This is a genomic window from Rhodopirellula sp. J20-39, assembly GCF_057365095.1.
The window spans coordinates 5,467,302-5,582,644 of record NZ_CP195123.1 but is presented as its reverse complement, the minus strand read 5'-3'; the positions used below and the strand labels follow the sequence as shown (position 1 = coordinate 5,582,644).

The window sequence follows — 115,343 nt, the reverse complement described above, 5'->3', positions numbered from 1 at the left end:
TGGCGACGCCAAGCATAGGCCGCCAAAATGGGTTTGAACTTGGATTGACATGACGAGGTCCTCAGGGGGAAGGGACGGGGCGTGAAGGTGCTCGGCGATTTTCAAAGAGTGCTGGGAATTATTTAGTGCCTCAACAGGATCTCGTTCAGGTGTCCTAGACGATCAAGTGAATCTGTTTAACTCGCGTTGTGCCGATGACTTGTTACCTCGTTCATGACGGTCAAACGCAGTAAGACGATTGTCGATGTTGGGTGCTAATTGCGATGAGTGTGCTTATTTGCTTGAATGGTCGTCTAGGTCCTGGGCTGCGGAAGGATGAGCTTGCTGCTTGATTGCGAAAGTCGTATGCGGATTCGTGGTTTTGTTATGGCGTTTGATCAAAGTAGAGGAAGAGCGGCGTCATCTAGGATGAATGAAGTGTGTGACATTTCGACCGGCGACATGAACCCGTCTGGTTTCAAGGCCAGCAGTGAACACGTGATGTCCGGGATGACTGTCTCGGCGGTGTTGCCGATTAGGAACCCGGCGATGCCGGTTCGGCAAATCGTTCCCATCACTAACAAATCCGCTTGGACCTTATCTGCGACGCTGCGAATGACCGATGCAGGTGATCCCTGACGCAGGTGCAGATGGATGTCTTCGGCGTTGGCGTAAGGAGTCTGAAGAAGCAGGTCGATTGCTCGGTGGACTTTTTCCTCGTGATCTAACCGAATCGCGTCGATCGCGTCCTTTCCAACATGCCGACGGATGGAATCTTCCATCCACAACTGCCACGCGGCGACGATATGTAATTGCGACTTTTCACGAAGTGAAAGCGAATACGCGAGTTCTAATATTTTTTGATTTAGGTTCGTATGTGGTTCGTCTTCCGCTTCGACATCAATAGCAGCGACAATTTGGTCAAACTTTCCGTGAATCGAAGGCTTTAGCAACCAGACCGGACAGGGGCAAAGTCGTAGAAGTGATTTCGCGACGCTACCGAACACGCGGTTCACCGCGGAAAAGCCATCGGCTGTTTTGACGACTAAATCGTGTTGATCGATTAATACTTGGCGAGCGATTTCGGTAGCCGGATCTCCGATCGCGACGACTACATCTAATGCAACGCCGGTGTCCGACACGTCACTAGCAAGGTTCAGCAGTTTTCGTCGTCGGTCAGCCGCTACCAGCCTTTCAAGCTCTTCGGGTTCGGCTATATCTGTCATCTTGCCTAACGCACGGGGAATGGGTTTGACGACATCCATCAACGTCAGCCGAGCTTTGTTCTCTAAAGCCAGAGCCGTTGCTTGGCAGACAGCAGTTTCCGGTTGTTCTGTGCCGACATAGACAAGGATATTTTTGAATTCTTGCATCGTGCTATCCATCCTTACGCAGTTGCGGTATTGGTTTGTATTGCTTTCTTGGACGTGCCATGGATCATGCGATTGCGGGTGATCCATACGCTGCAGTGAGCGTGTCGCAGCACGAAGCGAGTTGTGCTTCCCATTAAGACACGGCCCAAACGTGTACGGGGTGTTTCGCCTAACACCATCAAGTCGATCTCTTTGGTTTGGATGTATTGAATTAGACCTTCACCGACGTGGTAGCTCGGGATCAGTTCGCTCGTCACATGAGGTGCGACGTGTCGTAGTTGGTCGACCGCCCTTTCTACCAATTCTTCCGGTGGTGTCTGGTCAGGTGATCGATAGAACCCGGGCTCGGGGTAAACGGAAATGACTCGTACATCGGTTTGACCCGCCCATCCAAATTCGGCAAACTCTTCGAGTGCCGCCTGGGCCGGCCCGCCTTCTTCGTACCCAATCGCAACCCGAAGTCGGTGGATCGGTTCGTTCGGTTCGGTTGGGCGAACGACAAGCACGCTGCACGGGGCATGTGTGGCGACGTAGTCACTCGTGCTACCTAATAGTGCTCGGGTGATCGCAGATTGTCCCGTTGCGCCGATGACGAGCAACTCCGGTTGAACTTCGCGAGCGATTTGGACAATCGTTTCACCAGGGAAGCCTTCGCGAACGATGCGGTTGAACGAAACATTGGCACCCGCGAAAAACGATTCGATGTTGGCAAAGGATTCATCAGCCGATTTGCGTTCTTGCGCCATACCGGTTTCGAGCCAGTCGCCCGCCAGATAAGTCTTATGAGCGCCAGGCACATGCAACGCTGTCGCGATCGTCAGTTCAAGCTTTTCGTCGTGTGGTAAATGGGCCAGAAAACTCGCTGCATTCTCTGCGACTGGTGAGCCATCGGTCGCAATCAATATCTTCTTCATGATTAGACTCCTGTGGAGATGGAACCTAACCGCAGCTACGGTGCCAATCATCAAATCCCAAGAATTGGGGGACGTTTGGCTTTAGAAGCGTGCTTGGTCGCACAGGCGTGCGATGTCGCTCGGATCGACGGACGACATCGCATCGTTTGATCGCGAATCGGTGGGTGGCATATCTTTTGCGATCGTCGTCCATCTTGATTGCCCATTTCTCTTTTGAAACGATCCTTGATGCCCGCGACCCAAAAGTACTTTGTGAACAAACACCTGAATTTGAGCGGACACTTCTTTCAGGAGATGGAAGAGCAGATTCTAAGTCGCCTAAAAGAAGAGGCCAAAAGTCCAAAGGGAAGAGAAGACCTGTTGCGTGCGACGGGAATCGCCGACGAGCACCTTCTTGATGAACTAGGAAAGCGCGGTGTTACGGTAGATGGTTTGATGGCTCTTCGTTTGTTCCCGCTGGTGCTTGTCGCATGGGCTGAAGCGAACGCGGATGGAAAGGAACGCGATGCGGTCATGGCGGAAGCAGCCCGATTCGGCATTGTCGAAGGATCCGCCGCGTGGGTTCTGCTGGATCAGTGGTTGGTCAAACGCCCGCCGGGACTGGGCGTGGATGCCTGGAAACGATACACGTATGGCATGTTTTCAAAGATGTCCGATGTCGCCCAGAGACGACTCATTGAACTAACCCAGAAGCAGATGACGGACGTCGCTAAGGCGTCCGGTGGTTATCTCGGATTCGGTAAAATCTCCGCTCGTGAAAAAGCAGTCATCCGGCAAGTGATCGAGTCGATGAAGGTTCGCTAGATGGATACACGGGCGTGCGGAATTGCTGCTCATGACGCTTTGCCTTAGCGCAGACCGCCGAGGCAAAGAGCCATCTGGCATTGCAGGCCTGTGGTTCCTTAGGAGCTACAGCAAGTGCGTACTATCCATGGAGTCCGTTTCGCCCGTCTTCTGCGTCCCATCCTGGTGGGAACTCGGGATACGGCGAGTGCCCTGCTTCGAGTTGGTGGAAAGCGTTGCGGCGATAGAAGTTGAGGCAATCCTCTTCACGCCCGCTGACAACACGTAGTCCTTTCAGTTTGCCTATCTGCGACGTGATGACCATCCAGCGTCCGTGTGCGTCCGCATCATCGCGATAGACGATAACCCAATCGCGAGTGGCGTGTTGATGATAGGCGCGTTCGGTATCTGAAAACATCACCGTGTAGTGACGACCGTCGCGTTCGGTGTGCATGATCGGGAGTTCCGCGTCGTGTTGCGGATCCCTGCGAATTCGTTTGATGCTGGCTAGGTCCCCTGCGTTGGCTCTTTCGCGATAGTTTCGGTCAATGTCTAGTAGTTCGTCGATCGTGATGATCTTGTCCAATTTCCCAATCGCGTTTTCCAAAAAGGGCTTATCGGCCTCATGCTGGACCAGGGAAGCTTGAATAACGGCGATTCGTTTACGTCCGATTCCAGGCACGCTCTTGAGTCGACCGTCATAGGCTGCTGCTCTTAGTTCAGACAGTGTTTCGACGTGCAGGTGTTCGTAGATGCGATGGGATAGCTGCGTTCCGATACCAGCAAGCGTCGCAAAAGTTCGTTCCGCATTGTTTTCACCACGCAGTCGATCTAGCAGCGGCATCCGTCCCATGTGAAGGGAGGACTCGATCAGGTTGGCAATTGAATGTCCGATTGTTGGAAGGTCGACTAAACCTTTGGTTCCATCGTGCTCCAAGATCTGGCGGACCGGCGTCAGCAGGAAAGCGATTGTATCGGCGGCGGCTCGATAGGCTCTTACTCGAAATGGATTTGCCTTTTGTTCAGCTAAACAACTCGCAATTTCCCGCAACTGCGTCGCAATTTTTTGGTTTTCGTGCAAACCATCGATTTGGTCGGCGGCCTGAAGCGGATCAGAGGATTCGATGACAACCATGGCTGTCTCCGGTTAGGTTTGTTGGCCAAAAGGATCGCTGGTTTGCTGCACGGTCACGGGGGTAGGGTCCATGTAAGAAACGTTGCGTGTCAACGGATCGATATACTCGAGCCTGGCTGAATGTTCGTCGTCGAGGTGGTCTCGCGGACAAGCCGCACGGAACTGCTCGAAAGTATGAAAAGTGGTTGACCTAAGATATCGCTCAATGCCATCCACCATCTTTGCAATCACGCTGGCGCCTTCTCGATAGACAGCCGATGTGACCATGACGACATCCGCACCGGCGATGATCGCCTTAATGGCATCTTCAGAAGTGCTAATTCCGCCACTGGCGGCGATCGATATGGGAGGATCGTTTTTGAATCGTTGCTCACCTGATCGAGTCCGGACGATGCCTTCTAGGATTCCACCGAAGGAATCGAGTGGCGATAATTCCCAGTGGATCGTCCAGTGCATTCGATCAGTGTTGACATCCCAAACCGGTAGGTGCGTGAACAGGACCACGCCGATCGCTCCGGCACGTTTAAGTTGCCTCGTCATGGAAACAACGTTGGTGTAGCGTTGACAGATTTTGGCGGCGATTGGAATTTTCACCTTGCCGCTTATTTGTTGAACCAACTCACAAAGCCTAGCTTCGATTTCGTTGGAGGTTTCGTCGGCATCGAAGACGGCTTGTTGCAGGTTGACTTCCAGTGCGTCTGCACCTGCTGATTCAATCTCGACGGCGTAGTCCAACCAGTGTCCATATGAGGAACCGTTTAAGCTGGCAATCACCGGCACGGAACAAGTTGTCTTTAAGGTCGCAATGGTTTGCAGATATTGCTCGGCTCCGCCGTTGTAATGATCCTGTTGAGGTTGGTAGCCACTGGATTGGATGGCTCCGAGCGGATCGGTAGGTTTCATCATTCGATGGATGATCTGTTCTTGCAACATCGAAGGCAAAACGATCGCGCTGGCTCCGGCGGCTACCAGTTGTTCGACCTTTTCGACATCGATTGTCAAAGGACAGGCACCGACGATTACTGGCGAGACCAGATCCAGACCCAAATATTGCGTGCCAAGTTCATGGGACATGGTCTGGGATCCTTGCAAACTGATAGCGAGAGGTTGCTCGAGAACAACTTGCAAAACCATGTGCAAATTATGTTCCCCGACTCTTTAGCTTGTCAGTTGACCCCCGCGGCACGCCTCGTGTGACACTGCGGCGCGCACTGATGAGCCAGTCTCACCCATTTTCTGCAGCCATGATGCTCCAAGGCAATCGGCACACATGTTGCCACTACGATTGATAGTTCGAACGGAAGGGACATTGCCTTCCTAGTAGCTGGCCCCCGAAATCCTTTCCTGTGAAGCTTGCTCAAGCCCCTTCCCTTCGTGCTGAATGAACGTTACTGGAATCTTACACGCCCCAATTTGCGAAGGACCTTTCCATGCCTGCCTCTGCCCGACGACTGATCTCTCATATGATCGCGGATCTCAAAGAAGAGCGAGATGAACTCGCACTGCAGGCTCATCTTGGCAAACAAGAGGCGAAGAGCGAACTTCAAAGGCTGGGTAAACGCCTTGACGAGCTCAATCGAAGTTATCAACCACTCAAGAATGCCGTAGGGGAAACGAGTGACGACGTTTGGGATGCCTTGCAGTTGGTCGGTGACGAAATCAAGGACGGCTACAATCGCATTCGCCGCTCGCTACCGTAAGTCGGTGTCGTCGATATTGTCCCAAGTTCAGTGGCTAGACAACCGACTCTGGCTCCGGTTCGGTAGCCTTAACTTCACCATTGAAGCGATCCAAAAGTCGGTACAGCTTACGCCGGTGAATGCCAAGTTTGCGAGCAGTACCCGCCTTATTGCCTTTTTCTTTTTCAAGAACTTCCAATACATGCAGTCGAGCGATCTCATCGAGTTTGTAGTCTGGATTCCCTAACAGATCTCGCTGTTGGGAAGGTTCCGCTTCGTTGATTGATGTCGGATTCTTTGAATCTGAATTCAGGGAAGGATTTGATTGAGTGTGTCCGTAGTCGACGATTTCGGCCGGCAGATCGTCCAGAGTGATATCGAACTCGTCCGACAAGATCGTTGCTCGTTCGATCACGTTAATTAATTGGCGAATGTTGCCAGGCCAAGGGTAGGAATTCATTGCACGGCGAGCCGCATCTTCCATGTGATACGATCGTGGCATGAAGTGATCGATCAAGCGGTCGATGTCGCCGTCGCGTTGGCGGAGCGGCGGAAGTGTGATTGACAGCACGTTGATTCGGTAGAACAGATCCTCGCGAAAGTTCCCGTTATCGACTTCGGTTTGTAAGTCGCGATTGGTTGCCGCAATGATGCGAACCTTAACGTTTCGCTGACGGTGACAGCCCACTCGGCGAAGCGACCCGTCTTCTAGAACGCGTAGCAACTTAGGCTGCAAAGATAGTGGCAATTCCCCGATTTCGTCTATGAACAAAGTGCCGCCGTCGGCGATTTCGAACAGTCCAGGCTTTTCTGAGGTGGCTCCGGTGAACGATCCTTTCTGATGTCCAAACAATTCGCTTTCAACCAAGTTTTCTGGAAGGGTGGCGCAATTGACGGTAACGAAAGGTGCGTCGGCAACTCGGCTAGCCTGCTGGATCGCTCGTGCAACGACTTCCTTACCAGTACCACTTTCACCTTGGATCAAAACCGGCTTGTTCGTGGGGGCGACCTTCTCGATCATCTTGGCGACGTTGCACAAGGACTTCGATTCGCCGACAAGCTTAGCAGCAGGTCTCGAGCGGGATATGACTGCCTTGAGCTGTTTGTTTTCCTTCTTTAACTCGTGCCGCTCTCGAGCTCGAAAGCAGTGACGTTCCAGGTCACCTAAAGCGCACGGTTTGCTTAGGAAGTCGCACGCTCCCATTTTCATCGCCGACACAGCTGTTTCGACAGTGCCCTGCCCCGTCAACATAATGACTTCGATGTCAATATTGTCCTGGTGAATCCTCTGCAATAGCTCAAGGCCGGACATCCCCGGCATGTTCATGTCGAACACGCCCACGTCGAATGATTCGCGTTCGAGTAAACTTAGTGCTTCGGCAGCATTGGAAACGTCGATAACGTCGTGACCCTTACGATTCATCCATTTCGCCGACGACCGGCGGGAATCCTCCTCGTCATCGACCAATAAGAGTTTGATAGGCTTGTCCGTCATGCTGTTTTCCAGTGAATTATGCTCGGCCTCGCGGGCAAGCGAACGTCAATCGCTTCATCAAGATTCATTGTAACCGCGGTTGGGTTCAAAGCGGATAGCGATGGATCTCGAGCTTTTTTCTGCTGCGTCGCACAATTGTCCGCGTATCAGCTCGCCACTGCAGCACTAGTCACTTCTTGAGTTGCTTCGTCAGTGTTCCAGTGGTGACGCGAAATCCAGACACTGCACGGCGCGTGGCGAAGCACATATTTGGATGTGCTACCGAGCAGCCATTGTCCGAGCAAACTGTGTCCGGTGTCACCGACCATGATCAAGTCGGCGTTAGCAGCTTCAGCCGAATTAACGATTGCTTCGCCTACGTGAGCGGCAACCGGCGTTTTCGCTTTGGTATGTGGAAAGTGGTCGGCAATCTGGCTGGCGATCCTTTCGGCAGCCTCGTCGAGGCGATCGACTTGTTTGGGATCGATCGTGATCGGAACGTCCATGAAGCCTTCGCCGATATACACGTAGGGTTGAAGTGCGACGCTCACGACCTCGATTTCACGGTCGCGAGGCAGGTTCCATTCAACAAGTTCCGTGACGGCTTCACGGGAGGCGACGGATTGGTCGAATCCCAACAAGATCTTCTTGCAATCGTTGTCGGAATCTGTTTTGGACCGCACGACTACGATCGAACACTTTGCATTGGTCGCAACACTGTCGGTCACGCTGCCCAATAGAACACGTCGCACGGCGGAATGCCCCTTCGCTCCCATAACGATTAGGTTGGCTTCCAACGATTCCGCCTTTTCCAAAATGCACGGCACCGTCGCGCCCGCTCCGTGGATTAGGGTCACCGACCGGCAGACATCGGCCAGTTCAGCCCGGGCGTTGTCCAGTATCATTTGTGTCCGAGTCTTTTCCTGTTGAGTCCATTCAGGCACCCAAGGCTGCATCGAGTAGTGTGCCGGATCATAGGAAACCGTTAGCACAACGACATCGACGTCGCGATTCTGGGCCAGCTTTTTCACAAACTCGATGGCGTCGTTGGCGGGTTGAGAGCCATCGGTTGGCAGCAGAATCTTCATCTCGAAATCTCCCACGGTGTAACTTGTGAAACTACTACAGAAACTGTTCGCAGTTGTTGTGCCAAGCAACGCACGCTGGATTTCGATGCGTTTTGTGTGCGATAGAGCACGAATGATGAGGCGGAGTGCATAGGTGCACACGCGGTTGGTGTGTTTGGGAAGGTAGGTTGGCCATCGTTGCCGATGAACTTCCGCTGCGATTTATCCGAGAACCGCGTGATATTCAGCACTTTTGGCTATTGGCCAGGCAAACCTCGCTTTTTGGCGTGGCACAAAGATGCTCTGCCGGAGTCGCTACCACGCGAAGTAGGTCAGTGGTATCATTTTGACCGTGCGGTCTATCACGGTTGTCAAAGACCAATCCACTTCTGCTGGGGGAATAGGATCATGAGGGGCGAGTTGGGCATTTTGCTCGTCGAAGACGATCCGGATTCCCAAGCCAACCTGATCGACATTCTTGAAATGGACGGCTACCAAATTCGAGTGGCTGGATGTTTTGGTGATGTTCGCAAATTGGGGCGTCAACCGGAAGTTGATTTGGTCATCCTCGATCGGCGGTTGCCAGATGGAAGTCTTGAAGAGGCACTGCCCGAGCTGAAGGGCTTGTTGCCCAATGCCGAGTTCATTGTGGTGACCGGGTTCGCGGATATTGAGAACACCATTGCCGCGTTCAAGCTGGGTGTTACTGATTACCTGCTCAAGCCCGTGCAACCGGATGTAATTCGGCAAACCGTCGCCCGGATCGATAAGCAAAAGCGAGTCGAAAGCGAATTGCATCGACAGCAGCAATTTGCCAGTCTCGTTTGGGACACGTCCGAGACGCTAATCATTGTCTTAGATCTGGAATGCCAGGTCTTGCGGTTCAATCCCTACTTCTCTTTGGTGTCCGGTCAGCAACTGGATGATCTGGTTGGCAAGGACTACATCACTCACTGCATCCCAGAAGCTGAACGGGAAAAGGTGCAGGAGGTCTTTGGAGAGACGGCCTCAGGCAAGTACTCGGCCGGAATCCGGAACGGCTTGCAGACTGCCGACGGTCATGTGCGGCAAATCCGTTGGTCCGGTTCGACCTTGAAAGACGAAAGTGGTCGCATCACTTCCGTTCTCGCCATTGGCATCGACGTCACCGATATTGTTGAAGCCCAAGAGGCGGCGGCGAGGGATCACCGACTTGCCGCTATCGGTCAAACCGTCACCGGACTGGCTCATGAAAGCAGAAACGCGTTGCACCGAATCAACGCCAGCGTGGAGCTGCTTCGACTGGATATCCCAATCGAATCGGAATTGCGAGAAGAGGTTGATTCGATCGCCCGGGCATCCGCGGAACTGCACAGTACCCTGGAAGAGGTTCGAGAGTACGCCGCACCAATCCATCTGCAACGAGAGTCGGTAATGCTTCACGATGTTTGGCGGCGGGTTTGGGGGTATCTGGCGCGGGGCCGTGACGATCGTGATACGGAGTTATTGGAAACCGAATGCGGTTGTGGATGCCCCGTAAAGGTCGATGTCCTACGGATGGAACAAGTGTTCCGCAATCTGTTTGAAAATTCGTTGGCTGCTTGTGATGATCCTGTTCGCATCCGCATAAGTTGCAAATGCGATGGACCCGAGGCGATCCAATTGGACATCGAGGACAATGGACCTGGATTGACGATTGAGCAACGGGAAAAACTGTTCGAACCATTCTTTACCACCAAAGCTCGTGGGACGGGTTTAGGGATGTCCATCGTTCAGGTGATCGTCGCGGCCCATGGTGGTGACATTCGTGTCATGGACAAAAGTGACAGAGGGGCGAAGTTTCGAATCCATTTGGCCAAAGACGAGTCGGCCATCGGAATGGCGTGCAGTCAAACTTCAGAATCCAGCAATGCTTGAAGACGAAACACAAGCTGTTCTGGCCTCGGTTCTGCAGACGGCCGTCGATGCCATCGTCATCATTGACGAACGCGGATGGATTGAGTCTGTAAATCCTGCGACGGAACGGATGTTTGGTTTTGCGGCAAGCGAGATGCTTGGCCAGAATGTCAAAATGCTGATGCCTTCGCCGTATCAAGAACAGCATGATGGTTATTTACGGCGCTATCACTCGACCGGCGAACGACGGATTATCGGCATCGGCCGCGAGGTGGAGGGGCGACGCAAGGATGGCTCCACCTTTCCCTTGCATCTCGCGGTCAGTGAAGTTGAAGCGGGACAGCGAAAGTTGTTTACGGGAATTATGCGTGATATTAGTGATCTAAAGGCTGTCGAGAACGAGCTGAAACAACTCAATGCAACCTTGGATCAAAGAGTCTTGATGCAGGCAGATGAATTGCATCAGGCACGGCGTAAACTGGAAGAAAAAGAGCGGTTTGCTATGCTCGGCCAAATCTCTGGAGGCATCGCCCATGAGATCCGAAATCCACTCAACACAATCAAGACGTCCGCGTACTACCTGCTCAACGCGAAATCGCCTTCGCTGGCAAAACAGCAAGAACACCTGACCCGGATTGATCGACAGATCACCAGTATCGATAACGCCGTGACGGCGTTATCCGATTTGGCCAGACTTTCGGAGCCGAAAGTTTCCGAGTTCGATGTTGCGATCATGCTTAATGATGTGCTTGTTGATTCGAAGTGTCCCGAGGGGATTGCTGTTCAGCAAGACTACGCACTGGGATTGCCGAACGCATTGGCCGATCCGAAACAGTTGACTTTGGTTTTCAACAACCTAATTGCCAACGCATTTGACGCGATGGCGGGAAGCGGGATTCTTCGACTTTCGGTGACGCAGCAAGATCAACAATTGATTGTCACCGTGGCTGACAACGGTATTGGAATGAGTCCACAAGTCTTGGCACGTATCGCTGAACCTTTCTATTCGACGAAGGCTCGTGGCATGGGATTGGGGATGGCGATTACCAATGTTGTCCTGGAAAAGAACGATTGCACGATTCAGGTGGAATCTCAGCCAGGAAACGGGAGCACTTTCCGCGTCGGAATTCCAATCGTGGGAGACGATCGTTTTGTGGGAGATGATCGTTGAGTGGAAAACGAGTGTTGATCGTGGATGATGATGTGGATACTTGTGCTAACATCAAGGACATACTGGACGACCTGGGGTATGGCACCGATGTGGCTCATGACGGACAGGCTGCGTTAGATTTGGTTGGCTTTCATGAGTACGACGTCGTCGTATTGGACTTTTCGATGCCAGGGATGGATGGAGCGACGTTGCAAACGGAGATTAACAAGCGGCGTCCTGGCATAGCGTCGATCATGGTGACTGCTTATGCCGAAGGTGAAAGTCTTCAGCGAGCTCGTGCTGGGGGGATCCAAGAAATGCTTCGTAAGCCTGTTAATCTTGGCGAACTTTTGTCGTTGATTCAGACTCTTGCTCACCCGCCGATTGTGTAGTTGTGCAGGATCTCGATGGATCAATCGCACATGTTTTGACGGCGGCAGGTTGTCCGTCAGCGATTAATGTTGGTTTCGGAGCGTGGGTGTCCTGCTTGTGGACCCTTGAAACTACCGCCTCAAATTTGCCGTTGCCGCTTTGCATTTCATTCGGATCCGGTTCGCAATACCGGACGGAGTATTCGCGACGTGGTATACGGATCCCAGCAAGAGAGGGTCTCTCTGAACCGGCACGTCGGCAACAGTGAATGAAATTGGCAAAGTCGATCGCAAAAGCTTGGACTTCATTCCAGTCCGTGTATTCGTAATCGCTATTGGTTTCAGTCTGATTCCCTGATCTCTTGGCGATCCAGTGCATCAAGTGCTTCTTCATACAGCCGTATCGTGAGTACCGCAGCGCGCCCGCAAAGCAGGCCTGGCGGGATGGTTCGAATTCCTCGGTCTTCAAAAAACTGCTCACCAACCGTTTGATCTCGACTCGGTCTTGATCGTGTTCGCTGGAAATGCCCAGGCTGACTGAAAAGAAGGCGGTGGGGATTTCTTTTAGTAGGTGACGATTCTCGCGGATACACCAGGCGATTCGAGGATCGTGTTGTGCATAGTGCAGTGAGGATCCCAGAACTACGGCATCGTACGATTCCACCGCCAGTTCGTGGACGTGCCGGCGAGTGACATCGAACGTATCTGTTGGCACGCCTTGTTCTTTCATCCAATTCGCAATTCGCTTGGCAATCCGTTCCGTCTGTCCCTCACAACTGGCGTAGATGATGATGGCTCGCATGACAGTGGATTTTTGGTAAAGGTGGTGTGAGCGAAGTTGGATCATTTGCAAACGCGGAGTTCATTTTGAATTTGCATTCCGATTGCCAGTGGGCGGACCGCTTCCTGGGCGAGTTGTTTCAAGTAGTACGACGGTACTTTGCCGTGCAAAACAATCCGCCCATCCATCTCGCATACCCGTACGCAGTCGAAGCCGCGGTGTCCCGACGTCTTGATTCTCGTCTGAAGCGATTGGGATCGATCTTCCACCGGATTGGTTGTGACACAGGGCGTTGGAGTGGGATCCCTGTGTGCTGAAGTGTTTAAAACGGTTTGTGTCATTATCATTCGCAAGCCCTAGGCAAACGTGGCGCAACGAGGGACGTGGTATGTCTATCTCAATCCTTCGGATGCGAACTTCGTGCCGATGAAAATGCAAGTTGGCGGTATGTAGGGGGCCAGACGGTACCGCATGTGCATCCGTGAATCCCTTCGAGAAACAGCGTGCTGCGTTTAGAACCCCTGAAATAGGACCCGCGGCGAGAATCAGAATGCAACGAAACCCCCAAGCTTTACGATCCAATCGACGTGGTAACGCGCCGGTGGCGGCATTGCCGACCGCGATTGTCCTGACCGACTCTCGGGGAATCATTAAGGCATTGGATTGTGTTGCAGAAAGTTGGTTTGGATATGAAGAGCCGGAGTTGCTTCAGCGTTCCATCGAGGCGATCTTCCCATTCGAAGCGAAGAGTGACGATGCGGCACACTCGGTGTGCACCTTGTCACATTTGCGCGATCCAGACCCGACGCATATTTGGGCTATGCAAGCTCGTCGCAAAGACGGAACGACCTTTGCCACGCAAGTGACCGTGAATTCGTTGGTCACCGCGGCCGGCGGTGCCAGGCTAGCGAACATGATCGATCTTGGCCCTCAGAGGAAGTGTCCCGAAGGAATGCATCAGGAAGGCTGGATTCAAGACGAACGTCTGGCCGCTGTGCTGCAAATGGTGTCCGGACTTTCACACGAATCACGCAACGCGTTGCAGCGTGCTCAGTCAAGTCTCGACCTTCTGCAGCTCGATCTATCCGGTCAAGCGGAACTCTTAGAACTGACTGACCAAGTTCGAAAGGCGCTCACGGACATCCACCGAAACTACGAAGACGTCAAAAGTTACGCCGGACCCATTACACTTTCGCGATCGGTCGTTGATCTGGAACAGCTCTGCCGAACGGCGTTTGACGAGTTGACGATCTCGCTAGATGGACGTGCACCACGGCTGAAGTTGTATTGCGATGCCGATAGTCAGTTTGCGGAACTGGATCCGGATCGCATCGGCGAAGTGATCAAGCATGTTCTAGAGAACGCGATTCACGCCAGCGAACCTGGCGGTTTGATCGAGTTCCAGTGCAGGCGAGGTGGCCCGCTCATTCAATCCGGAATACAGATTCAAGTGCGAGACCATGGTGTGGGCGTCACCGACGAAGTAAGGGCGAGGATGTTCGAACCCTTCTTCACCACCAAGCTACACGGCACCGGATTAGGACTGGCAGTTTGCCGCCGCAACATCCAAGCCCACGACGGAGTCATCCAAGCAAGAAACCATCCCGAAGGCGGCCTCCTCGTCGAGATCAGCCTGCCTTCGGACTACAATACTACGAAGGTGTCTCGGTGAATTGGTCGAAGTGCCCGCTACGACATCGTAAGCTTGGAATGAACTGGTGATGAAGTTTTACTTGTTCAATCAGTTCTGTTGATTGCTCCCCGCGGGCAGAAACTGGCAAACCAAAAAGATCTTCGAGCACCACGAAGGCATCCGGGGAACGACAATACCAAGATCGATTATTCTGCGGTCTTTGCGTATCGTCGACGACGCCGTGCTGCGATGCATGCGAGAACACCTCCCACCACCATCGGTTTGCAACGAACGCTTGGTTCCCCGTTTTCCCCGATCTGCTGGGTTTTTTCCGGTATCTTCGCCTCCAAGCAGGGCTTTCGTCTTCGCACCATCGACCGATTGCCACTCGCGATCGAGTCCGATCAATTGGTCGTAAATTTCGACAGCCAAGCTCCACAATGTTTCGAAGATCCCTAGTTCAGCCCATTGCTGGTAGTAGTCGTGAGCGGTGCTGCCGGGAGCCAATTCCGGTGGAATAGCGTTCCATTAACATCCGGTTCGCAGACTGTAAAAGATCACGTTGGCGACGCCACGAAGATCGGCATGCGGACGCCCACCTTTCGGACTGCTTGGGTAGTCTGGAAGAATCTCTTCCAGCTGCTCCCACAATTCATCTGGCATGCGATAATCATCAAAACTCCGTTGCCCATCCATGGCGAGCCCTCCTTGGGTTTAAGTAGGTTAGAAGTTACCAACTCAGGGAAGGTCTGCCTTTCTATGCCAATCGGTTTTCGGATAGGTTCTAAGTATGTATCCAACCTTTTACTGCTGCGAACTCCAAACGGAATGATGGTTCGATCGACAGTCTGAACCGACGACGTCTCGCGTTGCTATTTTGAACTTTGTAGTTCGCTGTGGTGTAAGAAATTGTTGGTGTCGACAAATATGAATCGGTAGGCAGGGATCTCCTTTGGGATCACTGCGCTAGCCGAGTGACCTTCTGAAACGATCGTTGCTGGATACTTCATGCGTAGCATATTGAGCGTCGAATCAGAGGTCGGTGCTTTCTGGGTAGGTTTGGACTCCTGTCCTCTTCGTTGCATTCGCCTTTCCGATCTCTTTTGTTGTTTCAGCTCTTCTTTCGACAGCTTTGATTCCGCTGAATCGGTCGAGGCTTCTTCGTAGATCACGTACGCTTCCTGGATAGCTGGTCCGGTATCGGCAACGACGAGTGTTGTTCGCCGGTCGGATGCACTGAACGATACACTTGCGATTTGAGCTGATGCTTTTTCCTTCCCTTTGAAAGTTGGGTTCAGGTAAGGCTGTTCCGCATCGTTAGTTGCTAGCGCAGCTTCCAACTTTGCAGCCAATCGCTGAACAACCGATGTGAACTCGGGGTTCTTGGCAAGGTCGTTTTGTTCTTCGAGGTCCAATCGCTGACCGTCCTGATACAGACGGTACAGTTCATAGTCGTCTGAGTCGTACCGTTTGTACATCTTGTAGTCGCCCTCGCGAATCGCGGACTTCATTGCAAGCGGGCCGTTGTGTGGGAAATGCCAGAACAGATGCGTTCGCTCGTTCCCCGAAGCATCGGCGATCTTTGAACTCTTCCCATGCAAGATGGGTGAAATATTCAAGCCACTCAACTCATCAAAATTCTCGGTCGCGATCGAGGATTGGGCTAGATTCAGGATGGTTGGAAAGTAGTCCAGTTGGTTGACAAGTCCTTCAAAACGACTGCCGCCTGCGATCCCGGGGCCGGTGACGACCATTGGCACGCGAATGCCGCCCTCCTCTGGATGTTTCTTGCCGTACTTCAACGGTGCGTTATCGGAGATGATTTCTTTGCCACGTATTTCCGCACCGCCGTTGTCCGACGTGAAGAAGATGTAAGTGGTCTCGATTAGCTTTTTGCCGGGGCTGCGAGGATCATCGGTCTGCTCTAGAAAATGGACTAAACGACCTAGGCTCCAGTCGACTGTGGTGGTCATCGCGGCAAAGTAGGGGTTCTGTTGACCTTTCCGTGTCATGTCGCCTGGCTTTGGAGGAAACGGATAGCCGAACTTGTCGCAGTAGTACTCCAAAAGTTCTCCGTTACGCGTCAGTACGGGCCAGTGAACCATCCAGTGGCATAGATTCAGAAAGAACGGTTCTTCCTTGCTATCGTCGATGAAGTCGATCGCGGACTGCGTAACTTCGTCGAAAGGATAGGAAATTCCATCGGGCTTCTTGTCGCTGATCGGCGGGAATTTCTGTTCGCTAAGCGGATATGTTTTGTCATCGGCGGTGGCGAAGTCTTGGGTGCGGTCGTCCATTCCGCGATGTATGCCACGTGTTTGGTTTACGAAGTCGAAACCATAGCTCGCTGCGGTTAAGCCGACGTGCCACTTGCCGACATGGCCCGTGCGATAGCCATTTTGGTTCATCGCATCCGCCATCGTCATCACGTTTGTATCTAAATGCGATTGCAAATAGGGAGCAATCAAACGCTCCGTTGTTCGTGCGGCAGGAATTTTTCCAAGGTCAACATGCGTCAATTTGATCTTGGCGGGATGCTGTCCCGAGATAATGCCCGCACGTGAAGGAGAGCATGTCGGCGCGGGTGAGTACGCTTGAGTGAACGTCATGCCCGCTTTGGCCAACTTAATCAAGTTCGGCGTTTCGTAAGGACAAGGAGCGTCAATGTCTTCGATCTGAACGTCCTGCCAACCGAGGTCATCGACGTAGAAGACGATCACATTGGGAGGCTGCGCGGCCGTTGCCGTTTGGGATAGCCCGAAAAGGAGCAGCGAGCACAACTGGATTGCGATTAGTAGGTACTTCATAACACTTTTGGCAAGTTTCAAATGTGATGTGGGATAGGTTTCCATTTGTCGTTTTGACCATGACAGGCTGGAAGCCTATTCGACTAAGTTAGTAGCTCAGCGTTCCGCCTTTGCTGGGTTTTTGGCGTTCCGCTTCCCACCATTCGCTGGGACCTTCGGCTTTGATATCTTCCCAAGTCTTCAGCAGCAGTCGCTTCATCTCGTCCAGTTTCTCTGGCATCGTTGTGGCCAGATCATTCTTCTCCTGCCAATCTTCCTGAATGTTGAAGAGCAGGAATTTCGTCATCGTGTCGTTGCCGACAATCTTCCAATCGCCGTGACGGAGTGCGACCCGCGCTTCGGGGCCGGAGACGTGTGTCCGCCAAAACATCGGAGTTTTCCGCGCAGCAGTCTTGCCGGCGAATACAGGAAGCATGCTTACACCGTCGATGGTGCGATCTTGGGGCTCGGGAATATTCAACACGTCCAAGACTGTTGAGAAAATATCGGTACCCATGACGGGAGTATCGATCACGCTACCCGGTTCAACATGTCCGGGCCAACGAACCAAGAACGGCACTCGTATACCGCCCTCGAAGTCGCTGCGTTTGTGTCCACGTAAGCCTCCGGAGGTGCCCAGTGGAGGAACGGGGCCGTTGTCGGAAGAGAAAATTAACAGGGTGTTCTCGGCAAGTCCCTCAGCTTCGAGTGCCTCCATGATCTTTCCCAATGCAAAATCTAACTGCGTGATGTTTCCAAAGTAGGTCGCATTCGCTTCGGTTTCATTCGGGTACAGCGATGAGAATTGAATGTCGGTCGCGATGGGCTTGTGTGGTTCGTGGAACCAAACTGATAGAGCAAATGGTTTGTTGGGATCACGCTCGTCTTTCAGCCAAGCGATGGTTTCATCGGCAACCAGCGGGGCCGAGTAGCCTTGCAATTCGCCAACGGCTTTTCCGTTGCGAATGAAGTTTGTAGGATTCTTGTGGCTCGGATCCGCATTGTTTTGGGTGGCCATCCAGTAGTCGAATCCGCCTTGCACACCCGGTTGAGGATACTTGGAATTGTCGAATTGCTGCCGTGATAGCAGATGCCATTTACCGATGTGGCACGTTTGGTAACCCGCTTCTCTAACCAACTCGGGATAGGTGATTTCGCTCTCGCGTAAGTGCGCCTGATGATTTCCCGACAGATGGCGCCAAACACCGTTTCGATAGGGAGTGCGGCCAGTCAGAATCGCCGAGCGTGAAGGAGAGCAGACACCGCATGCAGAATAGCCCTGCGTGAACTTGGCTCCTTGAGCAGCCAGCTTGTCCAGGTTAGGTGATTGGATAACTTCGTGGCCGTACGTTGCCGAGTCACCCCAGCCCATGTCATCCGCGAGAACTACCACGATGTTGGGCTGATCGGACGCGCCGCTTGCCGTAACACCACCTAGCAAAATGATCGAACAGAGCGTGCAATGTATTTGAGATAGTTTCATTACTTTAATTCCAATTTGAATCCGGTGACGGGGTGGTTCGGAAGTGCTTCAGGTAACTCGATGACGAGTCCATCGGATGTCTGTTCCCATTGAACCGATTCGTCACTTCCGAACAAACGGATATTGTTAATTTGCTGATCCAGCACTCCGTCAATCGCGAGCGTTTTGATCACGATGTCCTTTGTTGGCGGTGCCAGCACAAAGGCGTATAGGTTTCCGTCTTTTGTTGTGAATCGAATGTCTTCTTGGGAATAGTCTTTGTGGTTTTCGCCCTGGCGTCCGGTTTTGATCTCGAGCGGTCCTTCGCCAAATACCTTCCAGGGCCGTGTCCCGTAGATACCTTCACCACTGGTCTTGAGAAAATCACCCATGGTGGTGAGATAGGCAGCCTGATTTTCGGGTAATGTGCCGTCGCCTCGCAGTGCCACGTTCATCATCACCACTCCGTTCTTGCTAATTGCATCAACCGCGTTGCCGACCATGACCGGAATGCTCATCCGGTTGACCGCGTTTTTTCGATAGAACCAACCTCCGGAAACATCAGTGGCCCACATCCAAGGTTCTGGTTGAATCTCTCCCGAACTTCCGCGTTCGAGGTTGTAGGTGAATGCAGATCGATTCAGATTGGCACTTTTACATGAGAAGACAACCGTTTGTTTTCCGCCGTTTTCTTTCAAGTCACGGTTGATGAAGGAAGAGAATAACTTCACACCAAGGCTCTTGCCTCGGTCAGGCTTTTCATCCGGAAAGGGCGCATCGTTGTTGAACATATCGGGATCGTATTTTTCAATAATCTCCCAGCACCGCGCGTACCAGTGCTGGTTCCAACTGTCTTGAACCGGATATTGCTTCGGATCGAAGTCCATATTGAATAGCTTCGATGCTAGCGTTCCTTTTTGCTGATACTGCCGAGCGGTTTTAAAAAAGCGGGGCGACCAATACAGGTGCGTCGAAACGCCAAACTTCAGTCCATGCTTTCGTGCCGCTTCTTTCCACTCCTTCAGCGTGTCACGTTGAGGACCCATGTCCACCGAGTTCCATGGATGGAAAGAATCATACATGTCGAAGTTATCGTGGTGGCAGGCGACAGGCATGATGAAGCGAGCACCGTTCTCTTTGAAGAATTTGACGAGTGCATCAGGATCCCAGTTTTCACCTTGGAACAGTGGCACAAGGTCTTCGTAGCCGAACTCCGACGGCGGACCGTAGCGTTGGGTATGAAAATCAGTCAGTGTCTGCGTCATTTTTGCCTGACCAGCAGATTCTCCTTCCATCGCACCATACATGCGACGGCCGTAATGAGACCCATCGTTGGGACGATTCTCATCGGTTCCCGATGGAACGCCCCAATGGGTCCAGACGCCAATCTTGCCATCCTGGAACCACTGCGGAACTTGATAGTGCTCCGCCATCGAATCCCAGGTTGGCTTGATTCGCTCTTTCGTCGATGTCGTCTCCTCCGCAGAAGCAATCCCGACCATTAGGCCGATCGCAACCCAAGCTCCATATAATCTCATGTTTACTCTTTTGCTCATTATTGAAGACTGCTCTAAAAGATGCTGCATGCCGAAGATCCCATCTCAGGCTGGCATAAATTCCGAAACTATCCAGGATGTGCGGACGAGCCCGACTGGGGAGAGAACTATTTCCATTCGTCGCCGTTGTGACTGTCCATTCAGGGGACGTTTTTGTATTTGGTGATTTTTTAACGTTGACACCTAAGGTCGTCGCGTTGAGTAGGAGGCCTCCTATGAAAAACAGGAATCCCAACACATGATAGAACTAGGCGGAAATAGAAACTTTAGCTGATCGCCATTTGAAACAGACGACAATTTGCGACACGCAAATAACATATTGCGCAATGTGTTATTCGCTCAGGAATTCCTGGTCTCGCAAAAGACGTCGCAATGCAAATGGAGTCTTTGATGATCTAGGACTTCTTTGATGCGAGCCAGCGATGGTCCTACTATGTTGTTTATAGCCAAGATGCTTGAAATGGTATTTGAGATAGGCCGGTGTTCGCTTGGGACGCTGTTCCCATCGTGCATGGAGATTGTCCGCGTCGAATCCATTCGTTTTTCTCGATGCTCGTGCAGGATGATATCGTTCTTATTTTATTCCTACGCGTTTTCTCGATTTGCTCGGCAAGCCTTCATCGTCTTGCTGTTTCATCCATACGCCGATGGATGTCTTTAAGTCTTGGAACTGCGATGCATACTCTGGATTGCCAGCCAGGTTGTTCATCTCCCACGGATCCTTCGCTAAGTCAAAGAGTTGAAACTCGGGATGCTTCCTATAGCGACGCACGAGTTCTTTCGCTTCTGGGTTGCTTTTGGCTTCTTCTAGCCAAGAGAGATACATCATGCGGACGTGGCGATTTGGATCCTTTGTGTCTTCGTATCCGTAGTCAAATCCGTTGATCACACGAACGGCGAACAGGTTGTTCGGTGTCTGGTTCCACATCAGTTTGAAACGTCCATCGGTCGCCGCCCGCGACACAAAGGGAGGTCCTTCTGACCCGCTGGTATACGTGAAGAAGGCCTTCTCACGATGGGTTTTGGTTTTCCCGGTAATCAACGGAAGCAAACTTTTGCCATCCAACTCCGGCGACGCGTTCCCACCGCCGGCGTCGATTAGCGTCGGAAGAATATCGCAATACTGGGTCAGCGCATCTGTTTTGCAGGCGGGAGCTCCTGGCCATTTGATGACACAGGCCGATCGCACTCCCCAGTCGTAATTGGTCCATTTTCCGCCCGGCATTCCGGCACCGTTTTCATCCAGCACAATCAGTGCGGTATTGTCGTCGAGTTCAAGTTTTTCAAGCAACGAACGGGCCTTGCCGACCTGTTCGTCAAATACCCGAACTTCCGCCAAGTGCTCACGATAAAGGTCCCGCGTCTTGGCGGTGTCCACCATATGCGGCGGCAGTTCCAACTCGTCCAATTCCCATCGCGACGTGTCACCGGAATCCCACGGAGCGTGCGCATGAATGGAACAGAGGAAAAGACAGAACGGCTGCTCGCTATCGCGTGCTACAAATTCTTCGACCCCATTCCAATTCTCGCTGGGAGTATTCCGTGCATTGCAGTTGGCCGGGAATCCCTTCACTTTCTCAAACGGATAAACCGATTTGGGGCTGAAATGTGTTTTGCCTGTTAATCCAACGCGGTAGCCGAGCTCTTCAAGATGTTGCACCACACTTAGCGTTCCCGCTTTTGTCGCCTTGTGGTTCACATTGCATCCGTTGCGATGCGGTTGAAGACCGGTGTAAAGCTCAGCGCGTGTCGGGCCACAGACCGCCTCGGAAACAAACATGTTTGTAAATCGGATTCCCTCGTTCGCCAGCTTGTCAATGTTCGGCGAGGTATGCGGATTGGCTGAACCATAGCAACCCAAACTCGACGCACTGATATCATCACCCAATATGATCAGAAAGTTGGGACGCACCGCCGGACCGGGATCGGCGTAAACCGAACTTGCCAGTAACCAAGCCGCGGCTGCGAAGATTCCTGTTAGCTTTTTCATGTTGGTTTCTTTCATTTCAGTAATCCCCGCCTTGATTGTTACGTGCACGGGATTTTCGCACCGGCAGGAAAACGGAATGCGATCGTTTTCATGAGTGCTGAAATAATAGTTGTTCTTCTATTCTCCCTGTATCACGGCAGACCATCCAGCTACTGCATCTCATCGGCGGTGGCTACACCATCCTTGTTTTTGTCGAAGGTGTTATCGAACTGCCGCTCAAAGATGGATGCAAACTCGGCGCGGGTCAGATGACCGTTTTCATCCCGATCTGCGCCTTGAAACGAGGCATGGGTATGCTCATCCGGGGTGAGAAGCCCGTCTTTGTTTTTGTCCTTCCGCTCGAAGCCGGCAGAAAAGTAGTCGACAAATTCCGCCTTCGTGACTTTCCCGTCCTTATTCACATCCGCCGGCATCAGCCTTTCCGGAAGCTCCGTCGGTGCCTTTGGGGTCGGTAAAGGTGTCGGCGTTCCGCCCGTTGCCGACAGCGCCCGTTCCGAATACTTTTCGTTGCGGGAACCCATTTCGTCAGTCATCTCAGGATAACTGACCAGAAAATTGTTCTCGTCGATCAGGTTAATGACGTAATGCGTGGTGCCTTCCGGAAGCTCTGCCGTCACCTTCATACCGGAGCGCAGGGTCGCGGGCGTGCGGAACCACTCTTCATATCGATGTCCGCCGTTAAGTGTGTAGAGCAGATTGGCCCGCACCACCTTTGCGCCGTTTTCCTCATACAAGAACTCCACAGTGTTTCCATTCTTTCTATGAGAGACAACCGCGGGAACAGTTTCCTTGTTTGGCAGCTCATGCCGATAGGCCGGGTTGTAATAGGGATAGCTGGCCTTCATTTCAGTCAGCTTGGCATTCATCGCCTGCGCTTTTTCCGGCATGGAAGCCGCGAGGTTTTTGGCCTCTTCAATATCACGGCGTTTCAGCGTTTTGCCTTCGGTTTTATAAAGGCGATAGAGCTCCAGTTCCGGTGAACCGGGATTGTTTATGTGGTCGTAGTTGCGCACGAGTTTGTAGTCGCCGATGCGGATCGTGCTCTCCAACGCAATGCTGTTGGGGAAGTGCCACATCATCGTATCACGCACGGAGCCATCGTCCTCCTTAACCAACTCGGGGTTTGTCGCATCCTTTTCCAGCAACGAAGAAATATCGCAACCGTCGAAACGCTTTCCGTCGGGCTTCTGCGTACCGGTCCATGAAAGAATGGTCGGATAAAAATCGAGCCCGTTGATCATCACATCCGACTCAACGCCAGCCTCAATACCCGGGCCGGTGATGATCAGCGGAACACGGGTTCCGCCTTCCATGGCAGAGATTTTTCCGCGAGCAAGCGGGTAGTTGTCGGTGATGATTTCATCGGGATGCCGTTCCATGCCACCATTGTCGGAGGTGAAAATGACATAAGTGTTTTCGCTCAGCATATGACCCGGCCAACGCGGGTCTTCGGTGGTTTCCAAGGTTTGGATCATTTTGCCGACGTAATAATCGAGCTCCTCGACCATGGCACAATAAAACGGGTTGGTCTGTCCCTCGCCCTTCCACTCCTGAGGATTTTCCGGAAGGTCCACGCCGAGCTTTTTAACGTACTTATTGAGCAGTCTCTCATTGCGAGTATGAATCGGCGTGTGTACCAGCCAAGTGCAATAGAAAAGGAAGAACGGCTTGTCTTTGTTTTCTTGCACAAAGGTCAGCGCATCCTCGCTGTTCTGGTGCGTTGTGAACCCGTTTTCATCTAGGCGATACGGATCGTCCGGATTGTTTGTCGCAAACCCCGTCAACCGATGTGGTGACATCTTCCTGGTCGTTCCAAGATTATGGCGGGTCCAGTCAAACCCCTGGTCCTCCGGCTGCGGATAGGCGTTGTGATTAATGGCCATATGCCATTTGCCGCAGTGGCCGGTGGTGTAACCGTTTGCTTTGAGCGCCTCGGCGATCGTCACGGTTTCGACCGGCATGCGGCCGCTGTACCACGGCGCGATCATGCGGTGCATGGTTTTGTTGTAGGGCGTCGGCGGCCCGCCACCGACGACGTGGGTCTTCTGAGCGCGGGCAGGATGATCCCCGCTCATGATGGCACAGCGGCTCGGGCGCAGGTCGGCGCGGGTGAATAGCCCTGCCAGAAAAGGACGCCCTTCTTTGCCAACGCATCGATATGAGGCGTCTCCATCGGCGACGGCTCATCGATGTCGTAGCACTTTAAATCCTGCCACCCGAGATCATCGGTCAGCAGCAGTAACACATTTGGTTTCGACGGTCTTCCCTCTTCTGCGAAAGCCCCTTGCAGTCCACAAACAACACCTACAGTCAAAAGAACATATTTAAAATTCATTCAAATTCCTCGTTAGCATCTTCCTATTCATTCCTTGCATTTTAGTAATCCCCGCCCTGGTCACTGCGGGTACATGATACGCGCCATGCGGCCAATTGCTTTGACATCTCCACCACTTTTTCTGGGTGCGCGGATGCAAGATTGTTTTTCTCCGATGGGTCCGTCTGCAGGTTGTAAAGCTCCCACGTTTTTCCGGCGTTCTTGCTGTAGAGCTTGTACTGCTGGGTCGTCCATGCGAGCTGTCCTTGTGATTCAAACCCGATCGGCCGAGCTCGCTCCGTCTGCGTTCCGGCCAGTACCGGAAGCAACGAAATTCCATCGAGTGGACGCTTGCCGGTGTATTCGACTTTCAGTTCGTCAAGAATTGTCGGCAGATAATCGCTGGTCACCGCGGGGAACTCGGTTTGGGTTCCCGCCTTCACGCGGGCGGGCCATTCCAAAATGCCCGATACGCGAACGCCGCCTTCATACAGCGAACGTTTTCCGCCGCGGAAGTCCCCCACGCTCCCCGGCGCTTTGCCCGGCGATAACGCGCCGTTATCGGAGCCGAACCACAGCATCGTGTTCTCGGCAACACCTGCTTGCTGCAGCGTCTCACGCAATCGCCCCACCTGCTCATCCAAGGCGGTGACGCAGCCGTAGTAATTTCGCTTGTAGGTATCGTACTGCGAATACATTGCGGCATATTCCGGCCCGGCCACCACAGGCAGATGCGGAGCATGAAACCAGATCACCGTAAAGAATGGTTTGCCGTCCTTCGCCGCTTGCTCGATGAACGGCACCGCCCGATCCATGATCACGCGTGAATCATCACCATCGAGATTGTCGCGGACAACCTCACCCTTTTCATTCCAGTAATGGGTTCCGTACGGAACCGCGGTCGATTTGTCCTCAATATAATCCCAGCCGTTATGGTTGTCCTTCAGCGGCTTCAACATCGGGTCCCACGTCGGCACCTTTGATTCGGTGGAAAAGCAAACCTCAAAGCCGTTCTTCCACGGCGGGGAGAATTCCTTGGTGTTGCCCGGCTTGCCCCGGTTGGCATCTTTCATCTCAGTCGTCAACGTGCCGAGGTGCCATTTACCGAAATGCCCGGTGGCATAGCCTTGATTCTGGAGCAGTTCGGCCAACGTCAGCTCTTCGCTTTTTAGATGTCCTTTGTTGGCAAAGTAGATGCCGTAGCGAAACGGATGACGTCCCGTCAGGCACGAACCGCGTGTCGGACTGCAAACGGGTGATGAAGAATAGAAGCGATTGAACTGCAATCCCGCCGCCGCCATAGCATCGAGCTGCGGCGTTTTAATCGGCGACTTAGGATTGAAGCAATGAACATCACCCCAGCCGAGATCGTCCGCCATCATCAAAATAATGTTGGGCCGCGCCGGCTCAGCTTGCACCGTCCCGGTCAACAGCGAGACAGCGACCAGAAGTAAGCAACCAATTCTAATTTGATGTCTCATTAGACCACTGTTGGAATGCACCGGAGGCAGATCAGAATGCAGTGCCGGGGGGAGGTTTTTCGTTTTCAATTCCAGAATCATTTCGATGTCGTGGATCGTGTCGCGGTACGGCTAGGAACTCTCGAGTCGAAACGGTGTGGGGCGTTCTGATTCGTTGTCATCAACGCACCAGCGAAGCGGTGTTCAATGATCATGTCATCATCCTTTCACGCACCGATCTACTCCTCATCGCCAGCTAATCTTTGCCTGCTTGGTTTCGGTATCCACCCAAACGCTCGCGTGCTCGAACTCGCGAGTAAACGTCCATCCGATCGGCGTGGTGCGGCAGTAAGGCCCCTTGGGTGCACCCAGCGGTTTTTGGAGCTCGGGAAAGTCGTATAGGGAACCGGATGAAAGCGTCCAGCCCCATCCGTATTGGAAATAGGAATAGGGCTGTGCTCCGATCAGGTAGCAGGCGAGATAGTATTCAAGCCGCTCTTTGGCAAATGAATACGAAGAACGATCCGAGGACCGGGACTTGCGTCTGTTCCGAGATTCCGGGTCGTATTCAACGCCAATGCGAAAGATCGACATCTTCCCGGCACGGGCGAATCGCAGCATGTCATCCCAATCCTGAAGCAGCGATTCTTTGGTCAACAGCTTGTCCCCATAATGCTCAAACATGCTCGCATCAATTACGGGGACAACATGTTTTGCCAGCGATTGATGCGCGTTGTTGCCCAAGAGAATTTTCCCCGGCCCCATTTTTTCTTTCAGCAGAGCCATCATTTCGCCCATGGCCTTCTCAACCTCATCACTCCTGTCTTTGCGGAGCCAAGAAAAACCATGCATTTGATCGATGAAGGCCCCGTCGCATCCAGACTCCGCGACACCTTTCGCAACCGTGGTGGCCCACCACTCGCGAAAGTCAGCGTTCAGAACGTCAAAAAAGAAGGTGTTGTTACGATGCGCGAGTTCGCCCGTTTTAGAATCCACGATCAAGAACTTCATCAATTCAGGATTCGTGTCAATTTTGCTCGGCCTAAACGCTTTGTTGTACGAAGTAAACGGCCAGGCATAGGCTGAGTTGAAATAGAACAAAACCTTCATGTCGGGTTTGATCTCTTTAAACGCCTTCGCCTCGTGCTTGGCCCCTAACTCGGCAGCGCCGAGTTCTTCATAGCCGTGCGATTTTTCGATACAGATGAAATCTGTTCGTGCCGCAATGAACTCCACTTCCGCGGGCGTCAAGGTTCGCTGTATGTCGCCGAACATCGAATACATCGGCACCGTGTCCCAGCGGAAAATGGGATAGTAGTCTTGAGGCACAAAGACACTTCCATCGCTAATGCGGTATGGATTGCTTTCCAGTCGCCCCATTTTCGATACATCCAACGCTTCGATGCCCAAGGCCAATGCCGGGCTGCCGGGAAGGAAACTGAAATTGCCATTCTCAGGATCCGCAAACATCGGATCGCCGAAACGGCTGGCCTTTTCCTTGCCTACCGCACGCATTTTTGACAAGTGCTCATCCACCCAATGCGCGTCCGTCGGATGAAAATAGAGATTCGAGTCCATCTCTGTTTCCTCGACACGGGGATCACCATCTTCCGTTCTCGCAAGCGGTGTTTCGCCATACGCTTTTCCTCCGTCCGGATGAGACACGAGAATATTGTGCCGCACCTTTGTTCCGTTGACCCGGACCCATTCAAAGCTGATGTAGCCCTTCTTGGGAGGCGTGAGAGGATTCACGATGAAATTGTTCGTGATGTCGTTCACGCCTTTCGAAGCAATCCCGGCGGCAAATCCAAAATTGTTATCGAGGACGTTTCCATGAATGAGCGTCTCATGCTGGTCATCATCGCAGCGAATGGCCGCTGGCAGTGAATGATCCAAGTTATCGTGGATGTAGTTGTATCGAACGATATTGCCCGTTCCGGCACCGGACACATAGATCGCATTTCCATCGGAAAGCAATTGCACGCAATGCGAGATTTCGTTGTATTCCAACAGGTTGTGCCGAGCGTGATTGTACTTTTCGCGGACCTTCCAATTTTCATAGGTCTCTCGAACACCCGCTTTGACGGCTTCGGGAATTTCATTTTGTCGGATCGTTTTGCCGCCTTCTCCGTTTAAAGAGCGATCCGGTTCAACCCGGTTTGTAATCAGGACCGCGGTATAGCCGCTATGATGCAGCTCATTGTGGGCAATCTGATTGCGACCGCTTTGCCACGCCCAAATCCCCGGAGAATGCCACGTGATCTCGCTGAAGTGGTGAATGTGATTATTGAGAATGGTGTTGTGGTGATGGACATCCTTGGTCCCCGGGCCATAACCCGCCAGCAAAATGCCTGCTTCGCCCAAATGTGCAAACTCACAATCGGCGATGCGGTTACGTTGAGCGTGAAGGTCTAGTCGAACTCCCGTGCCGCCCGAATCAACAAAGCGGCAATCGTTTACCACACAGGCTTCGGCTCCCCGGAAACGTAGCAACGCTGTTGGTCGATCAAATAGATCCCAATCATGCTGCATTCCCCAACCCAAACGGGTTTCATCGTTCGTCCACGCGTAGCGGTCGCCGTGGGTAAACGTCAGTCCTTCGAATGCAATGCCTCGCACCGGCGTGTCGGCGGGCCCGTCATAATCGATCTCGCCTTCCACGCGAATGAGCTCGCTGGTGCTCGGTGCCAAGATCCCTCGCGGCGATCCATTGGGAGCCGGATCGGAAGGCCACAAATAGACTTTGCGAGTCTTGGTATTGACGACCCATTCGCCGGGTTCATCCAGCCCCTCCAACGTATTCTCAACCCAGACGTTTTTGCCGGAAGGATTATGCACCCATCCGGGAATCGGGCCCATGGCGTACGTCGAAGAAACGCTGGTTTTCGCTACGCCCGATTTTTCATCCACCGACGCCAGCGGAAGCATGTTGATTACCCAGGCACGCGATGGCCGGATATTGATCTCCACGTCCGTTAGGTTATCCCAGTTCTTCAACGCATCATTCGGAAAGTGCAACGTTCGAAGATCGCCCTTTCCTGTGACCAAGAAACCACTGTCACGGGCGCGTTTGAGGCGTCCGTTGCCGTCATAGAGCGTGTAGAACCGCTCCATCCCTTCGGGCATGTTGGCCACCCAGACCTTGCCCCTGGATTTTCCAGGCAGTGCATCCGGTGCGGACTCGAGTCGCTTCCAACCGGTCACCGGCACTCCCGCGCTGACGACGGGATGCTCGCCCGGAAAGGCCGCAATCGTCAAATAGGCTGGGCTCGAGATCTCACCGGATCCATATGATTCAAATGGTTCGATATCGAACGTTGCCGCACGCCCGTCTTCCAATCCGAGCACCAACGTTTGGGTGAGTTGATGACGTCCCCCGCGAAGATAAATCGTCGAAGGCTCCTGGTTTCCGGATGCCCGCAATGCTCTCAAACCCTCAACGGCTGCTGACAGCGATCCCAAGGGTTTTGAGATTGTGCCAGGATTCGTATCGTTCCCTGCCGGACTCACATAGAGATCCGCCGCCTGCACGGAAGCGATCGCGGAAAGAAAACTCGTCGTTAGAATCAGTAGCCGTGTCTTCATTGGTTCACCACGCTTTTTGCAGACTCTTTTACAGGAATTAGCTCGACGCCTTTCAACCGGAAGTTGTTAAACCATGAGATCGTATCCTTGGGAGACGCGGTTATTTGGATGACGCCCGTCTGGTCGATTTTCAGTTGCCCGAGCGATTTCTTTGTGAGCTCGCCCGCATTCCCCTTCGGCTGCACAACGATCCCGTCTGTCGGCGACTTCAACTCGTAGCTGAGCGTATCCTCGCCGTTGTCTTCACTGATGACTTCAAAGACGCCAGGCGTTTTCACGTTCACCGTCCAGACCAAGCCCTGGTTGGTTTTCCCGCCCCAGTTTCGGGTCGTTTGTTCGTCGTAGTCATAGCTGATTCGGCGGACGGCGTACTCGCAGAGTGCCACGGGCAAATGAATGGTTCCGTCATCGCTCTGTTGGATGGTTTCATCCACGACCTGCGGAGTTTCATCGTCGATTTCCAGCACGATGACAGTCACGTGCGGCTGTTTGAGTTCATCCGGCAAGGTAACGTTCAAGTGCGAACCTTCCTGCGCAAATGTCAGTGCACTGCGTGATGGATCAGCGAGGGCGTAGGCCTTCTTCACCGTTGACAACAGGCCCTCGAGTTCGACTTGATTACTCTCGAGCTCCTTCAGTTGAAGATAAACCTTGCCCGGCTTACTCGTGATGGCATACGGTGGGAATTTTAGCGGACTTGGATCGGCGCCGTAGATCGCTTCACCATTCACCTTCAGCCAATCGCCGATGGCCGTGATGCTGTTGATTTGTGATTCCGGAAGCGTGCCATCCGGTCGCGGTGCCACATTCAGTAGATAAACGCCGCCGTGACTGACGATTCGGCACAGGCTATAAATGAAGTCGCCGTATTCCTCTGAGCGATCGTTTTCGCCTCCATACGAAGTGTATCCCCATCCGTTTTGGGTTACCGATTCATGCGTTTGCCACGGCACTTTCAAATCCGGGAGCCACGTGGCTTTGCTGACGCTCGGGCATTTACCATTATCCATGGAAACATCAAAGTGGCCGTATCCTTTGCCCAGCCGTGAGTTCACCAATGCGCCCGGTTGATTCTCTTTGACAACGTCCATCATTTGCTGGCATTTTGCATCGTCCATCTGCACCGGCGTATCAAGCCAGACCATGAAGATATCGCCATAATTGCGAGTCAGTTCGTTTACCTGCATCACCGCTTTCTCTTCAAAATAGGCATCGAACTTATCTTGCGGTTTCAGGTTTCCTACAAAGTCCCAATGATTTCCAAACCCGCCCTCTTCATGCCAGTCTTGACTCTGTGAATAGTAGAAACCAAGCTTCATCTGTCGTTTGGCACACTCCTCGGACAACTCCTTCAGCACATCTCGCCCGAAGCCGGCAAAGTCAACCAAGTTGTAGGGGTGCTTTGATTTGTACATGGCAAAGCCGTCATGGTGCTTTGCGGTGATCACGATAAAACGCATGCCAGCGTTCTCTGCAATGGTTACATAATCAGCTGCATTGAATTTCGTCGGCTTGAATTTTCCAGACGCCTCCCGTTCATAATCCTTTACCGGGATGAAGGCTCGCTTCATTATCCATTCAGCAGAAACCTCTTTGCCGTCCCAGACACCTTCGAGTTGGGCATAGGGGCCCCAATGAACAAACATGCCGAATTTGTCTTCGTACAACTTCTTCATGTTCTCCCGAATCTCGGGCGTGTAGATCGAAACACCTGCCGATCCAAACTCCTCGCTGTCCGAGATCTTCACCACCGAATCAACCGTGCTCTGCGCATCTAAAACCGACGCACATAAGAAAAGCAATGTGATTGCAAAAATCGCTGGGTGTTTACGCGTCATTGTCGAGTAGCTCCGCGGTTTCTCATTTCAGGGATGCCTTGTTCTTTCAGTTGTTTGTGATCTCGAATCTCCCGCGACTGATCATTCGGGCCGACTCTTCGCGAGTTTTCATTCTTCATTCACTTGATGGTCTATTCACGCAAAACGATTTTCACCATATTCGGCAGTTCGGTTCTCAGCGACTCCGGCAGAGCAATCCGAAGAGATTCGTCGCGATGCTCAAAATCAATCGACTCTCCCGTTCGCAGCAACGTGACCGATGCGGGGCGTTGGACGTCTCGGATGAAGACAACGCCTTGATCGTTGGGCAGTGAATAAAAGATGTTTCCGCGTTTCGTTGTGAAATTCTGCGTCTTGTCCAGCGTGGGGAGTGGTGCATCGAGGTCGACATCCACAACCGCCTCGCGGGAATGCTTCATCCAGCCTGCCATTTCATCGCAGACCTCGTAGTACCAGTCCATCATTTCGCCGTTGCCGCGCGGTGGGATATTCACCAGCAGGTTGCCGCCCAACGACCGACAGCGGATTAATTCCGTCAGCAGCTTAGTGGTATCCCAATGGTTCGTCTCGCACTGCACCCCATAGTGCCAGTTCGGGGTAAAGCTGTTTTCCGATTTAATGCAAAGCTCCCACCACCATCCCGCTTCGTTGGTCACCTTCACGTTTTCGCTTTCTCCATGATGCATGCCTTCCGGCGTAGCGATCAGGCCCCGAGCCACAAAGATATTCGGCTGCAGTTTGGCGAGCTCTTCCGGCGTCATGATGCTGTTGCCATCCCACCACATCATGTCGATCGGGCCATAATTGCTCATCAGTTCCCGGACCTGACCTTCCGACTGTTCCTTTTCAGCCGGACCGCTGCTGGCCATCAGAGGCGTCAGCTTGGCAGACGTGTCGACCTTTTCATGTTGGTAGTTCATCCGGAGGTTCTTGCTCGGCGGATGCATGAACTCTCGGTTCTTGTAATCGTAATGCCAATTCGGGCCGGAATAGTACAACCCGACGCGCAGCCCGTGTTTGCGTGATGCGTCGACGTAGTCTTTGATCAGGTCGCGGCCGTTCATATGGTCGCCGGTATCCCAGGTTCCATGCTCACTCGGCCAAAGGCAGTAACCGTCGTGGTGGTGCGAAGTCAGCACCGCATAGCCGAAGCCCGCTTCGGCCGCCGCGGCCATCCACTTGTCAGGATCATATTTCTCGGGATTCCAGGTCTCCGCCACCGCAAACATATCCTCGGGAAGCATCATCTTGCGTTTTGCGTTGGCCTTTGCCTGCGACCAAACCATGGCCCACGCGTCCCCGTTGTTGGGCGCGACACTCGGAGGCCCCCAGTGCAGGAATAGTCCAAGTCCCGACTTGCGAAACCATTCCCATTCAGGATGCGAGGCCGCATCGATCTCTTTCCCGATCAGCTTGCGGTGCAGGTTCTTTCTGGCCCACGCCTGCACCTCTTTGTGCGTCTTGCCGACCCAGGGACGCTCACCGGTCGATTGTTGCCGCGTCTGCTCTAACGCAAACGGATCTTCCGCCAGTGACTTCTCCTGCGCATGGGCAGTGCACGCAACGGCCAGCAAGCCGATCAAAGCCAAAGTGATCTGTTTTATCATCTTTCTTGGGTTCTACTTGTTGTAAACGACTAGCGAGCTAGTTGAGTCTCGGTGAAGGTCTGGTAGTTGTTTTCATCGATTAGCAGAAAGCAGTAGGCGTCAATTCCTTCCGGAATCTGAGCGATGACCACATCGCCGGAAGCGACGATCGTTGCGGGGATCTTCATGCCCAGGCGGACATCGAATGATTCTTTGTTACGTCTAGCCTTTTTCTGATCGGCATCCGGCTGATCGCGATAAATCACGTACGCGGTCTCGATGCTAGGGCCAGTGTTCTTAAGACGCACGCTTGCCCGACGGGTATCCGCTTTGAACGCTACCTTTTGGATCTCGGCGGACGGTATTGTTTTGTCTTTGAACGCTGGGTTGAGGTACGGACCCTCTACCTTATTTTCGGCGAGGTGGCGTTCGAGGTTTTCTGATAGTCGTTTCAGGACCGGAGCATATTCAGGGTCCGCCACGAGATCCGTTGTTTCTTCTAGGTCGTAACGTTTCCCATCCTTGTAGAGTCGATACAAGCTGTAGTTGCGAGTCTGGTAGTTTTTGTAGAGCTTGAAGTCCCCCTCGCGAATCGCTGCTTTCATTGCGTCAACACCATGCGGGAAGTGCCAAAATAAGTTCTCGCGTGCTGTACCTTCCTCATCGGTGATTTGCTGTGCATCATCCAAAAGGACTGGTGTGATATCACATCCGCTCAGTTCATCTTTTGCTTCCTGTGCAATCTGAGAACGAGTTAGATTCAAGATTGTTGGAAAGACATCGAGTTGGTTCACCAACCCATCGAACTGTTTTCCCTTGGGAACTCCTGGCCCTGTAACAACCATCGGGACGCGAATCCCGCCTTCCTCGTCGTGGGCTTTTCCGTACTTCAGCGGATAGTTGTCCGAGATAACTTCCTTGCCGTGATGTTCCGCGCCGCCATTGTCCGACGTGAAGATGACATAGGTGGTTTCGATCAGCTTCTTGCCAGGGCTGCGTGGATCATCGGTCGTTTCCAGGTAGTCAACGATTCGTCCTAGGCTCCAGTCCACCGTGGTCACCATGGAAGCGAAGTAAGGATTTTGTTGCCCTTCCAATGTCACATCTCCCGGTTTGGGAGGGAAAGGTTGATCCAGTTTGTCGCAATAGTATTCGAGTAACTCGCCATTACGCGTCATCACCGGCCAGTGAACCATCCAGTGCGCCAGATAGAGAAAGAACGGCTTGTCATCGCTCTGCTTCATGAACTGCAAGGCAGTTTCGGTGACGTCATCGAAGGGATACGAAATACCCTCGGGCTTCTTATCGCTGATCGGTGGGTATTTCTTCTGACTCAGCGGATATTTGGGATCATCGGCCGTTGCGAAACCCTTGGTCCGATCGGCTAACTTGCGATGCACGCCTCGTTCTTCGTGACTGAACTCAAATCCGAATAGCGAGGAGCTCAATCCAAGGTGCCACTTGCCTACATGGCCGGTAGCGTAGCCATTGTCTTTCAAAGCCGTCGCCAAGGTAAGCGCGTCCATCGGAAGATGCGCACCAAGATAAGGATCAACGAATTCTTCCGTCGGCCTGCCCTTGGGGATGTTGTCAAACGTGACGTGAGTGTATCTGAGCTTACCCGGATGCTGGCCTGTCATGATTCCGGCCCGTGAAGGTGCACAGGTCGGTGCAGCGGAATATGCTTGCGGGAAATTAATTCCCCGTTTTGCCAGTTCAATCACGTTTGGTGTTTCATAAGGACACGGATCGTCTAGGTCATTGAGCTGGACGTCCTGCCAACCGAGGTCATCTACATAAAAGATAAGGATATTCGGTCGTTCGTCAGCGTCAGCAGAGACTGGAATTGTGATGGCGGCGTAAGCAAATATCAGCAGAGCAGGAAATGTAGATTTAAGAAGATTCATTTGCGTTATTCGATTGTTGGTGAGTGGCTGTTTTTTGGATGAAATAGGCTTCCAGAACATAGGCGGGGGTTACTGATTGAGTCCTATGTCATTTGATTTTTGCGAGATCTGTATGGGGGCTTGGTTCGGCAGGGAAAAGTGGCCGAACACTTCACGGTCGGTAGGAACCAACACGACCGGGGAGCGTGCGACCGCATTTATTGATCCGAAACTGTGGCTAAGGTCGCCGGATCGCGATCGAAAGGTGCAGCGATGTGATACCGCTCGAAACCATCATTATTGCTGCCTGCTTTGCTTAACCGCGTCATTGATCGCTTTGAGTTGTTTGAATTGGAAGGAGGCCAGTGGCGCCTGTTTGCCTTTGGCATCAGCTAGAGCGACGGCCCATGTAATTGCTCCCTTTGCTTCGGTGATTCGTATCGTCCAGTCAATCGCTTGTTGAGTCTCGAATGCCGGTTTACCAGAGTTCCACGTTGCCTGCATGGGCGGAAAGAAATGTCCCAAAGAGCCTTTGATGTAGTTGTTCTTTTCAATGAGTTCGATTGCGACCTCGTTCCCTTCCCATGATGGGCTATGCCGCTTCATCGGGGTGGGATGGCCTGCGGTGAAGTCGGATTCGGGGCATGTCAATAGCTTGGGAGATCCCCCCACGTTAAACGTCAATGCCGCATTTGGATTTCCTGCGAGAGCCGCCGTTTGGAGTGCCTTGATGTCTCCGTACGTTGCGTGATCGAACCACCAGCCGGAAATCTTGGTGCCGTAACGCAATGAGTATTCTTTGACGATGATTTCAGCGACCGCTTGTTCTGGTGTCATCCCTCGCGATTTTGCGTACTGCTTCCAAGTGTCGATCACACCCGGCAACGCCTTTTCGGGATGTTTACCCATCGCCGGGCCTTCGGTTGCGAAATAGACCATGACCTTGAAGTCTTGTTCGATGAGTGCGTCGAGCATCTCGCCAAATAGGTCGCGTTGAGGAACGATATCTGGTGATATCTGTTCAGCTAGAACTGTATGCGGGGATGTGAAATAGGAACCGTTCGCGCCCTGCGTGATATTGATTTGCACCCAGCTTGCAGAGTCTAGAACCTTGATCTGTTCCATCATTTTCTGCACGTCGAATTCAGCGAGTGAATCTGCTTGCCGCATGCCCGGCATGTTGAAGCGGAATCCCCATTGCCCTTCCATCCACGCTGCGCGGCGGCCCGGTTGCTTTGTTTTGCTTCTGGGTAGTTTGGAACGGTCGCGAAGATATTCGTGGTCGGTACTGCTAAGCATTTCTACAGGAACCGATACGGACTTGTTGTTGTCCGTTCTTCGAAGTCGGACGATGCTATTCTCGATACCGACGAATTCCGCTTGAACAGAAAATTTCCCGTCAGCCGATTTCCAGACTCGAGACTCGTCAGCGGAAGAGATCGACGTCGCTGCGAATAGGATCGCCGAGAACACGGGCACTGTCAGTATCCAACTTCTTTGTTTGGTCTTTGCTTTTAACAGAGTCGGCCTTCGATCGAATGTCATGGGGAGTAATGTTGAGATTGTCTATTAAGTGTTCGTGAGGGGAGGACTCGTTGCGTCGTCCACTACGTTTGTTTCGCGAACGGACTCGTGACGTCGTCCACTACGATTGGTCGAACTTAGTGAGTCGCACTCAATGCATCTTTCGAGTATTGGTTTTTTGAGGTGTAGTGCAGTTGGCTGCTTAAGGGCGGGTAGCTGACCAAGAAATTGTTTTCATCGATGATGTTGAAAAAGTAATGAGTCGTTCCTGCCGGAAGTGACGCAGCGATGGTTCCATCTTCAACGACTGCCGGAGCGGGAAACCATTCCTCGTTCGGTTGACCGCCCAGCGTCGTGTACATCAACTCACCACGGACGACTTGGGCTCCGTTCTCTTGGAGCTTGACGCGGACCACGTCTCCGTCTCGCTCCTCCGAAATGACCGATGGAACGGTTTCTTTGTGAGGTAGGTCACCTTGATAGGTGGGGTTGAAGTAGGCGTTGCTGGCATTCATTTCGGTCAGCAGTTCGGTTAGTTGGGTGTTGAGCTGCTTAGCCTTTTCAGGCATGGATGACGCCAGGTTCTTGGATTCTTCGATATCCACACGTTGGACCTTGCCGTCTACCGTTTGGTAAAGCTGGTACAGCTCCAGTTCGCTATCGACCTTTGAGTTGCCGATGTGATCGAAATTTCGAACCAACTTAAAATCATTGGTCCGAATGGTGCTGTACATCGCGACGCCATGTGGGAAATGCCACATCATGGAATCACGGATGTGGCCATTTTGTTGCTTGACGAGGGTTGGGTCGTGAGGAGACTGAGTAAGCAATGGAAGTAAATCGCATCCGTCTAAATGTTGGGAGTCCGGAGTTTCCGTTCCAGTTATCGACAAAATGGTCGGATAGAAATCCAAGCCGTTTGCCATCACATTGGTTTGCGTATCGGCAGGGATATTCGGTCCGGCAATGATCAGAGGCACCCGAGTTCCGCCCTCTTCCAACCGGATCTTGCCGCCATCAAGCGGATAGTTGTCTGTGATTATGTCTCCTTTCAGTTGTTCCATGCCTCCGTTGTCTGAGGTGAAGATGACGTACGTGTTTTCGCGGAGCTTGTGACCGGGCCAACGAGGGTCATCCGTAGAATCGAGGTAGCTCAACAAGTCACCAACGCATTTATCAAACTCCTCGACCATGGCGCAGTAATATGGGTTTTGCTGTCCAGGCAATGCGATCGGGTCAGGGCCGTTCGGGAACGGAACCCCGAGCTTATTGCAATACTTTTCCAGCAGCGCTTTGCTGCGAGTTTGGATAGGTGCGTGTACCAAGCGTGCCGCGCAGAAGAGGAAGAAAGGTTGCTCTCGATGTTGGTCCATGAAGGTCAAAGCATCATTGAAAATTCCGTTTCTGGGATACCCATTCGCGTCGAGTTGCCAGGGATCATTGGCTGCATTTGTTGAAAATCCTTCCACACGGTTGGGAGCCATGTTTCTCGCCACCCCCATACTTTCACGCGACCATTCAAACCCCACATCTTTGGGAAGTGGTTCTGACTTGGGGGTCATGTTTACATGCCATTTGCCGCTATGCCCGGTTGCGTATCCGTTTTCTCGCAACACCTGTGCAACGGTTGGTTTTTCCATTGATAACCGGGCAGTCTGCCAAGGTGGCATGACCCGTGAGCCTGTCAGATGACGAGGTGCCGGAGGTGTGCCCCCACGCACGTTGGTCTTCTGCGCACGAGCTGGATGGATCCCACTCAAGATCGCGCATCTTGATGGTGCGCAAACGGGGGCTGGCGAATATCCTTGCCAGAACATGACACCGTCTTTGGCTAGCCCATCTATGTTGGGCGTTTCGTAGGGGGAGGGTTCGTCGATGTCGTAGCACTTGACGTCTTGCCAGCCCAAATCATCAGCCAGAAGTAGCAAGACATTTGGTTTATCAGGTCGGCGATCTTCAGCGCACGCAACGCCTGCGAATAGGGCGACGACCGTCAGCAGACCGATGTGCTTGTTCGGACTCATTCTTTGCTTTCAAGATTGAAATATTTAACTCTTCTCTGCTTCGCATAGGTTAGGTATCCACTCGAATTACCAGTGTTTTCCATTGCGGTTCCAGCGTGCTGGCCGGCGTGGCCAATTCGTTTCCACGTTTCAGCTGGAATCATTGTGCACAACGGTCGCCAGCAGATACGTCAAGAAGTGTTGCATTCGGAACCGCACGCTCGACGTCCGAAGAGTTCGGTCGATGTGGTGAGCCAGAAACGGCTTAAGCTATAGTTCCTCTTGAATGACTTCCTGGTTTCCACGAGTACCCAGTGCACCCCAAAGTCCGTAGGGGCTCTGCGAACCAGGTGCTCGTAATCCAGCACCTTGGAAGACAACGTTGCCCGCCGAGGCGTTACCGGCTTCGATCGAGTCGGTGATGAACTTGACCGCTCCGTCGCCCATCAAAATGTGACATCCCCCTTGGTGACGGCTACTGGGCGGCATCAAACCGAACTTGTCCTCCGGCGAACCGTTGGTTTGATAAGATCCATTTCGGTGGTACCGAATCGTCGAAGTAGTGCAGGCTTGTGAGTTAGGCGGCGTGATGGTTTGCATCACGGTATTGAGCGGTGAGCCATTAGCCCATTTGTAGCCGCGTCCAATGTTGGCGGTGTCGGTGGTGACCGCAACGCCGGACAGCCAAAATTGAGGACGTGACGGATCTACGAAGCCGGTGCCACGGCAACGAGAAGGATCGCCGCCGATTGTGTCGACATCATTCGAGTCAACCCGAGCAGCAGTACGCACGTCGCGGTCGCCCAGATCCGTGGTGATTTCACCCATCATGACGGTGTTGGCAAGCCCATCGAGAATGTCGCGGAATTTCATCGTTGTGTGCGGCACGAACACGCCGCGTTGGTTTGCCCGCGAACGCTGCACAATTTCGGACTCGGTTTTGTCTAGGTCACCATCTGCAGGACCGTGAGAGCATGAGTAGATGCTGTCTCCCAAACACGCTGCGTAATTGGTCCGACCGTGAGAGGGAAGTCCAACGCCTGGGTCACTTGGGCAACGGAACGTTGGGACATTGGTTCTCCATGGAACGTATTGATCATTGTCACTGAATGGCGTCGGGCCCATCGCTGGCCAAGGATTACTGGCTGACCGTGAGGTCCCGTCGAATTTGGCGAGGCTGGGATTGCTGATTTGTTCCCAAAGGGCTTGGCCTTCGACAAATGGGGTCAACGCCACCAACATGCTGAGCTGTTCCATGTTGCAAACTTCCGTTTGATTCCACCAGTTCCCCGAAGGTTGATCGGTGCCTGCTTTGTGTCGGGGCAACTGTTGGTACGCCGAATGATAGTTGTGGATCCCCAGTCCAATTTGCTTAAAATTGTTGCTGCAGCTCATTCGGCGAGCGGCCTCTCGGGCTGCCTGGACCGCTGGTAATAGCAAGCCAACTAGCACCCCAATGATTGCAATGACAACAAGCAATTCCACTAACGTAAAACCGTTCGGTTTTTTCGAGAAAATACGCATTTGAATACCTTTGAAGCGGGGATAAATATCGGGCAACTTTTCGATTGACGTGCCCTGAGGGCACTTGGCCATCGGAGGTGTGTAGGCCGATCGACCTCTGCCGGCCACGCTCCGCGAACTGCTGCTTGCTGTTGGGGGGGGCGGTTAAGGTTGGTTTCTCGGCCGCAGTATTGGTCATTGGGCCGTTAGTTTACCTGCGACGAGGTTGGGCGATGTCATCTGTACTGATGACATCGACTGAAATATTTCAGAGAGAGGGGCGGAATGTCCGCATGAACAGGCTGATATTCCGCTGTTCTATTGACGGTTATCCCGAGCTAGATAGTGAGTCAGGCGACGTCTCGAATGCCGGTTGACAAGCTGCTGGATCGCTGATTCGCTACCCCTGGGAGGTTGGGTCGGGAGATCCAAAGGGGCAGTTGCCTTCGTAGCCGATCAGCATGGACCGCTGCGGATTCGAGGAATTCAATTGAAGTGGCGTAGTGAACATTCGAGCGAATGTTTAGTGACATGTCGCCGGCAACCTAGTCATCGATTGATGTTCGTGAGGAGTGTCGGATCTGGCTAGATATGCTGTAGCCCATGATGACAGCGACCACGCATCCGACGAGACCGGGGATCGAGAACCCGCCTATCGTTGGTGGAACTTGATTGCTCCATAAGGCCGCCGAGCCGATGAACAACGCGGCGGTCAAAATTCCCAGCACAAGACGATTGACGATGGGTTCGAGTCGTCGGTGTTGTAGGTGGACGTCGAACTTACCCCGTTTAAGATTATGCAGAATATCGGCGGCATCTTTGGGAAGGATGCCGATTAGGTTTTGCCAGTCCTCGGCATTCGACTTTACCTTTTCGTAGAGATGTTTGGGCGAAAAACGCCGCAGCATCGCTTGTTCACCGTAGGGTCGAATCAGCTCGGCCAAATTGAATGTTGGACTGAGTTGGTGAGCGGTGCCTTCAAGCATCACGAGTACTTTCAGTAGCATCGCAACCTTGGTGGGTAGGTAGACTTGGTGTGTTCGGATGATCTCAAGAACGTTGCTCAGACAACCGCTGAGATCGAAATCCAGGAGCGATTGTTGTCCGTAGTCGTCAATCAGGTCCTCGATCGCTGAGGTCATGGCGGGTTCGTCAAAATCGGATGGAACCTCGCCGACTCGCGCAACGATCTCTGCAATCTTTGGTGCATCTTGGCCTACTGCCGCAATCAGCGCCGATTCAAGATCCTCCCTAAGGCCATCGTCGATTCGGCCTACCATGCCACAATCCAGAATGCCAAGTGTTGGACATTGAAGAGTGGTTGCTGTCGTTTGGTCATCAGCCAAAACCATCAAATTGCCCGGATGTGGATCGGCATGGTAGAAGCCGTCGCGGAAGATCATTTCAATGAAGAGATTGGCTCCCCGACGGGCGAGTTCATCTAAGGCGAGTCCAGCTGTTTTCAACTCAGTGGTGTCCGAGACACTGACGCCGTCGAACCGTTCCATGGTCAGCACTCGACGCGAGCTTAGCTCGGCAAAAGGCTCGGCGAATCGGATGCCTTCAACGCCATCGAAGTTGCGTCGAAATCGCTGCATGTTCTTCAGTTCGCGTCCGAAGTCCAGTTCGCTGGTAAGTGACTTACGGAATTCACGCATGGTTTTTAAAGGGCGATATTGCTGCAGTCGTCCAGACTGCTGTTCCGCGATCTCGCAAAGCTTTTCCATGATCTCCAGGTCATTCACCATCCGGCGTTCGATGCCTGCATGTTGAACCTTGACGACAACCGCTTTCCCCTCAAGCGTTGTGGCGTGGTGAACTTGTCCAATCGAAGCCGAAGCAAACGCAATCGGATCAAAGTCGGCGAACCGTTCACTAAGCTTCCCGCCAAGTTCCGATTCGACCATTGCGATGACGGTCTGTGCATCATCGGCAGGAGTGTTCGCTCTTAGTAGCGCCAGTTCTTCAGCGAGTGGTTCACCAACCAGGTCGGGACGCGTGCTGAGTACCTGACCAAGTTTGATGAATGTCGTTCCCAATTCAGTCATCGCAACACGAATGCGAGCGTGGGTCGACAATCCGTCAACGCTTGGCGAGCCGCGAAAACGTTCGAGCCAGGGAACCGGGACATTGGCCAGCCAATCGGCTAGTCCGTGTTTCCCCAGGACTGCCACCACTTCGCGAAAACGATCTGCGTTGCGAACAAGTTGCGGGACGTCAGTCAGTTCCATGGTGCTTCCAGTTTGATTCGTTAGGGCAAAGCATTCGCTAAAGTCTGGTAGCAAATTAATCGGCGTTGCGAGTGTGTGACTATTCGCGGTGAGAGCTTTTCGGATGTCTGTCGGTCTCTCAATTGCGAAGGATACAAGTCGCTGAATAAGCAGACAGACAGTGACTTGTCATTGGACCACAACGGCACGTGGATCGGTGCGTCTACCGAAACGTTGGTAAGAATTGTCGTTTGTTATTGGATTCGGCGATCTCGAGACAGTGGTGCTAGGAGGTTGATCGGGGATCACGGGAAACGGGAAAGGTGATCGCGACGAAACGACGCATGTGAGGAAGCGGGGGCAGGTCCGTGACAAACGCCGTCAGCACATTGGGGTGTCTTGCAAATACTGTTTAGCTATTAGTTTTGGTGGCGTAATGAACCTTATCTGACGTTGGTGTATGGATGTCGGACTGTCGTGAATTGAAGGTGCTTAAAACGGTAGTCATAGCCGCTTGTTTGGCTTCGAAAGTTTCCAATCGGGGAATCTTGCTCAGGGGTTTTGTTACGAGTAGCCTTGTCAGCGACTACATGCTGAGACAGGAGTTTGAGTCAAGGATGACAGCCACTTTAAGGAATTGAATATGCGTCTGACCGTTCTAGTAGCCCATGCAATTGTATTGTTTGCATCGTGCTGGGGATCAATGTTCTCGTGTGCGACTGCGGGTGATAAGCAGCCACTTCAAGTTGCAGGTATCTTTGGTGACCAAATGGTCTTGCAGCAGAAATGCAAGAATGCAATTTGGGGTACCGCTCAACCGAATGAAACCGTTGTAGTCAGTTCATCATGGTCTGATCAAACCGGTACCGCAGTAGCGGACAAGGATGGACGTTGGAAGACTTCCATCGACACACCGCAAGCGGGAGGTCCTTTTGAAGTCGCGATTGAGACCGCCAGCGAAGAGGTCCGAATTCGTGATGTATTCATCGGCGAGGTTTGGATCTGTTCCGGTCAATCAAACATGCAGTGGAAGATGCGTGGATTCGGTTTGGAGCATTTCAAGGAAGATGTCGAGAAGGCTAACTACCCTCGCATCCGCTATTGCGAAGTGCCATCCGTCGTTGCCTTGGAAGGGCAAGACGACGTCCGTACAAAGTGGACGCCGTGCAATCCTCAATCGGTGCTAAGTTTAAGTGCAGTTGGCTATTTCTTTGGGGCACGCTTGCACCAAGAGTTGGACGTGCCAATCGGATTGGTTTCGACTAATTGGGGCGGTTCGTCAGCCGAAGCATGGGTTAGCCCGGAAGTGCTTCGCAAAGATTTTCCGGAGTTCGATGAAGTACTCGACGCATACCCGCAACATGCAAAACAAACCGGCGTGCTTTATCCCCGGGGTAAAAAGGGGCCAAAGGGCATCCGGCAAACCAGTCCTGCCGTTTTGTATAACAGCATGATTCGACCGTTGATCCCGTATTCGTTTCGCGGCGTGGTTTGGTACCAGGGCGAATCGAATGTGGAGCGTCCCGAACAATATCGAACGCTCTTTCCGGCGCTAATTCGTGATTGGCGTAGTCGTTGGGGGAAAGGCGATTTTCCGTTTTACTACGTTCAAATCGCTCCATTCGCTTATAAAACGAATCCGGTCAGTGCGGCTTACTTGCGTGAAGCCCAGTTGATGGCACTATCGGAGCCGAATACTGGAATGGCGGTCACGATGGACGTGGGGGATTTCACAAACATTCACCCGAAGGAAAAGAAGCCCGTCGGTGAGCGGTTGGCTCGGCTTGCCTTGGCTCGTGACTATGGTCGCACGGACCTAGTGGATTCAGGCCCCGTCTACCAAGGCCACGCGATCGAGAACGGCACAATTCGACTCACGTTCACGCACACCGCTGGCGGTTTAACCGCAAACGATGACAAGCCGCTGACTCACTTTACGATTGCAGGTGAAGATCAAAAGTTCGTGGACGCTCATGCGGTAATCGATGGAGATACGATTGTGGTTCGCAGTGACAGCGTTACTGAACCGGTCGCAGTTCGGTTCGCTTGGGGCAGTGGAGATATTCCGAATCTTGCCAACGACGCTGGATTGCCAGCATCGTCGTTTCGCACGGACGATTGGCCTATTCGCTGAACCTACTGCGCCTGCGAAGGTCCGCCAAAGGGATTGTGATTGGTCTGTTCTGGAATCGCTTCGAGTCGCGGCTTCGGTTGCGATTGTCCGTTGTTCCAGAACATGACTTTTCCACCTTGAGGTAAGGTCACATTGAAAACGCCATTATCCAATTGTTGGATTTGGGCATCGTCCGATGCAGACCATTGGGCGTCAGCGATTTGCGGTTGGACCTCGATCGTGCCACCGTTTTCGGCGGTTACCTCTACCCACACCGTTGAGCCCGATGCACGTTTCGCGCTCACGAGGAACGCACCCTCGCCGCGAAAACCATCGAACTGCACGTCGCTCCATTTTTGGGGCACGGCTGGGAAAACTCGTAGCCTTCCGCCCCAACTTTGCAGCATCATTTCCTGCATCGCGGTCGCACCATGCAGTGGTGTTTCGATTACCGGCAATCCGCCCGCTTCGGAATAGAGCGTGTTGGAGTGCAGGAAGGACTTGAGGTTGTTGAGGAACTCATAGGCTCGATCGCCATCACCAAGCAGGGCGGCCATGCAGGCACCGCCGGTCACGGAATAGCCTGCCATTCGTTTGCCGTAACTGTGCCAGTTGTTTAGGCTAAGCTCAATGAGGTCTCGATCTTCCTGTGTCTCGGGTGTCAACGTACGCAGCGGATAGATCGCAAGTAAATGCGACCAGTGCCGATGGCTGCCGGTCAAAGCAACGTTACGGCCGATCATTCGACCGGTTTCATTGACATGTGTCGGAACCAAATGGTCCTGCAGGTCTTGCCAATCCCCGATCAACGGTTCGTCCGTTTCCGCAATACCTTGTACTGCTGCTAGCTCCAGTAACCTGCCCGATCCCCAACGCAATAGATCCAGGTCATAGGTGCAGTCTTCGGCAATCCGATATTCGGGACTGTAGGTTCTTGGTAGATGCCAGAATCCGTCGGATTCTTTGACTAAAAAGTGTCGGTAGTAATTGACCGCTCGAACCAACAAGGGGTAGAGAACGCGGTCACGCAGATCATCATCTTGCCAGTAGCGACATTCAAGGTCGACGTTATGGAGAGCCCATAGAAGGTCGCCGCACTCACGACTAATCTGGGGGTCTTTGGGGACACGTCCGGTACCTGGTTCGCCGGCATGTCCGGCCAGGTCCCAGTTCGATGTACTGCGCGAGATGGCATAGGAATCATGGCGATACTTTTCCGCTACATTCATAGCGAGCTGTTCGCGGCACTCGTCCAATCGACGACCTAGTGCCGAGCCCATGCCGCGGCGATTGGCTGTTGCAAAACCGCTGTGGGATAGTTGAACGTTCAGGTTCCACCAAAGGGCATTCCAGGCGGTCGGTTGCAGCCATGGGCCCTGGTTATCGATGATCCATTTGTCTGCACGTGTTGCGCTAGCCAGTTTGTACTGCTGGATCCAATAGAATGCGTCCCAGTACGGGTCTCCGGTGGATAGAAAGCTGCTTCGGTAGTACTGATGCCACCACTGACGGTGTTGGTTGATCCACTCGGCTTGATCCGCTGATGCCGCTTTGCGAACAGCAGCGACTGCACGTGCTTCCGCGTCGGTTCCAGGAAACGAATGCATAACGCTTAACCAAAGTCGAGTTTGATCCCCGGACTTTGATTCGTACCATGCAACGGCCGTTTGGCCACCGGCATACAAATTATGAACGGCGGTTTGAATTCCGTCGTCGAGAGCGGATACGACCGCCGGAGGGTTTGCTGGAGTGCGTAGCGACTTTGATCGTACTGCCCGTGGGTTTCGAGCTTCCTCGGGGACATAGACAAATTTGGATGGTGCTAGATCGCCTATTGCCGACAGTTCGAAACGCATGACGGGATCGTTGGCATGGACGATCGTTGACCATTGAGCCTGTCCGGCTGCGGTTTGAAAGGCGCCATTGGCCTCTGCGTTCCAAAGCGATAATCGAGACGATCCGCCTTCCAACTTTTTAGGGAACTCGACACGCAAGTGGCCGATAAAAAGACGCCCACGGTTGAGGACCTCAACGTTCTTTTCGTTTAAGTCATCTTCGCTGGGGGGGCGGTGATCATGTGCAGCCGAATTGCCGACGGTCCAAACTATCGCTTGGTCGTCGCCGCGATACATCATGGTTCCCTGTTCTCCATTGCCAAGAAATGGAGCTTCCATCCAACTCGTGGGAAGTTGATCCCAAACCAAGTCATGTTTGGCGAGTTCGCGATCCCAAGGAATCGCGTTCTCGGCAGCTTTGGCGGGTGGAATCACTTGAGCAGCTAGTGCGCAGAAAAACACATATGCGAATAGCTGCGCACAGCGATGATATTTTCGATTCGTCATGTTGTGTTTACTGCCGTAAGAGGGGAGAGAACGCTGACTTCATGGTGTACCATTTCAAGCGATGTGACCGAAATGGTGAGCTCCCGTTCTAGTCCGTCACGGTACGGTTTTCTAGGCGGGTAAACACTTCTCGCGAAGACCTTTTGTAGGTTGGTTACCTTGGTTCACGCACACGGCAGTACATGGTGCTATGCAACGATTGTATGTTTTGAAGAGCGTTTGGTTCGTTGTAGCGGTGCTATTGCAAGTGCACGTTATTGCTGGGGAGCGTCCGAATGTCCTGTTCATTGCCGTTGACGATTTGCGTCCTTCGATCGGTTGCTATGGCGACTCGCACGCGATCACTCCCAATCTGGATCGCTTAGCGAGGACCGGCGTTCAATTCAATCGTGCATATTGTCAGGTTGCCGTTTGTAACCCCTCGCGAGCAAGCTTGATGACAGGCTTGCGACCAGACAAGCTTGGCGTCTGGACGTTACCTATCCACTTTCGCGAAGCCATGCCCGAGGCGATTACATTGCCTCAGTGGTTTCGCAAGTTTGGTTATACCGCGGTAAGTCACGGTAAGATCTATCACAACCCAACTCCCGACCCGCAATCGTGGAGCGAACCGATTCGCAAATCGCCTTCGTTACCATACTTCTATCCGGAGGGCACTCGGGTTCGGATCAAAGCAGCACAAGACGCGTTGCCCGATAACGATTGGAGGAAAAATAATCTGCGGGGTCCAAGTACAGCGTCGCCAGATCTACCTGACGAACAGGTTCTTGACGGTGCCCGAACTAGCATGGCGATCGAGGACCTGCGGAGGCTCGGGAAACAAGACGAACCGTTCTTTCTTGCGATGGGATATATTCGTCCGCATTTAGCATGGGTCGCACCGAAGAAGTATTGGGACATGCACGATCCCGCTAAGCTTCCGGTTGTTATCAACCAACGAATCACTCCTAATACGCCAGCGTACGCGTTGCACAACAACAGCGAACTAACGCATTACGTTGACCTCGTTGATCTGCCTCGTCCGTGGGACGATCGAACGGTGTCCGCCGACCAGACACGTCATCTCACGCATGCCTACTATGCCTGCGTTAGCTACGTCGACGCACAGATTGGACGACTGCTGGATGCTCTCCAAGAGGAAGGGCTGGCCGACGATACCATCGTCGTGCTCTGGAGTGATCATGGTTGGAAGCTTGGTGAGTACCGAGGCTGGGGCAAGATGACCAACTATGAAATTGACGCACGCGTGCCGCTGTTCATCTCAGGTCCGGGAGTCGATGAGGCGGGGAAAGCCAGCAACCAACTTGTCGAACTGCTCGATTTGTATCCGACGCTATGCGATTTGGCTGGAATTGACATTCCCAATTTTGTGGATGGGAAAAGCCTGACGCCGATCTTGAAGGACGTTGACTCGCCAGTTCATGATGCCGCCGTTAACCAATACTATCGCCGGATGAATGGTAACGAATATATGGGCTATTCGATCCGTACGGACCATTACCGTTTGATGGAGTGGCGTGACTTCTCCAGTGGTGAGGTGACGGCGCGGGAGTTGTATGACCACCGGGCCGAGCATTCGGAGAGCGAGAACATCATCGACGCCGTTGATGCTGGGCTGGTCGATGAACTGACTGAATTACTGCTCCAGACGCATCCTCGAACGGGCCTCGTGATGACGCCAGCGATTCACTCTTCTTCGGGAGAAGATCGCAAGGCGACGGACATCTCATTTGAGAATGCGACTGAAGGTCTTATGCACGTGTACCCGATTACTGCCGCCGGGCGACGTGGGAAGTCACTTCGTCTGCAAGCCGGTGAACGAGTCACGATCCAATCGAAGGTTGGTAACGTTTACGTTATGGAAAGTCATGACGGAACAGTCCACGAGATCCATACCGCATCTCCAGACGCCGCCGCGGAGCGATCTGCGGCCAACTGATTCCAGAGCCACCACGCATGCTCGATAAGGTGGTCTTTCATTCCAGTTGATCATCTTTAGACGCTGGCTCAAGCGTATCATTTTGCGTCGTCTCGATAGTGTTGGCTGCCTTTAAGCCATTCATAGTCAGCGTACTGGTATGCATTCTTAGGCGGGGTTTCCCATAGATCGGGTGCATTTTCTTTGTTCCATTCATGCCAACGCGCGAGCATGCTTTGCACTCGCTCGGGGTGAGCGGACCTAATGTTGGTTGTTTCACGGAGGTCGTTTTTCAGGTTGTAGAGCTCCGTTTGTCCTTTTGCTTTGATGACGAGCTTGAAGTTTCCTTCTCGGATCACACCTTCCGGCTTTTGACCCTTCGCCGTATGCCAGAAGAGCACGTCGTGCGGTGGGGTGGTCGACTGCTGAGTCAGGTACGATCGAATATCTTTTCCGTGCAAGCCAGACCCCTCCGGATTGCCGCCTGCCATCGCAACTGCAGTCGCGCCAATATCTAGTGAGGTGACCATATGTTTGCTGACGGTCCCTTCCGGAATCTTCCCCGGCCATTTCACCATCATCGGCACGCGAAGACCGCCTTCGTATGAAACACCTTCGGCACCTCTCAGTGGACGATTATCGCTTGTCCGCTTCATTCCTCCGTTATCACTCAAGAACCAAACTACCGTGTTCTCTGTCAGCCCGAGTTCATTGACCTTGTCTAGTAACTGACCAACGCCCAGGTCCAGTTCATAGACCATCGCGCCGTAGACGGAACGGTCTTCCGGTTTCACTCCGGGGACCTTGGTCATTTGATCTGCTGGAAACTTTGCGATCGTTTCTTCCGGTGCTTCAAGATCCAAATGCGGAGCGTTGTAAGACATAAATAGGAAGAACGGTTTCTGGCTGTTTTTCTCTAAGAAGTTGAGTCCCGCATCGGTCAGTTCGCGGGTCAGATACTGATCCCATTTCACAGGTTCGTTGTTGTGAATCACTGGCATTGTGTGGTGAATATCTCGCCACTTCGCCGGGCGTTTTAACGGATCGTACTTTCCGTTGTAGGAGGGATGATCCAGCGGAAAATACATCAGCCCACCGCTAAGAAAACCAAACCAGTCATCAAAGCCCATCGTATTGGGATGCTGATCATTGGCTGTGCCCGTGTGCCACTTGCCGACGCCCCCGGTTACGTAGCCTTGCTTCTGAAGCAAGCTCGCGATCGTTTCCAGCTTCGGCAGCCCTTGGAGGGGATCAAGCGGCGTCGTTGGGTTCTTGTAATATCCGAAGCTGGCCTGATTCTTTCCGGTTAAGAACCCTGCGCGAGAAGGGCCGCACATGGGCCACGTTACGTACCCGGATGTGAAGCGAATGCCCTCCTTCGCTAGCTGATCAATGTGAGGGGTTGGGATGTCTTTGCATCCGTAGCATCCTAAATCGTTGTAGCCCAAGTCATCGGCCATGATGACGATCACGTTTGGCCGGTCGGATTTGCTATCTGCCAACGCTTCTGCGACACAGCAAACCGTGACAAGCAAGAACACTACTCGATATCGATCAGCCATATTTTTTCGCTTTCGAATTCTTTTCGCCGCTATCTTATGCACTCTGCATCAGAGGCGTTTTTACGGTTGATATAGCGACTGCATGGCTTGGGATAGAACCATTCATTCGGCTTTCGACTTAGCACTGTTTCTTCGCTATTTACTTCAGATCGCACAACAGACAAATTCGCTCTTGTCTTACCACAAATATTCGAGATGGAAATCAACCGGTGCTTGAATAACGGATGGCTTGCGACACCCTGCGTGAAGATAGGACGCTATTTCAAAATGATCGGTTCTGTCGTTAGCTGTTCAGGGCTTGGCGACTACTTCCGATTCCGTATAGGTGTCGTCGGTACGGGCAAGCCAGTCTGCGATCATTTTTCGATGGGTTTGCAGTTCATCTGCGTACTCGGACTCTTGCGCCAAATTGTTTGTCTCACCCGGGTCGTTGACCATGTCGAAAAGTTGTTCTCGATTTGATCCATCACTCCAGCGGTGATATTTGAAATTGGGAGTGCGTATCGCCCGTCCTTGGAATTCAACGTCGTCGTCGACCTCAGCCTCAGTGACGACGTAGCGGTGAGTTGGCGCGGACGAGTTTTTATCCAACGCAAAAGGAAGTGCGCTGAGGCCGAAGTAGGGCCCGTCGGGCATGGGGGTGCCAACGACCTCCGAAATCGTAGGCATCAAATCAATGCCCACGGAGACGAGACGCTTGTCGACTTCGTTAATACGGGAGTGACCAGGCCAACGAATAATGAACGGCACGCGGCAAGACTCTTCATACAGAATGGACTTCTGGTGCCAGCGATGGGCACCGCATCCGTCACCGTGGTCACTCGTGAAGATGACGATGGTGTTCTCCTCGAGGCCATTCTCTTTGAGAGCGGCGAGGACTTGGCCGATTTGGCTATCGACCAGTTCGACAAGTCGATTGTAAGCCCAGCGATATTGTCGCCATTGATCGCGATCGAATGACATCGCCATCTTTTGAGGAGTGGGGCCTCTTTTGTCGACCAGGTTTCGGCGACGTGTCACCGCTTCAGCCTCATCGGCGTTTATTTCGTAGTTGTTAGGCAACGGCGGGCAATCTTCAAGTGGCGGCGAAATTGAAACATCGCCGTTTCGCATATTGGTTCGCTTCTTGTCTTTGACGCCCGCTTTCTTGCGTCCCCATTCACAAATGTCGTGGGGGTTGTAGTACGAGGTCACCAGCAAGAACGGTTTGTCACTAGGTTGGCTGAGGTAACCCACCGCGTTTTCAGTGATCGTTTCATCGCGACCTGATGCATAGACATCAAACCCATGGTGCTTTCGATCTTTCGTCGAAAACGTCTGGTCTTGGATATGCCATTTGCCAAAATAGGCAGTTCGATACCCCGCCAGCTTGGCTTGATTGCCTAGTGAAACGGTTGGTTTGTTTTGGGCATCCGCCAAGCGTCGGGTACAAGGCAGTCGTCCGGTGTACATCGAATAGCGTTCGGGAAGGCAAACCGGATAATTGACATAGGCGTTGGTGAAACGCACGCCTCTTTTTGCAAGTTCGTCCATGGCAGGAGTCTTCAGCAAATCTGATCCGGCGCATCCCATGGCATCTGCAAATTGTTGATCGGTCGTGATCAACAAAATGTTGGGGCGAGTATTGCCGGGTTCGTCCGCGTACGCGTTGCTGGACAACTTCGCCAGCATCCCCAGGGGGATTAACACCAGAGCGACGAGCAAGCGTAATGTGGGCAGTAGTTCGATGACGTTTTTCATGATTGGATTTGGATAGAAGGAAAGAAGTCGCCTCACGTTCCGTACGCGGAGCCAAATAGGCCGCGATCGAATGTGAGGCGATCTCCTTGTCAGATGTCGAATCGGCGCTCGCTATTTAAGCTCAATCCTGGCGTGTTGCTGGATGTCTTCTTCCGACGAAGACGTGCTGATTCGTACTTCGAATTCACCCGGTTCAACTACCCAGTCATTTTCTTCATTGAGCATCCGGAGATCACGCTCAGGAAGCAGTTCAAAGCGAACCGTTTTCGTCTCGCCTTCCTTCAGTGAGACTCGCTCGAATCCACGTAGCACCTGTTCGAATGGCGTGATAGATGCAACCAGATCCTTGACGTAAAGCTGGACGACCGAATCGCCGGCGCGGTCACCGGTGTTTGTGACATCACAAGTGATCGTGATAGGACCGTTTCGTTTCGATTCGGAAGTTTGTACCTTCAGGTTGCTGTACTGGAACGTCGTGTAGCTCAATCCGTAACCGAAGTGGTACAGCGGTCCGAGTACGCGGGTGGTTCCCCAACCGTTGGGGTCATGTCTTGCTTCCTGTTTAGCCCAAGCACCGTTTCGATGCGGAACGGCTAGGGGAATCTGACCGACGGTTTTCGGAAAAGTGATCGGCAATTTTCCGCCAGGGTTGTTGATGCCAAAAACAGTTTCAGCCACTGCCTGTCCGATCTTTTCGCCACCATGCCAACTGACCAATACGCCGTCGACATTCTTGTCGATCCAATTGATCGTTGCGGATCGTCCGATCATCAGCACAACGACGACAGGCTTGCCGGTCTTAACCAGTTCCTGAATCAATAAAAGCTGATGACCAGGCAAATTCAAATCTGTGCGTGAGCGAGATTCGCCAACCGTATCGTCATTGTCTCCCATCACCGCGATGATGACATCCGACGACTTCGCTGCCTCGATCGTACGATCCAGCATCGCCTGTTCTTCTTTGTTAGGGGGCTCCGGCAGGATACCGGAGCCGGGGAACGTCGCGTCGTAATACGCAACACCCTTTTCATGAAGCACCTTTACGCGGTCGCCCAGCAGTTCTTTGATGCCAGCCAATGGTGTGATGACGTCGGAAGTACCGGGTCCATACCGGCTGATCATAGGTTCGACGTCGTCGGCGCCGGGGCCTGTCACAAGCACGGTGCCGAATGCATCAGGGTCTAGTGGAAGTAGTCCATCGTTCTTCAGCAGCACCATTGCTTTGCGGGCTGCTTCCAAAGTGGTCGCTTCATGTGCTTCCTGATGCACGATAGATGGCGCCGTAGCGGGATCGACGAATGGATTGTCGAACAACCCCAACTCGAACTTCACTCTCAACACGTCTGCGACTCGCGAGTTGATCGTTTCTTCGCTGATACGTCCGTCGGCAATCACTTTACGCAACGGAATGACGAAGTCTTCCATCTTTTTAAAGTTGGTGCGAACATTCAATCCAGCATTGACCGCCAATACGATTGCGGATTCGAAATCTTTGGCCACCGAGTGTTGTTCGTGCAGCCGAGAAACAGCCCCGCTGTCAGATACGACATAGCCCTTAAATCCGTATTCATTCCGCAAAAGTTCCGTCAAGAAATAGCGGCTTCCCGTCACGGGGATTCCATCGTACGAGTTGTATGAACTCATCGCCCCTTTCGGGTTCGCTTCTGTGATTACTTTTTGGAACGGATGCATCAGGATCTCGTGCATGTCACGAAACGGAACTTGCGGGTCCGTCCGTGCGCGTCCGTCACGACCACCGTTGGGCGTGCTGTACGTCGCGAAGTGCTTAACCGTCGATGCGACGTTTTGCGATTGCAAACCGAGTGTTTGTTGTTTCCCAAGCTCGCCTACCAGATACGGTGACTCGCCATAACATTCAATCGTTCGTCCCCAACGCGGGTCTCGCACCACGTCCAAAATGGGCGAATAGATATTCGTGTAGCCAAGTGCCTTGGCCTCTTTCCCTGTGATTTCACCGATTCGACGCACCAGGTCTCTGTCCCATGTCGCACCAACACCGAGTTGGCTAGGGAAGTTGCTAGCACTTGTATGGCACAGCCCGCGGATTCCTTCATTGGTGAAGTCGACCGGAATACCCAACCGCGTTTCTTCGATGAACCAACGCTGAATGAGATTGAGCAGATCGGCATGTTCTTCATGCCCGGTCATCTCCATTTCTTTTCGGACACCGTTGGCATGTTCGTCGATGTTGCCGACGCCGTCTTTCCAGACACGCTGCTTCCATTGTTCGGTTGGATGACTTGATTTGAGAACGCGTTTGTAGCCGTAGATCGTTCCCATCTGTGCCGTTTTCTCGTCCATCGTCATGCGGCTGAGTAAATCCGCGATTCGATCATCGATCGGCAAGTCGGGGTTCTCATAGGGATCGAGTTGGCCGTTCTTGTTGCGATCAATCCAATCAGGTTGGCCAGCGTCTTCGGCATGGGAAGTCCCGCAGGTGAGCAGGATCATACTGAGCGACAACGGTACGAGTAGGTTAGCAATTTTCATTTAGTTTCCTGATAAGTTAAGTTCCGTGTGCGGGGTGCCCGGCGTCTTACTCCACCGCGCCAAGATTGATGAAGTTGCTTGAGATGGGGCTGCCGAAAAAATCGGTAGCCGGTAAAGCAGACCTCACCGGGACACCGCGATCGATCGCGGGCGAGCCTGCGTTTAATCGGTATCCCAACAACGATCTCATCGTCCGCAGATTGATCCCCGTGCGGGCAATCCCGGGTTTGATAAAACTCGGATTGTCGACGATTGCACTCGTGTCCGATTTTTGCGGCGAGATACGATGGTAAAGATTGTTGTGGTAAGTGGTGTTGATACCTTTTCCGTGATTCCCCCACCGTCCTTTTCCTTCGAAGTAAAAGATGTTGTTGGAAAAGTGAGTGTTCAATGGTGTTCGGTCTTCCGGAAAAACAACCGCATCCAGGTCTTTACGTGTGTAGTGAGTGTTGTTGTAGATTTGAATGTTTTCGGCGTTACGGTTGCTGTCGAAACCATAAAAGTACAAACCACTTCGTTCGTTCTGGCTGATATTGTACCGAATCGTCACGTTGCGATTCGGCTTTTTCATGGTGCCACAAAACCACATGTTGTCGTGGCTGTAGTTGTGCTGGATGAACGTATTGACGCAGTTGTAGTCGGCGTCGAAACCGCCACGGTCATGGTGGTCGTCGCCAATGTTTCCATAAGCTTCATTGTGTTGGATTCGGATCCCGTCGGTATGAAAGCAAAAGATACTGTGACCGGTGTCGAATCGACTGCTGTTCGCCAACGTGTTGAACTCGTAAACCGCGTCTTTGCTGGACCGAGCGATAATGTTATTTCGGCCTGTCTGATCGACGTGGTTGCCGGCTACATAAACGTTGGTCCACAAGTTCTCAGCGATCTCTCGGTCTGGACGGAGTATCACCCGACCGCATGACGAATCGTTTCCGATCCCAACACCACCTATGCGATAGACGTGGTTGTTGGTGATTCGCAAATCGTCGACTCGCGTCGCCTTGCAGTTTTTTAAGTGCACATGAATCCCGCCTCGCTTCTTTCCCGCCACCAAGCCATTGATGTCGTGAATGTGGCAATCATCAATGTAGATATGCCGAACGATGCCGCCGGTGGCTTTCGAGTCGCCGGTGACCACCACATAAACGCCAAATAGCGTGCCTTGATCTTGGTCGGTGCCATCGGTGTTGGTAATCTCCAGTCCGTTGATTTCCCAACAAGCCGAATTCCGCAGCAGAAAACCGGCTGGGTGTTTTCCTTCGGCGTCGATTCGTGGGCGTTTTCCGGTTCCGTAGGACTTCACGACTATTGGATTGCCGTCGGTGCCTGAACCGATGGGGGCGAACATGCCTTTGAACTGTGAGCCACGCCGGAACAAGATTTCGTCACCAGGTTGAAACTCCGACCCTCGAAACTGATCAAACTTTTCTTGGGAGTCGATGCGATATTCAGCAGCCGAACACGGGCAAAGCCAGACAAACAGTAAAGCGGCGATTCCCCATCGACGGCTGAGCCGAATCAGAAACTGGTTCACAATCTATTCCTCTTGCTCTTCTGACACGGGTTTCGCCCAATGGGCCTCATCACCTAAATGTTCTTCATGTAGGAGGTTCTTGGAATGCGTCGATGCAAGATCGATCGCCAGCCCAACTGCTTCAATCCTGGGCGAACTATCCACTTGCCGGCAAACTATTCTGCGACAACCCGATGGGTGTCAACGACGCTCTTTCCAATTCAGCGCACATCGTCTCAGGGCACATCGGCACCTAATTTGGACAAAATACTTTGAGCTGTATGTTAGATGACGGCCGACGCCAAAATCTTAACAGCGGAAGTGATCTTTCGAAGTCGTCTAGCGGTTCAGCTCATGTTTCGAATTTGCCGTTTTACCGAACCGCCGATGGAAGTCTTCGAAGGACATCAGCGGCGTCAGTGAGTGATCCTGAAGGTATTTATCCGGGCGATATTGCCCTCAGAAAATTTTAGATGGATGGGAGTGCCCGCAGGGATCTTTCTAGTCAATTCATAAGAACCATTGCTGATACTGCTTCCAGAGATCTTCGCCGAAAACTCATCAGCTCCATCGGGGAATGAAAGAGTGAAGACATCTTCATCATCGAGCTCGACGAGTTCTAATTCCAGGGACGTGATGTCTGTATCAAATTGAAATTCCCATGCCTCTCCTACATCAAAATGGTTGCCATCTCCTTTTCCACTAGCTGAGGCTATACCCAGGGCCTGAAGCGGCGCGTGAATGTTGGTAGTGCTTCCATCGGCGACTCCATCCATACCAATGACTTGCAACGTGCTGATCGTAATGCCATCGACAGTCATTGATGCATTGCGCCCCGCTTGATCGAACGGAGTTTTGTTTCGAAATTCAAACGAGACCTGCGATACCGCGACTTCCGCACGCTTCGCATCAATACCTTGGAAACTTCTCTTAGCCAACGATGAGCCTACTTTGCGTAAGTCGACTGGCTTGATGCCAAGTTTCTCCGCAGGGGATCCCGATCGGAAGCGATACAAGCCCTGCTTCGCAGCTTCATCATCGAACATTGGGTCGGCATACACTAATTTCACCGCGAGATTCACTGCGTCTTGATTTAGGTCGACCGGCTGACCCGAAAAAAGGTCGCTTCCTAGATCAGCTTTAGGAACATAGGGAGCATTGGTGTTCTTTGTGAAATAGATCGAATTTTTCATCTTCGGGAGATTCTCGAAGAAAGGTCTTTCGGTTGCTCGGCTATCCGTCAAATAGAGTCCGTTGCTCGACTTGGAGGATGCTGGTGGCATGAAGACATTTCCTATTGGTGACGCTTGTTTGGTGCCGCCAAGCCAGCCCGGTAAGGTCCGTCCACGTAAGAAGGTTTCCGTGAAGATGAAGTTGTTGATCACATCGGCTGGACCTTTGAGACCCAGTCCGCGTTCCGATTCTGTGATTACATTTTCCCGGATGATGGTGAAGCTTGGGTTGTCATCCAGGCGAATTGCACCGGCGGTATCATGGTTCTCGTGAAGGTAGTTGCGTTCCACCACATTGTTTTCGCCCATGGCGGAGAAATAGATCGCGTTGCCGTCATGCAGTTCTAGCAGTGTACGAGAGATGTCATTCATCCCGATCCGGTTTTCGCGGGCGTGCAAAAGCGGAAGGAAATGTTCGAGGCGGTTATGGTATTGCGCCGCGAGACCCTTCTGGATAAACGGTTCACATTCCTCAAAGCGAATCGAGGAAACCCATGCACGCCGGAACGGGATCCGTTTGACAAGATAAAACTCGTGAGGCCGACAACCGCTCACGACGATGCCGTTGTAGGGAACGTCATGGATCGTGTTGTGGGTGATCGCGTTGTGCCCGCTTTGGGCGATGAATATCGCTGGCGAGTGCAGTAGCAGTTCACCAATATCGTGGATGTAATTGTCGTGCACCACGTTGTTCTTATTCACGTCCTTCGTGCCAGGACCGTAGCCGCTGAGCACGATGCCTCCGCCACCAAGATGATGCAGGTGGTTGCTGGCAACTTTGATTCGTTGGCAGTGCAAGTCTAAACGGATACCTGTGCCACTGCTTGACTTAACGACGCACGATGTGACGTCGCAATCTTCCGCATTGCGGAAACGGATCACGGCATTGCCTTTGTCGTGCATCTCCCAGTCGTGCTGCAGGCCCTTGTCGTTCTCCAGCAATCTATCTCGCACGCCGTGAGTGAAGGTCAGGCCTTCGAGCCGGATATGAGAAGCAAATGGTCCGTCGCTGGATCCTTCTACCCGAATGAATTCCTGCAGAAACGGGGCGATCACATTCATATCGGCTACATCCTTCGCCGGCCACATATAGATGCGTCCGTCGTTCGTGTTCACCGCCCATTCGCCAGGCTCATCGAGATATTCAATCGCGTTTTCGACCCAGTAGCGGTTGTTTGGATTGGTTGCCTGGTACGTCGGGTCAACCGCCAAATGAGCAATCTTGTTTTGGGAATCAATTCGATCAAGCGGAATGATGTTGGCCAACCATGGGCGATCCTTCAGAACGAGTTCGATATCCGACGGGTTTGGCCAGTTTTTGATGTCGTCGCCTCGGAAGTGAATCGTTCGGTCAAACGGAGCAACGGGCTCGCCTTCGTACTCCAACTCGCTCGTCAGCTTCTTGCCCTGCCGGTTGAAGTCGTTTTCTTTTTCGATGTCTGCATAGTGAAAGCCTCCTCCACGGGATCGCTTGAGAAGCTCGTCCCTGTCATAGAGCGAGCGGATTACCCTTTGTTGCACCGGTGGCTGCGGGATGTCTGCTACCCAAAGATGCCCACGAGCCTTTTCGGAAACACCCTTGGGGTCTGACTTCAGCTTTTTCCATCCCGTAATCCGAATGCCGCCGGTAAAGACAGGTTTTTCGCCAGGAAACGCTTTGTAGGTAACGGGATTGCTTTGGCTCCCCGAATCTTGAGAGTCGAAGACCACCGTCTTTCTAAGTGGGTAGGTCCCGCCGCGAAGCTGGACCTCAAAGGTGTCGCGAGGATTCGCTACTTTCAGTTGACGTACTTTCAGCCGCGCGGCCTCAAGTGAAGCCAATGGCCCATCATCCAGCGTGGGATCCGCTAATCGTCCAGACCACTTGTCGTTGCCCTCGGGCGACACGTAAAGCATCGTTTTGTCCGCCCACGATGAACTCTGTAAGAGCACCAATAGAGCGAGTGTGATTCCAAAGATTCGGCACCGCCGGCTGGTCGCTTTCGTAATCGCGTCCGAAGTTCTTGAATGTGAACGTTCGCCTTGCTGGTTAGTCATTCTGTATTTCTCGCTTGTGATGGTTTCCGTTTTTGAACTGCTTCCTGTGCGTGAGGATCGCAGCCTTTGTCGGCTCTGCATTGTTCGGTTGAGGCATTCCGTTCGCACCGCGTCGATGATGATCCATGCCTAGGCAGAATTACAAAGGCACCGGATTGCGTGATGGAGATGGTCGCCAGGCGTAGGTGGGAAGCTTCGGGGCTCGTAGTATCGATTTTCGTTTTGATCTGTGACGTCTAAGGCTGTTTGCCACAAACTGCCCCGTCCTGCTATCGCTTCGATGGAGCGGAGAAGCGGAGCGAAAGTGCAGGCGGCAGGCGTCGTTCCGATGCTTCGCCGACCGTCGAACTGTTGACCCACCAGGCATGTTTCAACCCGCTGCTATTGTTTCGAACGGGGGGCGTATCCTGGATTTCGTTGCAATGAGCGAAACACTAGGTTCTGAGGCGAAGGGCCATCGGTCTAGATCGCCGCCGAGGCATTCGGTCCAATCAGTTAAGGCGTCAGCGGCAGCAAGCAAAATTTGCAGATGTTTCGCTGCGAGCTTTTTTGGGGGAGCCGGGCTGATCCGCGATCGTGCTGTCGGCACGCTGGTTTATGCCCGACTTAGTGTTAACTATGCCGTTCGGTCGTTAGCCTCCAATTTGCAGTCGCGACTTTTGCGGTTTGCGAAACGGGAGTTGGTTGGGCACGAGCGTTCGTGTGCTGTGCAAGCGACTTGCGGTGGAAACGAAAGTCCGCGGGTAGCTCAAAAGCATTCTTGAGCTACCCGCACTGAGTTAACCGGAATGTGTCGGCTTATTCTTTCTCTGCTTTTTCCGCTTTTGCCGCGGCATCCGCAAGCTTTTGCTCGTACTCAGCGATGTCGTCCTTGGCTACTTCAGGAATGTTGTTGCCTGAGTTGCCGCACCCAGTCGTGAGGCCAAGTGAAAGCAAAGAGCAGCCTAGAAGAATGGAGAGCAAGCTAAAGCGGTTAACGTGTTTCGAGATCATGAAAATAGGTTTCTATCAGTAAGGCGGATGTATGAGTGCCCGGGGCGATTGTGTTCGCCCCGGGGCGGAAAATTTGCTAACGGCCTAGAAGTCTCCTTGGATGACTTCTTTGGAAGCGCGAGTACCAAGAGCACCCCAGAGACCGTAAGGACTTTTCGCACCAGGGGCATAGGTGCCACTACCGTTTTCGGTGACCATCCGAGCGCGTCGATTACCCGCTTCGATCGAGTCGGTAATGAACTTCACGGCTCCGTCACCCATTAGGATATGGGCACCACCTTGGTGGCGACTAGAAGCTGAGCCGATGGTTGTAGCCGTAGCACTTCGGCCACAAGTTTCCGAGTTGGGTGGCAGTATCGTGTAGAAGCCACCGAAGTTCGGCAGGTAGTCTGCCCATCGGTAGCCTCGTCCAGAAATGTCTTCGTAGAGATCGGAGCCGTAGGCAGCTCCTTGTTCCCAGAACTGTGGACGTTCTGAATCAATTAGGTTGTTGTCCAAGCAGTACGACGGGTTGTTTCGCAATGCGTTTTCCGATCCACCGGAGATGTATCCGACGGTTCGAATGTCGCGGTCACCCAAGTCCGTCGCGATTTCACCTGCCATTACCGTGTTGGCAAGACCGTCGAGCACATCTCGGAATTTCATAACGCCTTGTGGCAGAAACATTCCTCGGTTTTTGGCACGGGATTCTTGGGCGTAACCTTGTTCTTCCGCATAGGGGAATCGAGCACCCGAACGTATTTCAATGGCTCCGTCTCGTCCGCTGTAACTGGAGTCACCCATGCAGGCCACATAGTTGGTACGGCCCAAAGCTGGCAAGCCCACGCCCGGGTCACTCGGGCATCGAATCGCCGGAATGTTGGTGAACCAAGGGACATAATTGATTTCTTCTGGAGTCGGGCCCATCGCCGGCCATGGGTTTCCTGGCACACCGCGAGTTGCGCCCGTGTCTTTGTCGGTTCGTTCAATGCTTGGGTTCGAAATTTGCTCCCACAGTGCCTGTTGTTCCATGAATGGCAAGATGCCCACTAGGAAGCTTAGGCGGCGGTTTGAGGCATCGTTCCGATCTACCCAGATGTTTTGAGCGCTAGAGGGATCGGTTCCGGCCCCATGGATCGGAAGTTGATTGTAGGCAGAGTGATAGTTGTGAACTGCCAGGCCAATTTGTTTGAAGTTGTTGCTGCAGCTCATTCGCCGAGCAGCTTCCCGAGCGGCCTGGACGGCCGGCAATAGCAGGCCGACAAGGACTCCGATGATTGCGATGACAACAAGTAGTTCGACCAGGGTAAACCCGTCGGTTCCGCGACTTTGCTTACGAGGATACATGCAAAATGCTCCATTAGGGGAAATGATGGAAGGGGGATCGCCAGCCCACTGGTTTTTGCTCTGAGCCGCAGGAGGCAATTTTCCTGCTCAGAAGCAAGTCCACGACAGACGGACCGATAGTGGATGACGTTTCCTGTAAGTTCAGGGCCAGACGCTATCTGGTTTGGACAAGAAAAACAAATTTTCCGTTTCAGGAATCTGTTTGGCCCTTTTGCTTCAGCAAATGCGTGCGGAAAAATCGCTGAACCTGAATAAGTCCAGAGGCCGTGGTCAAACAGGGGAGTCGGTTACCAGCGGCTGTATCGGGCCAATCGTTGTTAGTCAGGCCAAGCCGGTTTTTGGAGCGGAGCCAAGAAAGGGGCCGGGGCCAGCAGTCGCAAAGGTGCAGTTACTTGTTCGCTGTGCTTTCTCCGCACAGAGTTTTCACTACATGGTGCTTTGTTTTTTGCACGCGACCTCGTCCTTTGTTGGGATTGTTATCGCTGGACATGTTTCCAGTGAGGCCGGTGCTTTCACGCCATCGCTGATGCTGGGTTTGCGAGATGCTGCAGGCCGTCGCATTTTGGTGCGGTCGGGCTTCGTCGATAGACCGTCCGCACTGAGTTCGCCGTTCGAGTGTGCTGATCCCGTTCTGTCGATATAAGTCGGCGAATCCAGCTAGCCTTGGCTGAAGGCGAATCCAGTGGGATCGAGCGGGGCTGGGCAAGCAAAGCTTGTGGATTGCTCAAGAAAAAGCAATCAGAGATAATCCACGATTATTTAAAATCCGGAAAAGTACACCCGGAGGGATTCGAACCCCCAACCCTCGGTTCCGAAGACCGATGCTCTATCCAGTTGAGCTACGGATGCGTGATTGCGATCGCAATCGTTTGCTGAGTCGTGCCAGGTCGTTATCGGCATTCCCTCAACTCTTCTTGAATTATGCCTGCCGGTTTCATTCTTGGCAAGCGGGAGGCAGGATAGAGGCGATGCAACTTCGCTTGAAGCTGCGACGTCCCGCCGGTCGTAACGCTTGGCTGCGAAGGATCGCAGTGGGCAGCCTTGCGAAACGGGTTCGTTGGATGGTGGCGGTGTGCGTCTTTCTGTCTTGTAAGTCTTGCTGTTTTATTTTCCTGGTCCCGTATTAGTTGGCGGCATCGATTCCACGATGGCTGATCCTATTTCGCTTACGCGTCTGAGCTTTGCGTTAATTCCTGTAGTCGGGTTGCTGGTGTACTTGGCGATGCTGGGGTACGCCGTTCGGGGTTCGCTCCACGGGCTGGCTCGGATGTTGATCCAGTTGTCGTTGGTTGGGTACCTGCTCGTATTTCTTTTTGAATCCGATCAGGCTTGGATCGTCTTGGCAGCGTTAACAGTCATGATGTTGGCGGCTTCGTTGATCGCGGTTCGCACCTCGACTCAAAATTCTTGGCGGCGATATTTACACGTTTGGATTTCGATCCTGGTAGGCGGTGGCGGGACACTTGCGGTTGTGACTCAAGGGGTTCTGGATGTGACCCCCTGGTACAATGCTCGTATCTTGATCCCGCTGGCGGGGATGACCTTTTCGAATTGCATGAATGCCTTGTCTCTGGCAATTGAGAGGCTGGAAGCGAGTGAGCAGGCCAGTGTTGCTGTCGCAGAAAATGCTTCTTCAAAGCGGGCTGCCGGCGATTCTTCTGGGGCCGGGTCAGAACGTTTCGAGCAGGTAGATGTCAAAAGTGCGGGTGTCGAGCGGGCGGATGTCAGTGGGCTGGCGAGACGGCGTGCTCGCGAGGCTGTGTCGGTGGCTTTGATTCCGATCACCAATAGTTTGTTCGCAGTGGGCGTGGTTTCGATCCCAGGGATGATGACGGGCCAGGTTTTGGCGGGCGTTTCGCCATTGGTTGCGGCTCGGTATCAAATCATGATTATGTGCTTGGTATTTGCATCGGCTGGCTGGTCGCTGATGGTGTTCATGTGGCTACGCCGTCCTGCCGATACCACTGCAGCACCGCTCGCTTAGCATTGACACGCGGTCGCTCGTTCGATAGCCTTCCTGCACATGACTTCAGGCAGACTCGCGTTCGCCCGGGCCTTTTTCGGTTCGGGCTGTTTTTTTAGCCGGGGCCCAAAAATCTGGTGTCATGATTTTATCGTAACCCCTGACTTCCCTTTCCTTTGCACCTCTTGGTCGCCATGAACCCGCAAGACATTTTGCGTTACGTCGATTCACTCCATCGCGACAAGAACATCGACACCGAGTTGCTTTTCCAGGCGATCGAGTCGGCGTTGCAGAGTGCTGCGCGGAAGCAGTACGGCGAAGATTCCGATGTGTTGGTAGCAATCAATCGTGAAAACGGTCGGATCTCGGCGACGCTGGAAGGCGAGCCCCTGGGAGATGACCAGATTGGTCGTATTGGTGCTCAGACCGCCAAACAGGTCATTATTCAAAAGGTCCGCGAAGCAGAACGCGACGCGTTGATGATCGAGTACCGCGATCAAATCGGCGAAATCGTCAGCGGCATGATTGGCCGTGCAGACGGTGGTGTGGCGACTGTAAATCTAGGCAACGTGGAAGCCATTTTGCCACGTAGCGAACAAATTCCAGGCGAAAGCCTGCACGCCAACGAGCGTGTTCGGGCGATCGTCTACGAGGTTCGGCCTTCGGGCGGCAACCGCGTGCGGGTTGTCTTGAGCCGAACGCGACCGCAGTTCGTACAACAACTATTCGAGCAAGAAATTCCAGAGTTAACCGACGGCGTGATCGCGATCAAATCGATTTCGCGAGAACCCGGTTATCGCAGCAAGGTTGCCGTCAGCAGCGAAGATCAGCAGATCGATCCGATCAGCGTTTGCGTTGGTTACCGAGGCAGCCGAATCAAGGCAGTCCGTGAAGAGTTGGCTGGTGAGCATATTGATGTGGTTCGCTATGACAGTGACCCAGAAGTGTTGATCCCTAATGCTTTGCAGCCTGCCGAAGTGGACCAAGTGTTGCTTTGCGACATGATTGGTCGAGCGATTGTCTTGGTTCAAGAGGATCAGTTGTCGCTCGCGATTGGCCGTCGTGGCCAGAACGTTCGCTTGGCTAGTAAACTGTGCGGTTGGGACATCGAAATCATGACCGGATCGGAGCTCGAGGACCAAATCGAGCGAGCGGTTGGTGGATTCAGTCAGATCCCGGGCATTACAGAGGAAATCGCTCAATCGCTCGTCGAGCAAGGGTACCTGTCCTACGATGACCTTTCGGTAATCGAGCCAGACCAGTTCATGGAAATGAGCGGGTTGACCGAAGAACAGGTCGATTTGGTTGTCGAGATTGCAGAACGCAATGCTGAAGAGGCCGAGCGTGCTGCTGCGGAAGAACGCCGTGTTCGACGTGATAAAGAGAAGTTGGACCGGGATCGAGCTGAGATCGAATCGAAGTTGGAGCCAGCCGCACCAGGTGAGGCAACTGCATCAGAGGCTTCACCCGAGGCCAGTGCTGAAGCCGCCGAGGTTGTTGCCGAGCCTGAAGCTGAGGATGCCGAAGCTGAAGCTAGCGAAGCTGTCGCGGCATCCGATTCGCCAGCCGAGCCTGCTGCGGAAGACGCTGAGTCTCCCTCTGCAGAAGAGACTGTGGTTGCCGAAGCGGAATCCGAGCAGGGTGATGCGGAAAGCAACGAAGAAATCGCTGCGGAGAAAGATTCCAGCGGAAACGTGTGATCGGACCATGCAGGCCGTTTTCATATTTCTAGGTTTTGCGTTATCCTACTGCATTCGCGATCCGTGGCACTTGCTCGGTTCGCAACTGAACCCATTTTTTACCGCTATGAAATTCCCCGACCTACGTCGGTTTTGGTGTACCTCAAAGGCCAGGACTGGGGTTGATGTCGATGGAGGTTTTTTTATGCGATTTTGAACGAAACAACATGAAGCCGAGCAGCCCATGCGGGGCCGTCGGACTTCATCTATCGAATTTGACAGGATTTCCACCCCGTGCCAGTACGCATTTACGCGCTCGCCAAAGAACTCAATCTCGACAGCAAAGACCTCGTTGATCTGGTGAAAAAGGCCGGTATCAGTGGGAAAGGGTCCGCGCTTGCTAGCCTCTCCGACGATGAAGCACAGCAAGTCCGCAACCACCTGTCCGGTGGCAATAAGCCTGCTGAGTCGGCGCCGAAACCGGCTGCCAAGCAAGCTCCAGCCAGCCCGGCTGCTCCGATTCGTGAAGCTGCCCCAGTACGCGACCTCGATCGCAATATTCCACGCAAACCATCGGCTATTCCAGCTGGGCCTCCAAAGGCCAGCGAATCGGAAAGTGCTGCAGCCGCAGAGAAAAAGCGGCCGGCTCCCGTGCTTCGGGCTCCGAAGCTTGCCCCAGCACCTGCTACTCCGCCACCTGCGGCACCGGCTGAGCCTAGCTCGCCAAAGCCTGAGGTTCGGTTGAAGGATGTCATGCCGGGCCGTTCTAGCGGTGGCAATCGTCCTGCGACTCAAGAAACGGCACCGCCAGCACCTGCGACTCCGGCAAAGCCGACTCCCGCGCCCGCTGCACCGGCTCCGGCCGCAGCCAAGGGTGGTTTCGCTAGCCGAATTGCCGATCGTATGGCCAGTAATTCGGGTGGGCGTGTGGTTCCCAATCGTCCCGGTGCTCCTCTGGAATCGGTTCGTCGAGCCGGTATGGGTGGCGGCGGCAAGATGCGATCGCTGGATCGAACAGCAAATCGTGCTGGCGATAAGCCTGCATCCAAAGACGATGTGAAAGCCAAGAAGCGTGAGCCGCGAATCAAGGTAAACTTGGCTCAATTGCCAAACGCACCGGCGCCGACGGCACCTGTCGCTTCTGGGACTCCTGCTCAAAAGCCGGACATCAAGCTGACGCGTGACGTGATCGAAGGTCACAAGCAAGGTATGAAAGCTCCTCTCGAGCGACTCGAGAAGGATGACGCTGAAAAGAAGCGCACCAGCAAGGCTAGCGCCGGCTTGGGTGACTTCGCCGGTCGCAAGAAAGCCGTTGAAGAAGACGAAAAGCCACGTAAGAAGGGCTTGGCCGGAATGGCGAGTGCTCGAGCAGAGCGTTCGCGTGGTGGTGGCGGTCGTCGCGTTATCGGCTCAGGCGATCAAGATCGCAATAACTATCGCCGCAACCGACCACGAATTCGCCGTAAGGGCACCAACACCGCTGCACCGCGAAAAGAACGTGTGCAGTTGGAATTGCCCTGCACGGTTCGTAGTTTCTGTGAAGCGGCTGGTGTTGCTGTTCCGGACCTGATGAAGACCTTGATGGGTATGGGCATGATGCTCAACATCAACGCCGATATCGATCTGGAAACTGCTGAATTGGTCGCCACTGAACTCGGTATCGATATCGAGCTGAAGGCTTCCGAAACACTTGAAGATGAGCTAATCACCCAAATCGAAGAGCGTGAAGACGATGCTGAATCGCTCGTCCCACGAGCTCCGATCGTGACGTTCTTGGGCCACGTTGACCACGGTAAAACCAGCTTGCTGGACAACTTGGTCGGCATCAATGTCGTCAAGGGCGAAGCGGGGGGGATTACCCAACACATCCGTGCCTACAAGGTTCCCAAGGGTGACCGCGCGGTAACGTTCGTTGATACACCGGGTCACGAAGCGTTTACCGAAATGCGTGCCCGTGGTGCCAACGTCACCGACATCGCCGTGTTGGTTGTTGCGGCTGACGACGGGATTATGCCGCAAACCGAAGAGGCGATCAGCCACGCGAAAGCCGCGAATGTGCCGATCGTTGTTGCCCTCAACAAGATTGACTTGGAAGGCGTTGACGCCAACCGAGTAATGACGCAGCTTACCGAACACCAGCTGACCCCTAGTGAATGGGGGGGCGACGTCGAAGTCGTTCGCACCAGTGCTACGACGGGTGAAGGCATGGAGGAGTTGCTCGAAACTCTGCTCACGATCGCGGAGCTGAACGAATATTCGGCCAACCCGGAAAGGTCGGCGTTGGGGGTCTGTTTGGAATCCGAGCAGCACGGCGACCGCGGTGTGGTTGCGAAATTGGTCGTTCAAAACGGAACGCTGCGAGTAGGCGACATCCTGGTTTGTGGTCCTTCGCACGGTCGCGTCCGAGCGATGAAGGACACTCTAAGCGGCAAGCCGATCAAGGAAGCTGGCCCAAGTACGCCCGTTAGCCTCTACGGTTTGGACAAGGCACCGGGGGCTGGCGACCGATTCCACGTCTTGAAAGATATCACCCAAGCTCGCGAAATTGCGGGCTCGCGGGATGATGAAAGTAGCCGTCAATCGCTGTCTGGTATCACGACGAAGGTGTCCTTCGACAACTTCCAAGAGATGCTCGAAGGCGGCAACCTGGCTCCAGGCGAAGAACGCGTCAAGCTGAACCTGATCATTCGGGCGGACGCTCGTGGGTCGCTTGAAGCGATCGATAAGGAGCTAAGCAAGTTCGATCATCCTGAAGTCGAGATCCGCGTTCTCCAGCGAAGCGTGGGTGGGATCACTCTTGCCGACACGACTTTGGCGAGTGCGTCCGGGGCTGTTATCCTTGGGTTCAATGTCATTCCGGGCGAACAGGCTCGGGTGATGGCGGACCAGCGAGGCGTCGAGATTCGTCGATACAACGTCATCTATAAGTTGACCGACGATATTCGAATGATGATCGAAGGTCGTTTGAAGCCAGAAGAACGCGTTGTCGAACTCGGCCGTGCTTTGGTCAAACAGGTCTTTTCGATCAGCCGTGTGGGAACCATCGCCGGTTGTTATGTCGCTCAAGGTACGATCGTTCGGAACTGCCGAATTCGGGTAAGTCGCGATGGCCGTGTCATTGGTGATTACCAGCTCGATACACTTCGCCGAATCAAGGAAGACGTCAAGGAAGTTCCTCGCGGAATGGAGTGCGGTATTCGACTTTCCGGCTTCAATGACATCAAGCAAGATGATGTCTTGGAGGCCTACAAGATCGAACAAGTTGCCCGCAAGCTTGAGTAGATGATCTAGGTCGAAAGCGGAAAGCGGCTAGTCGTTTTTCGCTTTGTGATCTGTCATTGCCGCTTAATTTGCTTTCCGTTCAATCCTCCACGCTCCACGCGAATCCCCTTGTCCAGCCGACGACTCCTTAAAGCAGCCGAAGCGATCCGCGAAGTCGTCGCGGCGTCGATTCTGACTGATATCCGTGACCCACGGGTCGAAAACGTTACTGTCATTAGTGTTGATGTCGCACCCGATATGCGTGAAGCAAAGGTGTATGTCAGCGTCATGGGTGACGAAACGCAAAAACAATTGTCTCTTCGCGGTTTGCAGAATGCCGCTGGGTTTTTGCAAAGTAAAATTGCCAATCGGCTCGACACCCGCTACACGCCCCGATTGCGATTCGAAATCGATCGCGGGCAAGAAAACGCGGCCGCCGTGGGAGAGATTCTCGCGCGGATCCGGCGTGAGCAGGATGGCGAAGTCGAGCCCGTCGCCAACTCGGGTGAACCCGAGGACAACACGACGCCAAACGACAACCCATCAAACGGCGATGCTTCCGCGCCGACCAATGAAGGCTCCTGAATCGAGACGAAGCCATCGCTTTTGGCTCAACGATCGACCCGCCTGCTATCCACCCGCTATTCAATTCATTCTTAACGCCACATGTCCGCGACGAACCGCTCTAAACTGATCGCCAAGCTCCAAACGGCGCTGAAGAAATACTACGACGTGCCGCCTGCAAGCCCGTCGCGCCCGCTGCTCGAACACGCCTTGTACGCATGTCTGTTGGAAGACTGCACCAGCGAATTGGCTGATGAAGGATTGGCCAAACTAGAGCAGGATTACTTTGACTGGAATGAGGTACGGGTCACCACGGTCACCGAACTGGGGACAGTTCTGTCGAGTCTGCCCGACGCGGCAAAAGCGGCTGCTCGTCTGAAGGGAACCCTGCAAGGGATCTTTGAAGAGTTCTATTCATTCGACTTGGATCACTTGAAGAAAGAGAACCTTGGCAAAGCGGTCGCACGCTTTGAGAAGGTTCCCGGAATGACTCCCTTCGTGCTGAGTTACATTATCCAGCACGGATTGGGTGGGCACTCGATTCCGATCGACTATTCCGGCATGGTGATCATGTTGGTTACGGGCATTGCTACACAAGCGGAAGCCGCTGATGGTCGCGTGCCTGGACTTGAGCGTGCGATCCCAAAAAGCAAAGGCATCGAGTTCGCGACATTGTTGCATCAACCCGCCGTCGCGCTTTCGATGGATGTCAACGACAAGACTGCACGATCATTGCTTGACGCGGTGGTCAAAGGCAGTGCCGATGGGCTGGACGAGTGGTTGGTAAGCAAGAAGGCTGCCAAGAAACGCGTCGCCCGCCGTAAAGCGGAAGAGCGTGAAGTTGCTAAGCAAGAAGCTGCTGCCGAAGCCGCTGCCGCTCCTATCGCAGCAGCTCCCTCTGGCAAAAAGAAGCCGATCCGGTCCGCTGCGAAAGCGACCTCAACAACGAATAAGCCACGTGCAGCCAAAAAGGCCGCCGCGAAGCCAGAACCAAAGGCGGCTGCTCCGAAAGCGGCCGAGCCCAAGCCGACCGAGTCGGATGTGAAGGCGGAATCGTCCAGCAAGACTGCGGCTAAGAAAACCTCTTCGACGAAGGCACCGACCAAAAAAACGGCGTCCAAGAAACCTGCTGCTGAAGCGAAGTCGGAACCCAAAGCCGCTAGCAAAAAGACGGCCAAGAAGGCAGCCGACGACGAGCCGAAAACCACAGCTTCGGATGGTGGCAAGAAAGCCAGTAACCGCAAACTCACCAAGCGAAAGCCTCGTTAATCCAGAGGGAATCTTACTATGGCTGGGCACTCAAAATGGGCCAATATCCAGCACCGTAAAGGACGCGTTGATGCGGCCCGCGGCAAGATGTGGAGTAAACTCAGCAAGGCGATTATCGTCGCCGCGAAGGGTGGTGGCGGCGATCCGTCCGCGAACATCAAACTTCGCAAGGCAATCGACGACGCGAAAGCGGTCTCGATGCCCAAAGACAATATTGAACGAGCGATCAAACGCGGGACGGGAGAACTCGAAGGCGATGCCGTCGAAGAGATTCTCTATGAAGGTTACGGCCCCGGTGGCGTCGCCGTCATGTGTTTAGCGATGACGGATAACCGAAATCGAACTGCGCCTGAGCTGCGAACTTTGTTTGGCAAGCACGGCGGTGAGCTCGGTAAAACCGGCTGCGTGAACTACTTGTTCGAGCGTAAGGGCTTGTTCATCTTCCCGGCAGGAACCGACGAAGAACAAGTCACCGAAGTCGCGTTAGAAAACGGTGGTGACGACGTGGAAGCCGGCGACGATGGTCAGATACAAGTGACCTGTGCCCCCGAAAATCACGATGCCTTATCGGAGGCTTTTGAGGCCGCTGAGCTAAAGGCAGATGTCAATGAAGTGACTCAAATTGCATCCACCAACGTCGACGTCGACGGTTCAACCGCCGGAAAGGTGTTGTCGCTGTTGGAAGCTCTTGACGATCATGACGACGTCCAAACGGTCAGCACGAACGTTAATTTCCCTGACGATATGGACGAAGGTTGATCCAGTAAGCCGCTGGGGTACAACGCCGATGTGGTGTTCTGCGTCAGGGTGGTAAATGATTCATCGCCGCATTTGGATGCGAGCATCCTAGGTTGAAACGGACTGGGTATGCCCGTTTCGAATTTGCGAGCTAGGCCGTAGACGTGATCCAGGCTGTAAACGCGATCCAGGCCGTAAACGCGATTTCGTAGGTTGCGTTGACTTCGGGTGTCTTTGCCTTGGTTTGGCTCGAGCTGGCCTATCGCTGCAGTTCTCGGGTTCGTTGACGCTGCAGGATATCTTCCATGACCTCCAGTTCGGTGTAGTACATTGCACTGGGGTCGATGCCGCGATCGTCTAGCCATTGAAGGTGTTGCTTCATCGCGGGCCGTTCAGCGTAGGCGGGCAACAGCACCAGCCATGCCCAGGCCAAGCTGCCAGTGATGGCAAGAAACGCCAGTCCACGCGAGATGTGAGACCGCGTTTCGCGACTTCCGGCGCCGCTTGTTGGCTGCATGACACAGTGGGAAGACGTCTTGGACTTTTCCGAGTCGATATTCGCGTTCGCGATCACAGTATCGATCATGGGGTAATGGTGTCGGCGAAGACCACTTTGAACATCAGCCAAGCCATCACGAGCGTGAGGACCAGGTTCAGCGACTGGCCGCACACATATAGGATCAACGGCTTGCCGCCCTTCAATTGCGGCAGCAATTGTTTGAAGTTGGTTTCCAAGCCGATGCTGACGAATGCTAGGCAAAAGAACCAGCCCCGCAGTGTTTTGCTGGAGCCTTTGATCATGGCGTTGATTAGTTCGGGGCCACCGATAAGCGTCGAGTACAGTACCGAAAATAGAATCGACATGGCGACAAACCCCAGTACGAATTTGGGGAAGCGGTACCAAATTTCCATTGCACCAACGCGAGGTCCAGCTTCGTCGCGTTCGACATAGGTGACCCAGTAGATCGCGACGCAGAACGCGGTCACGCCGATCAAAATGTTTTGGATCATCTTCACCGTTGCGGCAACTTCGAGAGCTTCGTCTCCGAGCACTGCACCCGCGGCCGCAACTGCTCCGGTCGCGTCAATCGTGCCGCCAAGCCAGGCTCCACCCAGGATTGGGTCCATGCCGGTCGCCCGAATGATCGCTGGCAAGACAATCATCATGATGACCGTAAATGACAGCGATAGACCAATCGACAAGGACAACTCTTCCTTCTTCGCTTTGCAAGCCGCCGCAGTCGCAATCGCCGCCGAGACCCCGCAAACAGACATGTCGGCCGAGATCACCATATTGAGTGACTTCGATGGCATCTTCAGGATCTTTTGCCCGAACACATAGGTCGAAACCAGTACCACTGGCGTCACCACCCAAGCGACAAAGATGCCAGGCAAACCTAATGCCAGCAATCGGCTCATCAGGACTTCGGCGCCTAGCATCACCAAGCCCGTTTTAATAAAGAACTCCGTCAGCATTGCCGGCCGCAAGAAAGCTGGCGTGCCGACGGTGTTGCTGATGATCAATCCGACTAACAATGCCCATAAGGCATATTCCAGGTTGTAAGCCTTGACCACGCTTTGGCTGGCCATGGCGTATGCCAATGTTGCCAGCAAAAAAACGAGCGGAAACGCTTTGCAGAATGCTGCCGCTGACTCATTGCGAACAATCATGGCGAACGCAAACACGATCCCGATTAAGCCGAACACGCCCATGATGCCAGGGATTGTTCCTGCAAACGCGTCGACTGGGCTCCTGGTCCATTTGCCAGGTTTTGAAATCCACGATGACAATGGATTCACCACCTCGACTGCCTCGTTTGCCGCCAAGCTTTCCGCTAGGTTCGCCGGTTGTGTGAACCATACCGCTGCGAATGAAACGGCAAGCAAGATTCCAGCGCACCAAATTGCCCACCAATCCTCGCTCGTTCGCATATCGGTCCACAAGCTTGGTCGCTCAGGAAGGGGTTGCACTGCGGCGTTGTCGTCGTTCATTCAGTCAAAGCTTTCTGGGAGGGAGGATGGGGCAGTCGGCATCGCGAACGATGTTATCAGACTTGTTCTCGCTTTGGTTCATTAAGAGCGTTGTGGCAGTCTCGAACCGCGTGGAGTCGGGACGCGGCAACGGGAATCTCTTTGTGGAAAATTCCTGTCTTTCCAGCGTATACCCAATCCGGCTCGTCCTAAAGGGACCCTTCGACGGGTGATCAGATACCGGGTACCGGAGACAAAGAAACCGGAAGTGATAAGGCCGAAAGCCTTGAGGTTTGATCAGGGGAGTGGAAAATGATTCGCTAGACAGACGGGGGACGCGCGATGACAATACTCCAGCCAATCGGCACTCCGGCCAACCGATGAGGTTCAGTCGCCGTACGCACAACTGTGCGAGCATTAGCATGGTCGTATTCGAGTTGGCTTCGATTTTCTTAACGAGCGTGTATCTACCCCGCTCATCCCGTCTAGTTTCCTTGTGACGTTTTGAAATGACTTCGTTTATGCGATTCCTGATTGTCTATTTGGTTTGTGTCTGCGGGACAACGGCCGCCTATTCGCAGAATCTTCCTACTCCGCCGGACGGCTTCCAGTGGGAGAAAAATGAAGCGTTCAGTGACGAGTTTGACGGAGACCAGCTCGATTCGACGAAATGGCATGACCACAATCCGCGATGGAAGGGGCGTGCGCCTGGTCTGTTTGTGCCATCGGCGGTCAGCGTCGCGGATGGTTGTTTGCAAATCCGTTGTGGTGTTCTCGATCCACCTCAGGGCAAATTTACTGTTGCATGCGGAGCCGTGCAGTCGAAGGCTCAGGACGCTTTATTTGGTTATTACGAGTGCCGAATGAAGGCGTCCCAAATTCCAACATCATCAACTTTTTGGTTAACCAGTCCATGGAAGGAGGTGCCTAGCGGGTGTTTAAGTTTTGAACTGGATATCCAAGAGAGCGTTGGCCGTGTGGGGCGTTTTGAATCGTTCACGACGCACATGAAGTCCAATACCCATATCAACTTCCGGTCTAGCGAAGAGGGGTCGGAAACGGAGCGGTCGCATCAGGGGGGAACCGCTCGTTTGAAGTCAAAAGTGAATGATGAATTTCACACCTACGGATGTTGGTGGGTCGATGCGAGCACGATGAAGTTTTATGCCGATGGCGAATACAAATTTACCATTACCCCACCAACCGACTTCGGAGAAGCTTTGTTTGATTTTCCGATGTTCATGAATTTGGTGTGCGAAACTTACGATTGGCAACCTGTTCCAACCGTCGACGAACTTAATGACGACACTCGAAACACTACTTACTACGACTACGTGCGTTCCTATCGCTTAGCCGAAAAACAGTAGTCGCCGGGGGCCTAGCTCTTATCGATCCCGTGCGGATTTAGCGTCGTTCGTTCGCCATGATCCGCACTCATTGGAGCAGCCGCTATGCATCGCCGCTCCGTTTCCGGCCGGCGATGACTGTTATGGCGAGTTGGATCGGGTAGGGAGATCCTAGAGTTTGTAGAACTCTTCCCAGCCCTTTCGCGGCGGTGGGCCGGCCAACAAGTCGTTGGCGGCAGCATTATTAGTGATCTGCTTGGTCTCGCGATCAAACACCAATTCACCACCCAGACGCTGAGCAATAACGCCGATGCAAAACATCTGGCTGAGCGGACCAGAGACGTCGAACGACGACCGTGTTTGCTCTTCGCCTTTGACGGCGCGAACGAAATTTAGATGGTGATTCGAGCCGGTTTCGTATTTCGGCAATTCGCCCGCGAGATCCTTGGCTTTTTCGCTAGGAAGAACCCGCAGAGGTGAGCCATGAGAAGCACCTTTGAAGGTAATTCCATCCCCATAGATCGTCTTGCCGTTCGTTTCCATCTTTCGGTCGTCTTCGAGATCGTCCGGTCGTGGTGGTCGGTTTTTCACGCCGTCGTACCAGGTCACCTTGCAGGCGGGTTCGTCACCACGTTGCGGGAAATCAAATTGGATCGTCGAAGCCATCGGGAAAATGAGTTCGCGGCGCCCTTCAAGCATGACCGCGGTGACTCGTTCGGGTAGCCCGAGATCCAAAAAGCGGTGAACGGTATCGAGCAGGTGGGGCCCCCAGTCGCCGAACGCTCCATTGCCGTATTCAAACCAGCTCCGCCAGTTGCCCGGATGCAGCTTGTCGCTGTACGGATGCTTCGCGGCCGTGCCCGTCCAGGTATCCCAGTCAATTCCTTCGGGCATGGTTTCGCCGGTTTGCCATTCGTCGAACTTCCATGGGTGCCATCGCCGACCCGCGTTCATATTGGCAGTGACCTCGCGTACGTTCTTGATCACTCCCGCTTCTTTCCATGCTTTGAACTGGTGGAAGTTGGCACCTGAATGCCCTTGATTACCCATCTGGCAGGCGACGCCGTATTTTTTCTCAGCCGCCATCAAGAGTTCAATTTCTTGGAAGGTGTGTGCCAGCGGTTTTTCGACGTACACCCCTTTGCCCAAGGACATCGCTAAGATTGCAATGGGAAAGTGCGAGTGATCGGGGACGCCGACGGTGCAGGCATCGATCTGATTCGACATCTTGTCGAACATCTCACGAAAGTCCTTGAACCGTGGAACATCCGGGAATTTCTTTTCAATTGCCGCGGTGTGTTTGGTGCCCATGGCAACATCGCATAACGCCACGACGTTGACCAGTTTCGTGTTGAAAATGCTCTTCGCGTCACTTCCGCCCATGCCACCGCAACCGATGATGGCAACGTTCACCTTTTCATTAGCGCCGTAGACACGCCCGGCCGATGCCGCAGAAACGTTGGAGCGAGGAAGCATGCCGATCGCGGCAACCGAGGCGGCAGTTTGGGAGAATCGACGGCGAGAAAATGAGCGAGTCGACGAGGACGTTGCTTGCGAGCGGGGCATCAAGTGGTTCTTTCAGAACGGGGATGAAGGTGGGGCCCAGAGGTGGGTGTAGGTGGGCGGAGCCGATGAGTGCATCCGCGATGGGTGCATCCGGATCGGGCATCCGAGGGAGTACGAGTATAGTTGTCCCGGGGCGGCAGGCCAACAGTTTGCCGATTGCTGTCAGGTTCCTAATTAGTAGCCCGTGTGTCGGGTTTGAGTTATGCGTGCGATAACCGGGCGGTACGTCTTTGCAAGGGAGGAAACAACGTTGGCGATTCGAATTGTTGAGCTACCAGTGTTAGTTGCTTTTGCTTTGTTACATCGCAAAATTCGACTGCCAATCGAACAACGTGGTTGACTGCGCTGGCGTCATACCGATCACACTCGCAAACGCGATATGTCGCGTTATTGGATTCAATGGACTAAGACGCGTGATAGCACGCTTCAGTCAGTTTCTTTCGTATTAATTCCGCGTTGGGCGCGCCGGTTGCTTCTCTTATTACCCATTGAAATGCTGAATCGTGCATAGGCTGCGTTAGCAGCCATGCTTTCACAATCGATCCCCACAATGAAGGTAACAAGAGATGAAAAAGGTATTTTCAACAGCAGCGTGCTTGAGTGCGATGTTCGCAGGAACCACTGTCGGCGCCCAAGGCATCGTCGGTAATACAGCTTCGCAACTCGGAGGTGTGGTGAATAGAACGGCCGGCGCCGCCCAGAATATCACCCAGCGAACGGCGAATGGCGTACGCGGCACAACCAACAATGTTTTGTCCGGAGCACGAAACGGAGTGTCACGTGTTCGAGGTGCTGCGAATGGCGTCATTGGTTACAACCAAGGTCAACTTCGTCCAGGTGTGTCGTATCAAAATGGCCAGTATTCCAACTACAACCAACAAGGCTATGTCCACCAAGGGCAGCAATCTTACGGTGCACACGGTTATGGGCATGCGGGTTACGTGCAGCAATCGGGAATGACCGGCGAGCACCAATCGCAGTGGACTGGTCACCAGGGGTACACGGACCACGGTCAAACTATGGTGCACAGTCAAAGCAACCCGCCTACCCTGCAGCATGACGCGAACGGTCGAGAGTTCATTTGCCAGAACGGTCAGCGTATCTACTTCAGCGCATCTGGTGCAGAATCTGCTTCATCCGGACAGCAGTCTGAACGCTACCAAGCTGGCTACGGCAGCTACGATCAAGACGGTGGCCAAGCGAATCAGTCGTCAAACGATATGAACTCGTCGAGTAACAACGCCGAGCAAAACGGTGCAACTCTGGATAACGATCCAAATCAATCCAATCGCATGAATCGCGATCAAAATGTCGAGACTAATGTCGATACACGTGCGAATGCCGATCAAAACGGACTCCGCGGTGAGGCAGCGGTTGGGCAGAATACCGACGTCGATAATGGCCAGTTCAATCAAAACCGAGATGGTGTCACTGGGCAGAGCGAGTCGCGTGCAACCGGTGAGCTTGACGGGGAACTGAATAATCGAGACGGTGGGCTGAACGCAGAAGCTCGTAGTAGTTCGGAAAGCAACCTCAACAGCAACACCGAGTTTGGTGGAGTTGACACTTCGGGCGACGCTGGAACCGACGTGACTGGTGGTCTGAACCTCGATCGTTAGGGTTCAAGTTTACAAGTAGTCACTGAAGATTTTTAACAAGACCCAGGATTCCGATTTTGGAATTCTGGGTTTTTTCATGCTTGGAAACCATTCGCCGTTTCGCCAATAAGTTTCGCCAATGCCACTGCCCTCTTTCATACGGGTTCCTGTCGCAGTGTGCTGGTTGAAGACGCTCCGCTTGAATATTGTTGTTGACGTTCCCATCGTCGGGAACATTGGCTCGTTGGTAGACTGGGACCGTCGTTTAACCTGTCTGCGTTGATCTTCCGCGAGAGCTTTTGCCGTGCTTCCTGATGAACAAGAACCGAATGAGTCGCGAGATGCAGTAGTCGCCTTGATCGCGCAACATCAGTCTCGGCTTCGCGGCTTCGTGCGATGCCTGTTGGTCTATGACGATGATGTCGATGATCTATTGCAGGAGGTGAATGTAGTACTCTGGCAAAAGGCTGGGGATTTTCGACCCGGTACCGATTTCTGGGCTTGGGCCAGCCAAGTAGCAAGATTCAAGGTGATGAATCAAATTCGGAAGTATTCTCGCGACCGACTTGTGTTTGATGAGTCGTTTGTTGCGGAGTTGGCTGATCTGGCAAATGAGCGTTCCACCGATGGCGACGATCAGCGTACGGCGTTGCGGCACTGCATGCAGCGATTGCCGGTGGCTCAACGGGCTTTGGTCGAAATGAGATATTCAAGCGAGCGGTCGGTGGCCAGCATCGCCGAGGAACTACAGCGGCCGGTCGGATCCATTCGGCAAACGCTCTATCGAATTCGTGGTCTGTTGCTCGAATGCATCCAGTCGAATGTTGCGAGGACACCCTCATGAACAGTCAATCCGACCGAGAGTTTGCATCCCTGTTGCAATTGGCGATCGACGGCAAGCTCGATTCGGCGCATGGGCCACGGTTGCAAGAATTGATGCGTGGCAATCCTGAACGGATGAACGCTTGGGTGGATCATTTTCGTCTGGATGCCTTCTTGGCCGATGAAATTGATCGGTCCTCTGTAGTGGAGTTGGTGGATCTGATTTGTCCGGGTGACTCTTCGCAATCCGAGGAAGCTCAAAACATTCGAAATGGCGAGGTCCCAACGCCAATCCTGAAGCGAGATCAAAACGTTTGGATGGCCAGCGCCCTTGTCGTGTCGATGGCGGGTTTGGCAGCGTCGCTGCTGTTCTTTTCCATTTTGATGTTGCGAGAACCACCGCAGCGAGAAGACGTGATCGCGGCTCGAGTGTCGTCAATTGATTCGACCATCGCCATGGTCGTGCAGGCTTCTCAAGATGTGTGGTTAGGGCGACAGGAAACTCCGCATCTGTTGTCGCCCGGTCGTCTGCAATTGGAGTCGGGTCTCGCCGAAATCAACATTTACAACGGAGTGACGTTGTATTTGGAGGGACCGGTTGATCTGGAATTGGTTTCTCTGGATCTGGCGCGGTTGCGACGCGGCAAGTTGCGAGCGAACGTTCCCAGCCATGCGGAAGGGTTCACGGTGGTTACCGACGAAGTGCGTTTGGTTGACCGCGGAACCGAGTTTGCGATCTCCGCTGGAGAAGATGGGTTGTCGAAAGTTCACGTGTTTGATGGTCTCGTCGACCTCTACCCTTCTGGTGCTGCGGCGCCGGTCGAAGCAGATAAGCGAGCGGTGAATGAAGGCGAAAGCGTCGAAGTGGACTCGACGTTCTTGCCACGGCGAGCCGAGTTTGATTTAGAAGGCTTTCCATCGGCTGATGCGATTGATCAGTCAGTGGCTACACGCTTTGAACGTTGGAAGTCTTGGAGTGCTGAGTTCGCCAAGCGTCCTGACTTGTTGGTGTATTACAATTTCGAAGAGTTTGGCGAGAGGCCGAATGGTCGCAACACGGTTGTGGATCTGTCGCAATTCAATCCAGTTAACGCGACGGTCGTAGGAAGCGAAATGCTAACCGGTCGCTGGCCACAAAAGAAAGCGTTTGGGTTCTATCGGTCAGCGGATCGTTTGCGGGTCAGCATCCCTGGACGTTGGCCTCAGTTGACGTTGGCTTGTTGGGTTCGTGTTGATGAACTGCGGGGGGTAAACCAAGCCTTGTTGTTGACTGATACCTTTGAAGAATGGCAGCTTCACTGGCAAATTGCGAAAGAGGGAACGTTAAAGCTTGGGATTGGACAAGCGACCGTTGAAGAGACACGCCGTCTGCGAAGCCCCTCAACGCCGCTGGGTGACCTGGGGGCAGTCGGCCGGTGGATCCATTTGGCCACGGTCTTCGATTCCAGTGAAAAGACGGTGGAACATTACATCAATGGCACTTCGGCGGGGACGCATCGCTTGCCGGTCGCGGAACCGCTTCGTATTGGAACAGCGGAAATTGGGAATTGGTTGAAGCCAAGAAAGGTCGGTGACGAACCGATCCGCAACCTGGATGGACGTATCGACGAATTCATGCTCTTCCGCGTCGCCTTGGATGCCGATGGGATCCAGGAAATCTACAAAGCGGGACGTTAGCTCGCTGGCGGGACCCATTTGAAATTTGATCGGATGCCGGGACGGTCCACTTGGAACAGTTTGTCATTGGCTGAGCGTGTTTCGACCAGAAGTCACTAAATTCGGTGTTGTTAACAATTTTTGTTGACGCACCGCATTTCGCGGGCATTAGCGGTTCAGATGACTTAAGAATCGAAACAAATACATAAGTCATCGAGCAAACCGGGCATGTTTTTCATGCCCCAATCCGTTTCCGCCGCTTGTGCGAAAGATGCCCCTACGATGAAGTTCTGTCGTCCTGATTCCACTGTTTTCTGCGGTCGTTTGGCTATCGTCGTCGCTGCGACGCTCGCCCTAGCATGGGCTGCCGCCGCAGTCGCAGACGATGGTCATGCAACAATCTTCGAGGATGACTTCGATCGTGCCACGCTGGGCGACGGTTATACCTCGGCACGAGGTACGGATGGAGCCTGGACCATTGTCGAGGGAGTTCTGGTTGGTAAGCAAACCAAGTCCGATCACGGTGCGGTGATCCGCAAGAACATCCCATTTGATGATATTGAGCTCGAGTTTGATTTTCGATTCAACGGGGGTTCGCGTTTCAATTTCGTGCTCGACGATCAGAACGAGAAGTCGGTCCATGCGGGGCACATTTGCCGAGTCTCGGTCACACCCAAACGAGTCTCCGTTTCTGACGACAAAACTGGCAGTATGAACCTTGAGGTTCGTCAGCAACGGCAAGCGAAAAATCTATCGCCCACGCAAAAAGAATCGCTGGAAAAGCTGCTTGCCAAGACATCGAATTTGGCACCGGTGAAGTTGTCCAAAGGGCAATGGTATCGCTTGAGTGTTCGAATCCAGGGTGACTTGCTGCAGGCGTCGCTGGATGGAACGAAGGTTGTCGAACTTCGCTCGCCAGGTATCGATCATCCGACTAAATCCAAGCTCGGAATGACCGTTAATGGTGCAACGATTGATTTCGACAATCTGAAAGTGTTTTCGACTCACTAGTGCCAAGCCGACGAGCGGTTTTGCCAAACGCAGGCCGCGCGGCACGCACCCTAAAACTCCGTCGCTGAATCATTGACTTAGCGAGACATCGATTTGTCACGTTGTAAGGTTCGGTTGAACGACTGACCTGCAGGCATCCCAAGCAACCCGAAAGACGTTCTGTGAAATTATCTCGAAGACATACACTCTTGGCTGCCGGTGCGGCGGCGACGGGAGCATTTGTTAGTCCAAGGTCTTGGTCCGATGTGATCGGGGCTAATGAAAAGGTCAACGTTGCTTGGTGTGGCGTTGGTAATCGCGGTCCGCGAATTATTGAGAACTTTGAGAAGAGTGGCATCGCCAACTTTGTGGCTTTTTGCGACGTCGATCCTGACAACAAGCACATCAACGCAACAAAGGATAAGTTCCCCAAGGCTCGCATCTTTCAAGATTGGCGAAAGATGCTCGATGAGATGGACAAGGACATCGACGCGGTCGTCGTGCTCGTGCCCGATCATTCGCACTTCCCTATTTCGATGGCTGCAATGGCGGCGGGTAAGCCGGTGTACACCGAAAAGCCACTTGCCCGGACGTTCGAAGAAATTGAATTGCTGATCGCGGCGGAGCAGAAATACAACGTTGCCACGCAGATGGGGAACCAAGGGCACTCCGGTGATAACTACTTCCAGTTCGATGCTTGGAAGCAAGCGGGTGTGATTAAAGACGTGACCCATGTGGATGCCTATATGAACAAGTGGCGGCGTTGGCATCCTTGGGGGGATGTTCAGGCAATGCCTCGTGGTGAAACGGCACCCGCGACGATGGATTGGGAATTGTGGCATAGCGCAACACCGCAGCATGCATTTAGCAGCAAGTTCCATCCTGGGAACTGGCGTGGTTGGTACCAACATGGCACCGGTTGTTTTGGCGACTGGGGAGCACACATCCTCGACACGATCCATCAGTTCCTAGAACTCGGATTGCCTGAAAAGGTGTCCGCGACCACGCTGGTTCAACCGAACGATCTCATTTATCCACTCGCGTCAACAATCAACTTCCAGTTTCCCGAACGCAACGGAATGCCAGCGATGGATATCGACTGGTACGACGGCGTCGAGAACTTGCCGCCACTACCCGAGGATTTTGCTGGGCGGCAATATGATCCAAAAACTCCTGGGAAGTTCATCTACGCTGGTGATACCGTCATGCAAGGCGGAAGTCATTCGACCACGTTAGAGATCCTTTCGGACGAAAAGCGAAAGTCGCTTGAATCGAGGGGCTTGCCGTCTTCGTTTGGCAAGCACACCGACCACTACGAGAACTTTTTGCGGGCGTGTCGTGGTGATGAGGAAACTCGATCTCCGTTTTCAGTGTCTGGCCCCCTTTCCCAAGTGCTGGTGCTCGGTTGTATCGCTCAACGACTAGGGGGCGAGTTGGAATTCGACCGCCAAGCTAAACGGTTTACCAATAGCGAACGGGCAAACGAGTTGCTTGCCGACCGGCCACGCAAAGGTTGGGAACAGTATTACAAGCTCTAGGGTGGCTGCCCTTTTGAAAGGTTCGTTCTCAAGTTGCGATTCACAGCTCTTCCCAATCCAGACATATCAAATGAACATCGCGTTGGCGGTAACGATCGCATTGTGGTGTTAGCTCTCCCACTGAAAGTCCTCCTCATGATTCGGTCCATTTGCGTTGTCTCGTTTGCAGTGCTGCTGAGCACGCCTGCGATTGCCCTCGAGAAGCCCAACATCATCCTGGTTTACGCTGACGACATCAGTGCTCGCGAACTGCCTATTTACGGTTCGACGGTATGGAGCAAGCCGGAGCGTGGCGATTCTACCGACAGGGCCCATCTCGCGCAGACGCCGGTCCTGGATCAGATGGCGACGGAGGGATGCTGGGTCAAGACAGCTTGGGCGTCGGTGGTCTGTTCGCCCAGTCGAGCAATGATGATGACCGGGCGATATGCACATCTTCACAAGTGGTGGAACAATAAGGACAAAGGCCGCTACATCGACGAAAGAGGTAAACCCGCGGTATGGCCGCTTTACCTGAGTTCTCCGCTGCAAATTGGGCATATTGCCAAACAAGGTGGCTATGGAACTTACTGGGCAGGCAAGACGCAAATGGCGGGTGATCTACGTCAATTCGGATTCGATCAGGGGTGCTTTACCCCTGGCAATTTGGAAGACAAAGACAATCCGTACACCGACTTCAAGATGTACTACAAGAAGCAGGATGGCAAAAAAATTCCGTGCAACGCTGATACGGACGAACCGCTTGAAACTTATCTTCAACACGGTTGGTATTTCTATCCGCATGTGCGGCTAATGAATTACGACAACAAGGATTTCCAGTGGTGGCCTAACACGCCGGAATCGAAAGAACAGTTTGGCTTAGGTACCTATGGTCCCGATATGGAACTGGACTTCGTTTTTGATTTCATGGACCGCCAGCATGAGAAAGGCGAGCCGTTCTTTGTTTACCACACCACGCACCTTGGGCATGATGCCTTTGACTGGCTCGATCCTGATTCCGACAGCAGTTGGCCGGGAACTCCCGTAATCAACTGGGACGGCGGAAAATACACTCGCACCGAGCCGAAAATCACGGGTGATCGGGGTGTCTATGACACTCATGGAACCGTCACCGAACCGGGGATGCATTCCCATGTCGAGTATCTCGATTATCAAATGTGGTTGTATCGTAAGAAATTGAAAGAGATGGGGATCGAGGACAATACCGTTGTGATTTTCTGCGCCGACAACGGGTCTGGCGGTTACGGTAAGAACAGTTCGGATCGTCAAAAAGGCACACACGTGCCTTTGATTATCTACGCACCTGGAATGGCCAAGCACGGCGAGCAAGATGTGCTCGTGAATATGTCCGATATGCTGACGACGATCGCCGATCTAGCGGGCGTCGATATCCCCGCGGACTACGAGGTCAACGGTAAGAGCTTGGTACCGTTCTTAATGACGGATCTGCCTGAACATCGCCAATGGATTTACGCCTACAGTCGTGCTCAGCAGATCATTCGCGGCAAATTGGTAATGAAGGATGGTTTCGACAAGTGGTGGGATGTTTCGACTGAGCCAGAAGACTTGATTAGTTTTGATCAAATCACGGATTGGGATCGTGTGTCGGCCGAACATCGGGCTGAACGTGATCGATTGATCAATGTCTTGCCTAAGTTCGACTTGCACGCAACCGCGCACGATGCACCAGGAGTCGATTTGCCGCCCATTCCGAGTGGGAAGAATAAGAAGTCAACTGTGGTGCCAACGGGTAAAACTGCAAAGCCGGCAATGAAGTCGGGTAAGGGACAGTTCGTTCTTTTCAAAGACGATTTTGAAGGGCGGAACGTGCCCGGTCAGCAATATGAAATTCGTGAGCGTATGATGACTGGCTGGAAGGTCGTCGATGGAGTGTTAACGGGTAAGCAGGTCCAAGACGATCACGGCTCGACGATCCGGACTAAAGTTGCTTTTGATGATATCGATATCGAGTTTGACTTTCGGTTCGACGGTGGAATCCGTTTCAATCTGGTGATCGATGACGTCAACGAAAAATCGGTTCATGCAGGACACATTTGTCGAGTTTCGATCACGCCCGGTCAGTTGAAGGTTAGCGATGACAAGACGGGCGGCATGAATCTTGAAGTTCGCAGGCAACTTCAAAACAAAGATCTGTCCGAAGTTGACAAAGCAAAGCTCACGCAGCAAATTGCGTCCAGTCAGTCCGCGGCGCCTATGGGACTTAAGAACGGCCAGTGGCACAACCTTCGAGTCCGTATCAAAGATGACTTGATGAAGGCTTTCTTGGATGGCGAACTGGTGACCAAATTGCGTTCTCCTGGAATCGATCATCCGACCAAGACGAAGTTTGGTTTTACCGTCATTGGGGGTGAAATTAGTTTCGACAATTTGAAGGTCATTCAGCGGTAGCGGTAAGCGTCTTACGAACGCGGATCTTCTGGCCCAGCTCTTCGTTGGGAGGGCCATTGCGAAATCGGAACACGTTGCCGGCTTATTTACACACGACACCCTTTTCCTCCCCAGAGTTTATTCATGGCGATCAATCAATCGCGGGCTTTTTTAGTTGCGTTTATCGCTTCGTTATCGATCTTGTCGATTAGCGTTGCTGAAGTGTCAGCGGAGTCTCCGCTCGCACGCGATTCCCAGTCTGCAAAGGATGCCCCGCCTGCAACGAAGTCGCAGTCGGAAAATAAGGATCAGCCTAATATTCTATGGGTGATCACGGATGACCATCGAGCGGACTCAATAGGAGCGTACAACCAGGCTACGCGAGGCGATTCGCATAGCGAACTCGGTTACGTGTCCTCACCCAATGCAGATGAATTGGCGAGTCAGGGTGTGTTGTTCACTCACGCGTATTGCAACTCTCCCGGATGCGCACCCAGTCGTACGTCGATGCATTTCGGGATGTACCCGCATCACAGTGGTCAATACGGTTTTGAGTCGGGCCACCAGTCCGCTGACTTTTGCAAGCCGATGTTCCCCACGTTGATCGCCGAACAGGGCTACCAAACGGCTCACTTCGGAAAGAGCGGCTTCGCTAGCTTTCAGTGGGATGCCCGCAAGTTGAAGAAGACGGACTGCTATCAAACCAGCATCGATCAGAAAGAATTGTACGCCAATGAACACGTTGACTGGTTTCATCGGAAGACGTGGAGTCAGGGTAAGTCCGATGGTGACGAGGCATTCTGGGCGATGCCCGATGGTGGCCTCTACATCCGCACGCCTTTGGATGGACCACCAAGCGACGAAGACATTGCTGAGAAGCAACGCATCAACAAAGAACTCGATCTGCTATACCGACTGGGTGATCAGAATGGATTGGTGATCGGAGGGGTCAGCCCGCAACCCACCGCCAAGACTCAGGATGGAAACATCCTAAGTGCTTTTTCGGACTATCTGGCACATGCCGGCGAAGCATATCAAACTCCATGGGGCCGGAAACTCGAAGGTGCCCCGGTAGACAAGCCCTTGTTCGTTAACTTGGGTTTTCACTTTCCACATACGCCAGTGCTTCCGTCGAAAGAATTTCGAGACCAGTTTGCCGGTCAGATTTACAAGGTTCCAAAGTTCAGTAAGGAAGAATTGAAGAAGCTACCGCCCCAGTTGGTCCAGTGGTTTAAGAAGACGAACTTTGCCGACATGGACCCGGCTGATAAGCAGCAAGCAATCCGGGACTACTACGCATTTTGTGCGATGGGTGATTTCTTGGTCGGTCAAGCCGTTGAGCGATTCAAGTCTTTCAGCGAAACGCAAAACCGCGACTACGTCATCGTCTATGTGATTGGCGATCACGGTTGGCACTTGGGTGAACAGGGCGGTGAATCCAAGTTCGCTCCTTATGACACGTCAAACCATTGTGCCGTGATCGCGGTGTCGTCCGATGGCGAGCGATATCCCGCAAACACGGTTTGCAATTCGCCAATCGAATTTGTTGATTTCGCACCAACGTTCATCAATCTCGCTGGGGCTGATCTCTCGGACGACCAATTCGCCCACTTTGATGGACATCCGATAGATGCGACCCTGGATGGAAAGGTCCAACGTGATTACGTGATTGGTGAGATGAATCACAGCATTGGGCCGCGAGCGTATTTGCGGTCCGCTGACTTCGCGTTTTCGATGCGGGTCCGCGAGAAAAACGGCAAGCCGGGGGCCAAGTGGGGCCACCAACCCGGCGAGTCAGTGCGATGGGCTTTGGATGCGGCCCGTGACAAAGTTGAAATGGCGTTGTTTGATTTGCGAATCGATCCCAATGAACACGACAATGTGGCCAACGAACGCGAATACGTACGGCTAACCGATTGGTTTCGCAACAAGCTGGGAAACATCGTCTTGGGTGATGGACGTGTTGAAGCTGATTGGACGAAAGAGAACCACTACTCTATTAGCAATTTCGCTGCCGGTGCTCATGACGGAAAATTGGAAATTCCGGCGGAGTTGATTCCGGCTGTAGCATCGCGAGTTAGCTCGTCCGCTCCGGATTTGCAGATCGAGTTTGGCCCTGTCTCTCGAAAGTCGGTGTTCGTCAGTGACGTGCAAAGTCATTGGGGTGGTTCGCTGGTTAAAGGAAACGACGGGCTTTACCACATGCTCTATGCTCGCTGGCCGAAAAAGCTGGGTTGGGCTTGGGTGACTGACTCTGAAATCGCACACGCGACATCCGTTAGCCCCTTCGGCCCGTTTCAATTCCAGGATGTCGCGTTACCTCGTCGGGGCAAAAAATTCTGGGACGGTTGGTGTACTCATAATCCCACGGTCCACCAGTTCGGTGACAAGTACTACTTGTACTACATGGGCAATACGGGTGACGGTGTCGTCACCGGAACGCCCGGCAAAGAGAGTCTGAATTGGGGGCATCGCAACAATCAACGGATTGGCGTCGCGGTTGCCGACAGTCCCAGTGGTCCATGGAAACAGAGCGAGCAGCCGTTGATCGAAGTGAGTCCCAATGACGATGCATTGGATTCTTTGATGACATCCAATCCGTCGGTCTGCCAGCGGCCCGATGGCGGTTTCTTGATGGTTTATAAAGGTGTCGGCAAAGAGTTTCCCATGCCTAACGGTGGACCCGTGGTTCACTGCGTCGCGACTTCCGATTCACCGACCGGTCCATTCCAAAAACAGGCTCAACCTGTCTTCACCTTTGAAGGGGACCGGTTCCCAGCCGAAGACCCCTATATTTGGTTCCAAGATGGTAAATATCGAGCTATCGTGAAGCGGATTAAACACGAGGGACGAAAACGTCTATTTTCGTTGGTGCAGTATGACTCGGTGGATGGTTTCGATTGGCAGCCCGCCAAGCATCATGAGATTTCCGTTCGCACCGTCACCTGGGAAGACGGCGAAGTCCAGCAGTTTGAACATTTGGAACGTCCTCAAGTTTGGATCGAAAATGGAGTTCCAGTAGCGTTATTATGTGCGGCCGACATTCGTGACGAAAACCGCGTCCGCCATTCCTTCAATATCCAAATTCGGTTGATCGTTACTCGATCTGAATAACCCCACTACCTATCCCCATTTTCTCAACACTAGCCTTTCCAACTGGAGTCCTGATGCGTAACCCGCTTCCTAAGTTCCTAGCGATTTTCGGTCTGATGACCACGTCTTGTCTGGCCGAGCAACCGCACTCAGCAACGCTTCCCAATCCCAACGTGAAACCGGCGATCGCTAAAATCGACACGGCGATCAAGCAAGGGCCGTTTCAGGCTGAATGGGATTCACTCGAACAATACGAGATCCCGCAGTGGTACAAAGACGCCAAGTTTGGAATCTTCATTCACTGGGGGGCCTACAGCGTGCCGGCCTATGGCAGCGAGTGGTATCCGCGTCAGATGTACATCGACACCCAGCGCCGGGGCGATAACTTCTTTCAGCACCATATCGACACCTATGGTCCTCAGAAGACTTTCGGCTACAAGGACTTTATCCCGCAATTCAAGGCGGAGAAGTTTGATGCCGGTGCTTGGGCACAGTTGTTCAAAGACTCCGGAGCACGTTACGTCGTGCCTGTAGCGGAACATCACGATGGGTTCCCTATGTACGACTGCTCGTTCACTCGTTGGGACGCGTCGGAAATGGGACCGAAACGCGACGTGATTGCGGAGCTCTCAACCGCCGTCCGCAAAGAAGGCATGAAGTTTGGTGTTAGTAGTCACCGAGCGTTTAACTGGGTCTTTTATGTTCGCAATGAATCGTTTGACAACGCCGACCCGCAGTACGCGGACTTGTACGGCCGTCCGATGCCGTTCCTGTTTAACAAAGATGCCGCCGACTATCACAAGAACTTTCCGGCCCAAGACAAGCAGTTTAAAGACGACTGGTTGGCACGCTCGTGTGAATTGGTTGATAAGTATCAACCCGATTTGTTTTGGTTTGATTTTGGTATCACTCCCAAGTTGCAAACTACCGACCACATCAATAATCCGTTTGCTGACCATCTGAAGCAGTTCGCTGCCTACTACTACAACAAGACCGCTGATCAGTCATCAGGCATCGGTGTGATCAACTACAAGTGGCGTGCGTTCCCCGAAAAGGCTGCTGTGTTGGACAAAGAACGATCCAAGATGGCCGAGATTCGCAAGCCGTTTTGGCAAACCGATACTGCCGTCAGTGCCAGTTCGTGGGGGTACACCGAAAATCAAAAGTACAAAACGCCTGATCGTCTGGTGGATGACTTGATTGACATTGTCAGCAAGAACGGTTGCTTGTTGTTGAACGTTGGTCCTCGATCCGATGGGACGATCCCAGAGGAAGACCAAGCGATTCTAAAGGCGATTGGCGGATGGTTGAAAATTAACGGTGAAGCGATCTACGATACGACCCACTGGAAAACGTTCGGCGAAGGGGCGACCACCGTATCGACCGGACACACTTCCGAAGCCAAAGACAAACCATTCGTGGCTACGGATTTGCGTTTTACCGCTCGCGGCGAAACGCTGTACGTCACCGGGTTGAAGTGGCCAGAGGAAGGTTCGATTACCGTGCGAACGCTTGCTAGCGACAGCGAACTTTATCCCGGGGAGATCGAGTCGATTTCGATGTTAGGTTCGGACGTGACACTGAAATGGTCTCGTGATGAATCCGGATTGAAGGTTCAGCTTCCCGCTGAACATCCATCCGAGTTCGCTTACGTCTTGAAGGTCACGGAATCCAAGTGAGCGTAGTGTTTTTAAGAACGACCTTGGTGTTGTTCTCATCCTTGTTGCTGTGGACGGCGTGTGCCCACGTCGTCCACGCCGAACGGCCTAACTTGATTTTCATCCTGACCGATGATCAACGTTACGACACGCTTGGCTGCACAGGCAATGAGTTCATTCAAACTCCGAACCTGGACCGATTGGCTGCCGAGGGCACTTTGTTTGCCAATGCATCGGTGACCAGTGCGATATGCACACCCAGTCGGGCGTGTTATTTCCTGGGTCAATACGAACGCAAACACGGTGTGAACTTTAATTCCGGCACCGCGATGAGTCGGGCGGCGTGGGCGAAAAGCTATCCGGTTGTGTTGCGAGAGGCAGGTTATTTCACCGGCTATGTTGGCAAGAACCACGTCCCGATTGGCGAAAGCGGGTACGACACGGATGTCATCGATGAGAGTTTCGACTTTTGGTACGCCGGTCACGGTCACCTAACGTTTTATCCGAAACGACGACACGAAATTTTTCAAGCCGCTGCTGCGGATACCCAAACCGAAATCGTCAGTGAAGGCGCGGTCAGTTTTCTGACGGGGGAAGGCGGCTTCATTGAAGGCGCCGACGCGTTCCTAAAGAGCCGTCCTGATGATAAGCCTTTCTGTTTGTCGATCGCTTGCAATTTGCCGCACGGTTCCAGCACGCGGACGATGGAATTGTTACCCAGCGATCCAGAGCTCTATCGCACAACGTATCGCGATCGAATGGGGCAAATTGGATTCCCCAAGACTTACGTGGCCAAGGATCAAATTCAAACGCCTAAGTTGCCCAAGGATGTCCTGTTTGCAGAATATCGACAGGTTAATTACGACTTCGTTGACACCGCCGAACAGATGAAAGAGCAACTCGTTCGAAAAGCCCAGGCTATCACTGGATTGGACCTGATGGTTGGGCAGATCCGCGATGCACTTGAAAGCCAGGGAATCGCTGATAACACGGTGATCGTTTTCAGTTCAGACCACGGATTAATGAATGGTGAATTTGGCTTGGGCGGGAAAGCTTTGAACTATGAAGCTTGTTTGCGAGTTCCCATGATCATCGCTGACCCTCGATTGGATGAAGCACAAAAGGGACGGCGAACAATGGCATTGGTCGAGTCGGTTGACGTCGCGCCGACGCTACTGGATCTGGCGGGTGTGAAGATTCCAAACGAGATGCAGGGCAAAAGCTTGCGTCCACTAATCGAGGGGCGCCAATCCAAAATTCGTGATTCCAGTTTCGCTGAAAATTTGTGGTCGACCTATTTTGGCAACCCACGGATCGAAAGCGTGCGGACGAACGATTGGAAGTACATTCGCTATTTCGAGAACGACCGTGAGCAGTTTGCCAGCGTGACGAAGAAGACGCTGTATCAACTGCTTCCCAGTCAGGTGAAGAGCTATGCGGAATGGTTGACCAGTTCAATCCGTGGTGAAGAGCCGGTTTATGAAGAGTTGTTCTCTTTGGCGTCCGACCCCACTGAGTCAGTCAACCTTGCGGATCGACCGTTGTACGCTGACAAGCTTGACGAGATGCGGGCAGAATGCCAGCGGCTTGTAAGGTTTGCCAAAGGTGACGTCGACGTTCCGCCGTCGACCGTTGTCGTTCCTGGAATCAAAGAAGGAAAGTCGAAAAAATGAGTGTGTCAAAAAATCTCATTGTCGCATTGGCGTTTGTCGTTTTAGGTAGCGTCGGCAGTATTCATGCCGCACAGCGTCCAAATGTGATTGTGATCGTCTCGGACGATCAGGGTTACAGTGATGTTGGCTTTAATGGTTGTTGCGAGATACCAACACCGCACTTAGATGCGTTGGCTGCGTCCGGTGTGGCGTTCGATGCGGGCTACGCGTCCCATCCGTATTGCAGTCCCAGTCGTGCCGGGTTGCTAACGGGGCGCTATCAACAACGATTCGGACACGAATGCAATCCAGGTTCGATTGATAACGACGAATCTGACGGGTTGCCGCTTGACCAAACACTGATGTCGAACCTCTTTAGTGACAATGGGTACAAGACCGCTGCGATCGGCAAGTGGCATCTTGGTGACGCCGAGCCATTCTGGCCGATTCATCGTGGATTTGACGAATGGTTTGGGTTCAGTGGTGGTGGTTACAACTACTGGGGAACGCCTAAACCGGGTAAGCCGTTTGCTGGAGTGCTCCGCAATGGAAAGCCGGTTCCCGCAAGTGAATTGACTTACTTGACGGATGATTTCTCGACTGAGGCGGTCCGCTTTATCGAGGAAAACCAGAAGTCACCGTTCTTTTTGTATCTTGCTTACAACGCTCCCCATGCTCCCGACCATGCGACACGCGAGCACCTGAAAAAGGTTGAGCATATTGAGTATGGCGGTCGGGCGGTGTACGGCGCGATGGTCGCAGGAATGGATACCGGGATCGGGCGCGTTCATGACAAATTGAAAGAGCTGGGCTTGGAGGAAAACACGCTGGTCTTCTTCTTCAGTGACAACGGTGGTCGACTCGATCACGGGCGAAATCTCCCTCTTCGCGGTCACAAAGGCATGCTGTTTGAAGGCGGTGTACGTGTCCCGTTTTGTGTTTCTTGGCCAGGACACGTTCCAGCAGGGAAGCGATACACAAAACCGATCTCTTCGTTAGACATCATGCCGACGGCACTGGCTGCAGCGGGTATTGATGTGACACCGGAAATGAAGCTTGATGGTGTCGATCTATTGCCCTACTTGTCTGGTCAAGAAACTGCGGCACCTCATGAAACCTTGTATTGGCGTTATGCGATGGGCGATGGTGAATACGGATTGGCTGTCCGTGACGGTGACCTGAAATTGGTCAAGAGCGCGTATAAGAACCAAACGATGCTATTCGATCTTTCAGTCGATGCTGGAGAGCGGCATGACCTGGCTGCGGCACAACCGGAGACCGTTGAACGCTTATCAGGCCTTATTGAAAAGTGGGACGCGGCCAACGTCACGCCCCGTTGGCTTGATCCCCATGGTAAAAATGTGCGCAAAGAAGAGGACTCTCGCACCAAATCGATCAATGCGGCCAGCCGAGGCGAGAAGTAACGCCGAAGCTTGACTCTGTGTCTTCCGAATCGAACCCAAGTTTATCAACAAGAGATTTGTCTATGACTATGAAGGTATTACCGTTGCGAATGCGCCGAATCGCGAAGCTTGTTTGCTTCTCAATCTCCATCGTGGTTGTCGGTGGCAACGCGGCGGCGGGTGAGATTGACCCGCAACAAAAGGCTTGGCACAAGCAATACAAGAGTCAGGCGAATGTGCCGGATCCGGCTGAAATGCTGCTGAACGAAGAGGCAGAGCCGGATTTAGAGGATGGATTCCGGCCAATTTTCAATGGCAAGGATTTGACGGGTTGGAAGCCACTAGGCGGAACGTCCAAGTTCGAAGTCAAAGACGGAATGATTGTGGGTACCTGCGTTCCGGGTTCTAAAAGCACCTATTTGTGTACGGAGCGAACCGACTACAAGGATTTTGTTTTCACTTGCGAGATGGATTGGCTCGTTGACGGCAACACCGGGATCATGTTCCGTTCGAAGGTGAAGAAGAACCCCAAGGCAAAGGAAGACACCGACGTCACCAAGGTCGTTTATGGACCGCAAGTCGAGCTTGAAGGTTTCTCGAAGGATCGGCATTGGTCTGGCGGAGTCTACGGCCAAAGTTGTGGTGGGTATTTCTATCCGCTGTGGTTGAATGAGCACAAGGAAGCTCGTGAAGCCCTGAAGGAAGGCCAATGGAATCGAGTGACGATTTCAGCCAAGGGCAACGACGTGAAGACCTGGATCAACGGTGTGCCGGTCGCCTATTGGATCGATAACGGTACGTATCCTGAGGGATACTTCGGACTGCAAATTCACTCTGGCAAAAAGGGAACCGTTCGGTTCAAGAATATGCGTTTGAAAGAGTTGCCGTAGCCATTGGTATCGTATCGGCTGATTGAGGATGACAGCCTATTTAGTGTGCTGAATTCAAGTTCGACTGTCTAAGAATTAAATATGCGAATCCCCACATTCGTTTGCCTCGCTGTTGTCTTGTTCGCAACGAGTGGAAGCCATGCGTTTGCGAAACGCCCTAACATCCTGTTCGCGATAGCGGATGATATGTCGCATGCGAGTGCGTATGGCGATCAATTCTTGAAGACACCGAACTTGGATTCCATTGCCGAACGGGGAATCCGGTTCACTCGCATGCATACGCCGTGCAGTAAATGTGCGACGTCGCGTGCTGTGATTTTGACCGGACGGAATCCTTGGCAGCTTGAACAGGCGGCTAATCATAAGCCCGTTTGGCCGGTGCAATTCACGACCTTTGTCGAATCTCTGGTAGAGCACGGTTACTTCACCGGGTTTACGGGCAAAGGATGGAATCCTGGGATTCATCCCCAGGGCCGATCGTTGACAGGAAAAGAATACAATGACATCAAAGTGAAGTCGCGTCCGGCAACCGGGATTCATCCTTACGACTATGCCGCCAACTTCAGTCAATTCTTGTCCGAGAAGCCGGATGAGGACCCCTTCTTCTTCTGGTACGGATGCAAGGAGCCACACCGTGGATACGAGTATGGATCGGGGGTGAAGAGCGGCAAGCGGCTGGATAGTTTGGAGTTCATGCCTGAGTTCTGGATCGACAACGAAGTAACCCGCAACGACATCCTCGATTATGCCCTCGAAGTGGAATACTTCGACAATCACCTTGGCCGCATTCTCAGTCAAATTGAAGCCGCGGGTGAACTGGACAACACGCTCGTTGTGATAACGTCTGACAATGGAATGCCGTTCCCGCGATACAAGGGGCATCCTCACGCATTCGCCACTCGTGTCCCGTTTGTCGTTGCCTGGCCGGGCAAGATCACGAATCCAGGCCGAGTTTGCCAGAATCCGACCAGCCTGATTGATGTTGCGCCTACCTTTTTAAATGCGGCGGGTGTTCCGGCAAAATCGAGTGGGATGCAGCCGATTCAGGGGAAGAGCCTTGAAGATGTTTTTCAGGATCAATCCAGTGGACGAGAGTTCGTTGTTACGGGGCGTGAGCGAAATGATATGGCACGTCCCAATGGATGGGGGTACCCCGTTCGCGGCTTGATTCGAGGGCGGTTTTTATATCTGCATAACTTCGAACCGGATCGCTGGCCTTGCGGAACCGCAGAGGCGGGCTTTCGGGACACCGATTGGGGACCGACCAAAAGCGAATTGATCTACAAGCATCCTGGCACCCGAGCGTTTGATTTGTGTTTCGGGAAACGTCCCGGGGAAGAGCTTTATGATCTGATCAAAGATCCTGAATGCCTGAACAACCTCGTGGATAATCCCGAATTTGCGGAGGCCAAGCAGGCCTTGCACGACGAGCTGTTTGCAAAACTCACCGATCAGGAAGATCCCCGAATGCTTGGTAATGGCGACGTTTTTGATCGCTATCGACCGGAGCGGATTCCGGAGTACGACGAGCTCGTCAAACAAACGGACAAGAGCAAACCGAAACGGAAATAGCTCGGCGGGCTCTGGGAGCGGACCGGTTTGCTAGATGAAGTTAGTTGTTCCTTTATGAGACCCTAATGAAAAACAATGTGTTGGCCTTCCTATTGGTCTTGGCTCTGACATCGGTTCTTTCTCAGCCTGTTGTCGCCGATACGCAGTCCTCTCGTCCTAACGTTGTTTTTATCTTGATCGATGATCTCAGCCATTATGGGGTCACGGCTTACGGTGCTAACCGGCTTTCGTCAGAAGCGGCCGGTTTTGAGAACGTCAAATTCAGCACTCCGAACATCGATCGCCTCGCCCGCGAAGGCGTGAGATGTGACTACGCGTTCGCGTACCCCTTGTGCGAACCGACTCGCACTACATTGATGAGCGGAAAGTACGGCAATCGCAATCACCTTGTTAGCAAAGGGCAGCATGCGTCGGATTTTACGTTTGGTGATGTGTTTCAACGCGCAGGTTATGCGACATGCATGACTGGCAAGTGGAAACAATCACGCGGAACGGCTGAGATTCCTGCGGAGCGTTACATTTCCCAATTTGGATGGGATGAGTATTGCTGTTTCGACGTTGTGGTGGAGGGGCGTCGTTACATCAATCCTCAGTTGGTGGTAAACGACCAAAGCGTCACCTATTCCGACAAAAGGGGCCTCGATCCCAAGACCAGTCGGCGCTGGTACGGTCCCGATCTCTTCAATCGGTTCGCATTGGACTTCATTGAGCGAAATCAGGACAATCCATTCTTTCTCTATTACCCGATGGTTCTCGTTCACGACGAACACAAGCCGACCCCAGATACGCGGCCGCGAGCTTTGTTCGACAAGTTTGACGATGCGACCAACAACAAGAACGGACACACGGGTGATGACAAGAAGTACTTTCCGGACATGATCGAGTACACCGACAAGATGATTGGAAAGGTCGTCGACAAGATTAATTCACTTGGACTTCGTGATAATACGTTGATCGTCGTCATGGGTGACAACGGAACGAAGGAGCCTTTCGCGCACGTCTTGCCTGATGGGACGATTTACCAAGGCGATAAAGGAAGTACCACCGACAATGGGACTCATGTGCCGTTGATCATGTCACAACCCGGAACGATTCCGGTGGCTAGTGATGATCAATACCGAACCTATGAAGGGTTGGTCGACTTGGCCGATATCTATCCGACCTTGTGTGATGCAGCGGGGATTGTTCCAGCGAACGCGAGTGATATTGATGGACGCAGTTGTTGGCCGCAAATGAAGGGTGAACCGGGCGAGCATCGGCGGACCAGCTACGTTTGGTACAACCACAACCGGCCGGCGAGCGACAAGTCTGAGGTGCTAGAGTACGCGTTTGATAAGCAATTCAAGCGTTATGCGCCGGACCGATACTATCCGGAGGGTCGCTTTTTTGACTTGCGAACGGATTTGCAGGAAACCGAAGGTGAGCGCAAAGTGAAAGGTCCTGGTTGGCGGAAGTACTACCATAGCGGATTGGATCTCGATCGCCTTACCGACGTTCAAAGGCGTGCTTACGACCGACTCGGGAAAGTGCTTGACGATCACCGCTATGTGCCAGTAAAGCAATTACAGATCGTACCTCTGGAACCCTCACTCGCAGTGGGACAAAGCGTGATGTTGGACATTCAGATCACGCCGGAAGACGCCACTCGCAACAACGTTATTTGGGAATCCAGTGACCCTCAGGTTGCTTCAGTAAACAAGTTCGGTGAAGTCCGTTCGCATCGTCCAGGTGAGGTAACAATATCAGTCTATTCGTGGGAGGACGCGAATCCGGTTGCTAACGATTCGCCGATCACGATGTCGCGAGATGGGCTCACTGATTCGATCGTCGTTGGTGTGAATTGACCTGGTTGATCTGTATTCGGTTTTCTGTTGACGAATAAGCGAGCAGGAACATTAGCGTTGGTGAGGCGTCCCAACTGGCATATATCAAGCAAGACCGACCCCCTAAGTGTGATCATGACTGAAACCAATACCCATCCTGTATCGTCAGCAATCGAACAGCGTCACACATCGCGGAAGCGAACACCGCGTCGTCAATTTTTGAAGCAGACCGCCGTTGCCACTGCCGCCGCGTTCGTGCCCTATCATCTCACCGCGTCTCGGGCTCGTGCCGAATCTAAAAGTAGTCGTCCGCAGTTCGCGCTCATTGGCGTTGGCGGTAATGGAACACGTACGTCGCCGGTGGGCAAAGAATTCGCGGATCTCGTCGCGTTATGTGATGTTGATTCGAAGCACCTGGAATCGGGCAACCAGTTGCTCTGCGATGGTAAGGCGGATCTCTATTCGGATTACCGTGAAGTCTTAGCTCGTGATGACATCGACCTGGTGCAGATTTCGACCCCAGATCATTGGCACGCCAAGATTTTGATTGAAGCAATGTTGGCGGGGAAAGATGCTTACTGTGAAAAGCCGCTGACATTGACGATTGATGAAGGCAAGCTGGTTCGCAAAGTTCAAAAACAGACCGGCCGTGTCGTTCAAGTAGGCACTCAACAACGCAGCAGTTTTGACAAGTTCAATAAAGCGTTGGCAATCATCGCCGAAGGGCGTCTAGGCAAGCTGAAGCGATTGGTTGTCGGCATCGACGGTGGTGGATGGAGTCCCGAGATTCCAGTGGTGGATGTCCCCGGTGAACTCGATTGGGATCGCTGGCTGGGACCGACGCCGGAAATGCCATATCGATATCTTGCCAATCCAAAGAAGGGCAATGGTTTCACCAACGGTCACACGCATTTCCGTTGGTGGTATGAACATTCAGGCGGGAAGTTGACGGATTGGGGCGCTCATCACTTCGATATCGCCATGTTGGGAATCGCGGCGGCAGGCCAAAACAACGACCCCGTTTCGGTAGATGGTACGGCCAAGCATGCAGTTGAATTCCAGAATGGAATGCCCCTTCAGACCGATCGGTACAACACTGCCCAAGGGTTCGATCTGAATGTTGCTTTCGCCGACGGTGACGTTGTGATGAACATTCGAAACGACGTTGACAACGGAATCCTTTTCGAAGGGGAATTGGGACGCATTTTTGTCAATCGTGGCAAGTTGGCTGGCAAACCCGTTGAGGACCTCGCAGCCAATCCACTGGCTGACGATGCGATCTCGAAGATCTATCGAGGGATGCCTATGCAGCAAAACGATCGCCACGCCCACTGGGCAAACCTGATGTACGCGATCGACAATCGGGTGCTGCCGATATCGGACGTTCACTCTCACATGAAGATGTTGAACGTGGCTCATCTAGCCGGGATCTGTTGCCGATTGGGTCGCAAAGTTAACTGGGACCAATCCAGCGAAACCGTTGTCGGCGACGAGTTAGCGGCCAGCATGATGAAAAGGCCTTACCGCGAAGGCTACGAGATTGACATGTAGTGCATTTGTCGGTGTCTTCGCCATTGCCGTTCTTCTTTCGCAAGACAGTCATGTTTCGTCAGTCATGTCGGAATGGCCGCATGTGACTAATTGCAACATTTTCAAACTACGACATTTGTGGCCAGCTGTCGGCGACAATGAAGATCCGATCGGTTTGTTGGTGTGTGGATGATGGTGTTTGAGCTATGTCCGTATTTTGGCTTAGCATGATCGGAGTATCCGTCTTGCGGAAGTGTTGTTGCAACACGTCCGCTATCGCATGACCATCGAGCCAGTTCGAGGCGTTAGCGTTTTGCATGGGGCCGGACAGCCAATACGGCTTGTTCAGAATTTGAAACCGAGTATCGGTGCGTTGTTTAAGTTCACTGATCTCGCGCTGGTAGAGGTAGATGCCCCGCTGATGTTGCGGTGACATTTGTGCGGGAAGCTGGGCGGGCGTGGTATGCAGATGATGATAGAAAATCATGCCCTTTACCCAAGCCTGGCGAATTTCTACTTGGGGAAGATGTTTTTGACTGAGCGGCAATTGATGCTCAAACAGTCGTCTCATTTTTCGCTCGAAAGTGTCACGGGCGTTGGGCCCAAGGAAGTGGCTGCCGGCTAGTGTCTGTTGAGGGTGGTAGAGATAAAATTTGACGGAGACTTCGCAGTGGGTCAGTTTTCCTGTTTCATCTCGAAACAGAAAGTCGATCTCGCCCAGGGTTCTTTTGTCTTCCTTGATTTGCATTCCATGCGCGATGATTTCGACGCGACGAAGATGGGTTAGCCAGTAGAGCACGAGACGTTCGAAGTAGTAGCCGACTCGGTGGCTACCGACATGTCGGCTGGTCGGATCAACCATCACACACACGAGATGTTCGGCGTCCACGGCGTCGACTGAAACTGGTGGTGCGATGGCCGTCGGAACGATAAGCGATTCGCTTTCGATTACCCAACGCAGATCACGGAGCATTTGATCGGCAAGCGGTGATGAGTGATCCGAGTTGTTCATGCTAAGTCTCGTTCCTGCTCCGGCTTGTCGCCGAGTGGTGAGGCCGATTACGTTTGACAATCACAGCCGAGCCCAAGGCTGCAGGATTGAGGGCGGAAAGGATTGCCACGCCCCGAAATTGATGAAATCGCGAGCAAGACTGAGGATTTATGGCGAAACGACGACGCGAAGTACGAATGCGGACTTTTGGAATTCACTCAAAATGGGACTCGGCGTCGAAGGACCTGCCGCGGCTGGTGGAGCCTACCACACGGGTTCCGGCACGGGTTGATATCGAGTTTGGGTTTGTGGTGAACATTAAGAATGCGAAAAACTGCGAGCTGGAATTTTGCATCGACCATCCTGGAATTCGCGATGACCAGGGACGCCGTCGGCCGCCGTTTGATGGGACGGTTTATGTGAAGTCCAATGACTGGAACTTCTATTTGGGCGACACCGTGTGGGAACCCATCGATGACAAAGTCGGCACGTGGCGGATGTGGCTTGAGCTGGACGATGAAGTCATTGCCGAAAAGTCGTTTGAGGTTTATTCGGCGGAAGTCTGAAATTTAGGAAAAACAGCGGCGTTTGAAGCCGGAAACGGCGGCAAAACTCTGCTGTTGCGGATGTTTTCGAGAAAAGCCTGTGTTTCCTGTAAGGGGCCCTGTATTTGCTTGTATTCCCTATCGACGGCCACGATCGTGGCCTGACGAGTCAAAAACTTAAATAGGAAATATCAGATGACTTTGGAAGTTAAGAATAAGACCGTTTTGGTAACTGGCGCTAATCGAGGGATTGGTAAAGCTATTTTGGAAGAGGCACTGCATCGCGGTGCGACGAAGGTTTACGCGGCAGTTCGAAGCTTGGGTTCCGCGGACGCTTTAGTCGCCGAGCATGGCGATCGCGTCGTGCCGGTTCACTTGGATTTGGATCACGCGGAATCGATCGCCCAGGCTGCGGAAAAGGCATCTGACGTTGATATTGTCGTCAACAATGCCGGAGTTATGCGAACCGCTTCAGCGGTCGCCAGTAATGCGATCGAAACATTGCAGTTTGAAATCGATGCGAACGTGTACGGGTTGATTCGCGTGGCACAGGCGTTTGCACCGGTCTTGAAGGCTAATGGTGGTGGAGCGTTGGTGCAGCTTAACAGCGTGGCATCGGTGAAAACCTTCCCCGCTTTTGCGACCTATTGCGCATCGAAAGCCGCTAGTTATGCAATCACGCAGGGGCTGAGGGAATCGCTCAAAGAACAAGGAACCGCCGTGGTGAGCGTCCACCCTGGCCCGATCGACACGGACATGGGGGATGCGGCTGGATTTGGTGATGTCGCGGAATCCCCAACCCTGGTCGCTAATTCGATTTTTGACGCGATCGCTGAGGGGAATTTCTTGGCGTGGCCCGATTCGGTCGCCACTCAGGTGGGTGATGCCTATGCGAGCTTTGCCAAGAACGTCGTCGAATCGGACATGCAGGAAAGTGTTGCGTAGACGAGCGTGACTCGCTTCGAATTGGCGTCAGGTTGCTTGTCGAAGGTTGGGAAGTCAAAAGCCCCCAAACTGGATAGTTGCCCTATCCCCGGTGCGAGAAGGCCTCGGCTACGCCGGGTGGTGCGAAATGGATATAATCGCTGTGATCCATTGCAACACTTGAGGCGTCGTATGTCCGAATCTCCCCAAACGCGAGCAACCTTGGTGCTGCGTATGCGTGATCGCGGCGATGGGGACGCATGGCGTGAGTTTTTGCGTGATTACGGGCCGATGATCTACCGATTCGTCCGCAGTCGTGGACTGCAGGATGCGGACGCTTCGGATTTGGTTCAAGATGTGATGCGAAGTGTTGGTACAGCGATCAACAGCCTCGATTATCAGAAGGAGAAAGGTGGCTTTCGAGCTTGGCTTTTCACGATCACGCGGAACAAGCTTGCGAACTATTTCGGTAAACAGAAGCGTATTGGACCGGTCGGCAATGACACGGACCAACACGAAATGCTTAACCAAGTTAGTGATCAATCGAACGAATTAGACCAGCAGTGGGAACTCGAGCATCAGCGACAACTCGCGGCGATCGCAATCGCAACGCTCAAGCCCACGATCGAACCAAAGACATGGGCGGCGTTTGAGCTGACCGCAATCGAAGGCGTGTCGGCTGAGGATGCAGGTATACGACTCGGTTTATCTAAGGGAGCTATTTATGTTGCCCGAAGCCGCGTCACGGCAAAATTGAGAAATGAGATCGAGCGTCTGCTCGCCGACGAAAATCAATAGCGAACCATCGCGAAGACTTTTTCCGAATCGAACGCGAACCGACCGCACTTACGGATCTATTTACGATCCACTACCGGCTAACAAGAATCATGACTGTCGCATCCGCTTGCCCCTCGCCCGAACAGCTCAGCGGTCTGATCCGAGGTACGCTGTCGGATCAAGACAACGCCAAGTTGACGGACCATGTCGGCAACTGCACGAGCTGCCAAATGGCTTTGCAAAGCGATGCCACTGGCGAATTACCGATTGACGATTTGGTTGCTGGTGTGCACGACTTGAACCCATCGAGTGATTCCAGTTATTGGCCAGCGATTGCTCGTGTCGAAGACGAGTTCATGGCTGCGAGTGAGCTTACCCGTCAGGATACGCCCGTTGATGGTCACCCGACGCTGGATGACAGCTCTTCGCCCGAGACGTCCGAGATCGCATCGGCACAACCACCGACATCACCGATCGGTGAGCTTAGCTTTCTCGATCCGTCAGACGATCCTGCGTATCTCGGCAAACTGCATCACTTCCAGATCGCACGTGTGATTGGACGCGGTGGCATGGGGATCGTGTTGGAAGCATTCGATCCGCATTTGCAGCGAAGTGTCGCCATTAAGGTGCTCAACCCTCAATATCAAGCCAATGATTTGGCGAAGCAGCGGTTCTGCCGTGAAGGTCGGGCGGCCGCCGCGATTTCGCACGAACATGTCGTGCCGATGTATCAAGTCGCCAAGGGGCACGAGGGTGAAGTTGCCTACTTGGTGATGCAGTTGATTGACGGCGTGACGTTGGAAAAGCGGTTGAGTGATGGTCAGCCCTTGCCGCCCAATGAGGTCGCTCGCATCGGTATGCAGATCGCTGCTGGATTGTCCGCCGCGCATCAACGGGACATGGTTCATCGCGATATCAAACCCGCCAATATCATGATCGAGGCGGAAACGAACCGCGTTAAACTCACCGACTTCGGATTGGCGCGAGCCACCGACGACGTGAAATTGACCAAGACCGGTATGGTGACGGGAACGCCGCTTTACATGTCGCCCGAGCAAACGTTGGGTGAGACTGCGGATGAACGCAGCGATCTGTTTTCTCTTGGGGCGGTGCTTTACGAGATGGCGACCGGTGTCGCTCCATTCCAAGCACCATCGGCATTGGGAGTCATGCAGAACATCGCGAACTTGACGCCTGCTGCGCCGCGCACTTTGAACGCCGGAATTACGCGACCGTTGTCCGAACTGATTATGTCGTTGCTTTCAAAGAAGGCAGAAGACCGGCCCGAATCAGCCGCTGAGGTCGCGACAGCACTGGCGTCGATCGTTAACGAATACGGTCCAATGTCACCGTTACAGGTGCCAGCAGTTGCGGCGAAAGAGGTCAAGAAGCTTTCGGGAAGTTACCGGCGGCTGGAACGTCGCTGGGTGTTGTTGGCTTGGGTGGTTGCCGCGACGGGGATCGTCAGTTTGTTGGCGGCGAGCTTTCTGATTACACGTGGTGATACTGGCGACGATTTTCCTTCGGTCGTTTTGCCGGACAATCCGGGGACAGTATGGTCGGTCGACTTTGCGCCCGGTGGAAAACAATTAGCCGCTGCTATTGAAGATGGCAGCGTACGGATTTGGAGTGTGGGCGACCAGAAATTGCTGAAGAGTTTTCATGCTCATCGCGGCATTGTATGGATGGTGGCGTATCACCCCACGCTTCCGCTTTTAATGACCAGCGGCGACGACGCTACGGTCAAACTTTGGGACTCGAGCGATTTTGAATTAGTTAAACAGTGGAAAGCGGACAGTGCTGTGCGCGGCGCTACATTTTCGCCTGATGGAAGCCGTGTGGTCGCGGGCGATCGTGAAGGTACTATCCACGTTTATGACATCGATAGTGGTGAAGAAATCGCGAGCAGAAACCATCCCGGATCAATCTTTGGTGTCGATTACTCCAGCGATGGGAAGCTGATTGCCAGCGTAGGTAGCGATAAGGTTGTTCGGATTTTTGACGCTGATACGCTTGACGAGCGGAACTCGTTGTCCGGCCATGACGGACCGATCTATAACGTCAAGTTTGCGCCGTCCGGTCCGCTTGTTGCCACCGTGGGCTGGAATAAGAACGTTCATGTTTGGAACACCGAAACCGGCGCTGAGGTGATTGATTTGGTCGGAAGCGAAGGTGATATCTGGGGAGTCGCGTTTTGTGCGGACGGAACTCATCTGGTCACCGGCGAACAAGCTGGCGCGGCGCGTGTTTGGGATCTCGCCAGTGGTAGTCCGGTCACCACGCTTCGCGGGCACTCATCATCGGTCCACAATGTGTCGCTGGACCAAGTGGGCCATCGGATCGCGACCAGCAGTCGCGACGGAACCATTCGAGTGTGGGACATGAGCAGCGTGGTCCCGAAGTAAACATCACCAGCCACGTTGTCTACTGGAAATCTTGGACGCTGATCGAGCTTTGATGTCGAGGCGTTTGACGAAGCGAAACTCGCGAATGTGTGCTACTTCACAGACGTGCGGTGGAGATGTCGTGGTTACGCGATAATGGATCCCATAACGTCCTAGGCGTGGCGGAGGAATCTCCAAAGCGACATCCTACTATTGAGAAGCCTCCGATCCTCCCCTGAGTGTTGAACCCTAAAACCCGTTGGTGCGAGAGCCTTCAGGTTGGGACAAGCTTCTCTGATTCCGTTTCGTAAGCGGGTGCTCAATCGGCACCCGTTTTCTGATTGGAACTCTTCCGCTTTGATTGCATTCGGGAGAAGAACGATATCACGCGAAGAGTTGTCTTTTTGGAAAGTGAAATTGAGTATGGCAAAGTCGTCACGTCTGATCAGCAAACTGGCGATTCTGGCCGTTTCGATAGGGTTGGTGGTTGTTGTCCGATTTCAATTCGGCGACGCATTAAGCCTGCAATCGCTTGCTAATCAAGAGACGCAGCTTCGAGATTTTCAAACAAATCATCCTGTGTTGGTTTACGGCATCGCTTTCCTTGCTTACGTAACCATCACCGGACTCTCGCTTCCCGGCGCGGCGATTTTGACGCTTGCTTATGGTTGGTACTTTGGATTGGTGCCCGGAGTGGTGTTGGTCAGTTTTGCATCGACGGCCGGGGCAACATTGGCGTTTTTGCTAAGCCGATTCCTATTTCGCGATTCGATCCAAGAACGGTTTGGCAGCCGGCTGGAAAGCTTTAATGAATCGTTGGAACGAGAGGGACCATTCTTCTTGTTCACGCTTAGGTTGATTCCTGCCATTCCTTTTTTCGTCATCAACGCGGTGATGGGATTAACGCCCATTCGAACGGTGACGTTTTGGTGGGTTAGTCAACTCGGCATGTTGGCGGCGACGGTGGTTTATGTGTACGCCGGTTCGAGTGTTCCTTCGTTGCAGACTTTAGCGGACGAAGGCGTAGGAGCCGTTTTCAGCGGAAGCCAGTTATGGCAAATCGGGATCGCCTTTGTGCTGCTCGGATTGTTTCCGCTGGTTTCGCGTTTCGTCATGAAATATTTCAAGCGAGTGAAGACCGGTTCGAAGTCGGTGGAGCCCGCAACCTCTTCTCTTAAGAACGAGTCTTAGAATGACTAGCGATCTAGTTCAGTTGCAGCCTCATGACGAACATAACCAGGAACTGGAGGCGAACGTTCATCCGGCTACTTGGACGAACCCCGTTCCCGGCGAACCGTACCACCTCGTCGTCATTGGCGCGGGAACGGCTGGTTTGGTTACCGCCGCTGGTGCAGCGGGACTCGGATCTCGCGTGGCTTTGATCGAGCGTGAATTGATGGGGGGCGATTGCCTAAACGTCGGCTGCGTCCCATCCAAAGGTGTCATTCGGGCGGCACGTGTAGCCGCAACGGTCCGAGACGCGGGCGAGTTCGGTGTGAACTTGGAAGGCCAAGCCAGTTTTGATTTCGCCACGGCGATGCAGCGGATGCGGCGTTTGCGTACCAAGATCAGCCACAATGATTCGGCAAAGCGGTTTGCTGATCTCGGCGTCGATGTGTTTTTTGGGAAAGGATCTTTTGTTGACAATAACACAATCACCGTGACCGCCGGCGACGGATCGGTTTCCAAATTGAACTATAAGAAGGCAGTGATCGCCTCGGGAGCTCGAGCATCCGCACCACCGATCGATGGTCTGGATTCCGTTAAGTATCTCACCAACGAGAATCTTTTTTCGTTGACCGAGTTGCCTAAACGATTTGGAATTGTCGGTAGCGGACCGATTGGTAGTGAGATGGCGCAGTCGTTCGCCCGCTTTGGAAGTGAAGTGTACCTTTTTCAGCGAGGTGATCAGATCTTACCGAAGGAGGATCCGGAGGCTTCGGCGGTGCTTCGAAAGCAGTTTGAGCGTGACGGAGTTCGCGTGATGGAAGACGCCAAGGACATGAAAGTCAGTCCAGCTGATGGTGGTGGGATTTGCATTGAGGTCATTCAGCATGGTCAGTCGAGCAAGACCATTGTGGACGAATTGTTGGTGGCGGTAGGTCGGGCTCCGAATGTGGAAGGCTTGAACCTCGATGCGGTCAACGTGCGATACGACAAGAAGGGGATTGACGTTAACGATCATCTCGAAACGTCCAACCCGCGCATCTTCGCTGCTGGAGATATCTGTTCCGAATATAAGTTCACTCACGCAGCAGATTTTCAGGCTCGTATCGTCATTCAAAACGCTTTGTTCGCGGTCGGCCCGTTCGGCAAGAAGAAGTCCAGTGATCTAGTTATTCCTTGGGCGACGTACACCTCTCCCGAGATCGCCCACGTTGGCATGTACGAAGATGATGCAAAGGCGAAAGGGATCGAAATTGACACCTACGTTCAGCACTTTGCCGACGTCGATCGCGCAATCTTGGAAGGTCAGGACGAGGGCTTTGTGAAGGTTCATACTAAAAAGGGAACGGGAACGATCGTCGGTGCAACGATCGTGGCGGAGAACGCGGGCGACATGATTTCGGAGATTACGCTCGCGATGGTGGGTGGCCTTGGATTGGGAAAGATTGCTAGTGTCATTCATCCCTACCCCACGCAAGCGGAAGCAGTCCGTAAACTAGGGGATCAATACAATCGCACCCGTTTGACATCGTTTAGCAAGAGACTGTTGGATTTTCTAAGACGCTTGAACGTTGGGAAGTAGCTTTCAAGCCATTCCGGACGGTAGTGTCTAAGAGGACCAGCAGTGTCATCGAAAGCGGCAGACATCCATCGCTACTGTCGACCCATTTTCGATCTCTCGCTTCACCTCGTCTTCGATTGAATCAGTACGCCTCCCTAATTGAAAGCAACCCGATGATTGTGAGTCAGCCCTGGATCGAGCCTTGTTCCGAACTGGATTGCTTCATGCGGGGGTTGGAGCGACGGAACCCAGGGCAGGTTGAATTTCATCAGGCCGTTCGCGAGTTTGCTGAATCGGTCATGCCGTATGTGTTGCAGAATCCGAAGTATGAAAAGGCGCGGATTCTAGAACGAATGACGGAGCCCGATCGTGTGATCATCTTTCGCGTGACCTGGGAAGACGATCAGGGCAACGTGCGGGTGAATCGTGCTTGGCGAGTTCAGTTCAATAACTCGATTGGTCCGTACAAGGGTGGTCTCCGCTTTCACCCTTCGGTCACTCTCGACACGCTGAAATTCTTAGGTTTCGAGCAGACATTTAAGAATAGTTTGACCGGTCTACCGATGGGTGGCGCTAAGGGCGGTGCGAACTTCAACCCGAAGGGTAAGAGTGACCGCGAAGTGATGCGGTTTTGCCAATCGTTGATGACTGAGTTGAACCGGCATATTGGTGAGGATACGGACGTGCCTGCCGGGGACATCGGCGTCGGAGGTCGTGAAATTAGCTTTTTGTTTGGTCAGTACAAGCGACTTCAGAATCGCTTTGTGGGGGCTTTGACAGGCAAAGGCATTTCATTCGGCGGCAGTTTGATACGCACCGAGGCGACGGGTTACGGATGCGTCTATTTCTGCGAAAACATGTTGAATCGTGTTGGCGATAGCATGCGAGGTAAGACGTGTGTCGTATCTGGGTCAGGCAATGTGGCGAGCTATGCGGTCGAAAAGGCAACTGAGTTAGGTGCGAAGGTGTTGGCCATGTCAGATTCGTCGGGCTTCATTCACGACCCCGCGGGAATCGATGCAGAGAAGCTGGCTTTTATTCAAGATCTGAAGCAGGTCCGGCGTGGACGAATTTCTGAGTACGTTGACCAGTTTCCCGGTTCGACGTATCACGCTGACCAACGCCCGTGGAGCATCCCTTGTGACATCGCGTTGCCTTGTGCGACGCAAAACGAATTGAACTTGAAAGAGGCTCAAGCGTTGATGGGCAACGGGTTGAAAGCTGTTTCGGAAGGCGCCAACATGCCAACGGAATTGGATGCGGTCCATGCGTTCTTGCAGGCCAAGGTCATGTTCGCACCGGCAAAGGCAGCGAATGCTGGCGGTGTTGCTGTTTCGGGCCTCGAGCAAAGCCAAAACGCGTTGCGGATGGCGTGGTCGCGAGAAGAAGTCGACGGGAAGTTGCAAGGAATCATGCATGACATTCACCGGAAGTGTGTCGAGCATGGTGAAGAGAATGGCTTCGTCAACTACGTTAAGGGAGCGAACCTAGCTGGCTTCATCAAGGTGGCCGAGGCGATGTGCGCCTACGGGATCGTATAGGGCGTTTGCATCAGCGCGGCTTAAGTAACTTTCCGAAACAAGCTGTTTGGCTTTCAAATTGACGCCGGTAAAAGAGGTCGACCCCCGGCCAGCGAGGCTGGTAGCGTGACCGGGAGCCTTGCCGGCGATTGCAACGTAGCAATCGCCGACTATGGATCGCAGACGGTTGACCGAAATGCTAGTGATCATGGTCGTCATGATCGTGTCCTTCATGCTCATGACCTTCGTGTTCTTCATCCCCATGCCCATGCTCATCATGTCCGTGATCATGATCATGCGCAACTTGGCCGGTGTAGGATTTGCCGTTGATGTCGAGGATGACAACGCCTTCGGCGCCCAAGTCCAACCACTTTTCCATCTCGGGTTCTGTGGACGCGAAGTGAGATGATTTACCGGCATCGTCGTCCGGTTGAGCAGAAGCTTGCAGTTCAAACGATTTAACTTCGCCATCGTGCTTCAGACTGACCATCAGCTTTTTCGCAGCAATCGAGACAGGTTTGGTCGCTGAGCTGTCCAGCACATAGAAAGAGACCGAGCTGTCTCCGTGAGTCATCTCAATATGAAAGGCTTCGTTGCCCAGTTCGATCAATTCGCCCCCGTGAGGTCCATGCTCGGGATGCCCGGATGAATCGGACAAGTGGGGTAGTTCGTCCACATTGATTGCGTCGGAGGCATTTTCGGAAGAGCTAGTTGCAGGATCGCTTTTGGTGCAGCCAGTGATCCAGAGACAGACGACGGCGGCCAATAAGATGGATTTGTTCATGGGGTTTTCTTTGGTGGGGACTGGAGAGAGGTAAAAGGGGAGCTGGAAAAGTCAGTAGCGTTAACAGAACGTCGTGTGAGCAATTCAGGCGGCAATTCTTATGTCGCATACTTTGTAAAATCGCTTGACTAGCCGTTTGTTTAGATCGAGGTCTTAAGTAGTGGACGAGGAAACGAGTCCGTTCGTATGAAGTTGTAAGGACTCTTTGGCCCATCCATTGTGGAAACACACATGGTTAATCGAGTGGAAGCATTGGACGCTCGGATCACCAATGCCATCTCATGACCCTTCCGGTTGAGCGTCGAATAGGGCATCCGAGTCATCCATCTTGTGACTGGCGACGATTTCTTTGCCGGCTTGTTGCCCGATGGCCCAAAACAAAGCTGGACGCACGAAGAACTCCGCCAACGTGCTGGTTAGCAATCCGCCGACGATGACGGTCGCGATTGGATACAAAATTTCTTTTCCTGGCTCGCCGGCGGCCAGTGCCAGAGGCAGCAATCCGATCCCGCTGGTCAACGCGGTCATCAAAACGGGTGCCATGCGTTCTTGTCCCGCTCGCTTGACCATTTGTCGAGTCCATGATTCGCCTTCATGCTCAACCAAGTGGACATAGTGATTCAGCAGTAGGATGCCATTACGACTGGCGATCCCGCACAGCGAAATGAAGCCCACCATGGCGGCGACGGTTAAGTTCTGATCCGTGATGACCAACGCGGTAACCGCCCCGATGAACGCCGTGGGAAGTGCTACAAGAACCTGAAGTGAAAAGTTGACATTCCCGAATAACATGAACAGAACCAAGAACATTCCCAACAACGCGATGCCAGATAGGATCATCAGACGTCGTGACGCCGATTGCTGACTTTCAAACTGTCCGCCGTATTCAATGAAGTAGCCAGGTTCCAGTTCCAAGTCGGCCAGTCTGGATTTGATGTCACCCACGACATCGACCACACCACGTTCGGAAACGTTGGCTTGTAATACGATGCGGCGACGGACCTGTTCACGCTTGATCATGTTGGGGCCTCCGCTTTCATAGATGTTAGCGACGGCTTCCAGCGGCAAAGTACCCCCGTCGGGCAGCGGCACCGCCATTCGCCGAAGTTTGGATGCATCTTCCCGGAACGGTTCGTCTAGTCGGACCATTAAGTCAAACGTTCGCTGGCCAAGCAGGACTTGGCTAACGACTTTCCCGTTCATCGCAGTTTCCACCAACTCCATCACATTGGCAGGCCGCAAACCGTTTTGCGTCAGTGCTCGACGATTCAGTTCAATCCGAAGTTGTGGAATGTTGGTTTGCTGTTCGATCATCACGTCAGCCAGACCAGGAACGTCAGCGATACGACGCTTCATTTCTTCCGCCTTGCTTCGCAACAGATCCAGGTCATCCCCGTAGAGCTTGATGCCGATTTGGGCTTTCACGCCGGAGATCATGTGGCTAATGAGGTGAGCCAGCGGTTGTTCAGTACTGGAAACCACCCCGGGTATTTCCGCCATGGTTTCACGGATGGTCTCGATCGTTTGTTCTCGATCCGCGTCGTCGGCGATCTCTAAGAACAGTTCGGTCACGTTGACACCTTCGGCGTGTTCATCCAGTTCCGCTCGGCCGGTTCGCCGTGCCACGGACTTCACGCTTTCGATTTTCATCAGTTCCTCTTGGACGCTCTGTCCAATCTGGTTGCTTGTTGTCAGTGAAGTTCCTGGGGAAAGCAACGCGTTCACCTGAACCGCCCCTTCGTTGAACGGCGGCAAGAAATCTCGTTCCAGTTGAGAGACCGTATAGAGGGCGAACGCTGCCATGACCGCGGCGACGCCCAGTACGGGGCCGGCAAATCGTGTACTGAAGTCGATGGCCACGCCCGCGATGCCCTTCAGGCTTTCCAGCAAACGGCCCTCTTCCGCTTCGGGACCGCCTAGTAGTTTTTCGGAAACTTGAATCAAGATCCAAAAAACCGGCGTTAACGCCAACGACCACCACAGCGGATTACCGGGAAGATCAAACGGCAGGTGCAAAATGTGAATGGCTCGTGGGACGACCCAGTAAATCGTCAACGTAGATACTGCGAACGCCAGGAAGGGAACGACCAGTTGCCAGGCTCGTCGACCTACCAATAGCAGCGACGAAAGAATGGGTGTGACGGTTAACGAGACACCCAGCGATGCAATCAGCGAAACCACATACCCCATCGCGAGTGGTACGAAGAGTTTGCCTTCCATGCCCTCGAGTGCGAACAGCGGGATGAAAACTAGAACGACAATGGCCGTTCCGTATACGACGCTGCTGCGTACCTCGATGCTGGCGTCGTAGACGACCGCCAAGGTTGAGCGTGGGTTGGCCGAGTGACGATTTTCTTTGAGTCGTCGAAAGATGTTTTCGACGTCGACGATCGCGTCATCGACCAATTCGCCGATTGCCACGGCCAATCCGCCCAACGTCATCGTGTTGATCGTCAGACCGAACGCGGCAAACACGCACGCGGTGGCGATAATCGACAGCGGAATGGCGGTTAACGTGATGAACGTGGTGCGGAAGTTCAATAAGAACAGGAACAGGATCACCAGAACCAGCACGCCGCCATCGGCAAGGGCTTCGACAACGTTATCGATCGCGCGGTCGATGAACGCACGCTGGGAATACACGTTGGCGATGCGAATGTCATCGGGCAGTGATATCTTCAATTCTTCCAGCGCTTCGGCGATCGCTTGATCGACTGCTCGCGTGTCACTTCCAGGTTGCTTGTTGATCGTCAAGACAACCGCGGGGCCCCCTTCGATCTTCTGGTTATCATCACGCAAGTATGCTGACGAATCACCACGCATGACCTGCGGCCCTTCCACGACCTTGGCAACGTCGGCCAAGGTAATCGGCCGCCCGTCTCGCATCGTGATCGCGATCTCCTTGAGATCGTCCAAACTGGTAAGGCGTCCGAGCCCGCGGACGAGAAGTTCGTTTGCCCCCGTTTCGTCGAGGTACCCGCCGGTGGCGTTTTGGTTCGATTCGGTAACCGCGAGATGCACCTCATCCATCGTGATGCCGAACTCACGAAGTGAATCGGGATCAACCAGCACTTGGTATTGCATCCTCCCGCCACCCATCGTGAAAACTTGTGACACGCCGGGGATGGTGAGCAATCGTTGACGAACAACCCAGTCGGCCAGTGTCCGGACTTCCATCGGTTCGGTCGCACCGCCTTCGCTCCACATCCCATACATCAAGATCTGGCCCATGATCGACGATATGGGCGACAGGGTTGGTTTGACCCCGTCCGGTAATTGTTCCGCGACCAGTTGCAAACGCTCGTTGACCACTTGCCGGTCGTTGTAGATGTCTGTGTTCCAATCGAATTCGACGTAGATCACCGACAGCCCGATACCGCTGCTGCTGCGAACGGCTTCGACTCCACTGGCTCCGTTGAACGCCGTTTCCAACGGAAAGGTAATCAACGCTTCCACTTCCTCGGGTGCCATCCCGGGCGCCTCGGTGATGACAACCACGCGGGGGCGATTTAAGTTGGGGAATACATCAATCGGTAGTTCCGTTGTCTGCCACGCTCCCAACGCCAACAGGATGGCGGCAACCGCCAACACAATCAATCGATTGTGCAACGAGAATGAAATGATGCGATCTAACATGACTTACTAGTGATGGGTGATGGCGGTGATTGGAGCGTTGGTAGCAATGGATGGTGTGCGTTGTCGCTTGTTTGCGAGATTGGCGACGACCATCAAAAGGCCGGTTTAAGAGGCAAGCTGCGGCAAAACACTAATGGTTGTGTCCCGCGTGTGGATCGATCGCACCACCCGATTTGTTCTTCATCGCCATCTGAAGTTGATGGGCACCGGTGACCGCTATGGTTTGGCCAGGCCATACTTGACCGTCATTTTTGATAGCGGCATGCACGCTATCCACGGCGAGCACTTCCACAGCAACGCGGTCGAAGTGATCGCCGTTTTGTACAAACAAGAAACGTTCCGGTCCCTCTTCGGCAACAGCAGCCTTAGGTACAACGATGGCGTTGTCGAATTGAGAAACGGGCAATCGAACTGTCAGGCGTTGACCGGGTTTGTAACGCCAACTGACGTACCGCTTACCCGCTCGTTGTTCAGTGCGTTCAATTTCGTTTTCGAGTTCAACATAGAACGGCAGCGATCGTGAATTCGTGTCGATTTCGTTGCCGATGTAGACAATCTTAAGGCCCCGGATGACATCGGCTTCGTCGTCCAATCCGCGGGAGATCGCTTGCAACTCGACACCGCCGTCCGCGGCATTTCTCAATAAATTTGCGTCTCGTTGGTAAGCCTGACCCTCGATCAAAAGGCGGCTGTAGTCGGAGATTTGGGCGAGTTGTTGACCCGCCGTGACCGACTCTCCACGGCGAACGTCCAGCTTCGTAACCAGGAATTGAGCGTCGAGGTGGTCATGGTGTGGCAGCGTCATCGGGGGTGGCTGCATGGCAGCGAGCTGAGTAATCGGTGTGTCGGCTACGCGATTATTGGCCTCGCCGAGTGATTCGTGGTGCAGTGAATTATCCTGTTCCAGCAGCGGGGCCGTTACGACGACTTCACGAATCAGTGTCCGGGTTCTTTCGATCTCGCGAATCTGAACTTCGCTTAATCCATGCAGCAACATGGATTGGCGTGCCGCTCGAATCCCCGCAAGCAGTTTGTCACGTTCGTACTGACGAGCGAGCACGGTCTTGCCAGCGATGGCACCCGAGTTGGAGATGGACATCAGCCGTTCGATTTCCCGTTCTTCGACATCCATTTGTCCAAGTTGCGCCAAAAACGCTTCTTGGGTGTTCACTAAATCTTGATGAGTCAGACGGAGCGTGAAAAGCTTCTCTCCACTGTTGATCAATTCACCGCGGGAAATGTTGATCGCGTTGATCACGCCGGTTAGCGGCGACGTGATTGATACGTGAGTCTCGCCCGGCCACTGTGTCACGATGCCCGGGACTTCTTCATACCGAGTGTACGGACTGACCGATAAGGTTTGAGTGCGCAATCGCATGTTGCGACGAGCCTGATCGCTTAGTTCGATAGATTGGCTGTCGTCATGTCCGGCGTGATCGTGTCCTTCGTGGGAACCATGATCGTGGCCTTCATGGTCAGCTGTTTCGCCTGGACCATGATCGTGTCCAGCATGCGGATCGGTTTCATTTACTGAGGATGCAACGATGCCCAATCGGCTGGGGATGTCCGTCAGTAAGAACAATCCAATGGCTACCGCAATGACGACCGCCAGAAGTGTTAGAACGGAGGCGCGCAGCCGCGCACCCCAAGTTGGTTGGGTGGACATAGGTCGAACCGATCAAGAACAGATTAGATGCAAAGAGCGATGCCACAACGGCATCGACTGAGACGAATGCGGATAACGGTCGATTCATTCACCACGCATGAGCACATGCGTTTGGATTACCGATCGCTGGACGCGAGTCTCAGTTCAGATCAACCACGTGCAGAGAGAAGCACAGTGGGAAAGGGAGTCGTTTGCATGGACTGGAGATCGTTCATGCAGCCCACGACGCAGAGCGGTTTTACCCACTTTTAACAGCGAATCGTGATCGTAGTCGACGAATGCAACCAAGGGAGCGTTTGCCATGAAGACAATGTCGCTTGAGGGTACAAAGCTGCATTCGACGTCACCGTGGCACCCCGGATGGTCACCATCGCAAGGCATGGATCGGCACTGACAAAAGCTAAGCAATTGAGTGCTAGCATCACCGTTTTGGTCAGCGGCGTGTTCCGTATGGCAGCCATTGCCGTCTACGCAAACCTCGTCGGAATGCCCTGTACAGCCGTCATGATGGTGATCATGACCGTGGCTTTCATCGACACCTGGTGTTTCCGCTGCCGAACAGGCGTGATCGCATCCATCCAAACCATGCGACCCACACGCAGTCGCATGATGCAACGAACACCCAAAGATCAGGTGCAGCAGCAGTGCTACGACGGTCGTGAGACGACAAGCGGTGGACACAAGATTTCCTGCGAAACGCGGTGAAGCGTGGACGAGAAACAGTAAGCACAGACGATCGCGACTCATCCTATGAACAAGTGGCGTTTCCAGTCCGATTGCGGTGATACCCCAACCTTGAACATCGGCGTGCTTTCAGATAGCGGTATTATCGGTTGCTACGCGGCGAGAGTCCATAGCGATCAATCAGACGCGGAACATTTTGGTTAGTTTGCCCACGTTTGGCAAAGTTCCCCAAAGCCCAGCCATTGCCGAACGGGTACCGTTGATGCGTGAAGACGCTATTGTTGGCTCAACGTGAGTCCCCGCAGGCTGTCGTCGCCACTGTTGTCCATGACTGCATCCAGTGCACCGGTCAACACATAGCCGTCAACCCGGGTACGGGCTTTCGCCAGTTTTGCTTGGGCTGCGATGTAGTCTAGGTTTGTGTCGAAGAACGATCGTTGTGCGATCAAAACTTGAACGTAACTGGTTTCGCCGGCCTTGTAAGCAATCTGGGCAAGTTCCAGGCCTTCGCGTGAATTCGGCAAAATATC

At 53.2% G+C, this 115,343-nt stretch carries 79 protein-coding genes, 1 tRNA gene and 1 pseudogene (2 of these 81 cut by a window edge); 39 read left to right on the top strand and 42 right to left on the bottom strand.

The features are described from left to right. The 3 genes from ACR3ZL_RS20190 to ACR3ZL_RS20180 form a co-directional block, all read right to left on the bottom strand. On the bottom strand, window positions 1–51 hold the 5' portion of the coding sequence (locus tag ACR3ZL_RS20190; protein ID WP_473651292.1) for a beta/alpha barrel domain-containing protein. 999 nt of this gene lie to the left of the window's left edge; 51 of the gene's 1,050 nt are visible here — the first part of the coding sequence; the start codon lies at window positions 49–51; the stop codon falls past the left edge of the window. A 326-nt stretch (window positions 52–377) separates the two neighbouring features. After that, window positions 378–1,352: a universal stress protein gene (locus ACR3ZL_RS20185; RefSeq protein ID WP_473651293.1), complete on the bottom strand. Its 975-nt coding sequence runs from the start codon at window positions 1,350–1,352 to the stop codon at window positions 378–380. A 14-nt stretch (window positions 1,353–1,366) separates the two neighbouring features. Continuing rightward, window positions 1,367–2,266: a universal stress protein gene (locus ACR3ZL_RS20180; protein WP_473651294.1), complete on the bottom strand. Its 900-nt coding sequence runs from the start codon at window positions 2,264–2,266 to the stop codon at window positions 1,367–1,369. A 228-nt stretch (window positions 2,267–2,494) separates the two neighbouring features. On the opposite strand from ACR3ZL_RS20180, the gene ACR3ZL_RS20175 reads away from it, so the two are divergent. Next, on the top strand, window positions 2,495–3,070 hold the full coding sequence (locus ACR3ZL_RS20175) for a hypothetical protein (RefSeq protein WP_473651295.1): 576 nt from the start codon (window positions 2,495–2,497) through the stop codon (window positions 3,068–3,070). A 121-nt stretch (window positions 3,071–3,191) separates the two neighbouring features. On the opposite strand, the gene ACR3ZL_RS20170 is transcribed toward ACR3ZL_RS20175, so the two are convergent. After that, entirely contained in the window at window positions 3,192–4,184 is a 993-nt protein-coding gene (locus tag ACR3ZL_RS20170; RefSeq protein ID WP_473651296.1) for a helix-hairpin-helix domain-containing protein, read from the bottom strand. Window positions 4,185–4,196: 12 nt separating this feature from the next. Continuing rightward, a complete protein-coding gene (locus ACR3ZL_RS20165) occupies window positions 4,197–5,258 on the bottom strand; it encodes a dihydroorotate dehydrogenase-like protein (protein ID WP_473651297.1) in 1,062 nt (353 codons plus the stop codon). Between the two features lie 356 nt (window positions 5,259–5,614). Here ACR3ZL_RS20165 and ACR3ZL_RS20160 point away from each other — a divergent pair, with 356 nt between their 5' ends. Beyond that, on the top strand, window positions 5,615–5,884 hold the full coding sequence (locus ACR3ZL_RS20160) for a hypothetical protein (protein WP_473651298.1): 270 nt from the start codon (window positions 5,615–5,617) through the stop codon (window positions 5,882–5,884). A 34-nt stretch (window positions 5,885–5,918) separates the two neighbouring features. Here the strand turns inward: ACR3ZL_RS20160 and ACR3ZL_RS20155 are convergent, their stop codons facing one another. Both ACR3ZL_RS20155 and ACR3ZL_RS20150 read right to left on the bottom strand, forming a co-directional pair. After that, window positions 5,919–7,358 carry a sigma-54-dependent transcriptional regulator gene (locus ACR3ZL_RS20155; protein WP_473651299.1) on the bottom strand — a complete coding sequence of 480 codons (1,440 nt, stop codon included), beginning with the start codon at window positions 7,356–7,358 and terminating at the stop codon, window positions 5,919–5,921. A gap of 146 nt (window positions 7,359–7,504) precedes the next feature. Further along, on the bottom strand, window positions 7,505–8,425 hold the full coding sequence (locus ACR3ZL_RS20150; protein WP_473651300.1) for a universal stress protein: 921 nt from the start codon (window positions 8,423–8,425) through the stop codon (window positions 7,505–7,507). 387 nt (window positions 8,426–8,812) lie between these two features. Here ACR3ZL_RS20150 and ACR3ZL_RS20145 point away from each other — a divergent pair, with 387 nt between their 5' ends. From ACR3ZL_RS20145 to ACR3ZL_RS20135, 3 genes are read left to right on the top strand one after another with little or no spacing between them, the layout of a single operon-like run. Next, a complete protein-coding gene (locus ACR3ZL_RS20145; protein WP_473651302.1) occupies window positions 8,813–10,300 on the top strand; it encodes a two-component system sensor histidine kinase NtrB in 1,488 nt (495 codons plus the stop codon). Then, on the top strand, window positions 10,293–11,450 hold the full coding sequence (locus tag ACR3ZL_RS20140; RefSeq protein ID WP_473651303.1) for a two-component system sensor histidine kinase NtrB: 1,158 nt from the start codon (window positions 10,293–10,295) through the stop codon (window positions 11,448–11,450). The genes ACR3ZL_RS20145 and ACR3ZL_RS20140 overlap by 8 nt, the downstream gene beginning before the upstream one ends. Further along, window positions 11,447–11,821, top strand: a complete 375-nt coding sequence (locus tag ACR3ZL_RS20135; protein ID WP_473651304.1) for a response regulator — start codon at window positions 11,447–11,449, stop codon at window positions 11,819–11,821. Before ACR3ZL_RS20140 ends, ACR3ZL_RS20135 begins: the two co-directional genes overlap by 4 nt. Here the strand turns inward: ACR3ZL_RS20135 and ACR3ZL_RS20130 are convergent. Both ACR3ZL_RS20130 and ACR3ZL_RS20125 read right to left on the bottom strand, forming a co-directional pair. Then, on the bottom strand, window positions 11,763–12,602 hold the full coding sequence (locus tag ACR3ZL_RS20130; protein ID WP_486172922.1) for a flavodoxin domain-containing protein: 840 nt from the start codon (window positions 12,600–12,602) through the stop codon (window positions 11,763–11,765). The genes ACR3ZL_RS20135 and ACR3ZL_RS20130 overlap by 59 nt on opposite strands. A 41-nt stretch (window positions 12,603–12,643) precedes the next feature. Beyond that, a complete protein-coding gene (locus ACR3ZL_RS20125) occupies window positions 12,644–12,922 on the bottom strand; it encodes a BON domain-containing protein (protein ID WP_486172921.1) in 279 nt (92 codons plus the stop codon). A gap of 209 nt (window positions 12,923–13,131) precedes the next feature. Between ACR3ZL_RS20125 and ACR3ZL_RS20120 the strand changes: the two genes are divergently transcribed. After that, window positions 13,132–14,253, top strand: coding sequence for an ATP-binding protein (locus tag ACR3ZL_RS20120; protein ID WP_473651308.1), 1,122 nt, complete (start codon window positions 13,132–13,134; stop codon window positions 14,251–14,253). A gap of 228 nt (window positions 14,254–14,481) precedes the next feature. On the opposite strand, the pseudogene ACR3ZL_RS20115 reads toward ACR3ZL_RS20120, so the two are convergent. From ACR3ZL_RS20115 to ACR3ZL_RS20040, 16 genes and pseudogenes are all read right to left on the bottom strand, one after another. Further along, window positions 14,482–14,910 (bottom strand): annotated as a pseudogene (locus tag ACR3ZL_RS20115) (transposase); the annotation flags it as partial. A gap of 176 nt (window positions 14,911–15,086) precedes the next feature. Further along, a complete protein-coding gene (locus tag ACR3ZL_RS20110; RefSeq protein WP_473651309.1) occupies window positions 15,087–17,021 on the bottom strand; it encodes a sulfatase in 1,935 nt (644 codons plus the stop codon). Window positions 17,022–17,109: 88 nt separating this feature from the next. Continuing rightward, entirely contained in the window at window positions 17,110–18,483 is a 1,374-nt protein-coding gene (locus ACR3ZL_RS20105) for a sulfatase family protein (RefSeq protein ID WP_473651310.1), read from the bottom strand. Further along, window positions 18,483–20,000, bottom strand: a complete 1,518-nt coding sequence (locus ACR3ZL_RS20100; protein WP_473651311.1) for an alpha-L-fucosidase — start codon at window positions 19,998–20,000, stop codon at window positions 18,483–18,485. Before ACR3ZL_RS20100 ends, ACR3ZL_RS20105 begins: the two co-directional genes overlap by 1 nt. Before the next feature lie 592 nt (window positions 20,001–20,592). Then, window positions 20,593–22,023 carry a sulfatase family protein gene (locus tag ACR3ZL_RS20095; protein WP_486172920.1) on the bottom strand — a complete coding sequence of 477 codons (1,431 nt, stop codon included), beginning with the start codon at window positions 22,021–22,023 and terminating at the stop codon, window positions 20,593–20,595. Window positions 22,024–22,157: 134 nt separating this feature from the next. After that, entirely contained in the window at window positions 22,158–24,083 is a 1,926-nt protein-coding gene (locus tag ACR3ZL_RS20090; RefSeq protein ID WP_486172919.1) for a sulfatase-like hydrolase/transferase, read from the bottom strand. Then, window positions 24,080–24,343 (bottom strand): sulfatase-like hydrolase/transferase, encoded by a 264-nt coding sequence (locus tag ACR3ZL_RS20085; protein WP_486172918.1) that lies wholly within the window; start codon window positions 24,341–24,343, stop codon window positions 24,080–24,082. The genes ACR3ZL_RS20090 and ACR3ZL_RS20085 overlap by 4 nt, the downstream gene beginning before the upstream one ends. A gap of 41 nt (window positions 24,344–24,384) precedes the next feature. Continuing rightward, a complete protein-coding gene (locus ACR3ZL_RS20080; RefSeq protein WP_473651315.1) occupies window positions 24,385–25,884 on the bottom strand; it encodes a sulfatase family protein in 1,500 nt (499 codons plus the stop codon). Window positions 25,885–26,028: 144 nt separating this feature from the next. Continuing rightward, window positions 26,029–29,367, bottom strand: coding sequence for a putative glycoside hydrolase (locus tag ACR3ZL_RS20075; protein ID WP_486172917.1), 3,339 nt, complete (start codon window positions 29,365–29,367; stop codon window positions 26,029–26,031). After that, window positions 29,364–31,205 carry an alpha-L-fucosidase gene (locus ACR3ZL_RS20070; RefSeq protein WP_473651317.1) on the bottom strand — a complete coding sequence of 614 codons (1,842 nt, stop codon included), beginning with the start codon at window positions 31,203–31,205 and terminating at the stop codon, window positions 29,364–29,366. Before ACR3ZL_RS20070 ends, ACR3ZL_RS20075 begins: the two co-directional genes overlap by 4 nt. Before the next feature lie 131 nt (window positions 31,206–31,336). Beyond that, the gene (locus ACR3ZL_RS20065) at window positions 31,337–32,812 is read right to left on the bottom strand and encodes an alpha-L-fucosidase (RefSeq protein WP_473651318.1); all 1,476 of its coding nucleotides are present in this window, start codon (window positions 32,810–32,812) and stop codon (window positions 31,337–31,339) included. A 29-nt stretch (window positions 32,813–32,841) separates the two neighbouring features. Next, a complete protein-coding gene (locus ACR3ZL_RS20060; RefSeq protein WP_473651319.1) occupies window positions 32,842–34,698 on the bottom strand; it encodes a sulfatase in 1,857 nt (618 codons plus the stop codon). Between the two features lie 276 nt (window positions 34,699–34,974). Beyond that, complete coding sequence (locus tag ACR3ZL_RS20055; RefSeq protein ID WP_473651320.1) at window positions 34,975–36,156, bottom strand: SHD1 domain-containing protein; 1,182 nt, start codon at window positions 36,154–36,156, stop codon at window positions 34,975–34,977. A gap of 182 nt (window positions 36,157–36,338) precedes the next feature. Then, a complete protein-coding gene (locus tag ACR3ZL_RS20050) occupies window positions 36,339–38,225 on the bottom strand; it encodes a sulfatase (protein ID WP_473651321.1) in 1,887 nt (628 codons plus the stop codon). A gap of 249 nt (window positions 38,226–38,474) precedes the next feature. Beyond that, window positions 38,475–39,728 carry a DUF1559 family PulG-like putative transporter gene (locus tag ACR3ZL_RS20045; RefSeq protein WP_473651322.1) on the bottom strand — a complete coding sequence of 418 codons (1,254 nt, stop codon included), beginning with the start codon at window positions 39,726–39,728 and terminating at the stop codon, window positions 38,475–38,477. Window positions 39,729–40,252: 524 nt separating this feature from the next. Beyond that, complete coding sequence (locus ACR3ZL_RS20040) at window positions 40,253–41,938, bottom strand: ABC1 kinase family protein (protein ID WP_486172916.1); 1,686 nt, start codon at window positions 41,936–41,938, stop codon at window positions 40,253–40,255. Window positions 41,939–42,560: 622 nt separating this feature from the next. Between ACR3ZL_RS20040 and ACR3ZL_RS20035 the strand changes: the two genes are divergently transcribed. Beyond that, window positions 42,561–44,051, top strand: a complete 1,491-nt coding sequence (locus tag ACR3ZL_RS20035; protein ID WP_486172915.1) for a sialate O-acetylesterase — start codon at window positions 42,561–42,563, stop codon at window positions 44,049–44,051. A 2-nt stretch (window positions 44,052–44,053) separates the two neighbouring features. On the opposite strand, the gene ACR3ZL_RS20030 is transcribed toward ACR3ZL_RS20035, so the two are convergent. Next, window positions 44,054–46,372: a glycosyl hydrolase family 95 catalytic domain-containing protein gene (locus ACR3ZL_RS20030; protein ID WP_486172914.1), complete on the bottom strand. Its 2,319-nt coding sequence runs from the start codon at window positions 46,370–46,372 to the stop codon at window positions 44,054–44,056. Window positions 46,373–46,562: 190 nt separating this feature from the next. Between ACR3ZL_RS20030 and ACR3ZL_RS20025 the strand changes: the two genes are divergently transcribed. Then, window positions 46,563–48,311, top strand: a complete 1,749-nt coding sequence (locus ACR3ZL_RS20025) for a sulfatase (RefSeq protein ID WP_473651329.1) — start codon at window positions 46,563–46,565, stop codon at window positions 48,309–48,311. A 77-nt stretch (window positions 48,312–48,388) separates the two neighbouring features. Here the strand turns inward: ACR3ZL_RS20025 and ACR3ZL_RS20020 are convergent, their stop codons facing one another. The 4 genes from ACR3ZL_RS20020 to ACR3ZL_RS20005 all read right to left on the bottom strand — a co-directional run bounded on the left by ACR3ZL_RS20020 (window position 48,389) and on the right by ACR3ZL_RS20005 (window position 55,637). Beyond that, window positions 48,389–49,852 carry a sulfatase-like hydrolase/transferase gene (locus ACR3ZL_RS20020; RefSeq protein ID WP_473651330.1) on the bottom strand — a complete coding sequence of 488 codons (1,464 nt, stop codon included), beginning with the start codon at window positions 49,850–49,852 and terminating at the stop codon, window positions 48,389–48,391. 291 nt (window positions 49,853–50,143) lie between these two features. Next, window positions 50,144–51,592: a sulfatase family protein gene (locus ACR3ZL_RS20015; protein ID WP_473651331.1), complete on the bottom strand. Its 1,449-nt coding sequence runs from the start codon at window positions 51,590–51,592 to the stop codon at window positions 50,144–50,146. 111 nt (window positions 51,593–51,703) lie between these two features. Further along, window positions 51,704–54,103, bottom strand: coding sequence for a glycoside hydrolase family 3 N-terminal domain-containing protein (locus ACR3ZL_RS20010; protein ID WP_473651332.1), 2,400 nt, complete (start codon window positions 54,101–54,103; stop codon window positions 51,704–51,706). A 46-nt stretch (window positions 54,104–54,149) separates the two neighbouring features. After that, window positions 54,150–55,637, bottom strand: coding sequence for a right-handed parallel beta-helix repeat-containing protein (locus ACR3ZL_RS20005; protein WP_473651333.1), 1,488 nt, complete (start codon window positions 55,635–55,637; stop codon window positions 54,150–54,152). A gap of 92 nt (window positions 55,638–55,729) precedes the next feature. Between ACR3ZL_RS20005 and ACR3ZL_RS20000 the strand changes: the two genes are divergently transcribed. After that, a complete protein-coding gene (locus ACR3ZL_RS20000) occupies window positions 55,730–55,873 on the top strand; it encodes a hypothetical protein (RefSeq protein ID WP_473651334.1) in 144 nt (47 codons plus the stop codon). Between the two features lie 159 nt (window positions 55,874–56,032). Here ACR3ZL_RS20000 and ACR3ZL_RS19995 read toward each other — a convergent pair whose 3' ends face one another. The 4 genes from ACR3ZL_RS19995 to ACR3ZL_RS19980 form a co-directional block, all read right to left on the bottom strand. Beyond that, a complete protein-coding gene (locus ACR3ZL_RS19995; RefSeq protein WP_473651335.1) occupies window positions 56,033–58,885 on the bottom strand; it encodes a right-handed parallel beta-helix repeat-containing protein in 2,853 nt (950 codons plus the stop codon). A gap of 798 nt (window positions 58,886–59,683) precedes the next feature. Next, entirely contained in the window at window positions 59,684–59,878 is a 195-nt protein-coding gene (locus tag ACR3ZL_RS19990; protein WP_473651336.1) for a hypothetical protein, read from the bottom strand. An 84-nt stretch (window positions 59,879–59,962) separates the two neighbouring features. After that, a complete protein-coding gene (locus tag ACR3ZL_RS19985; protein ID WP_473651337.1) occupies window positions 59,963–61,204 on the bottom strand; it encodes a DUF1559 family PulG-like putative transporter in 1,242 nt (413 codons plus the stop codon). Between the two features lie 775 nt (window positions 61,205–61,979). Continuing rightward, window positions 61,980–62,053 (bottom strand) — tRNA-Arg (locus ACR3ZL_RS19980). Between the two features lie 298 nt (window positions 62,054–62,351). On the opposite strand from ACR3ZL_RS19980, the gene ACR3ZL_RS19975 reads away from it, so the two are divergent. The 6 genes from ACR3ZL_RS19975 to ACR3ZL_RS19950 all read left to right on the top strand — a co-directional run bounded on the left by ACR3ZL_RS19975 (window position 62,352) and on the right by ACR3ZL_RS19950 (window position 70,699). Continuing rightward, window positions 62,352–63,188 (top strand): ABC transporter permease, encoded by an 837-nt coding sequence (locus tag ACR3ZL_RS19975; protein WP_473651338.1) that lies wholly within the window; start codon window positions 62,352–62,354, stop codon window positions 63,186–63,188. Between the two features lie 173 nt (window positions 63,189–63,361). Beyond that, window positions 63,362–64,867 (top strand): transcription termination factor NusA, encoded by a 1,506-nt coding sequence (nusA, locus tag ACR3ZL_RS19970; protein WP_473651339.1) that lies wholly within the window; start codon window positions 63,362–63,364, stop codon window positions 64,865–64,867. A 273-nt stretch (window positions 64,868–65,140) separates the two neighbouring features. Then, window positions 65,141–68,128, top strand: a complete 2,988-nt coding sequence (gene infB, locus ACR3ZL_RS19965; protein WP_486172913.1) for a translation initiation factor IF-2 — start codon at window positions 65,141–65,143, stop codon at window positions 68,126–68,128. 108 nt (window positions 68,129–68,236) lie between these two features. Continuing rightward, window positions 68,237–68,692: a 30S ribosome-binding factor RbfA gene (gene rbfA / locus ACR3ZL_RS19960; RefSeq protein WP_473651341.1), complete on the top strand. Its 456-nt coding sequence runs from the start codon at window positions 68,237–68,239 to the stop codon at window positions 68,690–68,692. A gap of 81 nt (window positions 68,693–68,773) precedes the next feature. After that, complete coding sequence (locus tag ACR3ZL_RS19955) at window positions 68,774–69,940, top strand: hypothetical protein (protein ID WP_473651342.1); 1,167 nt, start codon at window positions 68,774–68,776, stop codon at window positions 69,938–69,940. Between the two features lie 18 nt (window positions 69,941–69,958). Beyond that, on the top strand, window positions 69,959–70,699 hold the full coding sequence (locus ACR3ZL_RS19950; protein ID WP_473651343.1) for a YebC/PmpR family DNA-binding transcriptional regulator: 741 nt from the start codon (window positions 69,959–69,961) through the stop codon (window positions 70,697–70,699). Window positions 70,700–70,937: 238 nt separating this feature from the next. Here the strand turns inward: ACR3ZL_RS19950 and ACR3ZL_RS19945 are convergent, their stop codons facing one another. Next, complete coding sequence (locus ACR3ZL_RS19945) at window positions 70,938–71,264, bottom strand: hypothetical protein (protein ID WP_473651344.1); 327 nt, start codon at window positions 71,262–71,264, stop codon at window positions 70,938–70,940. Continuing rightward, window positions 71,261–72,670: a YeiH family protein gene (locus ACR3ZL_RS19940; protein WP_473651345.1), complete on the bottom strand. Its 1,410-nt coding sequence runs from the start codon at window positions 72,668–72,670 to the stop codon at window positions 71,261–71,263. The genes ACR3ZL_RS19945 and ACR3ZL_RS19940 overlap by 4 nt, the downstream gene beginning before the upstream one ends. A 488-nt stretch (window positions 72,671–73,158) precedes the next feature. Here ACR3ZL_RS19940 and ACR3ZL_RS19935 point away from each other — a divergent pair, with 488 nt between their 5' ends. Continuing rightward, window positions 73,159–74,016, top strand: a complete 858-nt coding sequence (locus ACR3ZL_RS19935) for a family 16 glycosylhydrolase (RefSeq protein WP_473651346.1) — start codon at window positions 73,159–73,161, stop codon at window positions 74,014–74,016. Window positions 74,017–74,166: 150 nt separating this feature from the next. Here the strand turns inward: ACR3ZL_RS19935 and ACR3ZL_RS19930 are convergent, their stop codons facing one another. Next, a complete protein-coding gene (locus tag ACR3ZL_RS19930) occupies window positions 74,167–75,561 on the bottom strand; it encodes a Gfo/Idh/MocA family oxidoreductase (RefSeq protein ID WP_473651347.1) in 1,395 nt (464 codons plus the stop codon). A 566-nt stretch (window positions 75,562–76,127) separates the two neighbouring features. Between ACR3ZL_RS19930 and ACR3ZL_RS19925 the strand changes: the two genes are divergently transcribed. From ACR3ZL_RS19925 to ACR3ZL_RS19860, 14 genes are all read left to right on the top strand, one after another. Then, window positions 76,128–77,180 carry a hypothetical protein gene (locus ACR3ZL_RS19925; RefSeq protein ID WP_473651348.1) on the top strand — a complete coding sequence of 351 codons (1,053 nt, stop codon included), beginning with the start codon at window positions 76,128–76,130 and terminating at the stop codon, window positions 77,178–77,180. A gap of 283 nt (window positions 77,181–77,463) precedes the next feature. Further along, entirely contained in the window at window positions 77,464–78,003 is a 540-nt protein-coding gene (locus tag ACR3ZL_RS19920; protein ID WP_473651349.1) for a sigma-70 family RNA polymerase sigma factor, read from the top strand. After that, complete coding sequence (locus tag ACR3ZL_RS19915) at window positions 78,000–79,658, top strand: LamG domain-containing protein (RefSeq protein WP_473651350.1); 1,659 nt, start codon at window positions 78,000–78,002, stop codon at window positions 79,656–79,658. The genes ACR3ZL_RS19920 and ACR3ZL_RS19915 overlap by 4 nt, the downstream gene beginning before the upstream one ends. A 207-nt stretch (window positions 79,659–79,865) precedes the next feature. Further along, complete coding sequence (locus ACR3ZL_RS19910; protein ID WP_473651351.1) at window positions 79,866–80,648, top strand: 3-keto-alpha-glucoside-1,2-lyase-like domain-containing protein; 783 nt, start codon at window positions 79,866–79,868, stop codon at window positions 80,646–80,648. Between the two features lie 161 nt (window positions 80,649–80,809). After that, window positions 80,810–82,165, top strand: a complete 1,356-nt coding sequence (locus tag ACR3ZL_RS19905; RefSeq protein ID WP_473651352.1) for a Gfo/Idh/MocA family oxidoreductase — start codon at window positions 80,810–80,812, stop codon at window positions 82,163–82,165. Window positions 82,166–82,300: 135 nt separating this feature from the next. Continuing rightward, the gene (locus tag ACR3ZL_RS19900) at window positions 82,301–84,574 is read left to right on the top strand and encodes a sulfatase-like hydrolase/transferase (protein ID WP_473651353.1); all 2,274 of its coding nucleotides are present in this window, start codon (window positions 82,301–82,303) and stop codon (window positions 84,572–84,574) included. A 123-nt stretch (window positions 84,575–84,697) separates the two neighbouring features. After that, window positions 84,698–87,667: a sulfatase-like hydrolase/transferase gene (locus ACR3ZL_RS19895; protein WP_473651354.1), complete on the top strand. Its 2,970-nt coding sequence runs from the start codon at window positions 84,698–84,700 to the stop codon at window positions 87,665–87,667. 95 nt (window positions 87,668–87,762) lie between these two features. After that, window positions 87,763–89,325 carry an alpha-L-fucosidase gene (locus ACR3ZL_RS19890; protein ID WP_486173599.1) on the top strand — a complete coding sequence of 521 codons (1,563 nt, stop codon included), beginning with the start codon at window positions 87,763–87,765 and terminating at the stop codon, window positions 89,323–89,325. Window positions 89,326–89,351: 26 nt separating this feature from the next. Beyond that, window positions 89,352–90,977: a sulfatase-like hydrolase/transferase gene (locus ACR3ZL_RS19885; RefSeq protein WP_473651355.1), complete on the top strand. Its 1,626-nt coding sequence runs from the start codon at window positions 89,352–89,354 to the stop codon at window positions 90,975–90,977. Next, window positions 90,974–92,380: a sulfatase gene (locus tag ACR3ZL_RS19880; protein ID WP_473651356.1), complete on the top strand. Its 1,407-nt coding sequence runs from the start codon at window positions 90,974–90,976 to the stop codon at window positions 92,378–92,380. Before ACR3ZL_RS19885 ends, ACR3ZL_RS19880 begins: the two co-directional genes overlap by 4 nt. 62 nt (window positions 92,381–92,442) lie before the next feature. Continuing rightward, window positions 92,443–93,249, top strand: a complete 807-nt coding sequence (locus ACR3ZL_RS19875) for a 3-keto-disaccharide hydrolase (RefSeq protein WP_473651357.1) — start codon at window positions 92,443–92,445, stop codon at window positions 93,247–93,249. Between the two features lie 81 nt (window positions 93,250–93,330). Further along, window positions 93,331–94,821 carry a sulfatase family protein gene (locus ACR3ZL_RS19870; protein ID WP_473651358.1) on the top strand — a complete coding sequence of 497 codons (1,491 nt, stop codon included), beginning with the start codon at window positions 93,331–93,333 and terminating at the stop codon, window positions 94,819–94,821. A gap of 65 nt (window positions 94,822–94,886) precedes the next feature. Further along, complete coding sequence (locus tag ACR3ZL_RS19865) at window positions 94,887–96,665, top strand: sulfatase-like hydrolase/transferase (RefSeq protein ID WP_473651359.1); 1,779 nt, start codon at window positions 94,887–94,889, stop codon at window positions 96,663–96,665. A 114-nt stretch (window positions 96,666–96,779) separates the two neighbouring features. After that, a complete protein-coding gene (locus ACR3ZL_RS19860) occupies window positions 96,780–98,195 on the top strand; it encodes a Gfo/Idh/MocA family protein (protein ID WP_473651360.1) in 1,416 nt (471 codons plus the stop codon). Between the two features lie 106 nt (window positions 98,196–98,301). Here the strand turns inward: ACR3ZL_RS19860 and ACR3ZL_RS19855 are convergent, their stop codons facing one another. Beyond that, a complete protein-coding gene (locus ACR3ZL_RS19855) occupies window positions 98,302–99,186 on the bottom strand; it encodes a DUF1853 family protein (protein WP_473651361.1) in 885 nt (294 codons plus the stop codon). Window positions 99,187–99,335: 149 nt separating this feature from the next. On the opposite strand from ACR3ZL_RS19855, the gene ACR3ZL_RS19850 reads away from it, so the two are divergent. The 7 genes from ACR3ZL_RS19850 (at window position 99,336) to gdhA (ending at window position 108,064) form a co-directional block, all read left to right on the top strand. Continuing rightward, the gene (locus ACR3ZL_RS19850) at window positions 99,336–99,731 is read left to right on the top strand and encodes a DUF3859 domain-containing protein (protein WP_473651362.1); all 396 of its coding nucleotides are present in this window, start codon (window positions 99,336–99,338) and stop codon (window positions 99,729–99,731) included. A 174-nt stretch (window positions 99,732–99,905) separates the two neighbouring features. Beyond that, window positions 99,906–100,655, top strand: a complete 750-nt coding sequence (locus ACR3ZL_RS19845) for an SDR family oxidoreductase (RefSeq protein WP_473651363.1) — start codon at window positions 99,906–99,908, stop codon at window positions 100,653–100,655. 171 nt (window positions 100,656–100,826) lie between these two features. After that, the gene (locus tag ACR3ZL_RS19840) at window positions 100,827–101,432 is read left to right on the top strand and encodes an RNA polymerase sigma factor (RefSeq protein WP_473651364.1); all 606 of its coding nucleotides are present in this window, start codon (window positions 100,827–100,829) and stop codon (window positions 101,430–101,432) included. Between the two features lie 89 nt (window positions 101,433–101,521). Then, window positions 101,522–103,816 (top strand): WD40 repeat domain-containing serine/threonine protein kinase, encoded by a 2,295-nt coding sequence (locus ACR3ZL_RS19835; protein ID WP_486172912.1) that lies wholly within the window; start codon window positions 101,522–101,524, stop codon window positions 103,814–103,816. 402 nt (window positions 103,817–104,218) lie between these two features. Next, window positions 104,219–104,986, top strand: a complete 768-nt coding sequence (locus ACR3ZL_RS19830) for a TVP38/TMEM64 family protein (protein WP_473651366.1) — start codon at window positions 104,219–104,221, stop codon at window positions 104,984–104,986. Window position 104,987: 1 nt separating this feature from the next. Next, window positions 104,988–106,544: a mercuric reductase gene (locus ACR3ZL_RS19825; protein ID WP_473651367.1), complete on the top strand. Its 1,557-nt coding sequence runs from the start codon at window positions 104,988–104,990 to the stop codon at window positions 106,542–106,544. Between the two features lie 152 nt (window positions 106,545–106,696). Beyond that, on the top strand, window positions 106,697–108,064 hold the full coding sequence (gdhA, locus tag ACR3ZL_RS19820; protein WP_473651368.1) for an NADP-specific glutamate dehydrogenase: 1,368 nt from the start codon (window positions 106,697–106,699) through the stop codon (window positions 108,062–108,064). A gap of 178 nt (window positions 108,065–108,242) precedes the next feature. Here gdhA and ACR3ZL_RS19815 read toward each other — a convergent pair whose 3' ends face one another. The 3 genes from ACR3ZL_RS19815 to ACR3ZL_RS19805 form a co-directional block, all read right to left on the bottom strand. Beyond that, window positions 108,243–108,827: a hypothetical protein gene (locus ACR3ZL_RS19815; protein WP_473651369.1), complete on the bottom strand. Its 585-nt coding sequence runs from the start codon at window positions 108,825–108,827 to the stop codon at window positions 108,243–108,245. 279 nt (window positions 108,828–109,106) lie between these two features. Continuing rightward, window positions 109,107–112,463 (bottom strand): efflux RND transporter permease subunit, encoded by a 3,357-nt coding sequence (locus ACR3ZL_RS19810; protein ID WP_473651370.1) that lies wholly within the window; start codon window positions 112,461–112,463, stop codon window positions 109,107–109,109. Between the two features lie 130 nt (window positions 112,464–112,593). Further along, complete coding sequence (locus ACR3ZL_RS19805) at window positions 112,594–114,129, bottom strand: efflux RND transporter periplasmic adaptor subunit (RefSeq protein ID WP_473651371.1); 1,536 nt, start codon at window positions 114,127–114,129, stop codon at window positions 112,594–112,596. Window positions 114,130–114,537: 408 nt separating this feature from the next. Between ACR3ZL_RS19805 and ACR3ZL_RS19800 the strand changes: the two genes are divergently transcribed. Continuing rightward, window positions 114,538–114,834, top strand: coding sequence for a hypothetical protein (locus ACR3ZL_RS19800; RefSeq protein WP_473651372.1), 297 nt, complete (start codon window positions 114,538–114,540; stop codon window positions 114,832–114,834). Window positions 114,835–114,879: 45 nt separating this feature from the next. After that, the gene (locus ACR3ZL_RS19795) at window positions 114,880–115,017 is read left to right on the top strand and encodes a hypothetical protein (RefSeq protein ID WP_486172911.1); all 138 of its coding nucleotides are present in this window, start codon (window positions 114,880–114,882) and stop codon (window positions 115,015–115,017) included. Window positions 115,018–115,088: 71 nt separating this feature from the next. Here ACR3ZL_RS19795 and ACR3ZL_RS19790 read toward each other — a convergent pair whose 3' ends face one another. Further along, on the bottom strand, window positions 115,089–115,343 hold the 3' end of the coding sequence (locus ACR3ZL_RS19790; protein ID WP_473651373.1) for a TolC family protein. Its footprint extends 1,491 nt past the window's final position; 255 of the gene's 1,746 nt are visible here — the last part of the coding sequence; the start codon falls outside the window, past its right edge — the gene reads right to left on this strand; its stop codon occupies window positions 115,089–115,091.

Coding starts and splice junctions, on each gene's coding strand:
- ACR3ZL_RS20185 (WP_473651293.1), bottom strand. CDS start 1,352: ATGCAAGAATTCAAAAATATCCTTGTCTATGTCGGCACAGAACAACCG.
- ACR3ZL_RS20180 (WP_473651294.1), bottom strand. CDS start 2,266: ATGAAGAAGATATTGATTGCGACCGATGGCTCACCAGTCGCAGAGAAT.
- ACR3ZL_RS20175 (WP_473651295.1), top strand. CDS start 2,495: ATGCCCGCGACCCAAAAGTACTTTGTGAACAAACACCTGAATTTGAGC.
- ACR3ZL_RS20170 (WP_473651296.1), bottom strand. CDS start 4,184: ATGGTTGTCATCGAATCCTCTGATCCGCTTCAGGCCGCCGACCAAATC.
- ACR3ZL_RS20165 (WP_473651297.1), bottom strand. CDS start 5,258: ATGTCCCATGAACTTGGCACGCAATATTTGGGTCTGGATCTGGTCTCG.
- ACR3ZL_RS20160 (WP_473651298.1), top strand. CDS start 5,615: ATGCCTGCCTCTGCCCGACGACTGATCTCTCATATGATCGCGGATCTC.
- ACR3ZL_RS20155 (WP_473651299.1), bottom strand. CDS start 7,358: ATGACGGACAAGCCTATCAAACTCTTATTGGTCGATGACGAGGAGGAT.
- ACR3ZL_RS20150 (WP_473651300.1), bottom strand. CDS start 8,425: ATGAAGATTCTGCTGCCAACCGATGGCTCTCAACCCGCCAACGACGCC.
- ACR3ZL_RS20145 (WP_473651302.1), top strand. CDS start 8,813: ATGAGGGGCGAGTTGGGCATTTTGCTCGTCGAAGACGATCCGGATTCC.
- ACR3ZL_RS20140 (WP_473651303.1), top strand. CDS start 10,293: ATGCTTGAAGACGAAACACAAGCTGTTCTGGCCTCGGTTCTGCAGACG.
- ACR3ZL_RS20130 (WP_486172922.1), bottom strand. CDS start 12,602: ATGCGAGCCATCATCATCTACGCCAGTTGTGAGGGACAGACGGAACGG.
- ACR3ZL_RS20125 (WP_486172921.1), bottom strand. CDS start 12,922: ATGACACAAACCGTTTTAAACACTTCAGCACACAGGGATCCCACTCCA.
- ACR3ZL_RS20120 (WP_473651308.1), top strand. CDS start 13,132: ATGCAACGAAACCCCCAAGCTTTACGATCCAATCGACGTGGTAACGCG.
- ACR3ZL_RS20110 (WP_473651309.1), bottom strand. CDS start 17,021: ATGAAGTACCTACTAATCGCAATCCAGTTGTGCTCGCTGCTCCTTTTC.
- ACR3ZL_RS20105 (WP_473651310.1), bottom strand. CDS start 18,483: ATGAAACTATCTCAAATACATTGCACGCTCTGTTCGATCATTTTGCTA.
- ACR3ZL_RS20100 (WP_473651311.1), bottom strand. CDS start 20,000: ATGAGATTATATGGAGCTTGGGTTGCGATCGGCCTAATGGTCGGGATT.
- ACR3ZL_RS20095 (WP_486172920.1), bottom strand. CDS start 22,023: ATGAAAGAAACCAACATGAAAAAGCTAACAGGAATCTTCGCAGCCGCG.
- ACR3ZL_RS20090 (WP_486172919.1), bottom strand. CDS start 24,083: ATGAGCGGGGATCATCCTGCCCGCGCTCAGAAGACCCACGTCGTCGGT.
- ACR3ZL_RS20085 (WP_486172918.1), bottom strand. CDS start 24,343: ATGAATTTTAAATATGTTCTTTTGACTGTAGGTGTTGTTTGTGGACTG.
- ACR3ZL_RS20080 (WP_473651315.1), bottom strand. CDS start 25,884: ATGATTCTGGAATTGAAAACGAAAAACCTCCCCCCGGCACTGCATTCT.
- ACR3ZL_RS20075 (WP_486172917.1), bottom strand. CDS start 29,367: ATGAAGACACGGCTACTGATTCTAACGACGAGTTTTCTTTCCGCGATC.
- ACR3ZL_RS20070 (WP_473651317.1), bottom strand. CDS start 31,205: ATGACGCGTAAACACCCAGCGATTTTTGCAATCACATTGCTTTTCTTA.
- ACR3ZL_RS20065 (WP_473651318.1), bottom strand. CDS start 32,812: ATGATAAAACAGATCACTTTGGCTTTGATCGGCTTGCTGGCCGTTGCG.
- ACR3ZL_RS20060 (WP_473651319.1), bottom strand. CDS start 34,698: ATGAATCTTCTTAAATCTACATTTCCTGCTCTGCTGATATTTGCTTAC.
- ACR3ZL_RS20050 (WP_473651321.1), bottom strand. CDS start 38,225: ATGAGTCCGAACAAGCACATCGGTCTGCTGACGGTCGTCGCCCTATTC.
- ACR3ZL_RS20045 (WP_473651322.1), bottom strand. CDS start 39,728: ATGCGTATTTTCTCGAAAAAACCGAACGGTTTTACGTTAGTGGAATTG.
- ACR3ZL_RS20040 (WP_486172916.1), bottom strand. CDS start 41,938: ATGGAACTGACTGACGTCCCGCAACTTGTTCGCAACGCAGATCGTTTT.
- ACR3ZL_RS20035 (WP_486172915.1), top strand. CDS start 42,561: ATGCGTCTGACCGTTCTAGTAGCCCATGCAATTGTATTGTTTGCATCG.
- ACR3ZL_RS20030 (WP_486172914.1), bottom strand. CDS start 46,372: ATGACGAATCGAAAATATCATCGCTGTGCGCAGCTATTCGCATATGTG.
- ACR3ZL_RS20025 (WP_473651329.1), top strand. CDS start 46,563: ATGCAACGATTGTATGTTTTGAAGAGCGTTTGGTTCGTTGTAGCGGTG.
- ACR3ZL_RS20020 (WP_473651330.1), bottom strand. CDS start 49,852: ATGGCTGATCGATATCGAGTAGTGTTCTTGCTTGTCACGGTTTGCTGT.
- ACR3ZL_RS20015 (WP_473651331.1), bottom strand. CDS start 51,592: ATGAAAAACGTCATCGAACTACTGCCCACATTACGCTTGCTCGTCGCT.
- ACR3ZL_RS20010 (WP_473651332.1), bottom strand. CDS start 54,103: ATGAAAATTGCTAACCTACTCGTACCGTTGTCGCTCAGTATGATCCTG.
- ACR3ZL_RS20000 (WP_473651334.1), top strand. CDS start 55,730: ATGCAAGATCGATCGCCAGCCCAACTGCTTCAATCCTGGGCGAACTAT.
- ACR3ZL_RS19995 (WP_473651335.1), bottom strand. CDS start 58,885: ATGACTAACCAGCAAGGCGAACGTTCACATTCAAGAACTTCGGACGCG.
- ACR3ZL_RS19990 (WP_473651336.1), bottom strand. CDS start 59,878: ATGATCTCGAAACACGTTAACCGCTTTAGCTTGCTCTCCATTCTTCTA.
- ACR3ZL_RS19985 (WP_473651337.1), bottom strand. CDS start 61,204: ATGTATCCTCGTAAGCAAAGTCGCGGAACCGACGGGTTTACCCTGGTC.
- ACR3ZL_RS19975 (WP_473651338.1), top strand. CDS start 62,352: ATGGCTGATCCTATTTCGCTTACGCGTCTGAGCTTTGCGTTAATTCCT.
- nusA (WP_473651339.1), top strand. CDS start 63,362: ATGAACCCGCAAGACATTTTGCGTTACGTCGATTCACTCCATCGCGAC.
- ACR3ZL_RS19955 (WP_473651342.1), top strand. CDS start 68,774: ATGTCCGCGACGAACCGCTCTAAACTGATCGCCAAGCTCCAAACGGCG.
- ACR3ZL_RS19950 (WP_473651343.1), top strand. CDS start 69,959: ATGGCTGGGCACTCAAAATGGGCCAATATCCAGCACCGTAAAGGACGC.
- ACR3ZL_RS19945 (WP_473651344.1), bottom strand. CDS start 71,264: ATGATCGATACTGTGATCGCGAACGCGAATATCGACTCGGAAAAGTCC.
- ACR3ZL_RS19940 (WP_473651345.1), bottom strand. CDS start 72,670: ATGAACGACGACAACGCCGCAGTGCAACCCCTTCCTGAGCGACCAAGC.
- ACR3ZL_RS19935 (WP_473651346.1), top strand. CDS start 73,159: ATGACTTCGTTTATGCGATTCCTGATTGTCTATTTGGTTTGTGTCTGC.
- ACR3ZL_RS19930 (WP_473651347.1), bottom strand. CDS start 75,561: ATGCCCCGCTCGCAAGCAACGTCCTCGTCGACTCGCTCATTTTCTCGC.
- ACR3ZL_RS19925 (WP_473651348.1), top strand. CDS start 76,128: ATGAAAAAGGTATTTTCAACAGCAGCGTGCTTGAGTGCGATGTTCGCA.
- ACR3ZL_RS19915 (WP_473651350.1), top strand. CDS start 78,000: ATGAACAGTCAATCCGACCGAGAGTTTGCATCCCTGTTGCAATTGGCG.
- ACR3ZL_RS19910 (WP_473651351.1), top strand. CDS start 79,866: ATGTTTTTCATGCCCCAATCCGTTTCCGCCGCTTGTGCGAAAGATGCC.
- ACR3ZL_RS19900 (WP_473651353.1), top strand. CDS start 82,301: ATGATTCGGTCCATTTGCGTTGTCTCGTTTGCAGTGCTGCTGAGCACG.
- ACR3ZL_RS19895 (WP_473651354.1), top strand. CDS start 84,698: ATGGCGATCAATCAATCGCGGGCTTTTTTAGTTGCGTTTATCGCTTCG.
- ACR3ZL_RS19890 (WP_486173599.1), top strand. CDS start 87,763: ATGACCACGTCTTGTCTGGCCGAGCAACCGCACTCAGCAACGCTTCCC.
- ACR3ZL_RS19880 (WP_473651356.1), top strand. CDS start 90,974: ATGAGTGTGTCAAAAAATCTCATTGTCGCATTGGCGTTTGTCGTTTTA.
- ACR3ZL_RS19875 (WP_473651357.1), top strand. CDS start 92,443: ATGACTATGAAGGTATTACCGTTGCGAATGCGCCGAATCGCGAAGCTT.
- ACR3ZL_RS19870 (WP_473651358.1), top strand. CDS start 93,331: ATGCGAATCCCCACATTCGTTTGCCTCGCTGTTGTCTTGTTCGCAACG.
- ACR3ZL_RS19865 (WP_473651359.1), top strand. CDS start 94,887: ATGAAAAACAATGTGTTGGCCTTCCTATTGGTCTTGGCTCTGACATCG.
- ACR3ZL_RS19860 (WP_473651360.1), top strand. CDS start 96,780: ATGACTGAAACCAATACCCATCCTGTATCGTCAGCAATCGAACAGCGT.
- ACR3ZL_RS19855 (WP_473651361.1), bottom strand. CDS start 99,186: ATGAACAACTCGGATCACTCATCACCGCTTGCCGATCAAATGCTCCGT.
- ACR3ZL_RS19850 (WP_473651362.1), top strand. CDS start 99,336: ATGGCGAAACGACGACGCGAAGTACGAATGCGGACTTTTGGAATTCAC.
- ACR3ZL_RS19845 (WP_473651363.1), top strand. CDS start 99,906: ATGACTTTGGAAGTTAAGAATAAGACCGTTTTGGTAACTGGCGCTAAT.
- ACR3ZL_RS19840 (WP_473651364.1), top strand. CDS start 100,827: ATGTCCGAATCTCCCCAAACGCGAGCAACCTTGGTGCTGCGTATGCGT.
- ACR3ZL_RS19835 (WP_486172912.1), top strand. CDS start 101,522: ATGACTGTCGCATCCGCTTGCCCCTCGCCCGAACAGCTCAGCGGTCTG.
- ACR3ZL_RS19830 (WP_473651366.1), top strand. CDS start 104,219: ATGGCAAAGTCGTCACGTCTGATCAGCAAACTGGCGATTCTGGCCGTT.
- ACR3ZL_RS19825 (WP_473651367.1), top strand. CDS start 104,988: ATGACTAGCGATCTAGTTCAGTTGCAGCCTCATGACGAACATAACCAG.
- gdhA (WP_473651368.1), top strand. CDS start 106,697: ATGATTGTGAGTCAGCCCTGGATCGAGCCTTGTTCCGAACTGGATTGC.
- ACR3ZL_RS19815 (WP_473651369.1), bottom strand. CDS start 108,827: ATGAACAAATCCATCTTATTGGCCGCCGTCGTCTGTCTCTGGATCACT.
- ACR3ZL_RS19810 (WP_473651370.1), bottom strand. CDS start 112,463: ATGTTAGATCGCATCATTTCATTCTCGTTGCACAATCGATTGATTGTG.
- ACR3ZL_RS19805 (WP_473651371.1), bottom strand. CDS start 114,129: ATGTCCACCCAACCAACTTGGGGTGCGCGGCTGCGCGCCTCCGTTCTA.
- ACR3ZL_RS19795 (WP_486172911.1), top strand. CDS start 114,880: ATGAACAAGTGGCGTTTCCAGTCCGATTGCGGTGATACCCCAACCTTG.